Raw genomic sequence first — 113063 nt, 5'->3', positions numbered from 1 at the left:
GCCAAATACAAAACCACCCAATCCAAAACCGAGCAGCAATTATCCAAACGCATCCATAAACAACGTGCGCTCAAGAAGGATTTAAAATTAGATCACCTTCCCGAACCTCCACTGATGCCCTTCAGTGGCCGTCAGCAGGATTCCATTCACACAGCTCTTCCGTTTACCCGAGAAGATTATTTCGATTTGATCGATACCACCGGGCGATGTCTGCGACAGGACAAACGGGGTGTCATCAATCCTGACACTGAAAAACTGATCAGTCGGCTGGGTATCGATCCAAATCAATGGCTAAAACATGTTCAAAGTTATGGCCGGTCTTATGGGGATTGCGCCGGTTCACGGGTTTCATTGCTGCAGTATGCGGATCGATTTAAGCGGCGATGGAGTAAAGGACAAAAAATATCTTCAGAGCACTATCTTAAAGTTATTTAGAAAGCTAAAACTTAATGCCACGCGGTTTCAGATAATAAATGCAATTGGTAATAGAGAAGCCAGCTGATAGAGTCTGCGCTTCTCCCGACCAAGAGATAAAGCACCTTGAACTACCATCAGCTGACTGAAAACGAACGATACCAGATTTACTCTCTATTGAAAGAAGGTTTGAACCAAAAAGCAGATAGCCGAAAACGCTTTAGCGTAGTCCGTCAACGATATCCCGAGAGCTGAACCGTGACAATGGACTTCGTGGCTATAGACCTAAACAAGCTCAGGTGTTTTGTGAGTACAGGCGAATAAATGCTCATAATCGTATTAAGTTGACGGCAGAAGTAACCGGTTGGATTGCGACGCTGATCAGACAAGACCTCAGCCCGCAACAGGCTGTTGATTATTTGAAAAGGCATAAAGGGACCGACCTGCATCATGAGAGGGTGTATCAATTGATATACGCAGACAAGGATGAAGGTGACGTATTTGTGTGGCGTGGATGCCGAAATTGGTGATAGCTACGATCACCGCAAACAGTGACTGATATCGTGCCTTATATTTAAGTCATCGATGTCTGTGTGTATGCAATCATTATCATGTGGCGTTGCATGGCTCTCAGATTCGGTTGGATGATGAGGTATCTGGAGCGATGTTTACAACATGACAAGCGTGGTGTCATTAGAACGGATCTGGAGGCGTTGGTTAGTCCGATCCAAATCAATGGTTACAACGTAAGCGCCAATCCAACCGCCCACTACCCATGATCTGATTTCACGAATAACCTCTGAACTTTCACCGTTGGGAGGTCTTATGAATAAACGTCGCACCAAAACCCAGTGGCTGACAGTGATCCGGGAATTTGAAAACAACGGTCTAACCCAAGCGGAATTCTGTACTCATCGAGGCATCGATCTTAAATACTTCAGCCTGCGCCGCATAAGGCTCTAGGCCGAGTCCAAACCTATTGCCGTGCCCGACCTAAAGTTAGTAATTCAGGAGGTCAGATTTATTTGTTTTTCCAATCGGTACTGATTGGATTGGATACCGTATTTTTTTCCAACGTGTAAGTGCCATTTTGCTGTGCGATTGCTTCCCCGGTATCGACAATGGCATTCTGGATAAATATGCTTTTGGCATTATCGCCCCGAATGAAAGTCAACTGATGATATGCGGTTTTATTCCCCCAGTCTGGAGAGGGCAAAGATATAAATCTCACCGTATAGGTTTCATCGCTGAAATCCCCTTGCATGACATAAACACCGTAATGGTTTTCGCCTTGAGAAATGATCTTATACGTCCCGTTGTTATAGTAATAAATCTCTGCATCGGGAAACGGTTTTTCACTGTACATTTTCCGGTAGTGAAGCACTTGCTTATATGTTGGCTCACCAAAATTTACGGTTAACGTTTTTCCATCATTTGATGTGGTTAACCCTTCTGCATACGCCGTGCAACCTATCATTAGCAAACACCCCATTAAAAGTATTTTCATTTATGACTCCTTCAGTTGATTGAATCAGTTTCTGTTTTCAAATGTTTTTACAATTATAATTATTTAATTACACGATTATTTTGTGTCAAGTTAAACCGAATTTGCTTCAACCTCCTCCCATAAAAATTATCTTTATGTAACATTTTATTACAAGTAATAGATCGTGTTTTTTATTAAATCACATGATTTTTTACGTTAATTTGTTTTGAATTCCTATTGGTCTAGAAGAGGTAAGGGTTTAAAAATTTGAAGTAATTTGGCCATCACACAGATGTAACATTAAATGACCAACCAATCTGTTCCATGATGAAAAATAATGAACTGAATAAGGTAAAAAATTCCCTTATAGTTACCTGTGAACTCATTAGAATAATCAAACATTAATATATTCTTATATCGTCAACATACCCAAACGACTTGAAAAGATACCAATAATTGAAATATGAACTCTCCCCTAATCGCATCTGGACATGGTCTGACTAAACGAATAAACATTCAACTCCAATTTTATAACTAATACGGCTTTTATCCGTATTTTTGTGTATAACGTCACAATAATTGAGCGATATTAAATCAACCGTTGCAATAGACGATACAACTCGAAAGAAGCCAGACGGTGACCCGGATTTATAAAATTTGGTTTTTGCCGTCCAATAAATTATTAGGCGTCCAAAGAGGGATCATTTGAGAGCTTCATTTCAAGTAATATTTTTGCCTTATCGAATTTTTAGTAATTCGATTTGGTTTTTAGCTTGTAAGCGTTTCGATGGCCGTTATGAAAATGTGTTTCCAGTGGCAGGGAATTTGACAATATTGGTAATAGAGGATGGAGAGATTAAGTCATGCATCCTTGCATGACATGCTCTTAATTCCTTAATCTGTTTATTTAGAGTTTGGACAATAATTGTCTATGTCATCCATAGGATCCCAACCTGTTCCATTGTCATAAGCGGAAAATATCTGTTCTCTGGTGCTATAGCCATTTAGAACTTCTGCTTCATTCATTTCATAGGATAGGGTTTTGAGTCTTTCTGAAAGGTCTTGTTTCTGGCCGTTAAGGTCCATGGTGTTGTACTCCCTCCAACCTGCATTTGCATTGGCTGTTTCGGGTGTGGGCAATGGATCATTTAACCAACCGATCGGTTTGATATGGTTGTCCATGTATGTGTTGATGAACACGATATTGTCGTAACAGCCGCTGCAACCACCGCTCCTGGCCAGATAGGTGGTGTTGTCCAGGACCGGGTCGCCATTTGGACCGTCGCCGCGGGTTATTTTTGAATTGAGGAAGACGAAGCCTTTGTCTGTTTCGTTTTGTACCCGGGCCTGAAGGACGTATCCCCCACTGCCATTACCCCGTGAGTCTCCTAAAGTGCGTATCTCGCTGTTTTCGAACAGGGATACTTTGCTGTAGCCCCAGATGAAATCGACGTTTCCCGCAACCAGTGTGTTGTAGAACCAGGTCCAGCCTTTTAGGTTTAGAGTGTCCTGTTCGCTGATAAAGTCTGCGTTGGTGGCAATCAGCCGTCCATCCGGGCTGTTAAAGAAGAGTGTTTCAGCCTGATGCCCTTCTCCGATCAGTGTGGTGTTTTTCAGTGTCAGATTGTCCAGCCTGACCATATCTGCTTGTTCTATCAGGAATAATGGTCGACCTACTGTGCCGGAGTTCATGCTCTCATTGATGGTGTAACGAATGATGGTTTTATGCCGACTTTCGCCTTTCAGGGTAATGTTATTTTTACCGTAAAGGTACAGGGGTTCTTCATATATGCCACTTTTGATGTACACAGTAGCCGGCGTGTCTGTAGCCACGTTTTGCATAACAAAATTGAGTGCGCCTTGTATTGACCGGAAGTCGGCATGGTGACCATTGTCATCCACCACTAGAGTGGTTTTATTGATATCCGGTCCATTGATTCGGGTGGTAAAGGTCCAGCCACTGTTTTTTCCAATGCCCTCAAATGGCTGTCCAGCTAATGTTGCACCCGTGAATGCTTCTTTGGCTATGGCGATATAGTAGCTGACACCGCGTTCCAGAGTATTGGCATGTGGGGTGATACGGACAGTGTTACCATTGATTCTGATCGGATTGGTTCTAATGTTACGTACCGGGTTATAGCCAATGTTGTCTGATTCATTGATCAGGCTGATTTTGTCCACCATAACGTCATCGCTGGATCTGAAAATGCGAATGGATCCTTCTCCCAATGTTACGTCGGAGTCAAACCTGATTTTTAGTTGGCTATCTTCATAGGTATCGAATTCGCCTGATGCGGGTGTAAGCTCGTTGCAGAAATCATAAACCGCGGTCGGCATTTCAAATTGTGGTGCGATAGTGGCGTTGATTTTCCGGGCCAGATTTGAGCCGCTGATAAATGTGATGGTTGCGGTCCCCGACCCCACCGGTGTCAGAGTAACCTGGTTGCCAGAGGTGCTGACAGCAATCACATTTGAATCGCTAGAGGTAACGGTGAAGGTATCATTTTCTCCGGTTTCTGTGCGAGTTGTGACTTCAACAACTTTGGGACTATCTCCAACTTCTGCACTGTATTCCGTGTCTCCGGGAGACAACACGATAGATGCTGGAAGGTCGTCGGCATTACCGACTCGGACATCATCGATTTCGAATGATTTATTGGATGTCCACAGGCCGATGATGCCAGTATTTGTGAAACTAGCATCAGTAGTGGAGGCAATCTGATCGCCATCGAGATAAACCGTCAGCGTGTCGCCTTTCAGTACCAGACGCAGGTAGTACCATTGGCCGTCCAGGGCATCTTTTGTGCCCTGTTCAATGGGTGTTTTGACTTGCTGCATACGCGTCAGTTGGCCGTTGACCATTTTGGCAATTTCCACTTGGGTGCTGCCGACGGAATTTTGAATGTTCATTGCTCCGGCATACCAGTTGTTACCATCCTGATAGCGACCAAGCAGATACAGCTGTTTGTTGGCGGCTGTCGAGTTGTAACGTGGTCTGATTTTCGCTTCGACGTAATAGTCTGCCGTTGTCAACGCAGACAGGGTTGATGGTTTAACCAGGGCAATGACACCGCCGGATTTGTCGGCGGTATAACGCAGGACATTGTTGCCCGCATCATTGACGAGGTCAAAACTACCATCGGGTGTCATATTGTTTTCGGTTTTCGGCAGAAGGTCCCAGTTATTGGCATTGCCGGAGGCGAAATCGTCACAGAAGTATAAGCCGGAATCCGGGCATTGCCAGACACCGGCTGGGCTGTCGAAATTGGAGTGAGCCTGTTTTTCTGAGGTATCAGTCATGTCAGAAGCTGCATATGCGGTTGTTGCTGTCGTACCGTTTACAGCCAGCAAAAGTCCGGCTGTTAGAACGGCTTTTAGGGTTTTTGGATTCATGTTTCGATAATCCTGCTTGGAGTTGTTTTTGGAAACTGGATTACTGATCTCATCTTGAGATCATGCAGGTATATCTTAACTTTGAATGCTTTTTTAATGTTGCCTTTTTGCTGATACGAATCATTTTTGGCCGATATCAATTGCCAAAATGAAGTCCGGATCACAGTCTTTGCTTTACATACGTTCACACAGTGCAAATCGTGTATGGAATGATCCCGTATATAACGTTGTATTAACTGTCAGGTTCAGAGCTGTATGAATCGATTACTTTTTAACAGAAATTTCCTATCAGTGGTATTGGTGCAAGTCAGCTCTGCTTCAGGTGATTCCTTTTTAAGGTTGAGCTGTTAGTGATTCAGCTCAGTTGTCTGTGAAATCCCCCCTTGTGTTATACGGTTCATTTGTTTATAAATGATAATCATTATCATTTAAAGAATGAGACACGTTATGCGATTCATCTGTACTCGTCATCAACTACTGGTTGCACAGGATCCGCTTCAGGCCTACCAGCAGTTCGAACATTTGAAATTGGCCGGACTGATGGCCATGGAAGCACAAAGTTGGGAGCTGGCTTGTCGTAAACTGGGGGCTGCCTATGAAATTTCCGCACTGGCTCTTCAACATGAACATGAGGTGGTCGGATCTGCCGAAATGATCAATAACCTGTTGTACTCTTGTCATCATTTGGTGATCTGTCTGTCAGTACTGGGTCACTGGTCTTTGGTCAGCGAGTATCTGCGTTTATTGCTGCAGCACTGTGAGGTGTTGTTGGGATCGCAGCTAAAGGCTGATTCACAGACACTGGAGGAGGCCGTAAAGGTCTCCTTTCAGCGAATGAAACTATTATTGGTAAAGAACCGCGACCAACGAATTGCCGGGGTTCTGGAACAACTGGAAGAATTTATTGTGATGCCGGGGTGTCGAGTGTTATTGCACTAACAGCGGGTTTCCAAACAGCGTCTGGTAACAGATAAAAGCCGGGGTCGGCGTTGGCACCTTCTCCCATAATATGTGCCAGTCCGGATGCCATGATGGCCAGGGTAACGTCAAAGGCGTTCACACTGTCACCAAAACTGGCAGTCAGATTGAACATGGCACCGTTGGCCAACAGGAAGAAGTGCTTGTTTCCTTGTTGGTATTCATAAATATGTGGCAGAACTTCCTCGCCCTGTGTGAGATCCAGTTCGCTGGTATCAATTTCATCACTGACATGACCGACGTTCATCACAAAGGCACCACTTTTCAGCGCTCGCAAATGCCGGGCGGTGATGACATTACGGGCGCCGGTGGCAGTCACGACCACATCTGCCTGAGCAATGGCGTCATCCAGCTCACTCACATGCCAGCCATCATATTGGGCCATCAGGCGACGTGCCGGATCGCGCTCTGCTACTGTGACAGCGCCGCCATAGGCTCTGGCTGAGAAAGCCACACCCTGCCCCACCAGTCCATAGCCGATCACGACAACGTTTTTTTCATGTAGTGTCATGCGTGTGCGTTCAAAAAAAGCCTGCCAGGCTGTCAGGCCCACCATGTGACGATTGTGCAGACCCTCTTTGGCATCCAAGTCATCCCAATTAAACACAGGAAAGGTCATGTTGGCCTGCTTGAGTCTGGAAACCCCAGAACCGGTGCCTTCCAGTCCGGCCTTCATCGTCTGACCAGGCCGCTGTTGCAACCGAGACATGATTTCCGCACCAAACTCACATACGTAGTCCGGTTGCCAGTCCAAGGCCTGCTGCAATGATTGTTCCCAATCGGCCTGGCTCATGTTTAACCAGGCATGAGTTTTGGCACCAAGGCTGGACAAATATGAGACCACTTCGTCACGGACAGTTGTAGGGTTACAAGTCGTTACAAACAACTCACCTCCCTGTTTCAGAAAGCCTTCGTACAGAGGTACCATCTTGATATCCAGGTGTGTACAGATGGTCACCTTTTTGCCGCGGCAGTCTCCCAGTTGTGAAACCATGCGGGCGGTTCTGGGCATATGACGGCGGATCCAGTTAAGCTCTTGGGTAAAATTCATATTTGTTCCTTTCGGTAATGCATTGAAAGTCATCGCAGAAAACATGATCAGACAGCAGATCGATACAGCGTGTATTGATGATCATGAGGGGATGACAAGATTAACTCTGAACACTGACTGAGTGAATGCCTGGCAGAATAAATTCCTCTGTGATGAGTCGCACACGGTCAGGATAAAACCCTGTGCAAAGCAGGGTAGATGATAGAAGATGAAATCCTGCATGTTTTACAAGTTTTTACATGTCAGCAGCAAAAACTGCCTAAAGTTAAATAATACCAATGGATTTTCAGTCTTATTGTATGACCCCAATTGAAAACGATATCCCGGACCGGGAGCCGATCTGGCATGCCATGCAGTTGTTGTTCATGGACACTCACGAAGAAAAAGAGTTGGTGAAGATTGCTCGGGTTTGTGCGAATTCAAAATATTCGCTGAGCGAGTTGGAATCTATTTTATACGATGAAGTATTTCCCGCCTGTCGAATCAATCTGTTGACCCTGCCAACTCCAGCCTGGGCAGGTGTTCGCACCCAACTGCTGACCCGGAGGATTGTGCATAAACAGCGTCATGGGCGGCGTCGGTTATGGTTTTTACGACATCAGGTTGACCGCTGGTGGAAACAGTTGGCAACCGACATTATGGCTCTGCGGCATCAGCGCACATCAATTGGCTCCTGATATCCCGTAAAAGATATCAGCAGTACCCAATATCTTCTTTCCTGATCATTGTCTTCCATGTTTCGCTAATCCGGCATTCATCATATTACGCAACTTTGTCCAAGCATCATCCGCAAGATTGCGCTACTGTCTGGATATACACATTCTATTCGAATCAGAGGCATTCGGCAGGGGGGATCGTAGTGCAGGTGGATAACGTATTTCAGTTCAGTCAAAATCCGTTGCTGCCAGACGTCAGAGGACTGACGGCAGCGATGGCGGATTTTACTTATGAACGTCACAGTCATGAGGAATACTCGCTCGGGGTCACACTGGCGGGTCATCAGGATTTTTTTCATAACGGCGGTTACTATTCGAGCAAACCGGGAACGATCATTCTCTTCAATCCTGACGAAATTCATGACGGTCATTCCGGAACTGACGAGACCCTGCACTACCGCATGATATACCTGCATCCCAGGCAGCTGCAGCCATTACTGGACAGCATCACGGAACGACCCTTACCCCACTATCGCTTCGGCCAGACGCTGTTCCGGGATGAAGCCCTGCGTACAGCTATTCTTCAGCAGGTTATCAATATGGAGACCAGGGATGATTCCACTGTGGCGCCGTTAACTCTGGAAGCCGGGCTCTACCGCATTGTCGAACGCCTGTGTCAGCTTGGCGGTGATTATCAACCCTGTTCGACGGTGAGTCGCCCCGACAGATTGCTGGAAAGAGTAAAAGATTATATCGAAGCCCATTTGCACAGCCGTTTGACGCTGGCAGATATGAGTCAGGTGGCGAACATGTCCAAGTACCATTTTTTACGCCTGTTTCGTAGTCAGTGCGGAATTACGCCTTACCAATATGTGCTTAACCGCCGAATCAATGGTGCCCGCAAGGCCCTGGAACAAGGGAACTCCGTGGAAGATGTGGCCTATCAATATGGTTTTTCCGACCTGAGTCACTTCAATCGCCGCTTTAAACCGGTCTACGGCACCACCCCCAGACGATATCAACGCAATCTGCGCATTTGCTGATACCCGCCCTAATCCATTGACGTTTAAAGAGTTACAACATGTTGGAAATTTTCGCCTATGCGTTCAGCATCATGTATTCCCCTGGGCCGGTAAACCTGTTGGCTTTCAATGCCGGTCTTCAGGGACAGATCCGATCAATGATTGGTTTCTGCGCCGGTGTTTCGACAGCGTTGCTGATCATGTTTGTAATCTTTGGGTATGGTGGTGCTTGGCTGCTGGACCCAGTGGCACAGCGTTACCTGGCTTTACTGGGCGGTGCTTACATGATCTATCTGGCGGCGAAACTGCTGCGTGCCAATGTTAATCTCGCCAATCATCAGGATGTAGCCAAAAAACCACTGAGCTATATCGATGGTTTGTGGATGCAGCTGCTGAATCCAAAAGGGTTGATGGCAACACTGCCCATCGGTACGGTACAGTTTCCGGCAGAAGGTATTACCGGAATTCATATTATGATCTGGTCGGTTTTGCTGGCGCTATTCGCCCTGGGAGCACCGGGTGGATACAGCGTCCTGGGTGCGCAGGTGCACCGTTATATCCGACCGGTATTTTTCCGCTATCTCAATCTTCTTATGGCAGTTTTGCTGTGTTATGTGGCAGTGAAGATGATCTATCAGCAATGGTGGGGGTGACTATTGCCTGTGGAACGAATACCCTCCCCCGGTTTTCGAGTTTTACCAGAGCCCTTTGCCATGAATAGTACTGAGATCATTACCCTGCTTGATGCCTATCAGGCTGACAGCGACAAAGAGCAACAGGATCAAGCGTTTATCCGCGACTTTGTGCTGCGTCAGCCCCGGTTTCATCAACGAGATACCGCCGAAGGACATTTGACGGCCTCAGCCTGGATCAGCAATCGGGAACGCACCCGGGCTGTGCTGTTACATCACGGTAAATTGGACATCTGGGTACAGCCCGGTGGTCATATTGAAGACGACGCCAGCCTTCAGGCAGCCAGCCTCAGAGAAGCCCGCGAAGAAACCGGGATCAATGGACTGCAGTTGGTACAGCCTGGGATTTTTGACATCGATATTCACGAGATTCCAGCCCGTAAAACCGAACCGGCCCACCTGCATCTTGATATTCGTTTCTGGTTTGAAGCCGATCAGGAAGCCCTGGTATTGAGTGATGAATCCCACGATCTGCGATGGCTGACATGGCCAGAGATTCATCAGCTGACGGATGAAGAATCTGTTTTGCGCATGGTTCGCAAAAGTCTGCGTGAGAGTTGAGAGGCGATTCTGTTCAGTGGACTGAAAATCGTTTTTCAAACCACCTGTTTGGGATGCTTACAAATCAGCATCCACTCACGATCATCAGTTCCCACCATCGCTAACAATTACTGTATTTCGGTTGAGACCAGTGATGCAATCTGCCATCCGGATTTAATGTCGAATTCGGAATCGGCCGCCATGATTTTCAGTTTTTTATCCGGAGAAATGGCATACAACGGAATAAACCGGTCATTCCAATGCTCCCGGTAGCGAGCAAAGGTGAACTCCTCCGTGATCGTCGTGACACGGATTTCCGCTCCCTGACTGAACAAGCTCGATAATTTGCTCCAGGTACAGGTTTCAGCAAACAGTACGCGGCCACGCAAGTGTTTGCGGACCTGAGCTTTTTCGTTGTTGGAGGGAGCCGTAGTGTTGAGGGCATAGATGCCGTTTTCCGGAAAGTCATGTTTGTACTGGTTAAAGATCAGATGGTTGCCGTCTTCACGCCGACTCATCAGCAGCAGCTTTTTCATACCCATCAGATCCAGATGTATATCCGCGTGCTCACTCAGCACATTACCGAAATAAGTCCGCAGGCCCAGCATCCGTGCTTCATTGATATGACGGCGGTCGTGATCGGCCACAATCACATCAAAGCCCTGCTTTTGCAGGCTGGTTGCCAGTGCCAGAGAGATCTTGTTGGCGCCGTGAATCAGAACTCCCTGAGCATTGGCCAGCGAGACATCCAGTTTTTTCGCCAACCAGCCGGCGCTGAAACTCTGAATCAGTACCGTGCCAACGATCATGACAAATGTCAGTGGCAGCAGTGCCTCCGCGCCTTCAATACCTGCTTCGGCTAACTTCAGGGCAAACAATGAGGCAATGGCCGCCGCGACGATACCCCGTGGCGCAATCCAGGCCAGCATGGCGCGCTCTGTCCAGCGCAGATCACTGCCCAGGGTCGAAACCCACACTGCCAGCGGTCTGACCAGCAGCTGTGCGGCTAGCAGTACCAGTATGGAACTGAACCCCAGCCCGGCGATGGCCTGAAAGTCCATGCGGGCTGCCAGCAGAATGAACATCATGGAAATCAGTAACACGGAAAGGTGTTCCTTGAAATCCAGGATCGATTCCATGTCTACGCCCTTAAGATTGGCCAGCACGATGCCCATCAAGGTGACTGCCACCAGCCCGGCTTCATCCTCAAGATGATTGGCCAGGGTGAAGACGATCAATAGCACCGCCAGGCTGAAAAAATTCACCAGGTAGTTTGGTATCCATTGCTTCAGCAATGCCTGGTGCATAATCAACGCCCCGATCAGTCCGAGTACGATCCCGGCTCCCACGAGTCGGGCAAAGGCAATCAGGCTGTGGGCCTGATCACCGGTCACGATGGCTTCAAACACCAGCACAGCCAGTAGCGCGCCGATGGGGTCCACGATAATGCCCTCCCAGCGCAGAATATTGGCGATATTGGCTTTGGCGTTGATGCTGCGCAGCATCGGCACCACTACAGTTGGGCCGGTGACAGTCATCAGTGCGCCGAACAGAGCTGCCACTGCTAGAGGGATCTGTGCGAGCCAGCAGGTGACGGCGGTCATCAAGCCCCAGGTCAGCAATACACCGATGGTCGTCATATTACGGATGACGTTTTTCAGTCCCGAGATTTCATGAAATTTCAGGGTCAGACTACCTTCAAACAGGATCACCGCCACCCCGAGAGAGACAAATGGAAACAACAACTCTCCTAACAGCTCATCGGGATTCACCCAACCGGTCAATGGTCCCAGCACCATCCCGGTGAGTAGCAAAAACAAGATCGCCGGCAGCCCGGAGCGCCACCCCAGCCACTGACAGAAAAAACCTGCCAGCATCAGCAATGCGAGCAAAAATGAGGGGTTTAACGACTCAATCATGTCTGTTCCTTTCCATTGATCCGTATTGTGTGTATGACTGCCATGATCCTGACCTTATTGTTATATACAAGTTCATGGTGGTTCATATGGCAACGAATTACCTGGAAAGGACACGAAAATGTGACCCGGTGAGCGCTACCGCGTTAATCTACCGCCGATTGCAGTCTCTCTGGCTGTGGATGCCGACGACGCCAGCCACGCAGTTCACCTATCATCAGGCCGGTCAGAATCAGTGCTGCGGCAAACACTTGGGGCAATATCAGTTGCTCCTGGTAGAACAAATAACCGCCGAGCAGGCCAAATACGGGTACCAGCAGCGTCATCGGGGCCACGCTGGAAACACCGTATTTCACCACCATTTTGTTCCAGAACCAGTAACCCAGGAGGGTGGTTGGATAGGCCTGAAACAGTGCGGAAAAAAGCGCCGGGGCATCGATTTTTCCAGGAAGGTTCACTATCGCCTGGGGGCCGTGAACCCAGCTGGCGAGCAGGACCAGCGGTACCGGGGCAAATGCCATGGCCCAGATATTAAACGCGAAAACGGCCCGGGTGCCGGCACGCTTGACGATCAATCCGTTGACGCTCCAACAGACCGAAGCCAGCAATACCAGTATGAGTCCCTTGGTCGTGATTGCGCCGCCATTGAAGCGAATGATGATGGCCAGCCCTACAAGCGCAAATGCAGAGCCGATCAGTTTCATCTGCGTGATGCGTTCGTTGAGGCAGACATATCCCACCAGCAGGCTGCTGATGACACTCATATCCAGTAGTAGAGACGCCATACCTGCCGAGGTGCCGGCGTAGACTGCCAGCGTGGTCAATCCCCATACTCCAACTCCGAAAGACAAGCCGTATGCCATCAGATAGCGCCAGGGCACTGCAGGTCGTTTAATAAACAGAATCAAGGGAAAGCTGGCAAAGGCAAACCGCATGGCCGTCAGCAGCAGGGGCTCTACATGGTTGACGCCGAGTTTGATCACACTGAAATTCAGGCCCCACAGTGCCATCAGTGCGACCAGCAGGAAAACATCGAGTTTTTTCATGGTGTCCTCAGTATTCATGATCCGAAGCCACAGTATCTGCGATCCTGTATTTAGGGGGCAGATTCAATTTTTGTAAAAAATAAGAGTACAATTCTGCGCTCGCAACGGATCTGAACACCGGAAACAACCCATGACACTTTATGAAACACTGGCGCACCGGGTGATCGATGACATTCGGCAGCAACGCTTGCCGGCCGGTACACGATTACCGGCTCTGCGGGTGATGGCCAGGCAGAACAACGTGAGTATGACCACCGCGACCCGCACGTATGACTACCTGCAGCAAAGTGGCTGGATCTATGCTCTGCCGCAGTCCGGCTATTATGTTGCCAGTCAGGTGGGGAACGATCATTTTCCGGTGCCGGAGACCCTGCCGATGGAAAGCCGGGATCCGAAGCGGTTTGCACCCGGCAATGGTTACAATCCCCAAAGCGACCATTTCAACCCTCTGGGTACCTCCATGCTGGCACCGGAGTTACAACCCGGAGAGGCGTTGCAGCGAACCATCCGCAGGGTTGCCCGGCGTTCCCACCTGGGCCTGCTGCGTTATCCGGAACTGCAGGGAGAGTTGTCATTGCGCACGGCCCTGGCACGGCACTTTCGCGAAGACCATTTTGCCTTTGCGCCATCGGAGCTAGTGATCACCAATGGTTGTCTGGAAGCGGTCCGGCTGGCTATTGAGAGTGTGACCGACAAAGGCGATACCGTGGCCGTTTGCTCGCCCTGTTTCAGCGGCCTTCTGGATCTGCTGGCGACACTGTCCCGCAATATCATCGAAATTCCGGTGACCCTGGACGGTATTCATCTACCGATGCTGGAAGCCTGTATGGCCCGTGGGGAGATCACCGCCGCGCTGCTGAGTACCACCCATATCAATCCTCTCGGTACTACTTTGCCGGTGGCACAGAAGCAGGCATTGGCAGCGCTGGCGGCCAGCTATCAGATTCCAATCATCGAAGACGATGTTTATCTGGAATTAGGCCATCAGCAGCGCCATGCCTTACCCGCCAAATATTGGGATCGGCAGGGTTATATGCTCTGGTGCGGTTCCATGTCTAAGACACTGGCTCCAGGGCTGCGGCTGGGCTGGTGTCTGCCCGGGCGTTATCAACAGGTATACCTGGAGCGCCATGGCTTAACCAGTCTGGGGGTGAACGCTCTGACTCAGGCCTGTGTTGGAGAATTTATAGCGACGGGCGAATACCGCACCCATCTACATAAAATACGGCTGCGGCTGCAACAACAGATTCATCAGTATCGTCAGTTTCTTCGGCAGTTTTTACCGGCTCACGCTAATGTCAGTGCGCCGGAAGGCGGGCTGGTAGTGTGGATTCAGATTGCCGGCCTGGATGCAGTGGCGTTGGAACAGACTGCCCGACAACAGAATATCGATGTCCGCAGCGGCGCCTGTTTCAGTACTCATGCGGTGTATCACGATTGTTTGCGGATCAATTGTGGCTGGCCGCTTCAGGCTGACCAGGCATCCGGTAGTACCTACTGGCAGTTAGCTGAATTATGCCGGCTCATTTCACAACAGTTATCGGTCTCGATGCCGGAGAGCGTGGTCTGAAGTTTTTGGCAGACGAAAAAATGGGCGGTCAGGCCGCCCTTAAGGTGTTGATCAGCAATTGATCGAACGGTGCCAATGGCATCGGTGGTCTTTTCTCCGGACTGGCTGCATCCATGCGGGCAAACGCATCGGCGAGAAAGTCCTCCAGCACTGCTACCCGCGGGATTGAGCACTTTTCAGCCAGGCTGGCCTTGAGTGTCTGTAGCTCCCCGATGGTGGTCCGAACAGTCGCATCCATGTCTGCTTGTGCCAGTAACTCTGCGAAAGCCACCGGTGGCATCGCCGGTTTGTCAGGGTCCATCACCCAAAGCGCGCACAGTGCAGTGCGCAGCATATAAAAGTAGCGCTTCAGGGGCACTTCCCGGTCTGCTTTGAGCACCTTTCGCCAGTCATTGCCGGCCATTGAGCGATAGTGGTGAAACAGGGCCCGGCGGTCCAGGCTCTGCAACGCCAGTGCCCGCATCTCATATTCGAACCATTCATGACAGCGGTACACCACTGGTGAGTGCAGCCACTCCAGCAGACTGGGATTACTGCCGCGCATCAGCCCGAGGGCCTTGCGCAGATCCCAGCCATTGACATCAAGATCATCGATAATCGGTTCTTCGATCACATCCCGTTGCCTGCCCACCGAGAGATAGTGCTCCAGCGGATGGATATAAATAAACCGGACATCGTAGTCGCTGTTCGGTGAGACAAAGCCCCAGGCGCGACTACCGGATTCGCAGGCGTAGAGAATATCCACGCCGTACTCCCATTCGATCCGTTCCAAAGTTGCAAGGATTTTATCTTCCATTGCCTCTCTCCTGTTACGAGGTTGTTTGACCGTTGGAGGATTTCACCGCGCCGGTCAGTGATACCAGTCCATTCATGACTCCTTCGAGTCCACCGTATACGGTCAGGTGACCAATCCGGTCTGCTACTTTCTCCAGCGCCTCCAGTTCTTTCAGGCGTAATAACACTGGATTGCCTTCGATCATTTTGGCTGTGTTGTGCAGCGAACGGGTCGCGGCAGTCTCCTCGCGCCGGCGGATCAGGTTGGCTTCGGCGGTTTTCTGTGCCTGCACCACCTGATTCAGGATATCTTTCATATCGCCGGGCAGAATGATGTCTTTGACACCCACTTGCTCGAGCTCGAAGCCCATCTCAGACAAATGTTCGCCGACAGACTTGGTAATGGTTTTGGCGATGGCATTTTTATCTGCCAGCAGCTCATCCAGGGTGCGGGTGCCAACCGCCTCCCGCAGTGCCAGTTGTAGACGCCGATAGATATAGTCACCCGGGCTTTTCACCTGCGACAGTAACTTCACCACATCACTGAAGCGGTAGACCGCATTCAGATTCAAACGCAGGCTAACCCGGTCCCTGGTCAGAATTTCCTGACCGCTGATTTCCACCGACTGCCACTTCAGGTCGCTGACCTGAGTGTTGAGCTCACGGTTGTACAGCCAGAAACCATAGCGCCCGCTGGGCAGGGTTTCGGCCAGACGACCATCCACAAACAGTTGGCCCAGTGTCTGCTCCGGCACGGTCAACTGCATCCAGGCCTTACGGTTGCCGATGCCGTTCACGCCTGCGCGCTCCAGTTGTGCCAGCAAGGCTGGGGCAATACGGTAATGGCTGGAAATATCGATACATTCCAGCGTCAGGTTCTGATTGCTGTTCCAGCGTACAAACTGTGATCCCGGCTCCAGGATCGCTTTTATCTGTCCGTCCAAACGCACGATACCGACCTCTTCCTGGCCGATGGTTTCTACCTGTACTTCTGCGCGGAAGATATCCAGGGTCAGCAGTACCTCAAGGTTGCCATGCTTAACCCCGGCTTCGCGCAGCGACAGGGTTTCTGTGCTGTAGCGCTGGCCTGGGTCAAACAGCCGATAGCGCCCGCTGTGAAGTACCCGGACCAGCTGACGGTCCCGATACAGTAAAACTCTTTCGTCATCAGCCACGCTGATGGTGATCCAAAATTTCATAACGACTCCTTCTTTGATCAATATTGATCAGATGCCGGGAGGGAATGCCGGTTGACTGTCTGAGGCGGGTGGTGATTGCACCTGAATCTGCGACCATCCCTGGCCCCCACCGGCGTCAGCCAGCGCCCCTGACATTTCAGCTCCCGGGTCCGGGCATGCCCGGGTTTATCGACCATAGATCTGATAAACGCGGCACACCACTTTGGGCTTGCGCCCGGTTTATATTAGAGAGGGATTTGAACCCTAAGCCTGGAAGGGCTTTACCTTGGTGTTTGAACGGGATTCGAACCCGCTACCAATTGATTATGAGTCAACTGCTCTACCGTATGAGCTATCAAACGTATGAATGTATTGTCCGATCCTGTCGGTACATCCGCTCTCAGAGAGAGGAATGCCAGGCGGGTGTATTGAACCCGCGCCGCTGCCAGTGATCACATTCAATCGTGTTATTCCAAGCTCTGTGCCAGCTTTTTTTGATTTATCTAAAAAAATTATAAGTTATTGTTTTTAAACGATTTTTATGGGTTTTTGCATGAATATACAGCATTGACCCCGATCCAGTCTTTAGGAATACTGATCGAAATTCATCGTTATTTATCGAAATAGATCATATGAAAACAGTTGTGATTGGTTTGCTGGGTACGGTACTGGATGCCCGGGGTAAAGGTGTTAAGCGTTGGAATAAATGGCGACCGACCGTGGGCATCTTCATGCAAGAGGATCTGCTGGTTGATCGTCTGGAGCTGATTCACGATTCGCGTGACGTACGGCTGGCTAATAATGTCGGAGCGGATGTGGAGACTGTGTCGCCCAACACCGAAGTGCAGTTGCATCAGCTGCCGTTTGAGAATCCGTGGGATTTTGAGCAGGTCTATAGCACGTTGCTGGACTTCGTGGAGCATTATCCGTTCAAGCCGGATGAGGAACGCTATCTGCTGCACATCACCACTGGAACCCATGTGGCGCAGATCTGCTGGTTCTTGTTATGCGAGGCAAACTATGTACCGGCCGTATTACTGCAAACCTCGCCTGGGCGTGGCGATTACGGAGTGTCAGGTCAGTGCCACCTGATCGATCTGGATTTATCCAAATACGATGCCATCAGCTCCCGTTTCAAACGTCGTCAACTGGAAGGCACCGAGTTCCTGAAATCCGGCATTGCCACCCGCAATCGTCAGTTCAACGCCATGATTCAGCAAATCGAACAAGTGGCAATCCGCTCGGTTGCGCCGATTCTGATTACCGGGCCAACAGGGGCGGGTAAATCACAGCTGGCCGGCCGGATTTATGAGCTCAAGAAAATGCGCGGTTCCATTCAGGGGGAGCTGGTGGCGGTGAACTGTGCCACGTTGCGCGGTGACAGTGCCATGTCGGCGTTGTTTGGCCATAAGAAAGGGGCGTTTACCGGCGCTCAAAATGCCCGCAAAGGCTTATTGAATAAGGCCGATCAGGGATTGTTGTTTCTGGATGAAATTGGTGAGCTGGGGTTGGATGAACAGGCCATGCTACTGCACGCAATTGAAGAAAAGACTTTTTATCCGGTGGGCGCGGATAACCCTGTTTGCAGCGATTTTCAGTTGATTGCCGGAACCAACCGAGATCTTCAGCAGCAGGTGACGGAAGGCCGCTTTCGAGAGGACCTGCTGGCGCGAATCAATCTCTGGAGTTACGAGTTGCCCGGTCTGCGACACCGGCGTGAAGATATCGAGCCCAATCTGGATTACGAACTGCAACAGGCTGAGCGTCAATTGGGCTACAAGGTCAGCTTCAATAAGGCTGCGCGGCAACGCTTTCTCGAATTTGCCGACAGTCCAGAAGCCGTGTGGTCTGGCAACTTTCGTGATCTCAATGCCTGCATTCAGCGTATGAGTATCCTTTCAGATGGTGGGCGTATCAATGAGGTGTTGGTCCAGCAGGAGTGTGAGCGTTTACTGACTTGTTGGCGTCCGGCAAATCTGAATGACTCGTTACCGACCCTGGAAGAAATCCTGGAGCCGGAACAACTGGCTGATATGGATCTGTTCGACCAGCAGCAACTCCGTCATGTGGTGGCAGTGTGTCGAGACAGTCAGAATATTTCCCAGGCGGGTCGTAAACTGTTCAATCGTTCGCGATTAAAGAAAAGTTCGGCCAATGATTCGCACCGATTGCGACAGTATCTGGCCAAGTTTGATCTAAAGTTTGAACAGGTGCAGTGAAACCATTTCTGTGACGTGTAACATATTGCCCTACATACTGTTGTTCGTCCCATTGGTTTATTTCAGGTAACACCTTAACTATGCACTCTAATCCAAAAGTCCAGGCTCTGATCGAGCTGGGAGAAGCTCATATTTCAACTCCATGGCCCCAATACCCTGAGCAGTATGGGTTTGATGAGTCTGATATTACCGATCTGATCGCGGTCGTATGCGATGAACATTTTGACATTCTTGATCCCAAAGACCCTGCCACCTGGACGCCGGTGCATGCCTGGCGGACCCTGGGACAACTTCGGGCCGAAGCTGCGATCGATAGTCTGATCAACAGTTTTGACCGCTTCAGTGGTGATGATTTTGCCATCACCGAACTGGACAAGGTAATGGCATTGATCGGGCCGGCGGCCATCAGTCCTCTGTCTGAATATCTGCAACGGGAGGGCGAGGATCAGTTTGCCTATGCTATTTCGATGAACTCACTGGCGGAAATAGCCATGGCATTTCCCTCTCATAGAAGCGAAGTGCTGGAGATGTTTCGCCAGTACATGCGTAAACCGTATCCCCGCTACTATGAGCTCAATGGCATGGTGATGGGGCATTTGTTGGACCTGGATGCCCGAGAGTTGATCGAGGACGTGCGCCATATGTTCAGTTTGGAATGTGTGGACCTGTCCTATGTGGGCGATCTGGAGGATGTCGAAACCGAATGGGGGCTGCGCGACTGATCATCGTCGCGCTCCATGGCTGGTCGTCAGGACTGATTAAGGCGCAGATAGTGGCTGATCTGATCCAGTGTCTGCTGTTCGTGGCGATCAATTGTACCGCTGGTCAGGCCGCCTGAGCTGCGGGCAATTTCAGTGGCAAAGTCGAGCAGGTCCTGCTTGAAGAGCAGGGCTTCTTCGGGCTCAAGATGCTGCTCCACCAGATCGACGGTTTCCGTTATCACGTCAATCATATCCAATGTTTCGCTGGCCACGACCATCAATAAATCGGTCAGTTGCCGGGCCACGTCTTGAAGCAGTGTTTTCAACCTGTCTGAACGGCGCTTCTCTGTCTCTTTCAGTAATTCCACAAACTGCTGCTTTTCCCGGTTGTCGATATGTCCGTCGGCGGCGGCGACCAGTAAAAATATAATCACCGGGCTCAGGCTGAGAGTGCGCCACTGACTGTCTGAAAAGGGCTGAATATCTGTGCGGGTTTCATGCATTACGTTGTTTCCTTGGATAGAGGATGCGCCAGGGTCGTCCCTTAATGTGGGGGTGGTTGTGGCGAAACAAAGTCTTTGGGAGGTAATCGCGGCTTTGGGTATGACATCCGTGGGCTTAGCAATGCTCTAAAATGATCATAGTTGATCGATATCGATAAATTTAGACTGACAGTGATTGGACAAAAAATAAAAATTTCTTATTTATCAAATACTTATAATAATTTTGGTTGTTGGCATTGTTCTTGTTAATACCCTGTTACATTGTTGAATGTGTCGATTGAGAAAATCTGTCAGCCATATCGGAATGACAGTTTCAGGTTGAATAAAAGGAGTAAACCATGGCCATTGAAGTGATCAACGTGGAAAAAGGGGTTCCGGTGAAAAGCTGGACTGTCGGCGTACCGTTTGAGGACGGAGCCCGGCAACAATTGAAAAACCTGGCCTCGCTGCCATTCATCCACAAATGGGTAGCGGCAATGCCGGACGTGCATTTTGGTAAGGGAGCTACAATAGGCTCGGTGATTCCGACCACCGGTGCCATTATTCCAGCGGCGGTGGGCGTGGATATTGGCTGTGGCATGATGGCCGTCAAAACCGATGTCCGGGCCGATCAGTTGCCGGACTCATTGAAAGAGCTGCGTAGCAATCTGGAGCGTGCCATTCCCCATGGTGGAGGAAAGGCACGTAAACGTGATCCGGGTGCCTGGCATGATATTCCGGATGATGTCGGGCAGTTTTGGCAACAGCAGCTGGCAGATCGTTTTGCTGTGTTGTGTGATAAGCATCCAGTGTTAAAAAATACCAATAACGTCAAGCATCTGGGAACGCTGGGTACCGGTAATCACTTCATTGAGGTGTGTCTGGATGAACAGGATGATGTCTGGATCATGCTGCATTCCGGCTCCCGTGGTGTTGGTAATCGGATTGGTGAGCATTTTATCCGCCTGGCCAAACAGGAAATGGAACGTTTTTTTATTCAACTGCCTGACCGGGATTTGTCCTATCTGGTCGAAGGGACAGACTATTTCAACGACTATGTGGAAGCAGTCGACTGGGCCCAGGACTTTGCCCGTATTAATCGTCAGGTGATGATGCGGCGGGCCTTGAATGCATTGGCGGTTACCTTGAACAAACCGGTCATCGTCGAGCGCGAGGCAGTCAATTGTCATCACAACTATGTGCAGAAAGAGCACCACTACGACAAGAATGTCTGGCTAACCCGCAAAGGCGCCGTGAGCGCCCGTGAAGGTCAGTTGGGAATTATTCCCGGAAGCATGGGCGCACGATCATTCATCGTCCGGGGTAAGGGTAATGCGGAAAGCTTCTGCAGCTGCAGCCACGGTGCCGGACGTGTGATGTCGCGTACCCAGGCCAAAAAAGTGGTGAGCGTTGAAGAGCATGCGTTGGCGACGGCCCATGTGGAATGCCGAAAAGATGCATCGGTGGTTGATGAGACCCCCAGCGCTTATAAAAATATTGATGCGGTCATGGCGGCTCAGTCTGACCTGGTGGAAGTGGTTCATACCCTGAGACAGGTGGTATGTGTAAAAGGATAACCGTGTAATGGACATGATTGAATTGGATGGTCGCCAGGGTGAAGGCGGTGGCCAGATTTTGCGCTCGGCACTGACCCTGGCGATGCTGACCGGCAAAGGGATCGACATTCATCACATTCGTGGTGGCCGTCCCAAACCAGGATTGATGCGTCAGCACCTGACCTGCGTGCTGGCGGCCCAGAGTATTTGTGGTGCAAGGGTTGAGGGTGCAGAACTGGGATCGACGCAATTGCGGTTTGTGCCGGGTGCGGTGAAATCTGGCGATTATCATTTTGATGTCGGCAGTGCCGGCAGCACTACGTTGGTATTCCAAACCATCGCGCTGCCATTATTGCTGGCCGACGGCATATCAACAGTGCAGTTTCGCGGTGGTACTCATAACCCGATGGCACCACCCCTGACCTATCTTAAGCGTTCGTTTTTACCGTTGTTACGGGAGATGGGGGCACAAATTGAACTGGAGGTTCAACGCTGGGGATTTATGCCGGCTGGTGGAGGTTGCTGGCAGGCAACTATCAAGCCGTCTGTGCTCTCACCCATCAGCCGTTTGCAACGCGGTGAGTTGTTGAGTTGCCGTCTCAGTGCTTATGAAGTCGGCCTGCCCAATCGGGTGGCTGAACGTGAGCTTCAGGTATTTTGTCGCAGTGCTTCGATAGCGGTCACCGAAACCCGAGTCCGACAACCCAAAAGTGGTTCGCCAGGTAACCTGTTAGCCATCGACCTGTATTTTGAAAAGATGCGTATTTGCCTGACCGAACTAGGGCGACCGCGTCTGAGTGCCGAGAAAGTTGCCGGCAATCTGTTAACGCAGATGAACCGGTATCTGCAAAGCAATGCTGTGCTGGATGAGTATCTGGCAGATCAGATCATGTTGCCGATGCTGGTAGCCGGTGGCGGTGAGTTTCGTTGCGATGGATTATCGGATCATGGTGAGACCAACCGTCAGATTATTGCCCGTGTTACCGGCAGAGAAATCAGTATGGAAGGATATGTGCTGCATATGCCGAATGTTTTTTAGAAAGAATTGGAGTTGTTTTTGGCTGGGAATGCTTTTTCCATACTAAAGAACGATTCTGTTTTAGATCTTGTCTAAACTACGATTGATGGCAACAATATGCAGTATATATTTTTTCTATGTTGCAATTTCCATATTATAAATTTCTTATAATCTGAAGGATAATAAAGAATGACCAAAAAAGGATTTTATCAGTGTCATATTTGACTTTTCTGAAAAATAAAACTGTTCCATGCTGACAAATTTTCTTTGAGCTATCTAATTTTTATAGCTGATTTTCCTATGTAAGTTATTTTGATTTTTAAGAAATATCTATTGATGTTCCTTAGAAAAAACAAACAATGAAACAATTGGTTGTTTTCTAAAGTAATGACATGATGAAATTAATCTTAGGAAAATATTAAGAGTTCATTGTGATAGTGATAGTCAAACTTCGGTAGTCGAATCGACTATTGATTATATTGCCGAATTGTCTCCTTACATTCATTTTGGAACAACTTTGTATACCCCGGATCAAAAACCAAAATCAATTAATAAATCCTACCTCAGTTTTCTACAAAGGTCTGAAACAACATGAACAACTTAGGCAAACTTTTATGGAGTAAAAAACCGTATTTCGTTTTTAGTTTAGCCACACTTTTAAGTGGAATAGGTACTGCATTTTCCACAGTGGCAGTTTATGGTGAGTTTGCAATTCACAATGTTTCTCCTATTTTCTATTCTTTAGCTTTTTTACTATCTGTTGCTCCAGGACTAATAGCCAGTGTTTTTGCAGGTAAATATGCGAATAAGTTGAATATAGCTTTGGTGTTGGTATCTGCTGAAGTGGTTGGAGGGTTATCTCTGATTGTTCCAATAATCGGGCTGACATCAGAGAAAATTGTATTTCTACTATTTGCTGAATTTATCGGATCAGCTTTAACGGGATTTCTTATTCCTTTTCATAGGTCACTAATAAGAAGGACTTTTAGTGATGAAGAACTGGCATCAATAAGTGTATACGAAGTCTATATCTTCACTGCAACATTTCTGCTTGGGCAAGCTCTTGGTACTCTTATTTATTCCTTTGTAGGAGCACTGATATTTTTCCAAATAGATTTTCTTACTTATCTCTTTGCCTCAATATTAATTTTCTGGGCTAGCAGAATGTCACCAGACAATTTTCGGGCTCTAGAGGGAAATGACTCTGACATAAGAACATTCCGTTGGCGTGAACTTAATACCATTCAGAAACGAGTGTTTATGATCATGCCTTTACTGTCACTAGTATGTTCCCCATCAATGTCATTGCTACCAGCTAGGGGAGCCGAATTTGGAATTTCAATTAATTATGGTGCAATTGTTCTGGCACCAGCATTGTTTTTTTTACTGCTTAAAACCGTTGGACAGTTAATTGGTCCTCAAATTATTGAGGTAGTTGATATTGATAAGCTTGTTGATAGTAACTGGGTAACGATAACCTGTTTAGGAGGATTTTTAGTATTCTACTATATAGTTTTTACAACCGATATTTTTTGGCTGGCAGCGGTGTCTGTTGTTTTTGCTCATATACTTTCTAATATCGTATACATAATTGCATCATATGGACTATCTCGCCATTTCAGCGAAGTGGCAATTGCTTCAGCTTCTGCAAAAAGCTATCAGTTTACTGTGCTATCTATGACTATATCCGGGTTTTTGGCCGGCATTATTGCAGAGGTATCTTCTCTGCTTATAGTTGTTGGAGTGTCCTTGTTGCCGCTAATGCTAATAACAGTGCATTTATATAAACAGTCATATCAAAAAGTAGAAGGCATTGAAATTAATGAAATATGAAGTTCATTATCATGCCGATATGCTTTCAGATAAAGTTAGACTGGAGTCATTTAGAAAAGCTATCAATGAAGTGGTTGAAGAAAATGATATAGCAGTCGACATAGGTACTGGAATATTGGCTAGTTACGCTTGTAAAAGGACAAAACATAAAGGTTATGCACTTGAGTATTTTTCATCCACTGCCGAAATTGCAAAAACAATGTTTGAGAAAAATTCTGTTCCTAACGTAACCGCTCTTAACTGTAGTTCTTTTAGTAAACCTATTGATATTACTCCAGATGTTGTTATCTCTGAGACAATTGGCCGGCTTGGGCCTGAAGATCCTTCAGGGCTCAATAGATTCCGGTTGTTTCAATGAACTCAAATCAAACAAATCAAACCGGGTGGTTTGCTGAGTTTCTCTAGAGACGGATCTCACATTGGTTGTGGTGTTGAAGACGATTGAGGCAGCGTCTTTGGACATGCGGGCATCGATCAGCAGGTAGTTTTGATCGTACTCTCGGGAAATAGAACGTTTTGCAATGGCGGTCAGTGCTACGGTAGGTCCGGTGATCCGGTAAATATGGGCGCTGACGGTCATGGTGCTGTTCTGGCGGTTGTTTTGTCCTTTCAGGGTCAGACCTGACATCAATAGTTTACCATCACGGCTCAGTTGAAAATCACGATTGAAGGTGGCATCGGATTGAACTGTGCCCTGTGCTCCACCTAACCAGGACGCTTTGAAATAGTAGGCACTGATCGTTCGTGGAACGGTGATCAGCTCTCTGGGCGGTTTGTCGGTGTAAAACGCTTCCCCATTGATTGTGACGTTCGCGGATTTCAGTTCGTGGACGGTGGCGATCTGCTGCCAGCCTTCAGGGGTTTGTTGCCAGAGGCTGATTCTGGCAAAGCCTTCCAGAACATCCACAGGAGTTCCCAGAGAGGTATAGTCGGTGGTGTTCAGATACGAATCTGTGTATTCGCCAATGGCCATGATGGTGCCATCGGCATTGATGGCGACATCGATGCCTGACAGGGTGTCGGGGTCTGTCAGTGTCGAGAAGTCAGTGTTGATCTGGTACGCCTGCTTTGTTTTTTGCAGTTCCAGGACAGTACCGGAAAACGCTTCATTCGGTTTTGCAGGTGCTGCCAGGGCTAGATAGATGTGTTCGCCGCTGTCATCGATGATGATGCGGTTGATGGCTTGGTGCAGATGATTGCCAGGCAGCAATTGCTGAACCAGCGGCTGTTTAGGGTTGTTGGTTTTGTAGACGATCAGAGTTCGATTACTGGCCATGGCCAGGTAACGACCATTGTTGCTGAGGTCATAACGCCAGCCACCGGCCTGTGCCGCAGAGGAAGCTTCTGTGTCCGGCTGTTCTGTAAATTCAAATCGTGCTGATCCCTTGGCCTTGCTCTGCAGCACATGCTGGCATATCGGCAAGGCCCCTCCAATACCGCTGCCGTCGTTATGGCGGATACATAAATATGCGTAAGACGTTGCGGTGGCTTCGTCATATTGCCAGTCAGGTAGCATGAGAATGCTGTTTTTCGGGTTGTTCTGTTGCCCAAGCATCCGGTTTTGGTCGTTGAAGTCACGGATACCAATGTCATAAGCACCACTGATCATTGCAGTGGTGGTGCTCAGGCTGATTGCCTTGCGTTTGATGTAGGGTATGGCACTGGCGCTGGTGAATTCCGGCAATTGGTAAAATATTGAATCCGGTTGCTCGTCGTCATAGGTCATGCGCATTACATCGTTTGTAGAAGCAACTGTCTCGGTGGCTGTTTTAACGGAATCGAGGGTGAGAAAGTTAAACTCCGAAGCAGGAATCAGCGTTTCGGTAAGGGAGTCTGCAAATAGGTCCTCGACGTTATCATCCTGGCTCGAGTAACGGGAGTCATTAGAGCTATTGTTGTTAAAGAAAATAATACCGACCAGTATGACGGCGCCGACCATGAACCAGGCAAAACCGGTAGACATCGACGTGGTTGGCGCTGGTGGAGGTGTCGGTTGAGCGGTAGTGTGTCTGGTCGGCCGGGTTTTGATGGTTGGCTTTCGGGGTTTTCGTCGTGCTGCAGCTTTGGCAGTTGCTGCCAACTGTTGTGTTTGTCCTGCGTTTTGTTGGCAATGGGGGCATTCATTGCCCCAGTAGTAGTGATCCGCCGTTTTTTGACACTGACAAATGTGCTCGCGCAAAGCCTCCATCAGCTGCAGCCATTGCTGTGCCGAATGTCTTGTTTGGCTGACCAGGGATGATTCCAACGCTCGCCGCAGGTTGACCGGAAAGTGGCGATGGATGCTCCAGGGGGATGGATCTATCTGGGGGTGCGATTGTTCGCCATAGGGATATAGCGCCGCACTGATGCGGGCTTGATTATCCGTGGGTAGTTTACTGCCGGGCTTGGGAACCCCTTGAAATGGGTGAATGCCATTATTGAGCAGCTGGAAAACAATGACTGCCAGAGCAAACAAGTCCTGGGCCTGGTCCAGTTGATTGGGCGGCAGTTTGTGGTTATGTGCTTCCGGCGCAATATACCCTGCGGTGTATTGATGGCCGGGGAACTGATCATGTGAACCACGAATGAAAAAGCCATCGCAATCGACGATCGAAATGGCGGCAGTCCGACGGTTGACCATGACATTCACCGGTTTGAAATCGATGATGGCATGACCACTGCGATGCAATGCCTCGACACAGCGAACCAGCTCGATGGCGGCATTCAGTCGAAACAGGTAGCTTTCCGGTAGTCCGGACTGTTGACGAGCCCGGGCCGAAAGCAGTTGTTCCAGCTGAACCTCATGTTCGAAGTTCAGCAGCGGCATCAGATAGCCGACAAACTTACCCTTATGTGTTTTGAGTACGGCCAGCGGCCAGGCAAATGTAACGCCTTGCTGCGCCGGAGGCGTGTGTTCGATCATCTGCCATATTTTGTGCTCGCGGTTACGGTCTTTGTCCGGATGATGATAGACCTTGAGCGCGTAACGTCGGTCGGTACTGGCAAAAATAGCACCGTCAGCCCCCTGGTTAAGAGGCTTGGCTGGGTGGCGGATGGTTTCTTTCCGGCCATCGGGGTAGTGACAATAGAGAGTGTTGGACATACAGCCGCTGTACTGAAATACGCTGATTAATTCTGGTTCATATAGAGCCAGGCCAGTGTTTTGTCGTCATGACTGATGGCAGCAGCCCGTTTATCCTGTAGTGTTCCGCTTAGAGCCTGACTGCCCTGGTCGGCAGAAACGGTCGACAGGTACTGGTGTACCGGTTTGAGAAAGTTCTCTTGAGGTCCTGCCGTTTGACCACCGGTGACGGCAAAGCCGCTGACTCCGTCTGACATCAGGAACCATAGCGGATAGGGTTTGTGCGGACACCAGATTCGCAGGTGTTGTTGCCAGCCCGGCAGGGTGAAGAAATAGGTCATATCTGCGTATTCGCCATTTTCCGGCTCGCTGATGACATAGTCCTGCCAGTCGGCGGGATTGATACCCAGAATGACGCCATCGCCAATGTGAAACACCATCTGGCCTTGGGAGGTCGCAATCAGACCACATAAGGTGGCGTGGAATTCAGCGATTGGGCCCTGCTCTGAGAGTTCCTGGCGAACCTTATCAATGGCATCGACAAGTAACTGAGTACCATTGCTATGGGTGATTATCTCATTCAATTGTGGCGCCAGAGCCTGACACAGGTGATCCACTAAGGTTCTTGACCCGATATCTGAACGCTTAGCAGAACCGGCACCATCGGCGACACAGGCAATCATGCCACCGTTGGTCTGTTGAATCTGCCAGGCATCCTGGCAGGGAAGCTGCTGCTGTACATGGGAGGCCCCGGTGACAGAGGCAGCGGCATACCGCCATTCCATCCTTAAACCTCTATTTCAGACCAGCTGTTGGTATCCGGTAATGCCACTTTCTCCCCAGGTACACTGGCGGAAACGGTCGCCATACTACGGCTGAGCCAAATGAATAATTCGGTAAACTGCAGACCTTTGAGTTTTTTCGGGGTCTTATTGGAGAACTGACCCAATGCCTCAAAATCAGCGCCTTCAGTGCCAATTGGAAAGATAACGGTTTTTTTCTGATGTTCGGCATCGCGACACTGAGCGGCAATCTCTTCCCAACCATAGTCGTTCGGGCAACCATCAGAAATCATAATGATCCAGGGACGGGTACTGGAAATACCATTGCTGTCATACAGTGCCTTCTGGGCGTCGATTTCGTCCATGGCTTTGGCCATGCCTTTACCGAGTGGTGTCAGGCCATTGGCCTGGAGTGTTGGGGCTGAAAAATCCACTGCGTCAGTCCAGGGCTGCAGGATGGTGACGTCTTCATGGCCACCAACAGCGATCACCAGCACCTGTACCCGCAAAGCAGCAACCGGATCACTTTTCAGCTGTTCTTCAAAGACTTTAAGACCAGTATTCAATTGTTTGATAGGTTCCCCGCTCATCGAACTGGACGTATCCAGTACCAGTACACAAGGGGTTCGTTGATTGGCGTTATCGATGAATTCCACTCCGGGAATTGCGTTAGTCATACTCATACTTCTCCATTATGTGCGCTTAATTCCGATCATTGAGTATTCGGGATAAGGATCCAATTTCATTGGTCGCGAAGAAGTGTAGTACAGAATCTATTGGATAACGATAGCACCAGGCCGCAAAAACGGGCATATCACAGCCCGTATCAAGATCAGCAGGTTTTTCTGACCACTAGCTCGGTGCTGATCACATGACTCTTCATGGGTTTCAGGCCGAGAATCATTTCCGCAGCCAGTTTTCCTTTGGTTTTCTGAGGCTGGTGAATGGTTGTCAGACGATAGTTTGCTGCAGCTGGAATATCGTCAAATCCGGCGATTCGAATGTCTTTGGGGACTTCCAGATTCATCTGTTCGCAGGCTTGCAGTGCACAGATGGCGACGGTATCGCTCATACACAGCAGTACTTCCGGGCGTGGATAGCACATCAGGCATTCACGCACGGCCTGGTAGGCATATTCTTCGGAATTTTCCGGAATGGTCCAGATCCACTCGTCTCCCAGGCGGTGACCATTGATCTCGCGAATCGCTTTTTGATAACCCTCCAGCCGGCGTCTGGATATGGAGTTATGAGGATCAAACAGCGTTTGGTTGCTGATCCGGCAGACTGATTGGGTGGATGCCAGTTTCAGCCCCAGAATGGCAGCGGATTGTGGCTGCCCGGCAAATGCCTGAAAGGTTATCTGGTAGGCGGCAAGTTCGTTATTGATATGAATAAAAGGGGTGTCGGGCAGATCAAAGTCCACCGTCACAATCGGCTTTTTGTGTTGCAGCAATCGGTCAAGTACTTCCGGGTCACGGGGATTTCCATACAGCACAAAGCCGTCCGCAAATGAGTCGAACTGGCGGCTTTCGTAGAACTCCGCCCGGCTTGGCAGCAGCAGCAGGTTGATATTGGCATTATCGAACGTCTCGGCCAGACCAGACAAAAAGCGTGAAGCTATCGGATCGCTGAAGTTATATTGCAGCCGGTCCGACAGCGCCACACCAATGATGCCGCTGTTGCCCATTTTCAGACTTCGGGCCGCAGCATTCGGTCCGAAATATCCGAGCTTACGACATTGCTCAAGTATGTGAGAACGTAGTTTTGCCGATAATTGATCAGGCCGGTTAAAGGCATTCGACACCGTAGCAGTCGATACCTTTAGCTCTGCTGCGACATCTTTGAGTGTCAGTTTTTTCATTCGCCTAAGGTCAAATAGCAACCACCTAATGCAGGTAGTATTAATTCCCCTGTGGCTTTGTCGAATTGACTGTCGAGGCCGTGACCTGTGAGTTCATTTTTGACGGTCTGCTGCAGGGTCATTTGTTGTTGTTGTCCAGTCAGGTTAATAACCACCAGAATTTTTTCATCATCCAAAGAACGGATAAAAGTCAGTACTTCCGGGTTGATGGTTAACCAGTCAATGTCACCGGTTACCAGTGCCGGATATTGTTTCCGCCAGCGTAGAAAGTTTTGTACAAATCGCAGGCTTGATTGCGGCTGTTGCAATTGAGAGGCTGGATTCCGTGCCAGGTGTGGCTGGTAAATTGGCAGCCAGGGTTTGGGGTTGCTGGAAAATCCCCCGTTTTCATCCCAGATCATCGGTACCCGGCAGCCGTCCCTACCTTTAAATTTGGGCCAGAATTCGATGCCAAAGGGGTCCTGAAGATCTTCAAATGGGACATCCGCTTCTTCCAGCGCCAGTTCCTCGCCCTGGTATATGCAGGCGCTGCCACGCAGACTCAATAAAAAGCTCAGACTGGCCTTGGCAAATGCGTCCTGATCCAGTCCCTGTCCCCAACGGGTAGCGCTGCGCACCGTGTCGTGGTTACTGAGTGAAAAGCACGGCCAGCCGTCATCCAGGTGGTCTTTAATCGATTGCTGAACCGTACGGATATACTCGGCACTGTGCTCTTCGCGTAACAGCTCAAACGTATAGGCGGAGGTCAGTTTGTCACCACCGGAGGTATATTGCGCCATGACTTTCAGACCTTCGGGGGCTCCGATTTCACCCACAGTAAAGCGATCACCCTGATACTGATTCATCAGCGCGCGCAGCCGTTTCAGAAACTCCAGGTTTTCCGGCTGGGACACCTGCCGGGTGTGATATTGGCGGCTGAATGGTGTTAACGGGTCCGCACCGATGAACTGTTGCCAGGACTCGGTCTTCGGTGGGTTGTCACGTAATTGCGCGTCATGAACGTAAAAGTTCGATGTGTCCAGGCGGAAGCCATCGACACCTAAATCCAGCCAGAATCTGGCGATATCCAGAATGGCATCCTGCACCTCACGATTGTGAAAGTTGAGGTCTGGCTGGCTGGCCAGAAAATTGTGCTGGTAATACTGCTGACGGGTGGTATCCCATTGCCAGGCGGGTCCGCCAAACATGCTCAGCCAGTTATTCGGCGCAGTGCCGTCAGGCTTTGGATCTGCCCATACAAACCAGTCTGCCTTGGGATTATCAAGGCTTGAACGACTTTCTTTGAACCATACGTGTTGATCGGAACAATGGCTGTATACCTGATCAATAATGACTTTCAATCCGAGAGTATGAGCTTTGTCCATCATTGCCCGGAAATCAGCCAAGGTACCAAACATCGGATCAACATCGCAGTAGTCAGAAATGTCGTAACCGAAATCCTTCATGGGGGAAGTAAAAAACGGTGATAGCCAAATAGCATCGACACCGAGCTCGGCAATGTAGTCCAGATGTTTGATAATACCGGCAATATCACCAATACCATCGCCATTGGCATCGCAAAAGCTACGGGGATAGATTTGATAAATGACTGCACCGCGCCACCATTCAGATACATGACTCATAATCGGTTTACTTCCTGAATTCAAAATTAAAGTAACTTCCCTATTACAGCACAAGCATACGGTCCCTGAGAGTTATCGTGACAACAATGTTGTCAAATGTGACCCTGCACTGCCAGATGTACTCTTTGGCCTGCAGGGGCGGTTTCCGGTTCGATGGATATGGATCGTTCCGGAAACCGGGTACACGTGAGCATTAGCCGCCTTTGACTGAGCCGGCCAGCAATCCACGTACAAAGAAACGCTGTAAGGAAAAGAACACTATCAGTGGCACGATCATGGTAATAAAAGCACCACTGGTCAGCAGCTCCCAGTTATTGCCGCGTGATCCCAGCATTTCTTTCAATTGCGCGGTCATGACCGTTTTGTCGTCGGCGATACCCAGAAACACCAGTGAAACCAGCAGATCATTCCAGACCCACAGGAACTGGAAGATGGCAAAGGATGCCAGCGCTGGCACAGATAATGGCAGTACAATGGTGCGGAAAATCTGAAAGTGACTGGCACCGTCCATGCGGGCAGATTCCATGATTTCCTTCGGCAGTCCGGCCATGTAGTTGCGTAACAGATAAATGGCCAGTGGCAGACCAAACGCCGTATGCGCCAGCCAGATACCTGGATAGGATTTGGCGGGAAAGCCAAAATACCCCCCTACTTCGTTATACAGTCGTAATACTGGAATCAGTGACATTTGCAAAGGTACGACCAGCAGGCCAACCACCAGTGCCAACATCGTGGCGCGTCCCCTGAAATCGATCCAGGCCAATGCGTAAGCTGTGAATGCAGCTATCAGGATAGGAATAAACGTAGCCGGCAGGGTAACGGTTGCGGAGTTGACGAATGCCCGGCCGATACCTTCGGAAGTCAACACTTTATAGTAGTTTTCAAAAGTGAAGCGAGGGGAATGTTTGGCGACAAAGAACAGTCGTTTTCCCCGAGAGTTGGTAAATGCCTCGTTACTGCTCAGGGTATATTGTCCGGTAGTCGTGAGCGTTAGACTCTGCCCTTTGCCAATATCAGCCGTTTCCCCGGCTTGATAGGCTTCCAACTCATCAGACCTGAGTCCAAACGTCAGTACCGTGCCTTTATTGCTGCCTTCGAAAACAGAACCGGTGATGACGTAGCGACCATCTTGCTGTTGCTGGTCATCGGCATTCCCCATTCGCACCACGTCATTGGATATTTTGGAGCTCAGAGATGTCCACCAGCCGGAAATAGCCAGTTGGTCTTTGTCACGTACGGAGCTGATCAGCAAACCCAGAGTTGGAACCGACCAGATCAGCACAAAAAACAGCACGGTTGCATGCTTCAGCGCTTTTCCCGGTGTCATGCGGTGTAGACCGCCGCCCATAATGCTCATAACTCCTCCTTGCGGACGTTGCGAATGTTCCACCACATGATTGGCAGTACGGCCACCATGAGCACCACTGCAATAGCACTGCCTCGCCCGGCATCACCGGCACGGAACATGGTATCGAACATCATATTGGCAATGACCTCTGTGTCCCACTGACCGTTGGTCATGGCATACACAATATCGAATACTTTTAGAACGGTGATGGTGATGGTGGTCCAGACGACCAGAATGGTGCCGACCACCTGTGGAATAATGATTTTGAAAAAAATCTGCATTTCATTGGCACCTTCCATGTGAGCGGCTTCGAGGGTTTCTTCCGGTACCCCGCGCATGGCTGCACCCAGAATGACCATGGCAAACCCGGTCTGAATCCAGATCAGAATAATCATCAAAAATATATTGTTCCAGAATGGCAGCGTAATCCAGGCCTGAGGTTCACCTCCCAAGCCTACCCAGATGGCATTCAATAGGCCGATCTGTTCAGAATCCGGTCCGCGAAAATCGTAAACAAACTTCCAGATGACGCTGGCGGCCAGAAAGGAAATGGCCATCGGTAAAAATATCAGGGTTCTGGCAGCCTGACCCCACCAGATACGGTCAGTCAGATAAGCGATCAGCAGCCCCAGGAACGTACTCATGGATGGTACGATGATCAACCAGAGAATGTTGTTGCCGATGGACTGTAGAAACTCCTTGTCATGGAAAGCCCAGATGTAGTTGGCCAGTCCAACCCATTCGAAACTACCACGATCCATAAACGAATACTGGACAGTTTTGATCACCGGATAAATCAGAAAAATACTTAATAACAGTAGTGCTGGACCTACAAAAATGAGGGGTTGCACGATGCTGCGTACACGTTCCCGCCGGTCACGACTGCGATGGTCAAGACCCGACGCGGTCGCATAATAATCCAGCAACGCGTTAGCACCATAAAAGAATGCAATACACACCCCAACTGACAACACAATAGCGGTAGCAGCACCGAACAGTTGCTGTAACACAACCGGCCTCCTAACAAATATGAAATGAATTATGCGGGTTCCGATGACTCGGAACCCTGAAGACTGACGTCAGATCGTTATTTGATCTGATCCCAGCTTTTCTGAATCGCATCAGCGACAGATTTGGCTGAAGCACCACTGGTGTAGTCAACCATACCGGTCCAGAACGCACCGGCACCAATGGCACCAGGCATCAGGTCAGAGCCGTCAAAACGGAACGTTGTGGCATTCAGCAGAATGTCTCCCATCTTACGGGCTGTATCTGTTGCGTAGGCCTCCTTATTGACCGTTTTTAACGGAGTCAGGAAGCCGGACTGCGCCATCCAGATTTCGTTGGCCAGATTGGTCTTCAGGAAGTCCAGAAAGACACGGGTTTCTGGAGAATCCTTGGTGATGGCCCATAGGGTACCTGCGCCAAGTACTGGTTTACCCAGATCTTTGCGGGCATAAGCTGGGAAATAGAAGAAGTCGACATCTTCACCCACTTTTGTGCCTTCCGGGAAGAATGAAGGAATGAAGGAAGCCTGACGATGCATGTAGCATTTTGGTGGCACAGTAAACAGACCTCTCGGGCTGTCACGGAAATCAGTTGTTGCAACAGCAGCAGCCCCACCATCGACGTATTTGTCGTTTTTGGCAAATTCGCCGAACACTTCAATCGCTTTGATGACGCGAGGATCATTAAATGGAATGGCATTGGTAACCCACTGGTCATAGACGCTTGGTGGCTGGGTTCTGAGCATCAGATCTTCCACCCAGTCAGTTGCCGGCCAGCCAGTCGCGCCACCGGAACCCAGACCGATACACCATGGCGTACCTCCGTCAGCCACAATCTGATCGGACAGTGCCAGCAGCTCTTCCATACTTTGCGGAACTTCGTAACCTTGTTCATCAAAGTTATCCGGTGAATACCAGACCAAAGACTTCAGATCCACTTTGTAGAAGAAGCCGTACAGTTCTTTCTTGCCGCTTTTGTTTTTATAGGTGCCGAGGTCAACCCAGGACTGACCTGCTGCGTAATTGTTTGCAACCCATTTTTTGGTGTCGTCACTCAGCGGATACAAATAGCCTTTGGACGCCAGATCGGAAGCCAGACCTGGTTGTGGGAAAATGGCGATGTTAGGTGCACTGCCACCCTGCACGTCGATCACGATTTGCTGTTCGAAACTGTCTGAACCCGCATAATCGACTTTGGCACCAGTGGCATCTTCAAAATAAGCCATAACAGAGCTTACCAGGGCTTCATCCTGTGCCAGCCAGGGGCCAAACACGCTGATGGTTTTTCCGGACAGGTCTATATTTTCAAATTTTTTCAGATCTTCCCAGTGAAACGGGCCTTTGCCTTTTTCAAATTTCAGATCTGCGGCAACGGCACCAGTCGCCGTAGCAGCTGCCAGTGCCACTGCCGTGGCAAGAGTGATTTTTTTGAGCGACATTCGCAGTACTCCTGTTGTAGTTATTTTTTGGGTTCTTAAATCCTTCAGAGCCGGAACTCCGTTCAGATTTAGTTAGCCTAATGTCCATGACACTACGTGTCATTGCTTTAAGGCAATACACCTTAAACGTTTAAGGCGGTATTTCAATGAATCATTAAATTTTTGTTATTAAAAAATGTCTAAAACAAAACCATGATTCAAGCTGTTTCTAAAAACGCCCAAACCGTCTTAAATTTTCCAGATGTCGCGGCTTGGTTTGGCATTTTTTACAGTAAAAATGATTGCCTGATTCTGATTCAGATCCACTGCCAGTGAAATGGTTGAATCCTCTAATTGCCAGCTTAGAACAAATTCGTGATTAGCTGTACTTTCAAAACTGAAAACACCATTAAACTCGGGCGCTTCATTACGAATACGGATCAGTTCAAACAATTTCTGAACAACGGGTTGCTGTATGTGCGCTTCAATATCCTGTTCGGAAAAATAACGGCGATTGATATCCCTGCCGACTTTAGTCGTTGCCAGCAATTCCATATCGTTTTTGCCGGCCAGCAGTCCCTGGTAGTAAACCTGTGGGATACCTGGTGCAAAAAACTGGATTGCTCTGGCAATTAGGTATAACTGGTCATTTTTACCGAGGGCATCATAGAAGCTACAGTTAACTTGATAAAGATCCAGATTGGAGGCGGCAGCACCGGTCGCAAGACGACTCTCGCTATTGGAATGACGGTGAATTTGTTCGACCAGATCATCAATCTGTTGTGGTGCCAGTAATCCGGGGCGGCCATTATCGGCACCCACGTCGATTACACCGATACCATCGTGAGTATCGAGAACGGTAATACAGTTCCGAGGGGAAACGTTAAACCACTGCATTAACGGTGCAGCATCCTTATTAAAAAGCGTATGCAGTATCAATGGCGGCAGGGCAAAATCGTATACCCGATCAACCTTGGCGGCGATTTCAATCTGAGTCTGATAATAACTGTGTATTTCCACCAGAACTTCTATATTACGGGCTCTGGCCTGTTCGGTCAGCTGAGCAATGAAATCAAACGTTTCCGGTATCATGAAGCATGATGTATCCGGGCGTTTAATTGCATAACCTGCTGCATCCAGACGGATAGTGGATATGCCGGCTTGATGAAACTCATCCAGGATGTTTAACAGATATTGCTGGCCCTGCTCTGATTCAACATCAATATCAATCTGTTGTGCGGTGAAGGTAGTCCAGAACAACCGGGTACTGCCATCCGCCAATTTGATCATGCTCCAGGGCAGATTTGGCCGGGGGCGATAGATGCTGCAAATCTGTTGTTCTGTCACCCCATCGGGGAAGACAGAGTTCATGGTCAAAAACAGTTTATTGAACTTTGATTGTTCACCTTTGGCCAGGACGTCCTGGAACTGTGGTGACTCGCTGGAAACGTGGTTGACGATCAGGTCTGCCATCAAATCTGCCTGACCGGACAGGCGCTTGATATCCTGCCAGTCTCCGAGACGGGGATCGACCTGAGCATGATTGCTGGGGTCGAAACCGGCATCAGCACCATCAAAAGGCGTAAAAAACGGGAGCATGTGAATACCCCCAAATAAGCCCTTGAGAGGACCTGACAATATTCTCTCTAAAGTTCTGATATCACCTTTGCCCAAACGATCGATATAGGTAATAAGCTGAACCTGGTTTTTCATATTGGTTGTCCGTACCTGTCTAAGATGTCTATAGAAACTGTGTTTCGCTGACGGTGTTGTAATTATTGACCTGCAATTGGAACAACGCCAATACCAAGCCCGATCCTCTCAGCCGGTTGATTTTCTCTGCTTGAGCTGGATCTATCATCGGTGAGCCGGACAGTGGTGCGGCTCATAACTGTTTTTATGCTAAGAATATGGTGGCAATCTTAAACGTTTAAGTAAAAAAGCTTCAAGCAATTTTTGATGAGTCATGAAATTTTGTGTCAAAAGTTGATTCAGGTTAATTGCCACGCTGCTACTTGATGTGTTTTCGCCTGACCGCGAGTTGATGTGGGTAACGGAATATGTAAAGAAGGAAAGGCTATTAGCGGCGTTTCATGAAACCATGATAGAAAAGCGGCAGTTGAATCCGAACCGTTGCCCCATAGGTAAGATAAAGGTTCGACTCAAAACGATGTATTCAATGGAGACACATAATGACTGTTAAAGCAGCAGATATTACCGCACTGATCGGTGATACAGATTTGGTTCGTTTACAACGATTGCCTGAGGCCGGTAGTGCCGATGTTTATGTGAAACTGGAATCCAGAAATCCAGGCGGTTCGGTAAAAGACCGCATCGGGTTGGCAATGATTACCGCAGCGGAGGCTTCCGGACAACTTAAGCCTGGTGGCACAATTATTGAGCCAACATCCGGTAATACTGGGATTGCGCTGGCGCTGGTTGCGGCAGCCAGGGGATATAAATGTATTCTGACCATGCCGGACACCATGTCGGTGGAGCGCCGCCAGCTGCTCGCCAGCTATGGTGCTGAGATTGTTCTGACGCCGGGAAAAGAAGCCATGACGGGGGCGATTAACAAGGCTAAAGAATTATTGGAACAATATCCTGATGCTTTTATGCCACAGCAGTTTGAGAACCCCGCCAATCCGGAAGTTCACCGAAAAACCACAGCCGAAGAAATATGGAAAGCGACTGACGGTAACATTGATGCGTTTGTTGCTGGCGTGGGTACCGGAGGCACCATCAGTGGGGTGGCGTCAGTGATCAAGTCACGTAACAGTGCGTTTCAGGCCATCGCTGTTGAGCCGGAAGAATCACCGGTCATTTCAGGGGGCACCCACAGTCCTCATAAAATCCAGGGTATCGGTGCCGGTTTCATCCCTGCAAATCTCGCGGTTGAGCTGCTTGATGGTATCGAAAAGGTGAATACTGCGGATGCGTTCGCGATGCGTGAACGATTGATCAAGGAGGAAGGTATTTTCGGAGGTATTTCCGCCGGGGCAAATGTGGCAGCGGCGTTGCGGGTGGCCAAGAAACTGGGAGCGGGTAAAACCGTGGTGACGGTGATCTGCGATACAGGTGAACGCTATCTGAGCATGTCTGTATAACTCTGTTGATCTTCAATATCTGAACAGGCAGAGCAGACATACTGGTCTTCTCTGCCCCAAAAGTCTTTTCTCTTTATATCTTTAGTGCGTATTCTTTTTTAAGCCCTCGTTAACAACGGTTGTCTGGTGCATACCTTTGCCAGGGCAATCAAATGGATCATTTCAGAATATCGTCATCTTTGCCTGTTAACCTCCCTGGACTTTCCTTCTGACAGAGATGTATGGATATGCCTATTATTTCGCGACGTCGTTTTTTACAGCTCAGTGCTCACGCTGCTGGCAGTATTTATGTTACTTACGCATTTGTCGGCTGTGCGCCGGAGGATGATGACAATGATAAGGCTCCGGCAGCACCCGCTGAACCACTCGGACGCGGAACATTTGAACATGGGGTTGCTTCCGGGGACCCACTCAGTGACAGTGTGATTCTATGGACTCGCGTGACCCCAGAGAGTGCCAAAGCAACGGCAGTTGTTGTTGAATGGCAGATCTATGCAGAAGCCGATGCAACCCAGGTTGTTGCTCAGGGGCGCGGTGAAGCGAAGCTGGAGAACGATTTTACTGTCAAAGTGGATATCCGCGGACTGTCTGCTGATACCCATTATCGTTATCAGTTCCGTACTGCCAGTCATGAGTCTACACAGGGACACACCCGCACGCTGCCTTCGGGGTCTGCCAGTCAGTTGAGAATGGCGGTGTTGTCCTGTTCAAATTACCCGGCCGGTTATTTTCATGTCTATCAATCGGTGGCGAAGATCGAAGACCTGGATCTGGTGTTACACCTGGGAGACTATATTTACGAATATGGTGCCAATGGTTATGCCACTGATGACGCCAAAACGATGGGCCGCGTTCCACAGCCGGCTGGCGACTTGGTCAGTCTGGAGGATTATCGTACCCGTTATGCCCAGTATCGGACGGATGCGGATTTACAGCTGGCACACGCGAAAACGCCGTTTATCCTGGTCTGGGATGATCACGAAGTTGCCAATGATTCCTGGAAAGCCGGTGCCGAAAATCACCAAGCCGGACAAGGTGATTATATGGATCGCAGAGCCGCTGCTTTTCAAGCCTACTTTGAGTGGCTGCCGATCCGTCCGGTCAATGCTGGCAGTGATTCATTAATGGAGCCCACCAGCATTTATCGTCAGTTTGTCTGGGGCGATCTGGCCAACCTGTTGATGCTGGATACGCGTCATGAGGCCAGAGATCAGCAGCTGGATCTGGCCGGCTTTTACGATGCCGCCACCCAGGGCATCAATACCACTGCATTATCTGCTGCTATTAACAATGAAGAGCGGCAGTTGCTTGGCAGTACTCAGCTGGACTGGTTACAAAATGCGATGTCTGCGTCCAAATGTACCTGGCAGATTCTGGGTCAGCAGATTCTGATGGCACGCATGCATTTCCCTTATGCCATTGTGACACAGGCGATGTCGATATCTCAGTATGCGGAGCTGGCACAGTTGGCAGTTTTGGCCCAGCGGGCAGCGGCTTCAGATCCTTCCTTAACGGCTGAGCAAATGGCTTATGTGCAGGCGAATCAGTCACGCCTGACAGATCAGGTCATGGCTCTGCTACAAGCACCCAATCTCCCCTATAACCTCGATGCCTGGGATGGTTATGGTGCTGAGCGTGAGCGGTTACTGGCAATTGCCCAAACCCTGAATGTCAAACTCGTCAGTCTGGCTGGAGACACTCATAATGCCTGGGCCAGCCAGTTGACCAATGCCAATGGTGATGCGGTCGGTGTGGAACTGGCAACTGCATCAGTATCGTCACCCGGACTGGAAGTGTATTTGAATATTGATGCGAGCAATTATGCCGCCACTGAAGCGGGTATCGTTTCTTTGGTAAAAGATCTTCAATATATGAATACCGGTGATCGCGGTTGGCTGCTATTGGACATTAATCATGATGAGATTGTGGCCGACTGGCAGTTTGTTTCGTCTGTCAAAACCCGGGAATTTGAATTACAGACAGCGCGCCAGAAGCAGTTTAAGGTTACAGCGACACAACCGAATCAGCTTCAGGATGTTGTTCTCTGAGGACTCTAAATGAACCGCCGTGCTGGCGGTTCAGAACAACATAATGCTGCCTTTTACCAGGTAACTGATGCCAATGATTGCCAATACTGCTGACGTAATCGTACGAAACTGACCGTCATTCATGCGTGCCAGAATCTTTGCGCCATAGTGACTGCCGGCACTGGCCAGTATAATGATGACCGGTAATACCCACCAGGCAATGAAATCGGTCTGCAGGTGACCGATAGCGATGCCGGACCAGAAAACCAGCTTGGAAATATGGCCAACTGTCTGAGTGATCGCCTTTGTTGCCAACACCTGATAGCGGCTGAGCTTGGAACGGATAAAAAACAGATCCAGAATGGAGCCGGCGACCCCTACCAGTAGCTGACTGGCTGTCACTAAAATACCACACAGCAGTGCGTTGCGAGGTTTGCTGACTTCGATGCGGAGTTGCTTGGGGATTATCTGACTGATCAGTGCAACTGACCCCAGGGCAATAAAAAACCAGGGCTTGGATATCGTTAGTGCAAAGAAGAAAAAACTGATCAGCGTTATCTGACTCCCCATCAAATACCAGCGAAAGATAGACCAGTGTATTTCCCTTCTATGAATCCAAGCCCTGGATAAGTTCGCAACTGTCTGTGTCAGACCATGTACGATCATTGCCTGGGATAGCGGCATGATGATGGCCAATACGCCCATCAGTATCATACCGCCACCCATCCCGAGTACTCCTGACAATAAGCTCGTCAGGGCAATCGTTGAGAAGGCAATGAACCACATGGAATGACTCCGTAAGTGCGAGGAACGGGGGGTATTCTGCACCCTGGGAATAATCCACAATAGCGAATATTATTAAAGCGATATATTCCAAAGAGGAAAGTTTTGTGTTGGCCAATATTGAAGCACTGATTGCCCTGGACAAACATCAGACTATGAGTGCCGCGGCGCTGGCATTGCGGATCAGCCAGTCTGCTATCAGCAAGCGGATCGCGCTACTGGAACAGCAATTGGGCGTTCAGTTGATTACCAAGCAAGGACGAAAAGCAGTGTTTACCGAGCAGGGAACAGCCTTCATTAGTAAAGTCAGCCCTCTGGTGGCGGACTTGAATCTGATCATTCAGCAGCAAAGCCAGACCTCACAACAGCGTCTTAGCATCGGTGTTTCCGAGGCCATATTATCTTCCTGGGGTGGGAATCTGCTGAAAAATGTCAGTGAACAGATAGAAGGACTGATTTTTGATATTCACGCACACCGGACGCCGACAGTGATCGATAAGATTCAGTCCGGTCACTATCAGTTGGGTATTTGCGCTGGCAAACTGCCGCAAACACCGGGGCTGGTGGTGGAGCTGCTCAATATGGAGCCAATGGTCATCTTGGCCAAGAGTAAAGACCTTGCGCTTTTGAAGCAGGAAAGGGAGGCAGGTAAAACCATCGACATTATTGGCATTGAGCGCAAATCCAACACTTGGGAATGGTTAAAACCACTGTTGGCAGAATTTAACCTGCATCAGTCGATGCAGGTGGAGTCTTCTTTTGCAGCGGCACAGCTGGCGATATCCGGGTTTGGTCATGCGCTGGTCCCTTTGGGAGTGGCCAAAGCATTGAATGCCATGCCTTTTGCGCTGATGCCGGATCCCGAACATCTGTACCGGCCGAGTTTTCTGGTGTGTCGTAAATCGACATTCAATCAGCGTGAGGCTCGTAAAGTGGTCATGCAAATCCAATATTTTGCTGGCACACTTTAGAGCCTCTTTACAGGGCTATCGTATTACTGGCATTCGCTAGCCTTATTCTTGTTACAGAAACCGTTGCGAATATAACTGTTGATTGCCTCGGCACTTATGTTGGTGTCCCAATTACCTTTTTGTTGTGCCATTAACAACTTGATTAACGCTGCCATTTCTGTATCTGCATTCAATCCTGAAGCGTATCCAAGAGAGGATAAATAGCTGGAAATGGAGCGATTCGGGTCTTGATAATCAATAGACCGGGGCATAGACGTCTTGTCGCCTGAATAGCGGCGGTACTCATCCAGACTCAAGTAAGCAGAGCCCTGTCCTGAGAACCAGTTGGTCTGCTCTACTTCTGAGTAATAGTTGTTATTGGCCAGAGTACCAATGCCTTTATTAACAGAGTATTGCAACAGGCGGCCAGGTCGTTGAACCTTAGCATTCTTTCCCTGGATATCATTATTGTGAAAATCAAAGGATAGGATTTCGTCATATCCGGTGAAATTGACCAGAACCTGACTGCTGTAGATATCGTAGATGGTGTTATCTCTGATCTCTGTATTGGACATTTCTCCGGTCATATACAAGGCATAGTTATTGTTGTTTTGAGTATCGAATTGTCCCCAGTGCGCAAATATGTTGCCGCTGACCAGTCCACCTTTCCAGTCCGCCAGATCCATTCCCCAGCCAAGATCCCGCCTTGACGGTTGAGTTCGGCCTATATTCATCAGAACATTATTGGTTACGTAGATTTCCTGAAATCTTGGTCCGTTGTTCTGATCTTTATTACCGCTCAGACCAATACCAACTTCGCCTTCGAGATAGAGATTGTTATCCACCAGCAGGTTCCAGGCTTTGATCTGGTTAACTCCGGATGTTGTGTTGGAGGTAAACTTGGTACCGATACTGGATGAACGTAAAAATAAATTATTTCTGACAATAGTGTTCCTGGGTTCTACAAAATAAATGTTGTGGTTGTAGTAAGTTGCCTGACCTTCACTGTCATCACTCCCAGTTCCTCGTTTATACCAGCCGTTGTGGTCAAAAATGTTTTCTTCAATTAACGATGAAACATTATCGGAGTACATACCTTGCGGATGCTGCCCAGGTACCGCTGCATAATTGTTGGTTATCAGGTTTCGTCTGAAAATGATGTCTATAACCTCAGAATTATCATCGGTTGACTGGAAATAGTTGCTCGAAAACCAGTCGAACCAGCAGTCTTCAATCAGCACATGGCCGACGATATCCAAACCGCGAAAACCCAGTGCCTGACCCATAGAATGCCAGTCAAAGTTGCTGTCTTCCTTACCATCACCGTCCTGGTCCGGATTACGCCCACTGGCCACGACATATAATCCGACAGCAGCTGAATAGGGAGCATTATTGAAGTTTAGTCCCCAGCCTATACCGGTATCGATGACAGGCCTTTCTGTTGCCGGGCCATAACTGGTGAAAACCTGTCGTTCGGAGGCTGAGCGACCGGCTTTAAGGGCAAGATCGAAGCCCGGGGTTTTAGTAAAGGTGTCTCCGCGCTTAAATAGCAGGTAGTCTGGTTTCCCGGCTCTTAATTGTTTGAAAGCGGCTTCCATTGTCTTATACGCTAAAACCGTACCAGCAGGGTTGCGATAGTCACCACCGATTTCACTATCCTTGGGTGCGTAGGTCTTCGCAGTATTGTCGTCACCACTCGTGGTTGAAATATAGATCAGCCGTGAGTCGGACGAAGGCGTTAAGATTGACCAGCCATCCGCATCCTGTTTAGGGAGTTTAAAGTTGCTTTCCCAGCTGACACGATAATTATCGTCAAATTCAGCAGTTACGATAATGGTGCGTGTTATGGTTGCTTCGTGCCCATCAGAATCAACGACTGTATAGGTAATGGTGTATTTGCCAGCAGCAGAAATATTAAGATTCGAATCAACAGAAATACTGGACGTCAGATTACCATCCTGGGCATCCTGAGCTGTGGCTCCGGGGTCAACAAAGTCGCTACCCGCTAGCAGCTGCATATTTTTAATGCCGTTCAGTCGAATCTCTGGTCCTTGATCGCTTGGGGCAACAATAAAGGAACTGTTGGGGTTAGTGGAATCACCTTCGATGGTGCATGCGGCCAACAGAGTACAGCAAAACACTGTCAGGAAATATTTGGGTTTAATAAAGTTCATATTTCTTTCTCATAACGTCTGTTGTTTATGGTTCCATGAAATTGCACGTGGAGCGAGTCTTAATTGGAAAATCCTTCCCGGAAATAGTTATTGATCGCACCCGCCATTAACTCTTTGTGCCACTTTCCCCTTTTCTGTGTTCTCAGGAGATCGGCTAAAATGTTTATTTCGGTAGTGCTATCGGCAATAGCGTTAAAATTCTTATCTTTCAGGTAGTTGGCGATCGTCCGATTGGGAGCTCGATAGAAGTGCGGGCTCTGAACAGATGAGTTGTCCCCAGTAATACGTTGATAACCAGCGAAATCAACATCCCGGGTATTTTTCAGCTCTGGCCAGATGTACTTATCAGTCGCACGAAACCAATAAGCATTGTTGCTATCGAAATAAAAATCGTTATTCGCAAAGTTCTGTGCTTTTGGGTGTATATCGTAGGCCATAATATAACCACCGGAATCATGAAGCAAAGTGACTTCGTTATTGGTAAAGGTAATATAGTTGCTGGCCTGAGCGACAAACTCTCTTGAACCCTGATCAGAAACTCTAATGACGCCTGTACCGGTGACAAGCCCATAGGCAATATTGTGATCAATGATGGTATTGGTCACATGGCCTTTGCTGTCAATGGCATAGACGTTTTTATAGTCACCAGTTTTATTATCATCCTGACCCCAGTTAAACATGAGATTACCCTGTACCAGGCCATTCTTCCAATCACTGATGCCGATGCCCCAGCCCAAACTTCGTTGAGTTGGAAATGTCCGGCCAATCGCGGTAAGGACATTATTGACGATGAGTATATTTTCCCAGCGTGGTCCATCATCCTGATCTTTATTTCCTCCCAAGCTGATACCAATTTCTCCTTCCGCATAAAAATTATTATCAACCAGGATGTTGCTGGCTCTAATACTATTGCTGCCTTCTGAGTCTTCAGAATTGGAAGTGAACTTATTACCAATACTCGAAGCTCTTAAAAAAACATTGTTACGAAAGATAGTGCCGTGCGCCTCCGGGAAGTACGTGTTGTGATTGAACATCGTGGCTTTTCCCTCTTCTTTCTGCTTCTCTTTTGGAGCATCCTTTTCCGTCTGTTTATACCAGCCATTGTGGTCGAAGATGTTTTCTTCCAGCAACATGGAGGTATAGGCTGAATACAACCCTTGAGAATGGGCAACTGTAGAATAGTTATTATTAAAGATATTACGTCGCACAATAATATCTTTAATAGTCAAAAAATTATCATTCTTATCAAATGCAAACGATTGAATAACGTTATTATCGAACCACTCAAACCAGCAGTCTTCAATCAGAAAACCGCCATAATCATTATATAGGGTGGCATTAATACCTTTGGTGCCATCGACATTATTGAAGCCAGCAAAATCACTTGAACTGGGGTTACGCTTACTGGCCTGAAAATGAATTCCGAGAATAGCCAGATAACCACTTTTATTAAGTTTTACTCCAGAGTTTGTGATCAATGGGCGATTGTCAGTCAGGTTACCATACGCACCAAAAACGGCTTTTTCTTCCGCTGAGCGGCCATAAACGTCGATATTTATTTCTGGGTTGGACCAGGTATCTCCACGTTTAAGCAAAACGTAGTCAGGGTTACCGGGTCGCATTTGATCTAACGCTGCCTCGATGGTGGCATAGGGCTTAACTGCGCCAGTTGGATTGAACGCATTTTCGCCAATGGCGGAATCGTCTGAAGTATAAATTGTAGCTGTTCTGTCATCCCCATCGCTGCTGACATAAATGATACGTGAATCTTTGGAAGGGGACAGAATTGACCAGCCATCGCTGTCCTGAGTGGGCAGATTAAAATCTTTAATCCAGTCTACATAGTAGTTATCACCCTCTTCAGCTACGGTAATCGTGCGGGAAACAGACACGGTATTTTCACTGGAGTCGGTGACAGAATAGCGGATGTCGTAGTGTCCCGGAACAGTGTTGATCACCTCAGACCTGGTGTCTATAAAGCCTGTCAGGTCACCATCCTGGTTATCGTAAGCCGTCGCGCCAGGGTCTTCGAAGTCGTCTCCAACAGCTATTTGTAAGTTGCTGCTGCCATTCAGAGTGATACTTGGTGCTGAACTATTGTTGGGAGTCGGATGTCCAATATCTTGAACAGTATTGGTGCTTTCATCACTGATTGTACAGGCATTGAGAATCATCACAGCGGATAATATCCATACTGTTTTAACACTAAGACAAGCTATTTCCTGTGGCATGCAATTCTCCTGGCAGAACATGCTCTGAATGATACCGCCGTTATTCAGAGGTTCCTGAGGCTACGACTCCTGTCTGTAGATAGTATTAGAATACGTCATCGTATAATGTAAAAATTTATATACTGCATTCGGTATTAAGGAAATATGAACTTTTCCCAATATTTCTTTCAATTTATAAAATGAACCCTTAATAGACGGCTATCAATTTATTTTGTGATGCTAACCAGCGCAGGTGTTAACTGACAAAAATGTTAACTGGCGCACGTTTTTCTGCAAAGCTTTAGTTGACTGAAATAGAAGCAGGCAAAAATTCAGTGTGTGCATTCTAAGGTTATGCATATATGAATGAAACAGGAAATAAGAATGAAGTTGTCTTTAAATGTACGAAGAAGCCTTACCGTATTTTCTCACTACAAGCGCAGCCTGGCATACATGTTTTCATTGGTATTTCACCTTATTGCCCTGACGCTCATGGTGGTTTCCATTTACAATTTCGTCCATGGTTTACTGACAGACTTCGCAGATATTGTAACGCTGATTATCAGAACCATTAATACACTGGTTATTTCTCTGGCCATGTATGAATTGGGAGTGGGTGTTGGCAAAGAGTATTCAACGGTTAAAAAAGGGGAAACGATTTTCCAGAACACCCGCCGAACCATTACCCGGTTTGTAGGAACGGTTTGCATCGCGTTGGTATTGGAAGCGTTGATCATGATTATCAAATACAGCCAATTGGATCTGGCCGGTAATTTGTACTATCCCGTCGGCATAATCGTGGCTTGTTCATTTTTGCTGTTCGCATTGGGCGGCTTTTTGCAGCTTACCGCCCATGTGGAGTAAATAAACTTAACCAAATCGATAACTGGAGGCTACGGCCCCGCCCAAGGCATTTTGGTCAAAGTAGACTCGGGTGACTGCGTCCTGTTCTGCAGCACCGACAGCAACCATCAGTGGAACCAAGTGATCTTCGCGGGGGTGGCTGATGCGTGCCGAAGGTGCCTCTGACCAGTGCCGCAGACGATCAGACCTGGCCTCGCCGCTCAGCTCCAGTGTTTCCCGCAGCCAATCGTCGAACTGGCTTGAAGGACCGCGCGCTGCAGGCCCTCGCAGGCGAAGATTATGGTAGCTCAGGCCGCTGCCAATGATCAGCAACCCTTCATCGCGTAGCCCCTGTAATGCGCGGCCGACTGCCAGATGCTCTTCCACGTTGTAACCTGATTTCAGGGATAATTGAAATATGGGCATATCTGCTTTTGGGTACATGATGTACAAGGGGGCGAAGGTCCCATGATCAAAGCCCTGACTAGCATCCATAACCGCATTTATACCCGCATCTTTAAGCTGTTGATGAACCCGGTTAGCAAATGCTGGGGCTCCAGGTGCCTGATATTGGATCTGATAGGTGTAATCCGGAAACCCGTAGTAATCGTAAATCATTGGTGGCTGAGCATTGCTCATAACGCTGAATGCTGGGGCTTCCCAGTGACCCGAAATGACCAGAATCGCTTTGGGTTTTTCCGGTAACTGTTTTGGAATATCGACCAGTGATTGCTCCAGTAGGGGCATCGTCTGTCGCATTTCAGGAACCCAGGGCCAAGGTCCGCCGCCGTGGGAGATAAAGTAGGTAGGTAACCGTGACATGGCTGTTCTCCATTACTGCTGTAATTGCGAAGCAGTGTAATGCGATTCGGTCTGCACGGATATTCAGAGTATTACAACGTCTTATTCAAATCCGATAACGGCCAGTGTAGTGTCTTGAATAACACCTATATTAAGAAAGCACCTCGAGATGTTCACTGCGAGGCGCAGCTCGCAGGCAATGGTGGCGTAAATGAGGATGTGAGACGGGGCTGACAACGTCCTGCGCGAAAATAGGCCATTTTTCAGATGGTTCCCTAAAAATCACTATCCGTTCATCAGCCCGGATTTCAGTAACTGATAAGCTGCTCCGGCTTCCGGAAAATGTTCTGAAACCCAGCTTTCGTCGTAGTAGCTGTCAAGATACCGGTTACCATGATCGCAAATGATGCTGACGATTATACCGGATTGTCCTGCGTCCAACATTTCTCTGGCCAGTAATAGGCAGGCATAAAAATTGGTACCGGTGGAGGCACCGACTTTGAAGTCCAGCAGGTCTGACAAGGTGTTCATGGCACCGATAGAATTGACGTCCGCAACCTTGATCATGCGGTCAATGACAGCCGCAATAAAAGAAGGCTCTACCTTTGGCCGGCCAATGCCTTCTATTCGAGAGCTATACAGTGCCGTTAATGTACGATTTCCACTGACGTAACTGTCGTAAAAAACCGAGTTTTCCGGGTCAGCGACACACAGCTGCGTCGTCATGCCGTGATAACGTAAATGACGTCCCATTGTCGTCGCAGTTCCGCCGGTTCCGGCGCTCATGACCAGATAATCAGGATGTGCCTCACCAAGGTCATTCAGCTGCTGGAAAATCTCTTCAGGCAGGTTGTTAGCCCGCCAGTTGGTGGCTCGTTCTGCATTGGTGAATTGATCGAGATAATAACCGTTCTGCTGATCCGCTATTTGTTGTGCTACTTCGTACACTTGGTGGGCATGTTCCACCATATGACAATGACCGCCAAAATCCTGGATGGCCTGAATCTTGGCTGCCGAGGTCGAATGAGTTATGACCGCAGTGAACGGCAGTTGTAGCTGACGGGCAAAATAAGCGATGGAGACTGCTGTAGATCCGGATGAAGCTTCCACCAACGGCGTATCTGAATGAATATAACCATTGCACAGACCGTAAAGTAATAAAGAACGTGCCAGTCGGTGTTTGAGACTACCGCTGGGTAGGGTTGATTCATCTTTCAAATACAGGGTAATTCCGGGTAGGGATGGCAGAGATAGTTTCCGCAGCGGTGTCGCCGGTGTATTTTGCTCCTCCTGTTCCAGCATGGCGATGGCGTTGAGCACCCATTGGCGTTGCTGACGGGACTCCGTGGAAGGATGTATAAACGTCATGTTCTGGCACTACCTCATTTGCAAAAAAAGTTTATAGTTCGCTTTCATTTCAAAATATTTTTGCGAAATTATGGAAAAGCTCGATAAAACTGATTTAAGTATCCTGTCTGTATTGCAACAAAATGCGGCTCTGCCAGTCGCGGAAATTGCCCCCCAGGTTAATCTGTCCATCACTCCCTGCTGGCGCCGGATTCAGCGCCTGGAGCGGGAGGGATATATTCGCAACCGGGTAGCGCTATTGGATCACAACAAACTGAATGTTGGGGTTACTGTATTTGTTGCTATAAAGACCCACGATCATTCCATTGAATGGCTGGAAAAATTTCGCAATACCGTTCAGCAGATTCCAGAGATTCTCAGCATGTATCGTCTCAGTGGTAGTGTTGACTATCTGCTTCACCTGGTGCTGCCTGACATCGCCGCTTATGACAAGGTCTATAAGCAACTCATTGCTGAGGTCAGTTTTCAGGAGGTTTCTTCCATGTTTTCTATGGAGGAAATGAAAGCCACAACGACCATTCCACTGAATTACTATGGGCTATTATGAGGGTTTTTTCGGAGTATTAATTTGCTATTTTGATGCTTGTATTGGCGCTAAGTTAAAAAATAATTATCTTATTTTTATTAAAAATAGAAAATTATTTTTATATTTATGTGAAATGATGCAAAAGATTTAATTTCCTCTGATCGGTCTGATCATTATTTTTATCCGGGTAATATTGCTTAATATTTTTATCCGGGTAATAATCTCTGCACCTACAAATAAAGGTGACTGTCATGAAGACACATTACTCTGCTTTTTATCAAAATCGACTGATTGCCCAAGGTTCGTTAGAAACTGTCGTCGAAGCGGTCAAGCAACATAATCCGCTAATTGAGCCGTTATTGCTGGAGACTGAAAGTTGTCAGCGTAAAGAGCTTGACTGGAGAGGTGAGGCAATAGACGTTCTCAACAGGCTTAATCTGTCAAAGACCACGCAAAGAGGCAGGCCAAAACTAGGTGTTGAGCCCAAAGAAGTTACGCTGCTGCCAAGGCACTGGGAATGGTTGGCCCGACAGTCAGGGGGCGCATCTGTCACGCTGCGAAAACTGGTGGAAGCTGCTATCAAACAGGCCCCGCCGGAACAACAGATGAAAGAGCGTCAGGAGAGGCTATATCGTTTTCTGTCTCTGACGGCGGGTGACTTTCCCGCTTTTGAGGAAGTCATTCGAGCACTGTATCGAAATAATCGTCAGGAGTTTGAACAAAATATGTGCGATTGGCCTGAAGATATTCGCACATTCGCGTTGAATAAATTTGATGAACTCGGTGTATCGAACGACCACTGATTTCCATTTTGAGGAACTAGTATGTCTGCTCATTCTGCAAGACTGGGGACGGCTCCTATTGGCCGTTTGTTTGCGTCGCTTTCGATGCCTATCATTTTGGGCCTGCTGGTAGGCGGACTTTATAATGTGGTGGATGCATTGTTTATTGCACGCGGGGTTAATTCCCTGGCCATTGGTGGCGTATCGATCGTCTTTCCGATTCAGATGGCGATTTTTGCTGTTGCCGGATTGATCGGATCCGGCACTGCTTCAATTGTGACCCGCAGGCTCGGTGCCAAAGATGAAAAGGGTGCCCAGGAGGTAACTGGAAATGCGTTGTTTCTGGCTCTGGTTTGCGGGTTATTGCTGACATTGCTGATACAGGTATTCATGGCGCCATTGTTACATTTGCTCGGTGTGACCAGTCAGCTATGGGGGTACTCTGTTGCTTATCTGGTTCCCATCGTCTGGGGTACCACAATCGTCATGCTGTTGAGCTGCTTGAATGATCTTGCCCGGGCGGAAGGGAAAATGCACTATCTGATGTTTTCAATTTTGTTGTCATCTATTTTGAACATCATACTTGATCCTGTTGCCATTTATGTTTTGCACTGGGGTGTTGTGGGGGTTGCTTTGGCGACTGTTCTGTCTCAAGCCATTACCGTATTAATGATGTTGTGGTTGTTTTTATCCGGCCGGACTCACCTGAAGATTAAACTGACGACGTTTAAACTGGATCACTCAATCAGTAAGAATATTTTCCTGCTGGGTTTGCCAATCTTTTTTTCCAATGTCGGAGTATCGGTGGTGATTGGCATGGTGAACGCAACGTTGAGTCGTTCGGGACTGGCAGAGACAGATTACATCATTAGCGCCTATGGTATTGTTGCCCGCATATTCATGTTTTTGTTTTTCCCACTCGTAGGTATGGTGATCTCTTATCAGACGATCTGCAGTTATAACTACGGTGCCCGTCAATTTGACCGGGTAAGGGCAATCTCTTCCCTTGCGGTTATTGTGGTAACTTTATACACCACTCTTTGTACGCTGTTGATGGTGTTTTTGCCTGAACATATTCTCCATCTGTTTACCAGTGATCCGCAGTTGTTGAAACAAGGTGTCTTTATTGCCCGGTATGTATTCCTGGGCTTTTTTGTGATGGGGGCAGCCAGTATCTGGACGGCCTACTTTCAGGCAATTGGCAAGGCCAAGCCGGCATTGTTCCTGTCGAGTTTCAGAGTATATTTGTTACATCTGCCGCTGCTGCTGGTGACACCGGCACTGCTGGGGGTCAACGCGATATGGTTCACTTACCCCATTGCCAGTCTTGGAACATTTCTGGTGTCCTGGATGTTTATTCGTATTGGATACCGGGAGTTGAGAGAGCTGGAGTCTGAGGCGGTATGACTATTGATTGGGCGGTGATAGATACGACACCGCCCATGAATACCAAAAAAGAACTAGAGGACCTCGTTCGCAAAACTGCAGTTTATCTGCGTAAATGAGGACGAGAGAATGTGCCGCCTTCGGACGGCACTGACAACGTCCTGCGAACACAGGTTATTTTTCGGCAGTTCCTTCGACTTTGTCCAGCCGACACCTTTCTTGCGGATATTCAATTTCGACAGTGGAGTGATCTATGTGAAATTCAGCGAGCACATCTTTTAGCTCCTGCTTGAGTGCCTGATACTGAGTGGACGTGATTTCTTCATGCGTCACGACATGCAGGCTCAAGACATGGCTCTCTCCATCCTGAGTCCATAATCTCAGATGATGTGCCGAGTCCACGGCCTTAAGTGCCTCCACCCTGGCTTTGATCGTATGATATAGCTCGGGTTCAGGTGATTGCTGACTAATAATCGCATAGGCCTTTTGCAGTGATCGGAATGCAGCAGAACCCACGATGATGGCAACCAGGATGGCCAGTAATGGATCTATCCAGGTCCAGCCAGTCAGACGGATAATAATGGCTCCAATTAGAACTGCCAGCCATCCCAGTGCATCTTCCAGTAAATGCCAACGCATCACGTTTTGGTTCAGGTTGTTGGATTTCCGGATAATGCGGATGGCTGCAAAGCCGTTAACCGCCGTACCCAGTATCGCCAGGCCCAACATACCTTCTACATGTAATTCTGTTGGTTGCCAGAAACGACTGATACTGAGACCAATGACCCAGAGGCTACCGGCCACAAGTATTGTCGCGTTAAGTAAGGCACTCAGACTGCTTAATCGGCGATAACCAAAGGTATAACGGGAATCTGCCGGTTTCAGGGATTTTTTCTCCATTAACCAGGCAGACGCCAGAGCAATACTGTCACCAAGGTCGTGAATGGCATCGGATAGGATCGCCGTGGAACCAGTTAACAGCCCACCAATAAACTCAATGACCATAAATACCGTATTCAGCAGGAATGCCAATCCCATAGACTGACTGCTATCGTGATGATGATGATGGTCGTGATGACTATGGCTCATGCGAAATATCTCCAGGTCTGGTACAGTGGCTGTTATAAACTCTACAGTTAATGGAGAGTCAAGGTGCGTATTAGTCAGCTTCAAAAACAATTTGGCCTGTCGGCAAATACAATTCGTTATTACGAGAGTCAGAAGATGTTGTCACCAGTGCCCAGGAGTGAATCAGGTTACCGGGTCTATCAGCAGAAACATGTCGCGGAATTACAGTTTATTATTCGATGTAAGGAGTTGGGGATTCCACAATCGACAGTCAAACAAATGATTGACACCCTTCAGCGTCAGCAACCTCTATGTCAGGAAAAGCGAACACTATTTGAACAACAGGTGGCGAACATCGAAGATAAAATTGCAAACCTGGTTTTTATCCGCGATGAACTGCATGAGCTGTTGCAATTGTGCGATGGTCGACACGATGAGCATACCTGTTCTCTGACCAGTGCCTTGCTGGCAGGTCAATAAATAATCACGGTGAAATGGAAAACTGAATGAGTAAACGGTGTGTATTTTTTGCCCCTTCTGATGTTTGGGGCGGGATTGAGAAAAACGTTTTGCTACGGGCGCGGATGTTGAGTCAGAGAGGTTATCGGGTCACCGTCGTGCTGTTACAGGGAATGTTTGCAGAGCGATTCCAGCCTTATCCGGAAATAGAGGTTGTCAGTGTTCCTTTTCGAGGTGGAGACCTGAACCCTCTGGTGGTTTGGCATTATGTGCGGTTGCTGAGAAGAGTACGCCCCCATGCTGTGTTCGCTGCCTCCAAGAAAGACTGGTGGCTGGTATCTTTTTCGGCATGGCTGTGTTCTGTTCCCAACATCGTGTTGTATCTTGGGGTGTTGAGAAACGTTAAAAACAACATCAAGTATCGTTCAGTATTTCGGCGTTTTAGAGCTGAAGTACTGGTCAACAGCGGATCTTTAAAACAGGCGCTGATCTCAGACTCGCCATTGTTTTCTGAACGAAACGTCCATTTGATTTACAACGGCTTTGATTTGCCGGCCAAAACTGAGCCCGTGGTGGATTATCGAAAACAGTTTGGGCTGCCTGAAGAAACAGTATTGATTGGATGCGCGGGTCGCTTTTCAATGCAAAAAGGATTTCAGCTATTGCCGGACATTCTTGCGAGACTGCCGGAGCATGTTCATGTGGTTCATGCTGGAGGAGGTCAGTATGAGCAGAAAATTAAAGCAATCATTGCCGACTCCCCGATCGCGCATCGAGTGCACTACGTTGGGTATTTACAGGATACCCGCCCGTTTTACAGTGGTATTGATGTGTTTTTACTGTGCTCACGCTTTGAAGGGATGGCCAATGTTTTGAATGAAGCCATGAGCTTCGGAAAGCCGGTGGTATCGACCCGTGTCTCGGGCAGTGAGGAGTTATTGGCGAATGGTCGCTACGGGGTGTTGGTGGATATAGATGACACCGCGGCAATGGCTGACGCTGTACAAGCAATTATCAGTGGTCAGGTGCACTTTGATCCTGAACAGTTGCGTCAGTGGATAGCAGACAGTTTTTCGATTGAGCAGATGATCAGTAAAACCGAGCGCTTGATGTTTCAATCTGATCGTTGCAGTTCCAGCTGAATGATGCGGTTGAGCTCACCACTCAGTTTGATGTATTCAAAACCACGGTTGAGTGCGGCCACTACCGCAGGGTCTGAACCCAGGCTGATACCTATGTAACGTGAGGATTCAGTCAGTTCCTGATATTCGCTGAATGCGTTTTTATCAGATTGCAGGCGTTGTAAATACCATTGGCTGGTATCGCGTCCGTACACCCAGAAATTTATTCGTCCATTGACAAGCATCCGAGCACACGCTTCGGCTTTGGAAGTCAATTCAATTTGGTTTTTCAGATAACTATTGGCGAGTAGTTGTTGATGACCGACATCATCGCGAACAGCACAGATACGGCTACTGGAGTGTGGTTTGGGCGGGTCGAGATTAGGTTTCCCCAAAATGATAATATTGGATCGGTAAATTGGGCCAATCCAGTTAAACCGCTCGTCTCGCTCCGGTGTTTTGGTCATGGAAAATATAATTACATTCGGATGGTTCAATGCTTCCCTGTATGCACGAGACCAGGGCACGAAGGCAAACTGATCATCACTAACATCAGCGCCTATCTGATCCAGTATGGCTGTTAATACATGGGTAACCACTCCGCGTGGTCGACCACCATCGATGTAATTCATTGGCCCATTTTGTTCTGAATAGAATCTGAATTGAGCCAAAGAATTGATCACTGCCATATTTTCCACGATGTGTTGAAACTGGCCGGTTTGTCGCAAAATAGCTAATCCGCGATTGAAGGTTTCGATTAATTGCTTGGCCTTGGGTATGGACCTGGGGCTGATGAAATAAAGCGTTTCACTGGTCAGGCTTCTTTCGTCAAATGTAAGCTGCTGACGGTATTTGCTGAATTTCCTATCTAACAGGTACTCACCTACATTGAGATCTATAGGGACCAGATCAATATCGCCTTTGATCAGCTTTTCAATGTTATTCTCATTGGTATGCGTGCTAACCGTATTGAGGTGGAAGTCTTTCACCGCCTGATCAAATTTTTCCCCATAAGAGTATGAATCAATGGTGCCGATTTTCCAGGATTTAAGGTCTTCAAAGTTGTCCCAACTGAAGTTCACATCGGCTCTATGCAAAAAGACAATGGTTATCTGTACAACGGGATGACTGTAGTAATAGCGTTCATTTCGTTCCTGGGTTTTGACCCAGCCAATGGATCCTTGCAGTTGACCCTTGTTTAAAAGCTTCAGAATGTTATCCCAGTCCTCAAATTGGAACTCAACCGCCTGACCGGCTGCTTCCAAGGCTTCGCTGGCAATACGTGGCAGTAAGCCATGATATGGCAGGGTTGCATCGCTATAAGGTGGCCAGTACCCCGATCCCAGCGTTACTGTTGATTTTGGCCATGCTGATATTGGCAGCAACAAAAGTATTATGGTAAGCAAAACTATACTGGTTATTTTGCGCATAGAGCCTTTACTCCAGTTGCTATAAATTACCTTGTCCGGCATTGTATGATTGAGCTCATAAACAGCATAGAGCAAGTGGTTTGGGAAGCATGAACAAGAGTCGTTTTTTTCTGTTATGACAGAAGTTTTTTATGTCTTTGTGCATTGATTCTCTGTTTTCCGGCAGATAATTCATGCCGGATGCGTTTATTTTACTATTCTGTATGTCTCACATATCAACTATGAGAAGGTAAACAAGCAGTATGAAAAAAAGCAGTGTAGTTATAGGGGCAATGATTGCCTGTATGGGACTGACTTCGTGCGTCACTTATGATCCGATGACCGGAGAAAAAGAACTCAATAAAACCTCTCAGGGAGGTATTGCCGGTGCCGCGCTCGGTGGCATTCTCGGAGCTGCCATTTCCAAGGAAGATCGTATGAAAGGCGCGTTGATTGGTGCCGGAATTGGCGGATTGGCTGGTGGCAGTGTTGGCTATTATATGGACCGCCAGGAAAACAAACTTCGCCAGAAGATGGCGGGTACCGGTGTTACGGTTACGCGTGATGGCAATAATATTATTCTGAATATGCCTGGAAATATTACATTTCCAACAGGCCGGGCAGAGCTCAATCCTGATTTCACCCGCACTCTGGATGGTGTTGCGACTGTACTGGAAGAGTATGAAAGCACTTTGATTACCATCGATGGATATACCGACAGCGTGGGTTCTGAGTCTTACAATCAGACTTTGAGCGAAAAAAGAGCGATGAGTGTTGCACACTATCTGGCTGGAAAAGGCATTCAAACAGCGCGTCTGGCGGCTCGCGGCTTTGGTGAATCCAATCCTATTGCAACCAATGCAACTGCTGAAGGACGGGCGCAGAATCGTCGTGTTGAACTGACTCTGGAACCAATCACCAAATAGTCTTTATATAGAGTTCACCGGATAATAGCTGACTATTATCCGGTGAACATTGACTACTAGGATCAGATCAGGTGTAGCTATTGGCCGGATTGGTGTTTGTCTGGCATGATAGCCAGGCATTGTGCTTAACCACAATAATCACTGTTAACCGGGTAAGCACTGTTATCAAAACTCACCTATCCCGCCCAGTCTTGTTATATACAGGAGATGACCAGAATTATGCATCAGTATCTGGAAGACTTCTTAATTGCCAGTGATCAGCATGAAATCCCTTACCGGGCCTGGCTTGCCAGAGAGCCAGTAGCAAGCGTGTTGATAGCCCATGGCATATCCGAGCATGCCCAGCGATATGAAGAGTTCGCAGAGTATCTGACCGAACATGGCATTAATGTCTGGGCAGTTGAGCACCGGGGGCATGGTGAACACTGTGAGCCTGAGCATTTGGGGCATTATGCTGATCAGGATGGCTGGCACAAAGTTGTGTCAGATGTTAACCAGCTTAAATGCCATATCAAAAATACCTCCCGCGATATGCCATTGACGCTGTTGGGCCATAGTATGGGATCATACATTGCCATGGCCGCTGTGATGGCTGAAGGCGAAGGCTGCGATGGCCTGTTATTGACCGGGTCGGGTCTGAATTCCAGCCTATTGCTTCGTTTTGGAATTATGGTAGCGACGCTTGAAAAATTACGATTGGGCGCGCGTGGGATCAGTCATCTGGTCAATGTTCTGCCATTCAAGAACTTTAATCGCTACTTCAAACCCAATCGTTCTGAGTTTGACTGGTTGAGCCGGGATAATACCCAGGTGGATAAATATCTTGCTGATCCCCTGTGTGGTTTCCCTTGTAGCAATCAATTGTGGATAGATTTTCTGCGTGGACAGATTGGACTGTCCAGAATGAAAAACGTACAGCCGCTACCACCTGACTTGCCAGTTTATTTGGTAAGCGGCAAAAAGGATCCTGTCGGGTTTTTTGGGGCTGGGGTGCGTAAACTGGCTTCATTGATGACTGCCAGCGGAGTGCGTCAGGTAGAGGTGACACTGATCAATGATGCGCGCCATGAAGTGATCAATGAAACGAATGCCAATGAGGTTTGGGAGATGCTCCGGCAATGGATTCAGACCGTAAGTATTCGCAAATAACGGTTTTATTCCATCTATTGTGGCCAGAGCAGATCAGTAATGTTTCCATGTAATCGGTGTTAACATATTGATTTACATAAAAAAATTCATCATTGGCAGTAGATTCTCCAGGCTTAATGAATTAATACTGTAAAAGCTAGTTCTTGTGTCTGAGTAAACATATTCTTGACATGCTTCAGACAACAATAATTAATAATGGAAGGAGAATAATGTGAGTAAGTTCACTAAACGCTTGCCTTTAGCGGCTGCTATCTCAGCATTGGCAAGCACAACCATAGCGGGTGGTTTTGATAATTCCGGTCAACCCTTTGACATTATTTTGGGTACTGGCAATGAAATTACCATCATGACCTACTCCACGGCTGTCGAGTTAACAGGCAAGGCCAACAGTACCAGTAATGTAGGTGGCAATTTTAATTCAGCTGATGTCAAGCTTGATGATGTTGCGTTCGACTATATGAGTCTTCAGGTAGGTGCGAGACTGGCGATAACGGATTCCATCAGCTGTGCCTTTCAAACAGATGAACCTTATAAAACACATACAAAAATAGCGGATGAGTCATTGAGCTATTTTAACGGGACCAGTGGCCTCAACTCTAAAAAAGATGAAGAACATACCCCTATTGAAACAGAAGTGACCAGTAATGCCTGGACCGTTGCGTGCGGTTATGGGTTACAGATGGGTAAAAGCCGGCTGACGTTTTTTGCCGGGCCTAAATTTCAAAGCATCCACGCCATCTTTTCGTCCGATATGATGAATGGTGTGGCAGCGGCGACAGCCCCCGGCGGGTTAGGTACGGGCGAAAATGACAATATCAGCTACGACATGGGTACCAGCTATGAAGCAGGATACGTTGCTGGTGTTGGATATGAGATCAAAGATATTGCGTTGAAGATTGGCGTGTTCTACCACTCACCTATTGATTACACCATTAAGGGAACCGTCACTGGTGGAGCAGGCATTCAGGCGCTCCAAAACAGGGTTGCAACGGATACTGTCAAGGCAGATTTGACTACGCCGGCATCATGGAATTTAACTCTGCAGACTGGTATCTGGCCAAAATGGCTGGTGTTTGGTAATTTGCATTTGAGCAATTGGTCTGACCTTGGTTCCCTGAATGTAACCAGTAAGACAAACAGTTCTGGTACAGGTGACAATGATTACGACGTTGATCTGGGATTGTTCTCCAATGATACCCTGGACTACCGTTTCGGTGTTGGCCATCAGGTAACCGATAAACTGGTAATGGCGGCCAGTTATGCGAGTACGGTTAAACTGGGCGATGAGGATCTGCCTGACGGTGTTGACAGCGACTCCCTGCGTCAGCCTCGGGGTGATTCGTACACGTTAAGCCTGGGAGGTCGTTATTCACTTAGCGATAATTTCTCCCTCTCTGCTGGTCTGGGATATACCAATCTGGATAAAACGACGGTAGATAATGGTTCTTTTAGAGTTGTGTTCGATGAATCCGAAGCCTGGACCTATGCTTTGGGTCTGACTATGGCTTTTTAAGCCCTGAGCGGGTCATTAGCATGAATAAAGCCGGGCTTCCGGCTTTATTTTTCTGCAAAATTCTGTAATTTCTGTGAATTGCCTCTGTGTTTTGTCGCGAAACTCTATATAATCCGCGCCCCCCAATTTTTTATTCTGCAGGCTCTTTCATATGACCGATTCCGAACACACTACCTCTTTTGCCGATTTACAGCTTTCCGAGCCTGTGATGAAAGCGCTATCGGCGATCGGGTATGAAAGTCCGTCACCTATTCAGTCGCAAACCATACCCTCCTTGATGAGCGGCCGTGATCTACTGGGAATTGCCCAGACTGGTACCGGAAAAACCGCTGCTTTCGCCTTGCCTGTTTTACATAACCTGGATCTTCAACAAGTATCTCCGCAGGCTCTGGTGTTGGCACCTACCCGGGAACTGGCCATTCAGGTAGCCGAAGCATTTCAGTCCTATGCGCATTTTATCAAGGGTTTTCATGTATTACCGATTTACGGTGGACAGGACATGCGCGTGCAACTGCGGGCTTTGAAACGTCCGGTGCATGTGGTCGTGGGTACACCTGGAAGGGTAATGGATCACTTGCGCAAAGGCAGTCTGGATTTGTCGCAGCTTAAGACTGTGGTCCTGGACGAAGCCGATGAAATGTTGCGCATGGGTTTTATTGAGGATGTCGAATGGATTCTGGAGCATACTCCTAAGGAACGGCAAGTTGCCCTGTTTTCGGCCACCATGCCGGAACCTATTCGTAAAGTTACTGCTAACTATCTGCGGGATCCGGTCGAAGTGCGGGTGGCAAGAGAGTCCACTACTGTTGAACGGATTGAACAGTGTCACTTGATGGTTCAGCCAAATCGTAAGCTTGATGCCTTGACCAGGGTGATGGAAGTTGAGGACTTTGATGCTGCGATTGTGTTTGTACGGACCAAAACAGCGACGACAGAACTGGCGGAAAAACTGGAAGCTCGTGGTTTTTCCAGTTCTGCGTTGAATGGCGACATGAACCAGGCACAGCGTGAGAAAACCATTGAGCGACTCAAAAAAGGCAAGCTGGATGTCGTTATTGCCACCGATGTCGCTGCTCGTGGCCTTGACGTAGAACGCATCAGTCACGTAATCAATTATGATATCCCCTATGACTCCGAAGCTTATGTCCATCGTATCGGCCGTACAGGGCGTGCTGGCCGCAGTGGTAAAGCGATTCTGTTGATTACTCCTCGTGAACAGCGTCTGCTCAGAACCATCGAGCAGCATACTCAGGCTCCGATTCCGGTTATGAAGTTGCCAACCGCTGAACAACTGAGTGAGCAGCGGATCAAAGAGTTTAAAGATACCGTTCTGTCAGTGGTTCAGGATATCGATGGAACGCCTGACAAGGATATTCTGGTGGATTTGATTATGGGGTTGCACCAGGAGCATGAGATAGAACCAATCAATATTGCTGCAGCGTTAGGGTATATTGCCCAACAGGGAACACCATTGCTGGTGGGCGAACTTAGTAATGATTTTATCGTTCAGCCCCGAGGCCGGCGAGATGAGCGTCGCGATGACCGCCGTGAAAGAAGTGGTGGTAAGTCTGGGGAACGCAAATCGCGTAGTTTGCCGGATGGTATAAAAGTGCAGAAATATCGTCTCGATGTTGGTCGTCGCGATGGTATCAGACCTGGTGACATTGTGGGCGCTATTGCCAATGAAGCCGGTATTGAAAGTCAGTTTATCGGTAATATTCGTCTCAGCGAAAACTTCTCCATTGTTGAGCTGCCAGACGAAATGCCAAAGGAAGTATTTAAACAGTTGAAAAACGTTAAAGTGCGTAGCCGACCGTTAAATATTCGCCTATGGGAAGATGAAAAGCCGTCCAAGTCTCGTCATCGTGCTAAAAAAGGCTGATTACCGGCACAAATAACGGAATCAGTATCGCTGTTACTACGCCGGTCAGGCTCATCGCCAGGCCGGCAAATGCACCACAGGTGACCGATTTTTCAAATGCCTGGGCTGTTCCAAATCCGTGGGCGGTCATGCCCATAATAAAGCCTTCCGCCGGTTCTGACTGAAGCTTCAACAGACGCAGATATCCTGGTAATACCAAACAACCAATCGCCCCTGTCAGCAGTACCAGTCCCGCAGCTAGCGAGCCACTACCTCCGACCTTTTCCGCAACGCCAATGGCGATGGGGGTGGTAATAGACTTCACCAGCATGGATCGACTCAGAACATCTGTGTTGATAAGCCACTCTGACAACAGAAAAGCACTGGATGAGGCGATAAAAGCACCAACCAATGTGGCGACCATAAGTGGTATCAGCATTTTTCGGATCAGAGAGATGTTTTCATACAGCGGTATTGCCAGGGCTACGGTTGCCGGGCCCAGCATGAAGTGAATCATGGTTGTGTCCTGACGATACTGCGGATATTCCCAACCGAGTAGTTTCAATAACCCCATAATTGTAAAAATAGTCACGATCACAGGATGGACCAATGCCGAGCGATGGAATTTGCGATAGATCTGTTCGGCCAGAAGGTAAGTACCAATGGTGATACACAACGCCAGTAGCATTTGAATAGAACTTGTCATTATTTGGTCCCAAATGCTTTAAAAATAATGATCATGGCCGTTGCTGTGAACAGTGTGCTGGCTGTAATGATCAGTAAAATCCAGATCCCGCTGCGCATCAATAGTGGCCAGTGTTCGATGAGACCGACGCCGGCTGGTACAAACAGTAACGTCAGATAACGCAGCAATGTCGAAGATGTGTTTTTTAAAGAATCGGGTACACGTTGCAGCGCCACCAGTGTCAGCCAAAGGGCCAGCAGACCGACAACACTGCCTGGGATGGGCCAGGCAAACAGGTAAACCAGATATTCTCCGGCCAGCCAGTAGGCGAGGAGAATAAAAAAGCCAAACATACTGAGAATGATCCAAATATTTACAGTGAAGATGATGCTCGATGTTTGATCATATGATCAAGTTCATCAATGAGCAGGTTTAATTCTGCCAGCAGTTCCTGCCTGGCGCCGCCCGCCAGCTCAAAACAGCGATTAAGACGCGATTCAAAGTTTTTCGGAATATGGCTGCATCGGCGTAAAACATGAGAAACCAGTTTTTTGTCACCCGGATGCAGCTTTTCGTTAACCGCAAATACGATATCGAAGTAGCTGGCCATGAACCTGGATAACAGATTATTTAATGAAACCCGGTCCTGGCGCACTAATGCCTTCTCTATCTTAAACAGATAAGCAGGCATTTGGCGTCTCAACAGTGCATGGTTTTTTTGCAGAATATTGCTTTGCAGCTGAAACGGATAGGCGATGGTGTATTTCTGCTGCAGTTCTGCCAGCCTGCCATGACGGTCAAAGAGAATTTCTGCATGCAGAAAGTTGTACCAGTGTGCAGTTGTAGCACCCAGTTGTGCCTGATGTCGAAAGGCAACCTCATGGAGCTGACGATCAAACTGAATCAGATTGCGGTACACAATCACAATTTCTGAGCCATCATTTAACTGACCATCATCCTGTACTTCCCAGAACTGATTGTTCAGTTCCATATAACGACAGAACTTGTTTGTAATTTGTTGGCGCTCAGAAACAGAGATATCTTCATGGTGGTATACGTAAAGATTGTAGTCAGACAACTGATCTTCTGACTCCGTTGATCGGGAACCACCCAACATTATGCCTTCAACACAGGTATTGTGCTGATACTCACCTATAATTTCTTTTAACAGGAGTTTCATATCAGATTCCTTTTACGCCACCAGCACCGTCATTGTTAAGGAAATTTGCCATTGTGGCTATTATCGATCAGTCTGATTTTGACATATTGATTTAACTTAAACACAGATGCTTTAAAAGCACTCTAACGCTGTTAGACTGCATGAAGGCTGAAATTTTCAGTTTTTAAGAAAGAAAACAAATGCGGTGACTGAAAGGCAGAATCATGTTTGACACATCTTTGGATGACGAAACTTTTTTTAAGGACTATCAATCAACGCTGTGGTACCAGCGCATGGTGGATGCCCAGCAGTTGTTAAAAAGTAGAATCCTGTTGATTGTCAGTGGTTTTTTCACTTTTACCCCCTTATTTCTGCTCTCTCTACGGACATATTTTGAAGCCGAGCTACCCGCCTGGGTCTATTTGGGAGCCTGCGCCATTATAGGTGTGGGAGCCTTGTTATTATGGAGTTCCGGACGGTTCGATGTGCTGGCAAGGTTTCTGACATTGCTGTTTTTTCTGGTTATCCCGATGTCGTATTACCTACCGGGTGCCTATCAGGTCCAGTTCATGTTTATTTTGTGTTTTCCGTTTCTCGCAGCCGGTCTGTACAACAGTTTTTCGGCGGCAATACAGACACAATTATTTTTCATCTGGATATGTATCTGCTGGTTACCCCATGTTAGTGGAGTGATGGAGACTGCCTATTACTCCACGTCTATCACCTTATGGATGATGATTCTGGGTACCTACGTATTGCTGAGTCTGGTGGGTATTCTGTCCAAGCGTTACAACGAGGAGTTTTTTCGTTCGGTGATTGAGTTGGTCCATTACGATCAATATTCCGGACTGATAAAAGCCAATGATCTGGCCAATGTCCAGGAATGGCATCAGGCCCGGTGGTTGGTATTGGTCGAGGTGGATCATTTGAGCCAGATTCTGGCGATCGGTGATGCGGCAACTCGAATGAGAATCATGCAATTGCTGGGTGAGCGCCTGAATAAAAAAGTACCCACTTTTCCATTTTCGGCCTATCAGTGGTCTGATAACCAAGTGGTATTGTTGTTGTCAGAGACGGCATCGCAGACGGAAAGACATCTGGAGGTCAGCCTTTACAGATATATTGAACAGCTGAACCGATATCTGAATGAGGCGAAATCAGCAGGGAAATATCTGCTCAGTGTCACGGCTGCGTGTGTGGCCATCAGGGGGCGCTCACCAAATCAGGTGGTTGCTGATTGTCAATTGGCTGTGCGGCAGGCTCAGGAAAAACAATTGCTTTGCGTAGTATTGGACGAAACGCTTAAGGAAGAATCCTTTGATCTCAACTACCGCAAAAAGTACCGCGTATTGCGGGCTAATCTTGAGGAGCGAAAAACCATTATCTCAACCCGGACTGTGTTTTCTGCACGCACAGGCAAAGTAGCCTGGCAGGAATGTGTTCTGAAAATTGATAATCTGGAGGATGGTTTTGCCGCGCTGGATGAATACCTTGGTATGGCCCAGAAATTTGGGTTATATGAACAGGTGAGTGATCATTTGTTACAGCATGTGGAGCACTATCTTAGTGAGCATAAGACCAACCTGTCTGTAAATCTGTTGCTGGCAGACTTGTTTAATGCCCGTATCTATAAAATTCTGTTTGATCTCTGCCAGCAGGCCGGTGCCCACGACCTCACACTAATTCTTAATGTAACGCTACCGGCAGATCCGTTTGATGTGGATCGCTGTCAGGAAATCATGCGAGTGCTTCGGCAGCAGGGGGCCAAAATCGCCCTGTCCGGAATCAGCGACATGGACATTCGTATGGGGATGCTGGTGACCTTGCCGATTGACATTGTTACGCTTGCCCATCATCTGATCAAAACCATGACGACCGACATACGCAAGGAGCGTCTGGTAAAAGCAGTAGTGTCATTTTGTCATGCTAACCAGCAGACAGTGGTTGCGGATGGTATCGATACCGGCACTCTCAAACGGGCCGCCGAAGCGCTGGGATTTAATTATCTTAAAGGTAATCTTCTGGCGACTGAAACACTTCATGAAAATCCGCGTTTTATTGCGACACATGTCAGACGCCAGCAGTGAGGCGATCGTGGTCAACTGCCATAATAAGCAAAATATTCAGGTAGAAAACTGGCTTCCAGTTCCTTGTGCAGCCACTCCGCAAATATTCTGACCTTGGTTTTCTGGAAATGATGTTCCGGGGCAACCAGATAATAGGAATAAGTCAGATTGATTTCGTAGTCATTTACTTTCAGTAATTTGCCTGAGGAGATCAGGTCTTGGGCCAGTGATTTGCGAACCAGACCAATTCCCTGACCATCAAGGGTGGCATCAATGGCCATACCTGAATCATTGACGGTCAGGGAAATACGAAAATCATCAGGGTCCAATTCCTGTTCCGTCAACCAGTTCAACCAGCCAGAACCATCGGGACCAGCGTCTTCCAGCAACGGCAGTGTTTTGAGGCGTTCGATAGACAGAGATCCTTGCTCGGTCAGATCCGGATGGGCAACCACAATTTTGGCATCCCGCATTAAGAACTCAGAGCGCAAATTGGGATACTTGCCATCTCCGAGGCGAATGGCCAGGTCACAATCACTTTCTTCAAAGGTTTCAAGCTCATTATCAGAACGCAGTACTAGATGTATGTCCGGATAACTGGCCTGAAACCCTTTTAAATGCCCAAGTAGCCATCGTGATGCAAATGACGGCAGCACCGAAATAACCAGACGATCCGGAGACGGATCTGCCCGCAACTGATCGACGCCGGATTTCAGCGAGCGAAATGCAGAACGGACATAGGGCAACAAGCGGGCACCTTCATCTGTGAGTTTGACTTCACGGTTTAAGCGCAGAAACAGTTGAGTTTCCAGAGAATCTTCCAGCAAACGAATTTGATGACTGACTGCCGCTTGTGTGACAAACAATCGCTCCGCAGCTTTTTTGAAACTTTGGGTTTCGGCTGCGTATAAAAAAGCCCGAAGGGCATTGAGTGGTGGCAGTTCAGCCATAACAATTCCAACAACATTGATGTAAGTCCGGTTTGTCTCTGAAACGCACACAGTTCGCCTGAAAGAAAATAATCCGGGACTAAAAAATACTCGTTTGTCGACCTGTCGAAAGAAGCGCACAGTCGCGCATGCAAGACAGACGGATAGCACAACACAAATTATAAACAATTGATATGAGGTAACCAGAATGTCCACTCTGAAAATTTTGGTTCCTGCTCTACATGTCCACGCAGGGGAATGGCATTTCTCCCTACAAACATTAAAGCTGTGGAACCTTCGCTACAAAACCCGCCAGCAACTGAAAGATCTCAGCCCTCACCTGTTGAGGGATATCGGTTTGACTGCCTATGAGGCCAATGCGGAGGTACATAAACCTTTCTGGAAAGGCTAAAGCATGTTAGAAGAGTCTCTTACGTTCCTACAATGAGGCTCTTCTATGGCTATCCTGTGTTACAAATCCCATACCCCCAAAATTGCAGATTCCACTTATGTCTCTGACCAAGCCTGTATCATTGGCGATGTCAGCATTGGCGAAGACTCTTCTGTCTGGCCAATGGCGGTTATTCGTGGAGATATGCACAGAATTACTATTGGTGCCCGGACTTCTGTTCAGGATGGTGCGGTGTTGCACATTACCCATGCCAGCCACTACAACCCGGATGGTTATCCATTAACCATTGGCGACGATGTCACGATTGGTCATAACGCTTGTCTGCATGGTTGTACTATTCATAATGAAGTGTTGATTGGTATTGGCTCTACAATTCTGGATGGTGCAATCATTCCCGAGCGGGTTGTGATCGGCGCTGGTTCGTTGGTTGCACCTGGTAAGCAGTTGGACAGTGGTTACCTGTACATGGGGGCGCCGGCGCAGAAAAAGCGTCCATTGACGGATCAGGAACTGAACTTTTTTAAATACTCCTCCCAAAACTACGTGGACCTAAAAAACGAATACCTGTCAGACGCTGAATAACATCGTGCTGCTGACAATGCTTTATATCTTATGAGGTGATGGAATGGTCATTTTAGTCATTGGCATTGTCGTTTTTTTTGGAATACATCTACTGCCTGGCTTTGTAAGCACCCGCCAGGCACTGATAGAACGGTTTGGAGATCGCACCTATCGGGGAGCGTTTGCGTTACTCTCTTTCGTCGGGCTGGCACTGATAATCTGGGGTAAGGCCGTTTCAGATGCGGTTTTTATGTATGTCAGTCCCTTTTGGACATACAAAATCATGCCGTTGTTGATGGTACCAGCCTTTATCCTGATGGCCGCGGCAGGAATGAAAAGCAATATAAAGCGTTTTACCCGTCACCCCCAGCTATGGGGTGTAACACTGTGGTCAGGTGGACACTTGCTGGTCAATGGTGATTTATCCTCGCTGTTGCTGTTTGGTTCCTTTTTGTTGTTTTCGTTGTATGACATGTGGTCCGCCAATCGTCGTGGTGCTCTGCAGCAAACAGAGAAACTGCCATTGATCAAGGATATCCAGGTGTTGGTCGCCGGTACTGTTGTTGCGGTCATCGTTGCGTTTGTTCATCCATGGTTATTTGGTGTCCGGGCGATCGTTTAGGAGTTGCTGGCGTTCAGGTTGTCAGAATCCGTTGGGCAGAGACAGGAATGTTCCTGCCTGATGTGAACGTTGAAGCACTCGTATGAGCACAGACGTTTAAGCAGTGATAATTACGTCGGTGATATTGAATCGGGATAATGTGATCCCCATTTGCTATGCTCAACCGGAGATGTTTCGTTAGGGAACCTCTGAATAATTGTCTGCGTTGTCAGTGCGGCTTGAAAGATCTACGCAAATTGGCCAATTATGGTGGCTTTTTGCAGACTTTTGCCCTGTTCTGGCTGCCTCGTCGGCGTTATTCAGAGGTTCCTTAGAAGCAGTGTCCGTTACTTTCCATCAGTCAGGGATAAGCGATCAATGACCAAAGAAACCGAAAATAACAGCTCGCCAGAGATGATTTCCGACAAATTGTTTAAAAGCAGAACTTTAATGATCTGCGAGGAAATCAATCAAAAAATGGCGCGCCGAGTCTGTTTGGAATTATTAGCGCTGGCCGCGGATTCCGATGATGATATCACCCTGTTTATAAACTCTCAGGGGGGGCATGTTGAGGCCGGTGACAGTATTCACGATATGATCTGCTTTATTAAGCCACGGGTTAAAGTCGTTGGTACCGGTTGGGTTGCCAGTGCCGGTACGCATATTTTTCTCGCTGCCAATAAAGAAGACCGTTATTGCCTGCCAAATACCCGCTTCCTGATTCACCAGCCATCTGGTGGCGTTGGTGGTCAGGCCAGTGATGTGGCCATTCAGGCAGAACAGATTATCAAAATGCGCGAGCGTTTAGCACAGATTATCGCAGCCCAGACCGGTCAGCCGATTGATCGTGTACGTAAAGATATCGAACGCGATAACTGGATGAGTGCCGAAGAAGCCATTGATTATGGAATCTGTGGCCAGAAAGTTACCCACGTCAGCGAGATGCAGTGAGAAGCGCACGTTTCCATACAGGATAATCCGCTCATGAGTGAGACGATATTCAGTAAAATTGTGGCCGGTGAATTACCGGCCGACAGTGTATATGAAGATGATTTATGCATTGTCATTCGGGATAAATTCCCAACAGCGCCACATCATTATCTGGTCATTCCCAAACAACCAATTCCCAGACTCTGCGACGCTGGCCCGGAAGATCAGGCACTGTTAGGACATTTAATGCTGGTTGCCAATCAGGTTGCTGCGCAACAAGGCATAGGCGAAGCTTTCCGGCTGGTCGTGAACAATGGTGCCGACGCCGGTCAAAGCGTATTCCACCTGCATGTCCATGTGATTGGTGGCCGAAGTCTGAGTTGGCCTCCAGGTTAGCGTCTGGCTAGGCTACCGTTTGCCTGGTATCTGGTGCCACAGTTCTGAGGCTGTAGTGGGTAAGATGTCAGGAATGATCGGGTTATTCAGTTCAATGATCCGCCGTTGTTCAAGCTGCAACGGCGCAACCTTCTCGCGCAGATAGCGATTAAACGTTTCATCGAAACTACCGTCTGCGATGGCTTTCCGTAAGCCTTTCTCAATCAGTTGCTGCAATTCAGGGTTGTTCTTTGAGACAAAAAAGTATTGTGGCATGGTGTAATGCAGCATCAGTGTTGCTTCAATCTCAATCCCCTGATGCCGGTGCATTTGCCATTCGTTCCAGACCTCTGTGACGCTGCGAGGATACAACCTTTCTGGTTGCTGGTTCAGCATGCGAAAGGTCGCATCATAATTTGCGGTGGACACAGTGGTAAAACCGTTGGCTTGAAGTATTTCGGTATCTGGCCAATCGTGTCCTTGAATCATGGGAATCTGCTTGAGCTGTTCCACTGACAGCTCTGATGGTGTTTGTGTCAGAGTATCCGGTTTGTACAGAAAAACCCGATAACCCAATAGCCCCTTGTAAATCGGAATGCGCACCGGCAGCCAGATATGCTCTCTGGTCTGGCTTGTGGCTGACCACACAACATCAATGACATTGTCATCTATTAACTCAGTCAGCGCCCGGCTTTGAGTCATTTGAAACGGAGATGCCTTGAGCTGTATTTGTGGGTCGACTTTATTCAGAGCCAGTCGTAATAGTTGCAGTGGGTAAACTTGACGAGGGTCGCTGTCCGTTTCCGGCGCAAGATAATGGACGACATCAGACTGTGCCAGAGCCAGACTCTGGAGTATCAACAGCAGCCACAGTGCCACAACGTATCGCATATCTTCTCTCCTACTGGCAGGCTCTGAAATCAGCAAACCGTATGAGTTGAGATCGATTGGTTAGGCGGCTTTTATTTTCAAGTCAGTCAATCGTGCATCGGCTGGAGAACGACAGGGCGGGGCATGTGTTTTTGTTGTATATCCGCACAACTGAAAGTATTCACCCCTGTCATTCAAGCACCTGTTTTAAGTAGGCCATGAAACCAATATTTTTTCAGTATGGTCAAGCAGATCGATTTTTTCTAATATTCCAATGAAATTACTGCAAACGGATGTGTTATGACTCACTTTTGTAGTCGTTTTTATCCAGTCCGTATTTTTTCATTTTTTCGTACAAGGTCTTGCGGGCCAGTCCAAGAGCGACCATTGTGTCTTTGATTGATCCCTGATGGTCGCGTAGTGCAGCTGTAATTAAGTGGGCTTCGTACTGATCCATCGTCTCTGCCAGTGTGTTGCGACTTTGTAACTCCTGTTCGAAAGGGTCCGCCAGTTGATCGAAGGCACTTTCACCCATAAGCACATAACGTTCAGCCAGGTTACGAAGTTCTCTGACATTACCGGGCCAGTCGTGCTTTAACAGTGCGCTGATTCTGGCTTCAGGGGGGTGAATGATTTCGCGGTCGTAGCGGGCAGCAGCAATCAGGACAAAGTGTTGGAACAACAAAGGAACATCATGAATGCGATCTTTAAGCGGAGGGATATCCACTTTAACTATATTCAGGCGATAGTACAGATCTGCCCGGAAATTTCCTTGGTCACTGAGTTCTTTCAGATTGGTTTTGGTCGCGGTGATGATACGGATATCCAGGTTGATGGGTTTGTTACTACCCAATCGTTCCACCTTGCGCTCCTCCAAAACTCGTAACAGTTTGACTTGAAGGTTCAGAGGCATGCTCTCAATTTCATCGAGAAAAACCGTACCGCCATCGGCATGTTCAAACTTGCCGATACGTTTTTTATCTGCACCGGTAAAGGCCCCGGCTTCATGCCCAAACAGCTCACTTTCAATGAGATTTTCAGGCACCGCACCACAGTTGATGGCAACATAGTTGTGACCTTTGCGGCTACTGGCCTCATGCAGCCAGCGGGCAATCAGATCTTTCCCGCAGCCAGTCTCACCATGGAGCAGAACATCGGCAGACGTATCCACAATTGCATCCAGTACCGAGAAGACCTGCTTCATGGCCTTGCTGTGTCCTAATACCCGGGGACCTGGACGGGAGTTGAATTTAAGCTGACTTTTGAGATCACGGTTTTCCAACGTCAACAGACGCTTTTCAGCGGCCCGATAAATGACCTCCAGTAAGGGCTCTGTCTCATATGGTTTCTCAATGAAATCATAAGCACCATTACGCATGGCCTCGACAGCCATGGAGATGTCACCGTGACCGGTGATCAACACGACAGGAATGTTGACATCGATCTGCTGTATTCGTTCCAAAATTTCCAGGCCGTTCGGTGAAGGCATGTTGAAATCGGTAATGACCATGCCGTTGAAACTGGCATCCATATGATCGAACAATACCTCACCCGCAGCGAAGCACTGAACATCTATGTCCTCCAGTTCAAGCATTTGCTGCATGGAGAGACGAATAGCAGGGTCATCATCAACAAAAAATACTTTGAATGCATTCATACAGTGTTTTCATGGTCCGCTAACTGATACACCGGCAAGTAGATACGAAATAGTGCGCCCGGAAACTCGGGATCATTATTGTATTCCGCCTGAAGCCGGCCGTTCATGGTGGTAATGATCTGGCGGGAGATGCTCAACCCCAGTCCCAGTCCTTCAGTTACTGATTTGGTCGTATAAAAGGGCTCGAAGACCTGTTCCGGTTCCTGATCCAACCCTGGGCCGTTGTCAATGACCGACACGCAGTATTCGTTCTTCAGTTGTTGCAGCACAATTTTTATTTTGATGTGACTGTTATGTTTACAGGCCTGAACGGCATTGGACAGCAGGTTGACCACCACCTGCTCCAGCCGGATCATATCTCCAAGTATAAAAGCGTGGTTTTCCGGCAGAGAGAAATAAAACTGGATATTGCTGTTTTCCAACCCTGACTGTACCAGATGGACCGCATTATGGATGACATTCTGCAACTCCACCATCACCAGTTTATGGGGAGATTTGCGGGCAAAAATCTTAAACTGAGAAATCAGTGTATGCATGCGCTGGCATAAGGCCAGTATTTCTTTCAGATTGTTTTCGACTGCTTCGGTTTTACCACGTTGCAGAAATTTCTGTGAGTTCTGGGTAAAGGCGGTGATGGCGGTAAGCGGCTGGTTCAGCTCATGGTTGATACTGGCCGACATTTGCCCAAGGGTCGCCAGCTTGGCTGCCTGGATCAGCTCTTCCTGCATGGTTTTGAGTTCTTGTTCGGCCCGGTGGCGTTCGTCAATTTCACGCATTAACTGCAAGTTGCTTTGTTCCAGATCTTCAGTTCGGTTTAGTACCCGCTGTTCCAGTTCCCGCTGATGCATGACCAGGTTTTGCAAACGATGGCTGCGTTCCTGTTGAAATAACCAGAGTACGACTATGGCGATGTAAGCCGACATCAGGGTTGCCAGAGTTCTCAACTGTTGCAGCCAGATTCGGTTGGATGGTACCAGCACAGTCATTTCCCAGTTGACCATGGGTGCCATGCCGGAAATGGCCAGATACCGGTTGACGGAATCACCACTGTGCCAGCTAACCCGCCTGGAATCAGAGCTCATGCCAAATCTGCCAGGCAGCAGACTAAATTGCAGCGGTTCGAAACTATAATCACCGTAGCGCTGCTCCTGTTGCAGCTGTTGTATGGTCGGATGATTGAGTGGTTCGGTACTGCGATAACGCCAGTCTTCACGGGTGGAAAGAAAAACGATACCGTGTTCGTCTGTGACCATCAGCTCGGCCACGTCTTCGCTGTAAGGGCTTTGCCAGGCTGTTTCCAGGTCTGGAATATTCAGTTTTAATGCCAGCACTCCGATGACGGAGTCCTGATAAATAATCGGATAGGAAAAATACAGACCCCGAACTCCAGAAGTGGTTCCGAGGGCTGAATATATGGCGGCTCTTCCCTTCATGGCTTGTTGGAAGTAGGGCCTGAAGTTGAAATCCCGGTATAAGAAGCTGTTTTCCAGGTTCCAGTTGCTGGTCATGCGCGTGATGCCGAGAGTGTCCATAATGTAGATGTCGGATGCGTGCATACGATCAGCAAAACCCTGCAGCAGTGTATTGGCACGATATACCTGATCTTCTGCACCATAGTTCAGGGCATCCACGAATAACTGATTGGCGGCAAGTACCGGAGGAATAAGGCTGAAGCGATCGAGTAGCTCCTCCAGTGATGCCTGATAGCGAAACAATTCATTATGGGCATTTTGTTCCAGCCGTTGATACCCGAGCCAGGAACCGACTTGAATACTGGCTAACAGAACCAGGATAAGACCAATGATGATGATTACGGGCTGCTTTTTCATTATTCTTGTGAATCGTTACTCTGTCGCGGGTCCATGGGTTAGCTCAAAGGGCCTGGGTTAAACGTTTGAATGATAGTGAGACTTTATGCTCATCCTGCCAATGGAACGAACCTTTGACATTACCCGACCACCATTGGTGACCTGGTTGTTAATTTTGTTCAACTGCGTGATTTTTATTTGGACTTCCATTGGTGACAGTCGTCGGCTCGATCAGATTGCAGAAGCCTACAGCCGGTTGGACATTTTGCCTCAGGAGTTGCCGGTATATCAAAGTTATCTGCAGCAAAGTGGCCGCTTTAATTCTCCTCTGCTGACAATCGAGCACCCGGAGCAGTTATCTATAGCGGATCAGCATCAGATTGCAGTGGCTATGTTGGTAGATGCTGATTATCAGCCATATGCCAGCCAACATCTGCCTGAATTTGTTGATTACGATAAACCCATACTCGCATCACGGGGCCGGATCCTCTCTGGCCAGGTCAGCGAGCTGAGTTGGAATCGTTATGGTTTTATCCCGGCGCAAATATCTGTGTTGACTGTGTTTTCCCATCAGTTTCTGCATGGTGGCCTGGAGCATTTATTGGGCAACATGATTATTCTGTTGCTGGTGGGAATGACGGTTGAGCAACTTCTGGGCAGTATGAATTATTTAATTTTCTACCTGTTCAGCGGAGCGGTTGGAGCATTGTTTTTTGGTTTGCTGAACTGGGGTTCACCGTCTGCGCTGGTGGGGGCGTCCGGTGCCATCTCGGGCGTGATGGGGATGTATGTTGCAGCATACGGGCATCGGAAAATCCGGTTTTTCTATTTTATCGGCGTGGCATTCAATTATTTCCGTGCCACTGCATTGTTAATTCTGCCGGTATGGATTGCCAAAGAGTTGTTTGACCTGGTTTTCAGTGATGCCCCGGTTGCCTATGCGGCTCATGCCGGAGGTATGGCCTGCGGCGCCTTGCTGGTATGGAGTGGTCGGAACAGCTGGGCCAGGGTGAATCAGGAAATCATTGAAAATCGTGATGACGATGCTGATTACCGGGAGCAGTTGCAACAGGCGCTGCAGGCGGTGAATCAGGCAGACTTTGTCCGTGCAAAAAAAATACTCTGGCGATTGGCCAAGCAGCATCCTCTCAGTCATCGGGTATTTTTCCAGTTGTATCACTTGGAAAAAGTCCATCCGGATAACAAAACATTCCATCTTGCGGCCTCTGGGCTGTTGCGGGCCAGTCTTGCTGACGGTCAGTTTGAGGTATCGGAACAGGCAATGTTGAAAGAGTACTGGTCCCTGGCACAACCCCATCCTCAAATACCGGCAATGTTGCTGTCCAAAATTCTGGTAAAACTGTTAACCTCCGGACAACCTGCTCTGGCGGAAAAAATGTTTGCCGAGGCAGTTAGTATGAAAGTGCTATCTGACGTGGAAAGTAACGAATTGAGACGGGACTTTGCCCGTTTTTTTGCCCATAACAACCCTGAAACAGCGAAGAAGTATTCCAATTCATGAATCTGATGAGTATCCAATACCAGGATCAGAACATTGATCTGATGATCGACCCGGAACAACAGCAGCAAAAATTGTTGATTAATGGCGAAGTCATTTTACAGCAACCGCACCACTATTGGTCCGGCTCGGTGGAACTGAATGATGATGAGCCCCGCCCTTTTGATCAGATCGACTATCTGATCAATCCTGAAACCATGAAGGTGAGTCTGCAGTTGTCGAATGAAGGTTCCGTGGTTGATGAGCATCATGTCGCCATTGAGGCGGTTGCCTTGCCACAGTCCAAGGGTGCCAACACCGGCTCAGTGGTTGCCTGGGGTGGTCTGGTGTTCAAGTTGTTCAAGAGTGTCAAGGTGATCCAGGTGGTCATGCTCGGCTTATCTGCGGCGGCATGGAGTGTATTGCTGTCGTGGCAGTTCGCCATTGCGCTGATTGGCATAATGGTTTTTCATGAATATGGTCACCTGTGGGCCATGAAACGTTCGGGTTTGAAGACCAAAGGTATGTATCTGATTCCATTCGTCGGCGGTATTGCGCTTGGTGAGCGGGCAAAAACCCATTGGCAGGATGTGTTCATTGCCCTGATGGGACCAAGTTTCGGCCTGCTCATGACCGTGGTGTTTTATGTGCTGTATTTGTTCACAGGTAATCACTTCGCCGGCTTGGTGGCGTCTATAGGGGCATTGGTTAATCTGTTCAACCTGTTGCCGATCCTCCCTCTCGACGGAGGGCATGCCTTTCAGTCGCTGGCCCAATCTGGTAACCGCAAGCTGGGCTTTTATCTGGTGCTGGCCTTGTCGATCAGCGGTTTAGGACTGGCATTACTGTTGAAGCTCGGATTGCTGGCCTTTTTTATTATATTGGGATTTCTCGACCTGATGGCCGCACGTTCACAGTCACGACTGGATCCAAGGCCAACCCTTGACCGTTATGGGATTCTGTTTTCACTGACTTGGTATGTATTGGTGTTTGTGGCGTTGGTGGCCATTATTCTGGCTCTTGCTGGCACCGGCCTGCCAGGCACTGAGCTGGCCGATGCGGTATTGAGAAGCTGATGAACCGGAGTTAAGAATCCATGTGGCTTTGCAGGTAGTTTTCGATACCTACTTTATTGATCAGATCCAGTTGTGTTTCCAGCCAGTCGATATGCTCCTCTTCGGATTCGAGTATATCTTCCAGCAGATCTCTGGAAACATAATCCTGGACTGACTCACAATAGGCGATGGCCTCGCGCAGGGCTGGAACGGCCATATTTTCCAGTTTCAAATCGCATTCAAGCATTTCTTTGGTGTCTTCGCCGATCAGCAACTTGCCCAGCTTCTGCACATTGGGAACCCCTTCCAGGAACAAAATACGCTCAACCAGTTTGTCAGCGTGTTTCATTTCGTCGATGGATTCGTGATATTCCTTCCCACCGAGTTTATCCAGGCCCCAGTTTTTATACATTTTGGCATGCAGGAAATACTGATTGATGGCGACCAGTTCGTTGACCAGTACATCATTCAGATATTGTATGACTTTTGCGTCACCTTTCATGAACAGACTCCTCAATCACGTTTTATAAAAGGGCAATATAGCCAAGCAGACATAGTGCAGCAAATGAAAAAGGTGTTAGATGGACGAGTTGGAAATAAGAAAAAGCAGAATACTGAAGCTGTAGACAGCCTCAGCAGGCAGTGGTCTTTAGCTGACATCAACCGAACAGATGATGTCAGGCTGAAATTTTGACGGTTGAAATCACCTCTTTGACCAGAGACTTGGCAACCTGAGTGCATTTTCCGCATTCAGTACCAACCCCAGTCTGTTTACGGATTTGCGTATAATCGCAGCCATTTTGGGCTGACTGAACGATGGTTTTATCGCTGATGGCTTTACAAAGACAAATATACATATCAGTTACATAGATAAGAAGATCGTTAATTAAAAATAATAATGCAAATGATATATATTCTCAATTATATTTGTTGTTTTTTTGATCCTGGTTATGTTTTAGACAGGACTTGCAAATGGTCAAATGCATCAGTGATCTTCTTCGTTATTACGCCCGCCAGAAACGGACGCTAAATAACAATAAGACGGTAAAATATTCCAGACGACCCATGACCATTGCCAGACTCATCAGCCAGGTGGAAAAATCATTGAGCGGTTGAAAGTTGGAACCGAGCTCACCAAATGCCGGACCCAGCACATTGACGCAGGCGGCCACGGCGGTAATGGAAGTCCACAGGTCCAGGCCATTGGCCATGAGCAGCAGTATAAATATCAGAGACACCAGAAACGCAAAAAACATGAACGCACGGACAGAATCCAGAACGTCTTCACCAATGACCCGGCCATTACTTTTGATGGTAAACAAGGCCTTCGGATGGATCAGCTGTTTGATATTCCGATAGTTGGTCTTCAATACCAGCAGGGTCCGGATGACTTTGTTGCCACCGGCGGTGGAGCCTGCACAGCCTCCCACATAACCCACGATCACCAGAACAATGGCGCAGAATATCGGCCAGTCGGTGAAGCTGTCAGATGCAAACCCGGTGCTGGTAATAAACGAAATTACCTGAAATAAGCTTGATCGCAGTGCCATCCAGAACGTGTATTGGCTTTGATTGAGAGCCAGATATATGGCAACCACCAAGGTTGCCAGTGCGATGATACCCAGAAATAAAACAGTTTCCTCATCACGCCAATAGGCTTTGATATCGCGACTCTTATAAGCCACGAAGTGAACACCAAAATTGAGTGCCCCGGCAATCATAAAGACATTCGATACCATTTCGATGGCTACGCTGTCGAAATATTTCATACTGGCATCGTGTGGTGAAAACCCTCCGGTGGAAACGGTTGAAAAGGCGTGGGAAACCGCATCAAACCAATCCATCCCGGCCAGATAATAGGACACGGTACACAGCACGGTGATCGTCAGATAGACCCCCCAGAGATAGCGGCTGGATTTGGATACCCTGGGAACCAGTTTGTCGTCTTTCATTGGTCCGGGTGTTTCAGCCTTATACATTTTCATCCCGCCGATGTTCAGCATGGGCATGATGGCCACCATGAGAATGATAATCCCGAGTCCACCGAACCACTGCAGGGTCTGACGATAAAGCAACAATGTTTTTGGCATGGCATCGAGTCCGGACATGACTGTTGCGCCGGTAGTCGTTAATGCAGATAGGGATTCGAATACCGCATCCGTTAGCGTAAGGCCAGAAATCAGAATAAAGGGGACGCTGGCCAGAAAGCCTGCGGAGATCCAGGCCAGGGTTACAAACAGAATGGCTTCCTGTAACCGGATGCGAGTGATTTCGAATTTCAGCAGAATGGCCAGGAACACAGAAATGGAAAAAAATGCCACGCCGGTTTCATAAAAATAACGATAGACATCATCCCGGAACACCAGCATGGATAAAAATGAAAAAACCAGATCCACCAGACCGAAAGCCATGACGGGAAACAGGCTTAATTTAAATAACGCCGGTAGATTCATGCGTGAACCCTGTGATTACAACTTGGTTAATTAACAGACTTTAGAACAACTTCTGCGTGGCGTTGCGAGCAAATCATCGAAGCCTGTTAAGGAGGAACTGTATTTATCGGATGATATTAGGATTCCAGCGCTGACAGTTTGGCGTACTGTAGCATGAGTTCTTTGGTTCCTTCGCTTTCGAACTCCACCGTTACAGATGCATTGGCGCCATTACCGGAAGCGGCCATGACAACACCTTCGCCAAAGAAAGGGTGCATGACCCGTTGCCCAAGTTGAATACCGTAACCCGAGGCTACCTCTTCTTTGAAGCCTGAACCCGCAGCGCTGAATCCGGACCCTAGAGTCGATTTAAGGCGGATTTCATTCAGTAATTGAGCCGGGATTTCACTGATGAAGCGGGAGGGGCGGTTAAATGTTTCATTACCAAACATTCGACGTGATTCGGCATAACAGACGGTCAGTTTGCGCATGGCACGAGTGATACCGACATAACAGAGCCGCCGCTCCTCTTCCAGTCCGGTCAACTCGTCCATGCTCATTTTATGTGGAAACAGGCTTTCTTCCATACCAACGATGAAGACATAGGGAAATTCCAGGCCTTTGGCCGAGTGCAAGGTCATCAGACTGACACTGTCCTTGCTGTCGTCGGCCTGGCGCTCACCGGCATCGAGTGATACTTCAGACAGAAACGCATCCAGCGGACTGATCACATCTTCCTGCTCGACATTGAAATTCCGGGTTGCAGAGACCAGCTCTTGCATGTTTTCAAGACGGGCGCGGGCTTTCTCGCCTTTTTCTTTCTGGTGATGCTCTTTAAGCCCACTGGCGTCGATGACATATTGAGTCAACTCGTGCAGTTCCATCTCAGCTGTTCCCTGTTCGAGCTCGTCAATCAGTTCAATGAACGTGTGAACGGCATTACTGGCGCGGGAGGGTAACAGTTTGTTGTGAACGGCCAGACTGGCAGCCTGCCACAAAGCACAGCCCTGTTCCCGGGCTATAGCCCGCAGGGTTTCGACGGTTTTACCACCAATGGCCCGAGTAGGCACGTTGATAATCCGCTCCATGGCTGCATCGTCGAAACGATTGGCAATCAGGCGCATGTAGGCAAGAACATTTTTGACTTCCTGGCGCTCGTAAAACCGTAACCCGCCGTAGATACGGTATGGAATGCGAGCCTGAATCAAGGCTTCTTCCAGCACTCGTGACTGGGCATTCGAGCGATACAGAATGGCCACATCCAGAGCGTTTTCCCCTTGTTCCAGCAGTTGTTCAATCTGCTCTGCCAGATAGCGGGCTTCATCGATTTCATTAAATGCCGCATAAACATCAATGGGATCGCCTTCTTCGCCGGTGGTCCAGAGTTCTTTACCGAGGCGTCCGCTGTTATTGTCGATGACCGCGTTGGCAGCTTTGAGAATAGTGGCGGTTGAGCGGTAGTTCTGTTCAAGTCGGATAATTTCGGTGTCTGGATAATCCTTGCTGAACTGCTGAATATTTTCGACTTTGGCCCCTCGCCAGCCATAAATGGACTGGTCGTCATCTCCAACCACCGTGAGATGGCTCTGTTGGCCGCACAATACCCGCAGCCAGGCATACTGGATGGTGTTGATGTCCTGAAACTCATCCACCAGGACGTAGCGAAAACGCTGCTGGTAGTGCTCCAGGATCGGAGGGTGATTGAGCCAGAGCTCATGAGCCCGCAACAGAAGTTCGCCAAAGTCCACTACTCCGCTACGTTCACAAGCCTGTTCATAAGCCAGGTAGATTTTTCGTAAGGTTGTGTCAAACGGGTCGTTGGACTCCATAACGTGAGCTGCACGGCGACCTTCGTCCTTTTGTTCGTTGATGTACCATTGAGCAGTTTTCGGCTGTAAGGTCTCGTCATTGATGCCGATGTCAGCCATGACGCGCTTGACCAGACGCAGCTGGTCATCAGAATCCAGCACCTGAAAACTTTCGGGTAACTTGAGTGCTTTCCAGTGGGCCTTGAGCAATCGATGGGCCAGACCGTGAAATGTGCCGATCCACATGCCTCTCGGATTAAAAGGAAGTAGCTCCTCAACCCGCTGGCGCATTTCCCGGGCAGCCTTGTTGGTAAACGTTACCGCCAGTATGCCATTGGGAGAAGCGAGCCCGGTCTCTACCAGCCAGGCGATCCTGTGGGTCAGTACTCTGGTTTTACCACTGCCGGCTCCTGCCAGTACCAGTAAATGCTGGCGATCTGACTTGACCGCCTGCTGCTGGGGTGAGTTTAGCTGTACGAGCTGCTCAAGAATTTGCATAAAGTTGGCTTAGGTTCCTTGCTGGATTTCAGAATTGGTTTAATCTGCTAATAGTACCAGACATCTTTTATCAGGTTGCACCTGCTAACCGAATTCGTGAATTATGATCAGCATCAGAATATGACAGCGACCAGCTCTTCCAAGGCGTTTACAGAGTTTTATCGGATGATTTTCAAGGAATTACCCCGGCACGCAGGTGGCATGTTATTCGTGGGACTGTGTGCGGGTTATGTTTATTTGCCCGAGTTGAGCCTGGTGTGGCTGTCTGTCTGGTGGTCAACGATTGCGGGGTTAAGTGCTTATCTGGTGTTTGCTGGCCGGCAATGGATTAAAAAACTTCCTTCCGAAATCAGCTATCAATATATTGAACGACAGTTGGCGCTGGTATTTTTTCTGCAGGGCATCGTTTTTTCATTACCGCCTCTGTGGGTAGGCAATCCAGAATTGGTTACCCTCCTGATGATCAATGTTCTGGTGATGCTTTCCGGTGTCATGCTGTTTGTCCGTTTTCGTTTGTTCATTGCGTTTGTAATCCCCTTTGTCAGTATATATATCCGTGCCGCAACGGGTACCGCAGATTCACTGATTGTCGCGGTACTGGTGATTGTTTATCTGATAACGATCATCGCAGTTTATCGTGCCAGCCAGCTGTCATCCCGTCTGATTATGGATCGTGAGCTAGTGCATTATCTGAATCACAAACTGGAAGAACGCGATGTACTCAAAACCCGGGATCTTGAAAGCAGTCAGTTACGACTGCAAATGGCCATTACCGCCAGTGATATGGGGATCTGGGACTGGAATGTGCAAAACCGCGAAACATACCTGACCGAGGGAAGCAGGCTGGTACCGCCGAGAGATGAAACCGGGGATTATGATTATGTGGATTGGATACACCCTGAAGATTATCTGAAGGCCAAAGCAGAGTTATTCCGGCACCTGAAAGGAAAAACAGCTAGTTATCGGGTGCGTTATCGGGTCAAGAACAATTCTGGACAGGGGTGGCTCTGGGTTGAGGATACGGGGCGGGCGATCGAGCGTGACCAGCATGGCCGAGTGACCCGCATGATTGGCACCCGCCGTGAAGTGACCAGCGAGGTGAATCACGAACAGGATCTGAGTTTGGCGGCGAGTTTGTTTAATCACTCCGATGATGCCATTTTCGTTATGAGCTATGACTTTATCGTCCAGTCAGTCAATCCTGCTTATTGTCGGATCATGCATGCCAATCGTACAGAGCTGATCAATAAACCCTTTGCCAATATCAGTGCCTCGCCACAGGCTTACCTGGTGATGTCGAGCTTGAATCATAAGGGGTATTGGCAGGGTGAGATTTTGGAAAAACGCTATAACGGAGAGTCATTTCCATTCAAATGTCGCATTGATGGAATCTTCGACAGCAATGGTCAGCTCAGTCACTATATTGCCATTGGTAGTGATATGACAGAGGTGCGTCGCTCGCAGGTGGAGATTGATTATCTGTCCAATTATGACAAGTTAACCGGGCTGGCTAATCGGAGTCATTTTCACCAGGTACTGAATCGTCATCTGAAGAATCCGCAAGCGGCATCCGATTCTCTCGCGATTGTAGTGGTCAATCTGGACCGCTTTCAGGCGATCAATGACAGCCTTGGTTATGAAACCGGTGATCTGTTGTTGAAGGACATTGCCTCCCGTATTACCAATATGCCCAGTCCGGCAGCGTTTTGCGCCAGGGTGGGGGGTGATGAATTTGTGGTCATTGCTGAGTTTTTTGGATCCCGCGATAAGTTAAATCGTTTGCTGGACAACATTCTGATGGAAATCAGTCGCCCGGTGTTGGCGGATGAACATGAACTGATTGTAACCGCGAGTATCGGCGTTTCGATTCTGGACGGACAAAACCGACATCAGTTATTAAATCAGGCCAGCATTGCCTTGAACCGTGCACGCCAGAAGGGTGGCAATACCTACGAGTACTATCAAAAAACCTTTAAGCAGGCATCTGTTGACCGGTTGCAGCTGGAAAAATCCCTACGCCGGGCCATTGCTGAAAATGAATTGTCGGTTAATTATCAGCCCAAACTGAACTTGATGACTGGGCGTATTGATTCGGTGGAGGCACTGGTCCGCTGGCATCATAAGTCCTTGGGGTTGATTGAGCCGGAGCATTTTATTCCTATTGCTGAAGAAATCGGTCTGATCAATGCCATGGGTGAACAAGTATTATATAAGGCCTGCGATGAAGCCAGTATCTGGCAGCAACGGGGTTTTGGTAACATCCGGGTCTCGGTTAACCTCTCCAGTCATCAGCTGCGACAGGAGGGTTTATACGACTCGATTTACAATATATTACAGACTTCTGAACTGCCGGCGGAATATCTTGAGCTGGAGCTGACAGAGAGTGTGCTGATTGAAAACATGGATCACAGTGTTAACACCTTGAACCGTCTGCATGCACTTGGCACCAAAATAGCTCTCGATGATTTTGGAACTGGCTACTCATCTTTTAGTTATCTGCAGAAGTTGCCAATTGATGTCCTTAAAATTGATAAGTCTTTTTTGCATAGTCAGGCATCAGGTGCTGGTGACACGGCTATCATCAAAGCGATTATTGCCATGGCAAACAGTATGTCGATGGAGGTTGTGGCAGAGGGCGTTGAGAATAATGAACAGCTACAGTTCCTTAAAGATCAGGGATGTCATTATGCACAGGGATATTTGGTCAGCCAGCCTCTACCGGCGTCAGAGATTCTGAATCTGCTCCGGCACTATAATTATCAACCAACCTCCTCTATCGAACGGGTTCACTGACGGCACATAGTTGTCACAGAAATTGCATAGACCTTGTTTACCATTTGAGTCGTCGCGTCATGTGCATTAACATATAGCGGTCTCGTTGGACCATGACACGACAACAAAAATAAAAATGGTGCAAAGTCCTTTCAGATAACCGGTGATGTTCATTGTCATGAACATTCATTGACGGTTGTAGTAATGAATTCTGACTGGTTCCTGCACTTGGGCAAGCAAGGAGTTAAGAGAATGTCAGTTAATCTTTTCGAATTTGAATTAGCCAATTTAGAAGATGATGCTTTACACCGACCAACGGAGTCATCTTCAACCAAGCGAGTTAATAATCAACGAAAACTAGCTGCCAGGAGAGCAATAGAAGACCATCTTGAACAACGAAGGCTTAGATCAGAGACCGGCGAGATTGATCTGGATTTATATTAATTGTATCCAGATCAGACAAAAGCGGGCAGCGCGCCCGCTTTTGTCTGGCTATTGGAAACTATGCTAAATAACCTTTTGGGTTTTGGCTTTGCCATTTCCAGGAATCAGCCATCATATCATCAAGATCGTGTTCGGCTTTCCAGCCAAGCTCCTGCTCTGCAAATGCTGGATCGGCGTAACAGCAGGCGATATCACCAGGGCGACGTTCCACTATTTCATAGGCAATTTCCTTACCGCAGGTTTTTTCTAACGCCTTGATCATTTCCAGCACAGAATAACCTCTGCCGGTACCCAGGTTATAGGCTACACAACCAGGCTTTGAAGACAGCTTCTCAATGGCGCGCAGGTGTCCTTTGGCCAGATCGACCACATGGATATAGTCGCGTACTCCAGTGCCGTCCGGAGTGTCATAATCGTTACCGAATACGCTCAGTTTTTCTCTGCGCCCTACAGCCACTTGCAGCAGAAATGGCATAAGATTGTTGGGAATACCGCTCGGATCCTCGCCGATGCGGCCACTTTCGTGGGCACCTACTGGATTAAAATAACGCAGTATGGCGATATTCCACTCTTTGTCTGACTGATACAAATCGCGAAGAATCTCTTCAATAATCAGTTTGGAACGGCCATAAGGGTTAGTGGCACTCAATGGAAATTCTTCAGTAATCGGAACTGTATGAGGATCGCCATAAACGGTTGCAGACGAACTGAACACCAGGTTTTTACAATTTGCCGCAGCCATTGCTTCGCACAGGGTGATCGTGCCACCAACATTATTATCATAATAAGACAATGGAATCTGCGTGCTCTCGCCAACCGCTTTCAGGCCGGCAAAGTGTATGACAGAGGAAATATCAAACTCCTGGAAGATGCGGTCCAGCAGTACTCTGTCACGTATATCACCGCTGACAAAGTTGATAGTTTTACCCGTGATTGATTGTGCGCGCTTAAGTGCTTCTTCGCTGGAGTTGCAAAAATTATCCAGCACAATGACGTCGTGTCCGGCCTGAACCAGTTCTATGCTGGTATGGCTACCAATGTATCCAGCACCGCCGGTGACAAGTATGGTCATAAAAACTCTCCTGAACTGAATGAACGCAACTTTTTGCAAGCGGCGCCCTGACTCTGTGAATACAGGTAATGATATATCGTTTCTAGGGAACCTCTGGGAAATGGCCTATTTTCACGCAGGACGTTGTCAGCCCCAGTCTCACATCCTCATTTACGCCAGTAAATTGCGGTGTTGCGAGTGGGTGCTTCCTCGCCTGTATCAACACTATTCCTATTTTTCAGAGGCCCCCTAGAGTATTCGGATGTGGTTCTGAAATATATGCCTGCTGTATCAGTTTCCAATGTATACGTTTTGGAAATGTACTGGCGTTATTCAATAAACTACAAGGTCAAATACGATACTTAGATGAAAAAATCAGTAGTGGCGCTCTTTGGCCAATACATCTATTTTGTTTTCTATGCCTTCAAGCGCCTTGGCAATTCGTTCAAGATAACCGTTTATCTGTTCCATATCGATTGTGGCCGGCATAGCCGCTATTGGCTGCGTGACTGCATTGTTGGTTTCTTCAACAGGGGCTGTCTCTTCCGGTTCCGGGTCGCTGGCGGGTTCATCCAGCATCAGTTCGTCCAGAACGTCATCCAGGTCACTGATCATAGGCTTTTTTCGTTCATCGGCAAAAGCGCACATCAATAAAGCATCACATATTTTATTGATCAGCCTTGGAATGCCTCTGGAATATTGAAAAATCACCTTGATCATCGCTTCATCAAATAACAGATTTCGTGTCAGGCCGGCAATTTTGAGTCGGTATTCGATATACCCTTTGGTTTCTTCTTCACCGAGTCCGTTAAGATGATAGTGCAGTTTTACCCGCTGTCGTAATTGGGGTACCCGGTTAACGTTAAGTTGTAATTCCGGCTGACCCAGTAAAACGACTTTCAACATTGGCCCGTTTAAGCCTTCCAGTCCGGCCAGTAAACGAATGTCTTCGAGGTTGGCCTGGGTCAGGTTCTGGGCCTCATCAATAACCAGGACAAACGGTGTACCGTTTTTGGTTTTTTCTTTCAGAAAGTCATTTAGTGCGTACAGCATGGTGACTTTGTTTTGGTCTGTAATCTGTATGCCGGCCTGTTTGGTCATGTAATAGAACAGTTCTGCACTTTCCAGGTTGGTATAGGCGATGTGAAAATTATTCACCTTGCCCTGGTAATTTCGTAACAGGCGTTTAACTAGCGTGGTTTTTCCGGACCCGATTTCTCCGCTGATAATGACAAAACCTTCCGGATTCCAGGCGGCATAATCCATGAAAACGAGGGCGCGTGAGTGCTGGCTGCTCATGTATAAAAAGTCATCATCCGGTTTCATTTGGAAGGGATGACGTTTCAGTTTGAAATGTTTTAAATACATATGCTTCGCCTGGTTGTGTTAGGAGGCCGGAAATTCATTAAAGAATACGCCTGCTAGCTGGTCCGGTGGAATCATAGCTGTGGCGTTGGCGAGTTGATCGCCGGTGAATTTCCCTTTGGGGACCACGATGATGATTTTATCACAGAGCTCCAAGAGTATTTTGGTTCCGGCATCTTCTGTAATCGGTGGAGCATCTATGACAATATCACGGTTCCGATAGCGCCCGCGGATATGGTTCAATAAAACATGAATTCGCGGATGTTGGAAGTGGGCAGTATCAACTGCCCTTGAATTTCCGGCAGTAATGCACCTGAGGCGTTTGATGCCTACTGGAAAAATAAGATCGCTGGCAATGATGCTTTCATCAGCCAGAAATTCTGCCAGTCCTAACTTTCCTTCCAGTCCAAAGAACGGTTGTAATGAGGGTCTGTCCATATTCATATCAACCAGCAATGAGGAGTGTGCTTTGTCCATTCGTAATGCAATGGCAAGATTTCTGGCAACATGTGAGGTGCCTGCCCGACCACCTAACGAAGTCACCAATACAGACTGAGAAAAACGGGCTTTGGCCTGTTGTCTGATCTGGTAGGCTGCATCCACATAAGGTTTCAGCTGTGACTGGTCATACATATCGCCATAAATTAATTTCATCCTGTCGAGTTGACGCTCAGACAATAAAAACGGCTCGAACATCTCCTGCAATTCAGTTTCGTTAGCCAGGTATATCTGTTCGGCCTCGGTCACAATCTGATTGTGCTCATCCTGAACTTTCAATATGGCTTTTTCGAGTTTGCTGACCATTGCTCCATACTCTCTTGTTATCTGCTCAGATGCAGATATTGGAACCAGTATCCATAGCTTATTCCGGCCAATGCAATTGCCAGGAATACTAAAAACATAACATTTTTTAACCTTAATGCCGATGTTTTATACACCGGAGCGGACGCCAACACTCGAAAACCCAATTGCCATACCTGATCAATTGTTCTAAGGCGTGCATCAAACAAAACTTTAATGATTAGTATGCATACAGGAAGAAGCAGCGTAACGAATGCGCCGGTCAATAGGATCAGTATACTATTCACACCTACCGTGCGGTTCAGTGATGGATCCGGAGGTAACACCGTAGCTGCACCAATAATCTGTAATGCTCCATAAGTAATTCGGATATTTTCGCGTTGAGCTAAAAATTTTTCATAAAGTTGTCTGTTAACATCATAACCTCTCTGCAGCTCCTGCAGTTTCAGCCCGGCTTCAGACAGTGTTGCCACGCGTTTGGTTTCTTCATTTAACTGACGACGCATTTGCGCAATGCGGTTTTTCAGACTCTCAATTTCTGCAGCATGACTGGCCCGTTCCCGGCGCAAGTTAATAACATATGGGTTGGCGTTAAAACTGTTACCGGTTTTCAGTTCAGTTGCCAGTGATTGCCGTGCCAGAGAGAGTTCTTCTCTGGCTTTTATCAGCTCAGGGTAGGTTTCTTTATAGACGCTGGCCAACGACTGTATGCGTCGATTCAGGTTGGTAATCTGCTGTTCTAGTTGTTGGGCTTTGGGGGTTTTGTATTCTTCCGAGCCAATCAGGTTTTGATAAGCCACGCTGCCTTCTGTTAACTGTTCGTCCAGCAGACGCATCCGTACCGATTGATCAGACAGATCGCTGAGGGCCTTCTCGATATTCTGCTGCAGCTGCAGAATATGTTGATTCGTAAGCGTATTGCTTTGATCAGAATAACCGGTATTGCTGACCTTGAAGTCTTTCATTTCGTTCTCGGCAGTGGAGAGCTTGGCTTCATAAGCTTTGACCTGAGAATCAATGTAATTGATATGGCTGGCAACTCTTTGGTTGATTTCGGCATTGAAGCGGTGAGACAGCAATTGCACCAAAATACGGGAAGTATTTCTGGCTTCGCTTCTGGTGTTGGTTCTGACCAGTAGTTGCAGAGTATTTTCGTCCAGTTGGTCGATACTGGTCAGGTCCAGAATATGGTCCCACTGTTCAGGAGTGATATTGGCGAGCCATTGACGGTCTTCTTCTCTGTCCATCAGTTGTGTGTCAACATCACCAGGAGGTGCCGATAAGTCTTTACGGGCATCGAGGGTGAAATCCCATGGCTCGCTACTGCCATTCTCTGCATTAAAGTCACCAAAGAGAATATCCAGGTTACGCTGCTCAAGACGTAATCCCGAAGACGCCTGAAACTGATAGGGCCAGAACTGAGAAGCCACCAATGTGGTTAAGGATGCCAGCAGAATCCACAGGAAAATCAACCATCGCAGGCGCACACTTTCCTGCCATAAGAACCTGGGGAGTAAGAGGAGAGTTGAAGTCATAACGTCATTTCCAGAAATTCCTTTTGTTTATACAACACGACTTGCAGAAGCTGGCTGCAGTCATTTGGAAACCTCTGAAAATGACCGGGTGACTTGCCTGAACAGTAACCCCTGGCGGAAGACGCTGTCGGCAAGCTATGCATCAAGGGGCAACGATTTTGGGGTCATTTTCAGAATTCCCCTATCATTCCCCTTTGATACTATTCCACAGTGACCGATTTGGCCAGATTACGAGGCTGATCCACATCTGTACCTTTAATAACCGCCACAAAGTAACTCAGTAATTGCAGTGGTACAACATACAGAATGGGTGATAGTAATTCATTAATATCACCGATGGGAATCATTGTAATGCCGTCGACATTGGAAATCTCTGCACCATGATCAGCAAAGACATAGAGTTTGCCGCCGCGGGCACGCACTTCTTCCATATTGGACTTCAGTTTCTCCAACAACTGGTTGTTTGGAGCGACAACAATGACAGGCATTTCGCTATCAATCAGTGCCAGCGGACCATGTTTCAGTTCTCCGGCAGCATAAGCCTCTGCGTGAATATAGGAGATTTCCTTGAGTTTCAGTGCTCCTTCCAGCGCGATGGGATAGTGGCTGCCTCGTCCCAAAAATAATGAGTGTTGTTTTTCGGCAAAATCTTCTGCCAGTGTTTCAATTTGCTGGGCCAACTTCAGAGAGATCTGTATTTTTTCAGGAATTCTGCGCAGTTCCCGAATTAATTCTTTAAGCCCGGCCTTATCTGCACCTCTGAATTCTGCAACTACGCAAACCAGTAACATGAGTGCCACGAGTTGTACGGTAAATGCTTTGGTCGAAGCAACGCCAATCTCCGGGCCAGCATTCATCATGTATACCAGATCACTTTCTCTGACCAGCGAAGAGCCCGGAACATTACAGACAGACAGCGTGCTACGGAATCCGAGTTGCTTGGCCAGTCTCAGGGCCGCCAGTGTATCCGCTGTTTCCCCTGACTGGGACAGCGTTACCAGCAGCGAGTTTGGCAGAATAGCGGCTTTGCGGTAACGAAACTCCGATGCCACCTCAACCTGACAGGGAATGCCGGCAATTTCTTCAAACCAGTAACGGGCTACCATGCCGGCGTTGTAAGAGGTTCCACAGGCAATGATTTGCACCGCTTCGATTTCTGACAGAATATTTCCAGCCTTAGGGCCGAATATTTCTGCTGCAGGCAACTCTCCGCTTAAACGATCAGCCAGTGTTGCCTGAATGGCTGCTGGTTGTTCATAAATTTCCTTGAGCATGAAATGGCGGTATTCCCCTTTTTCGGCAATATCCTGGCTGATGTCGGAGTCTTTGCATTCCCGTTCAACCTGCTCGCCATCGGCATTATAGATAGTTATGGTGCTACGGGTTATTTCCGCGACATCACCTTCTTCGAGAAACGTGAAGCGATGTGTCACCGGCAATAAAGCCATCTGGTCGGAGGCAACAAAGTTTTCTCCAATTCCGGAACCGATGATCAGAGGTGAGCCGGATCGGGCAGCGATCATGCGTTGGTTGTCCCTGCGGTCCAGAATGATGGCACCATATGCGCCAGTCAGTTTTTTACATACCGCCTGTACCGCGGCCAACAGACTGGATGTCGTTTTCAGCTCATCCTCGACCAGATGGGCAATGACCTCTGAATCCGTATCTGAAGAAAAATGATATCCTTTCTCCTGCAGCTGCTGTTTCAGCTCCTGATGATTTTCAATAATGCCATTATGGACAACGGCAATATGATCTTCGGAAAGATGAGGGTGAGCATTGGCTTCGTTCGGCTCCCCGTGCGTAGCCCAGCGGGTATGCGCTATTCCCGTTGAGCCGGACAACGGATGTTCTGCCAGGCTATTGCTGAGCTGTTGAACCTTGCCTACCCGTCTGATGCGTTTAAACGCGTTATTTTGAATAACGGCAATACCTGCCGAATCATATCCTCGATATTCCAGTTTTTTTAAGCCTTCCACCAAGATATCAGCGACATCTCGCTGGGCTACGGCTGCAACAATTCCACACACAGTGATCTCCTGAAATTATAAATATTGATAAAGTTGGGTGCTGAGAGTGGGTATATCGCTGAAACAGTGATGAGCACCCGCATTGAATAAAGGTTCGAATTCCTGCTCGTAACTGAAGCCCAAAACGGTCATCCCTGCTGCCACGCCGGCTGTCACGCCAGGTGGGCTGTCTTCGATGACAATACAATGCTCGGGCTTGATGGCCAGGGCATTGGCTGCCGCAAGATAGGCTCCTGGGTTTGGTTTGGGCATGTTTAGATCAACCCCACTGAAGCATCTGTGCGCGGGAAAGTATCGATTCAAGCCAGTCTGTTCGAGTTTATAGGTCAGTTCCGGCAGGGAGGAATTGGTTACCACAGCAATATCAACTTTCAAATTGCCAAGCAGCTCTTCGATACCGGCAATGATCAAGTCTTCTTCATGCAGCTTTTGATAAAAGCGCTTACGCCATTCACCGTTACTTTCCAGTAGATTATCAGGCAGATAACCATACGTTTGAGTTACCCACTCTCTAATCTGGTCGCCGGTCTTGCCCAGAAAATGAGTCCTGCACTCCTGGTGAGTGATACTGATTCCGGCTTCCTGTAGCAGGTCGACATTAATGTCGTTAGCTAGGCGCTCGGTATCGACGAGTACCCCATCACAGTCAAACAGTACGGCTTTGTTCATTTGTCCTCACCTCTGTTTTTTGTCGGTCTTTTCCAGTTGTCGATGGTTTGTTGACGACTACGGGCAATGGTTAATTTCCCTGCTTCTGTAGCTTGCGTAATGACTGAGCCGGCAGCGATAAACGATTCGTTATTGAGTTGAACCGGTGCCACCAGCGTTGAATTAGATCCGACAAAAACTCCGTCAGCGATTGTCGTCCGGAATTTATTCACGCCGTCGTAATTGCAGGTAATCGTGCCGGCACCGATATTCACACCACTGCCTATATCGGCATCACCGATATAGGTCAGGTGATTGATTTTGCTACCACTACTGACGTTGGATTTTTTGATTTCAACGAAATTTCCGATATGTACACCGGGGGCCAGCCTGGTGTCTGGCCGTATACGTGCAAACGGGCCGATCATAGAGTCAGCGCCGATTTCTGCATCTTCTATGACACTGTTGGCCCGGATATCAACGTTGTCTCCAATAATGGCATTGCGGATATAGCAGTTGGGACCAATACGGACTCCATCGCCCATACTAACGTTACCTTCAAAGACATTGTTTACGTCGATGAATACGTCCTGTCCGGCAATAACCTGACCGCGGATATCTACTCTGTCGGGGTCAGCGCAGCTCACACCGGCACTCATCAATTGTTTTGTCTGTTGCTTTTGATACCAACGTTCCAGGGTTGCCTGCTGCAAGCGGTCATTAATTCCCAGTGTCTCTTCGAGATACTGAGGATGGACTGTGGCAATTTCCAGATTGGCAGCGACGGCCATGGCAACAATATCTGTCAGGTAATATTCCTGTTGACTGTTCTGGTTGCTGAGAGCTGGCAACCACGTTTTAAGATGTTTGACAGGAACCGCAAGAATACCAGAGTTAACTTCGCGAATCTGGAGCTGGTCAGTGGTTGCGTCTTTATGCTCCACAATCGCAATAACCTGTTGCTGGTCGTTACGAATAATTCTGCCGTAACCGGTGGGATCGTCAGGATAGGTTGTTAACAGGCACAGTGTATCCTTTTGTGTTGCCAGAGTGGTTAATTGTTGGACCGTTTCAGGTTGAACGAATGGCACGTCACCGTACAAAACAAGTGCCACGGATTCCTCTTTCAGTTCTGGCAACGCCTGGGCTAAAGCATGACCGGTTCCCAGTTGCTGCTCTTGAAGCACGAAGCTGACGGAGCGATGGTTCAAGTGTAATTTGACCGCTTCAGCCTGATGGCCCACCACCAAGTAGACACAATGGCTGATGGTATTGGCTGTGTCGATGACATATTCCACCATCGCTTTACCCGCAATCGGCTGCAGCACTTTGGGCAGCTTGGAGCGCATTCTGGTGCCCTGGCCGGCTGCGAGGATAACAGTTTCAATTGTCATGAATTCTTGTCCTGGTAAGTATTGGTAACATTCTATATAAAAAGGAAAATTCTGGTATCAAGTTATTTGTCAATTTAAAAATGACAAATAAAGAAACATGACTAATTTAGGCGACATTAATAATGGAGCTGGCCATTGGCTGCTGGATGTTGGTTTGTGCGATAGTGCTGAGATTCGGAGGAGTCGGTATAAAACAGGTGCTATCGAGAGTGGTCAAATATATCGACAGTAGAGAATGGTATTGAACTGCCATGAATATGGCGGTGTTAGGGGCGGGACATAGCAAAGCGCCCGGCAGGATAACCTTGCCGGGCGCTTTTAAAATCACGATCTACGTTTATTATTAAAAGAATATATCAGTCAAAATCAGCCGTTAACTACGACGGCGACTGATTGCAACAAAACCTATTAGACCTAACCCCAACAGGCTTAGTGCCGTAGAAGCTGAAACAGGCGTATTCGCCAATGCTCCGGAATTATTGTTGGTCTTAGCAAAAGAATCTGCGTCGATAATGTCATTGTTTAAGCTGGTACTGGCCAGCATCACAGGGGCATTATTCTTAGTAGTCTGCTCAGACAGCGGCAGTTCTTTACTAAACATCTTCCCTGAGACTGATGCTTGTGACGTACCTGCGATCATGATGCCGTAAAAAATTGCAATTACGATAAACGCTGGTATGAGTTTCATTTCGTAACACCTTTCCCTTGTTCTGAATAAATGTAGCGTTCAAAAAGCGAGGCTTCTCTGATTCCTCATTGGTCACGCACGGTTTTTATAAGCAATTTTATGGCCATAAAAATAAAACTCAATAATATCAATGGTTTACGTAATTTTGAGAAAACTTGGAAGCTCAAAGTGTCAAAACTTTCGACACTCGCAAATTGTGAGAAAAATCACATTTATCTTGTGTGCAAAAAAGTAACACTCTACCCAGGCTGTTTGGCCACATTTTCTTATTCTTATTTCTGACCGGAAGGCTTTGACCTGTGCATGTCAGTATCATTTAATAGGTATAAACATGATTGAAGGATGCTGAAAATGAAGTTTATCGTAACGGGTGGTGCCGGGTTTATTGGATCTGCGCTGGTTCGGTACCTGCTTAAAGAGACAGAACATGAAGTGCTGTGTCTGGATGCTCTCACTTATGCTGGTAATCTTGCTAACCTTACAGAGGTCGCAGATAACGGCCGATATCAGTTTGTTCAGGCTGATATCAAAGATGAAGCCGGTATTAAAGCAATCGTGACTGATTTTGAGCCTGACTACATCATGAATCTGGCCGCGGAATCACACGTGGATCGCTCTATTCTCGGACCGCTTGAATTTATTCAGACCAATATCATTGGCACCTATGTCATGTTGCAGGTTGCGCTTGAGTACTGGCGTTCTCTGCCGGACGAAAAAGCAGCAACATTTCGTTACCATCAGATTTCCACTGATGAAGTATTTGGCTCGCTGGGAGCAGAAGGACTATTTACCGAAACGACCCGTTACAAGCCAAACTCCCCCTATTCTGCTAGCAAAGCATCTGCCGATCACTTGGTCAGAGCTTGGCACAAAACCTATCAGCTTCCGACGATTCTTACCAATTGCTCTAATAATTATGGTCCTTATCACTTTCCTGAAAAATTGATCCCACTGGTTATTCTGAATGCATTGAATGGTAAATCATTGCCGATATATGGCAATGGTTCTCAAGTACGGGACTGGCTGTATGTGGATGATCATGCCCGAGCCCTCTATCTGGCGGTTACCAAGGGAACTGTCGGTGAGTCTTACAATATTGGTGGTAACGCTGAGCAGCGTAATATTGATTTGGTTAGGCAGATTTGCGCGACCTTGGACGAACTGGTTCCAAAAACGCAGTCATACTCAGAACTGATCACGTTTGTGAAAGACCGTCCCGGACATGACCAGCGCTATGCTATCGATGCCAGTAAAATTAAGCGCGAACTCGATTGGGAGCCGTCTGAGACCATTGCGACGGGGTTGCGCAAAACTGTCCAGTGGTACCTTGCAAACCAGGACTGGGTTACGCAGGTAACCAGTGGTGAGTATCGCAACTGGGTGGACAAACAGTACTCATGAAAATCATATTGTTGGGAAAAGACGGCCAGGTTGGATGGGAGTTGCAACGCTCACTTGCCCCGCTGGGTGAGTTGATTGTCTGGGGGCGCCAGGAGATTGATTTGATTGACTGTGATGCCTTGGCTGCGATGCTTTATCGTGAGAAGCCGGACATTCTGGTCAATGCAGCAGCTTATACGGCAGTGGACAAAGCCGAAACTGAAGTGGCGTTGGCGCAAAAAATTAATGCCGACGCGGTAGCTGTCATGGCCAGAGTGATGGCGGAACTGAAAGGATGGTTTGTCCATTACTCTACAGACTATGTATTTGACGGCACGAAACCGGGCCCTTATGACGAAGGGGATGATACCGGGCCGTTAAACGTATATGGTCAATCGAAATTGTCTGGCGAACAGGCTGTTGCAGAGTCTGGATGCCATCATTTGTTATTTCGCGTCAGTTGGGTCTATGCCAGTCGCGGAGCGAATTTTATACGGACAATGTTGCGTCTTGGTCAGCAGCGGGATCAACTTTCGATTATTCATGATCAGGTTGGTGTCCCGACCAGTGCAGAGTTCATTGCTCAGGTAACCGCATTGACCCTGTATCATATCAGACAAACAGACCGTGCCCGTTGGGCTGAGTTGAGCGGTATCTATCACCTGGTGCCTGATGGGGAAATATCCTGGCTGGACTTTGCCCGGTATATTTTTTCCCGGGCCAGAGATATGGGGATGATGTTAACGATCAATGATAGTGCTCTAACGGCTATCAGTACGGCCGAATACGACAGTGCTGCTCAAAGGCCACTAAATTCACGATTAGACACCTCCAGGATTTGTCAGAATTTTAATCTGGTTATGCCTGACTGGAAGGTGCATGCAGATAAGGCCATACATGAAATCTGTCTTCAGGGAGGTAAATGAAAAATGAGAAAAGGTATTATTCTGGCTGGTGGAGCAGGTACGCGACTGCATCCGGCAACGCTGGCGGTATCGAAGCAGTTGTTACCCGTCTATGACAAACCCATGATTTATTATCCTCTGACGACGCTTATGTTAAGTGGTATCAGAGAGATTCTGATTATTTCGACACCGATGGATACACCCAGGTTCAAGCAGTTACTGGGGGATGGCAGTCAATGGGGTATTGAAATTCACTATGAAGTACAGCCATCTCCAGATGGTCTGGCGCAGGCTTTTCTGATTGGTGAGACATTTCTGAAGGGGCACAGCTCTGCGTTGGTGTTGGGAGACAATATATTTTATGGTCATGATTTCTATAAACTGTTGAAAAGCGCTGATGCGGTGGAAGAAGGTGCATCAGTATTTGCTTATCATGTTCATGATCCTGAGAGATATGGTGTTGCAGAGTTCGATAAGCAGGGGCAGGTGTTATCCATTGAAGAGAAACCTGCCAAACCCAAATCCAGCTATGCCGTAACCGGACTCTATTTTTATGATGAACAGGTTGTTGAGTTGGCAAAGTCACTGAAACCATCTCCGCGTGGTGAATTGGAAATTACAGATCTCAACTTGCTGTATTTGAAGCAGCAACAACTGCGAGTAGAAATTATGGGGCGCGGATATGCCTGGCTCGATACCGGTACGCATGATTCTTTGCTGGAGGCGGGCCAATATATTGCCACGTTGGAAAAACGCCAGGGACTTAAAATTGCGTGTCCTGAAGAAGTGGCCTATCGGAGTCAGTGGATTTCTGCCAATGCTCTGGAAAGCCAGGCGTTGACAATGAAAAAAAATGGATACGGCCAGTATTTGTTGAAAGTTCTTGAAGAAGAGGCATTTTAAATGCAAATCACCCCACTAGATATTAACGATGTCAAACTGTTTGAGCCCAGAGTGTTTGGCGACAGTCGCGGTTACTTTTATGAGAGCTTTAATCAGCGGGTGTTTGAGCAGGCGATTGGCCGAAGTGTGACCTTCAGGCAGGATAATCAATCCTGCTCTTCAAAGGGGGTGTTGCGAGGGCTTCACTATCAATTGCCGGATAAAGCTCAAGGTAAGCTTGTGCGCGCGGTGTCTGGCAGTATTTTTGATGTTGCCATCGATATTCGCAAAAGCTCGCCAACTTATGGGCAATGGGTGGGTGAAGTCTTGTCTGAAGAAAACAAAAAGCAGTTGTGGATTCCAGAAGGTTTTGCTCATGGCTTCTTAACGTTGTCTGAGACAGCCGTTGTTCTTTATAAAGCAACAGAGTTTTATGCGCCTGAGCTGGAAAGAAGCATTGTCTGGAATGATGCGAAACTTAATATTCAGTGGCCTTCAGATGGTTTGAATATTCAGGTTTCTGACAAAGATGCCTTGGGGCTCAGTTTTGCCAGTGCAGAAGTATTTGCCTGAAGTAAAAATTAAATAATCTCCATGTTGGTGGTGAGTAATCCCAATATGGAGATATTTCGTCTGTTAATAAAACAAATAGGCCAGACTCAAAGTTGCGATCAGCTGAGAATCTTCATCCTCTATTGCATAGTCGGTACTCAGATTAGCTGACAGTTTACGGGTAAATACATAATGTAAGCCTGCGCCAAATGTATTTCGTGTTGATATGTGGTCGTAGAACCAGCTACCCGCATAATCCAATGTATTTTGATATCTCAATTGAATGGAGGTATCAGATTGAATTCGTTGTTCCAGTCCCAGATTAAACAACAGATTGGAATCTTTATCGTTGGCATCGTAGTCATTGCTGCGAATGGCAATAACGCTACTACTGAGCTGACATGAGCGACATAACATGGTTGAGATGAACTCTACAGTCAGCCGATCCTCCACAACTGTATTACGGTAGTTCTCGGTGTCGGTATCAGCCGTATTGGTATCGGTGGTTTCCAGAAGTTCGGTCGTTACGCCGCGGCGAAATCCCAGTGACCAGGAATAGTCCGTATCCTGATAGCGTTCACGCAATCCAAATGTGACAACTTTAGTATCATCGCTGTTATCAGAGTCAGTAAAGTCAAAACCAATATATGCAGAGGTCTCCAACTTTCTGGATTGGCGTTTCCAACCAGCCTGAACAGAATGAATCAGGGTGTTGTCTGGATTATCGCCTAAGCTTTCATTGTAGTTGAGCTGGTATAACAGATTAGCACTTTGTGTGTCGGAAATATTATGTACCAGGTTAGTACCCAGGCGGTTGTCACGGGCGCTCAGTTTTTCATTTGTATTCCACAAAAAGCTATGACGGGAGTACACATTCAGGTTGGTCTTTCGGCCAACATTAAAACCCGCAAATGGTGAGACACTTATGGTGTTGTTAAAGTCGAGTTCCAGTGGGTCCAGAGTGTCATTTTGATTTACCGGTCTGGCAGAATGCAGCAATTGCAGACCGTAGTTACGAGCTGGGTTGCCCAAGGTCAGGCTGGTTGAGCCAATGGCTAAAAAATTGGACTGGTCAGCTTCGTAGTCAACGATATAATTGCCACTGTATTGCGAGTTAAGTTGATAACTATTGCCTTCGGAATTAATGCCGATCAACAGTTCCGCAGTATTGCCTGAGCTGCTTTCTTCATGGCTGTCTTGATCGGTTTGAATATAGTACCCCCCAATACTCATTGAGCTACTGACACTGGTTCTGGCTTGCAGATTTGGCGTAGCCAGAATCAATATTAGTGGGGACAACAAAGTGATTTTTTTAATTATGTGCTGCATTGTTGTACGGCTCTGTCACGGCATATTTGTTTTTATCCTGCCTGAAGATGGTGATACAGGCAAAGAAAATCACCATTGATGCTCTGATTCAATGCCTCCCTATGGTGTTATCCTTCAGGGTAGATTATTGGGAGCCGCTGAAAAATGACTTCTCTGGCACTGTAACAATATCTGATGGGATCAGCGCATAATTCGTTTTCAGGTCACCCTTGGTCAGAATATCTTCCAGGCGTATTGGGTATACCGACAGAACGCCGTCAATTGTTCTGTGCAGTTTTGCGGCATTACCATTGGCATATTCTGTTGTACCACCAGCAAGTAGTACCAGGTCAAGAACCGTAATGCCATTTCGGAATGGGATGGAAAGTGGCGTTCCGACTGCTCCACTGATACGCACTCTTCTTTGATATTCTGCGCTAAATGGATTGGTGACAATAATCGAAACCTGTGGTTGTTTAAGATAGGTTTTTAATGAGTCGGTAATGGATGTGGTCAGTTCTTCCGTCGTGAGTCCGGCTGCCAGGATATCGCCGATCAGCGGCATTGAGATTTTTCCATCCGGCCTGACAGGTACTGACAACGACAGTTCAGGATTCTTCCATACGTCAATTTGTAATGTGTCGCCAACCCCAATGGTGTAGGTTTCGGAGATTGTGCTGGCAACCTGGGGGCCGGAGAGCAGAGGCTGTGAGCCAGCCGCAGTGTTGACGACGGGCTCGTTCGATACGCAGGCACTGAGTAAAATCACAGACAATAATGCAATGTACAGCATAGAAACAAAGCGACAGCCTGAACGTATACCTTGCAAAAACACAGAAATGATCATCTTGATTCCTAATTCGGTTTACTGCTGTGCAGAATAAACTGCATGTCCAATATTACACTTATTCAATGGTAGCACTAATCGGTCAACGGATTTGCCGGCTAATAAAAATAGATTTTCTGGGATATCGCTTCCTTATTTAAAACCGTACCCAATAAGGGTTTGGACTTCAGCAACTCGACTGATTTCTGTACTTCGTCTTTATTGTTTTTGCCGCTTTCAACAACCAACAGAGAGCAGTCAACATTCGGTAGAAATACCATGACATCGTCTGAAACAAACAAAGGTGGCAGGTCAAAAATGACCAGTCGTTGATCATATTTTTCTTTCAGTTCTTTGATCAGATGTGTAGATTCCGGCGATGATATTAATTCAGACGCGCTCATAATCCCCTGTCTGCCAGGTAATACCACTAGACGATTAAAGCCCGGATTAAATAACACATTCTCGATGGGAATGCCGCTTTGCAGGCAATCCTGTAAACCATACTTGGGTTTGACCGAGAAGTATTTGTGGATAGAGGGTTTACGAAAATCCATGTCGACCAGAAGCACCGTTTGATTGACTTCCATAGCGATACTGATGGCCAGGTTTACTGAAATCATGGATTTTCCGGCGCCAGGTGTTGGGGCCGTAATTGCCAGGGTGTTCCAGTTGTTTAAGCGCATTTCCTGAAGCACTTTGGTTCTCAGGACCTGAAATAAGCTGGCGTTGGGATCCGTTGGATCATGTGCAATGATTCTGTTGGCTTTCAGCTTATCGGCTGAAACAGGCAAAATCTTGGTCTGCGTGTACTCAATATTCTTTATTGATGAGGCTGTCTTATCTGAATGTGCCACGACAATCAATGCTCCACTAAAAACGTTGTACTACTTTAGTCAGTAATAAATCCAATGGCATATAAGTGAGGTGTATCGTCATTGCCGCGAGTGCGGCGATCACTACCAAGCCTCCTATCATGAATAGGTTGTGCCGTTTGGTTCGCTGTCGTTCTGCGTCGGTATGTATATATGGGATGGCAATGAGTGGTGGAAATCCAAGAGTTGCTTCCAAAGTCTCGGTGCCACGGATGCTTTTATCCAAAAATCCAATCAACAGAATAATGCCCAGAGGTACTCCGAAAGACCCTACCAGACCCATTGCGAGGACTTTTTTGCGATTTGGTGCAAATGCTTCTGTTGGTATGCTCGGTGCATCAATCAGGGTAAACCTTTCTGCTTTTGAGCCCTGTTCCAGGCTCTCTGCCATTTGCGCCTGCATCGTGTCTGACACCAGTTTGGAGTACTGGGAGTTAATAGTGTCATAATCGCGATTCAGAGATATCAACTCCCGTTCCACCTGAGGAATTTTGATGATCTTGGCTTCCAGGCTGGAAATTCTGATATTGGTCGTTCTCAACTGTTCCTGAACCAGTTTGAGCTCTTCATTTTTAGCGTTGATTTTCTCCTGGAGTGCTTTCTGAGATGACTGCTCAAACGAAGTCGACCCTGAATCTGACAGCGTTCCCCCATGTTCAAGATAATCAATTTCGTCTTTGATCGCGATCAGGTCCGGGTGGGCTGGCTGATAAATTATACTCAGACGTTTATATTGATCCTTTAGTTCTGCCAACCGTATCTGCTCGGGGCTATTCTGGCCACTGTCACTCTGCTGTAAGTTCAGAAATTCAATTTCACCTTTGATACTTTCAATCTGGCGTTTCAGGTCGAGAGCGGTTGATTCTTCGCGGGCCAGAGAAGAGCTGTACAATTGCAAATGTTCTGGCAGTGCATCCTGGTTGGCTTGTTTGAATTTGGCGATAGACTGCTCAGTTGTATCGAGGCGTTTTTTTAGCTTTGAGGCTTCCTGTTCAAGAAATGCAGTCGTCTGAGAGGCTCGTTCGGTGCGGGCTTTGACGTTTTCCTTGAGAAACAGATTAATCAGGTTTTCAGCAACCTTTTGAGCCAATGCAGGATTCTCGGAAATAAATCCAAGTTTGAACGCAATGGTTACGGTAGCGCGACCAGAACGCTCACGGATAGGCTTAACATAGAGGTTATCGCGGATCTGTTTTAACAGCGTACTGCTACCATACCGATCTTCAATGGCTTTCAGCGTTGGCATGTGCCGGCCGACTTCCAGCAGCTGATCTCTGGTCATGACGCGCTGACGAATGATTTCTATCTGTTCAGCCGCACTGACCTCAATGGTCGATTGAATTAACTTATCCGGTATCTGTTGAGTTTCAACCAGCACCAGACCCTCAGATTTATAAATAGGGGGAATGATGAGTGCAACGGCGACGGAAATGGTGGTAAAAATGATAATAGCAATGGCCACATACCATTTATAACGCCGTAGTGCGGCTATGTAGTTTTGAATATTTAAAGGTTGTTGAGCCAGCTCTTCCATACAGTCAAATCTATCTAAGGTGGAATCAAATTTAATTAAAACAGGTGATTTCAAGCAGATTTATTGAAACTTGCTATCTCAATCGCAAATTTTAATACACAAAAATCTTTGATTAACAGGACAATCTGAATATCAATTAACACTAATACTGTTTCATGACAAATGCTCAGCCACAGGTGCTTACCTTCCTGTTGAACCATCTACTGATCTGATTGTCGGTATCAAATACCAATGTTGTCTCCCTGGCAGCTCAGCGGTGAAAACCGTTATGCGCTTTCGACACAATTTCTGCCTTTTTCCTTGCCTTTATACAGAGCGATATCCGCTCGCTTCAGTGTAGCATCAATTTCCTGGGTCGCATCGAACTCAGCAACGCCGAAACTGGCGGTCACCTGAAGTGCAAATTGTCGAGCCTGAAAAGTTGATAATTCAAGATGAACACGAATACGCTCAGCTTGTTGCATTGCCTCTTCGCGTTTGAAATCTGGCATAAGTATCAACAGTTCTTCGCCTCCCCAGCGAGCAATTGTGTCCTGGGTGCGTAACAGGCTTTGCATTTTTTCCGCAATGGCCTTGAGCACTTCATCACCGACATCATGACCAAAGCTGTCATTGATGTTCTTGAAATTGTCCATATCAACCAGCACAACTGAAAAATGCCGTTGAAAACGTGAATAATCATCAACAGCCCGGTGCAACATTTCGACCATTTCCCGACGATTGATCAAACCGGTCAGATAATCGGTACGGGCTGCAATCTTAAGAGCCGCTTCGGCTTTTTTTCGCTCGGCAATTTCGAGCTCCAGTTCCTGATTGGCGTTCTGCAGGGCCCAGGTGCGTGACTCGACCAGAGTTTCGAGATCATTCTGAGTGTGTTGCATGTGTTCGATCATGTACTCGAAGGTGTTTGAGAGTTGATCAAGTTCGTCCCCCTTTTCCATTTTGATGTTCTCTTTTAGTGCGCCTTCCTTAATGCAGCGCTGATAAAGGACATCCATACGTTTGACCAGATTTTTGGACAAAAACATGCTGAACGCGTAGGCAAAAATAAAAGAAACAATCAATGACAGCACTGCTTTCTGCTTCAAGTCTGCCAGTTTGACCTGGACCTCATCGGCACGCATGTCAATTCCAATAAGATATGGATGTGTTCGACTTCTGATGGGAGCATAACCGGACAGAAAGCTTCCCCATTTGTCCACGGTAATTTGTTTATCGACGCTGACATTTTGAAAGCCTTCCATCAATTCGGGAATCGTCTGGTTATAGATTTCACCCGGAGCGGCGGGCTTTTCCGGGTCCGAATCGATGACAAACTTAGGTACCCCATCATCGAGGCGCATGACATATATAAATGCGATATCAGGATTTGAAGCCGTCAGCTGTCTTAAATACTGAATATTTTTTTGATACTCAGGGCGTTCAGTGTCAGAGGCTGCCTGTAACAGTTCCAGTTCTTCAGAATTGAAGTTATTACTTAATAGTGCGGCGCTGTACATCAGCCGGGAGCGCAGGCTTTCTTTGAGGTTATCGATTGCGCTTTGATAAAAGTAACTGCCGATGCTTCCGGAAACGAAAATAATCGCTAGAAAATGACTGATGAATAGCTTTGTTTTTATCCTGATTGTCATACAAGTAACTTAGGAGAGATGGTAATAGTCCTTTATGGTTCTGACGTGAAAAACAACATCAGATATTACTACGATAACTCTATCTAAACAGAATTTCTTTTAAGTAGTTTAAAAAAGCCTCAAATAACGGAGTTTTTAAGTACAACGGTGTGACCCAGTACCCGATAAGCAGTCATTGTAAAGCCGAGTAAGGCTACATCAGAGAACCATAAATTGGTACTGTTGGTGGTATTTATTGTTTGTACCGCCCGGTTTCAATGGCGGGTACTTGGACAGGTGGGAGATTGATTACAGCAGGGCTGATAATTGCCCTGCTATCTTTCTGCTGAGGTCAGATCCCCGTAGACCTAGTCTGATGCTCGACTGTTCCGGATCTGTTTACCCAGATCATTCCGCAGGAAATCACTACCAATGTTCCCAGATAGAAGGACAGTTGCAGGGCAGTAGGCCGCGACTCGTAGCCGATGAGTATATGCAACAGTTCTCCGAGGATGGATTTTTCAGATAACAGACCATCAGAACTCCACAGTGGAATCTGGCTTGGCAGGACCCCGGCCTGACTAAGATATCCCGCTGCCGAAGATGCGAGGCCGCAAGCCATTAGCAGGATTAGCCAACTGGTCGTTTTGAATAGCCATTGGGGTGGAATGCGAAGCATTCCGAAGTACAGCAACACGCCGGTTGTTGCGCCAATGAACAAGCCGGCTATACCACCTGAAAACATCTCCAGATTGGAGCTGCCACCAGCGGCAATACCATAGAGAAACAGTACTACCTCAGAGCCCTCTCGCAGTACTGCCAGGCCGGAAGCAATGGCGAGAGAATACAGTGGCAGTGTACCCTCATTAATCTTGTGACTGACTTGTTTAAGATTTGTGGTCAGCTCTTTGGCATGGCTGGCCATCCAGATGTTATGCCAGGCAAGCATGCACACCGCCGTTAACAGGATGGTCGCATTAAAAATTTCCTGACCCACGCCTTCAAATGAATTTGCGATCGCGCCCATGAACAAGGCAACCACAATTGCACCGATAACCCCACCGGCAACCCCACCGCTTATCCAGCGCCCTCGATTTAGAATCCCGCGGGTAGCAGCCATCAATATGGTTATGATGAGTGCCGCTTCAAGTACCTCGCGAAAAACGATGATTGCCATGCTTATCATTTGTTACTCCACAATGATCTGGCCTTTCGCCGTATCGGCGTTGAACTCACCCATAAAGTTATAGGTACCGGCTGCGAATGGTCCAACAAAGACCGTTGACTTGGTCTTTCCAGGGATGATCTTCTCGACATCGAAGTTCAGTCCCTCAAACTCTTCGGGTGTGACATCCTGATTTTCAATGATGAACTTGACCCGTTGATTGGCTGGGATGGTAATTTCAGAAGGTGAAAAAACATGGTCTTTAATCGTAATGTTATAGACCAGTGTGTCTGCCATTGCTGTGGTGCTGAGAGCAAATAAGGCAGCTGTCAAAAATACTCGCATGGAGGGCCCCGAGTTGTTTATCAATAATGATTATCATAATCGTGTTGGCAGGCTGCGGCAAATTTTTACACGGATTTTTAACGACCTGGCTGGGCATGATGTAGTAAACCGGGCAGAGTGGCGGACACCTAAACGAGTCTGTCGGGTATAGCAGGTCGATTGATAATTGTTTTCAGGGTAACAAATCCCGCTGGTCCGCAGATGATCTGATTTTTGAAAGTATGGCCCACTGTGGAGGTAACTGATGAGTGTAATCAATCCAACCGATGTTTCTATCCATGAATTATTAACCCGGCGCAAAAGCCCTTATGCATTTGATCCCAACAAAACCGTCAGTCAAGACGACCTGACGGCACTGTTTGAAGCAGCCCGTTGGACGATGTCGTCCTACAATGCCCAACCCTGGCGTTATATCGTGGGAGTCAAAGAGCGCAGCCCGGAAGTCTGGCAGCAGATTTACAGCGTGTTGCTGGAAGGAAATCAGCCCTGGGCAGGTAATGCGCCTGTGCTGATATTGGGCCTGACTGAACATACCTTTGAACACAATGGTCAGAATAATAAAGCTGCCCAGCATGACCTCGGTGCCGCGTCGGCTTATCTGACCCTGGAGGCGACCGCACGGGGGCTGTATGTGCATCAGATGATTGGCATTGATCCTGATAAAGCCAGACAGGTATTTGGTATCTCTGGAACTCTGGAGCCGTTGACTGGGATGGCTGTCGGCTATCTTGGTGCACCGACAGATGTGGCAGAAACCTTTGCTCAGCGTGATCAGCGGGAACGTCAGCGAAAAACCTTAAGTGAGCTCGTGTTGAAAGGTGGTTTTTAACGTATTCGGAGTATGGAAGTCAGTCAGTGCCATTTCCTGGCACTGACCGTGCTGAACATTATCAGAGGGTAATCAGCTGTTCAGGCGGGCGGCAATCTCTGTGACCCGGGCACCATAAAGACGTGCGGTTTCCAGGTCGCCGGCCGCTGTATCTTCTGCTCCACGGTCAGACGGAGACTGTACCAGAGCTCCCAAAGAACCACCCAGGTTATTCACATCATTGCGAGTGGCTTCAAAGGTATTGGCCGGGGCCAGGCCCAGACTGACCCAGATACCGCCATGCTGGGAAGCCAGGGTTTGCATGAAAATCAGGGTGACCTGTTTGTCGCCATTGAGGCTGGCACTGTTGGTAAAGCCACCAAACACTTTGTCCTGCCAGCCACGGGTAAACCAGACTTTGGAAGTGGCATCGGCGAATTTCTTGAATTGCCATGCAACGGAACCCATGTACGTGGGTGAGCCGAAGATGATTGCGTCGGCAGCGTCCAGTTTTTCCCAGGCTGCGTCAGTGATATCTCCGTTCGCGTCTATCTCGATTAATTCCGCCTTGGCGCCTTCGGCAACGTATTCTGCCGCACGACGGGTGTGCCCATAACCTGAATAATAAATTACAACAGTATTCGACATGTTCGAACTCCAGTTTTATGACCCTGTTTTATACAGAATCGGGTGAGGGGTTGTTCCAAAACAATGCCATAGTAATGATTGTATAGTAAGGCGACAAGCAGATAATGTGGAGGCCAAAACAACAGCCTTTTGGGAATTAATTGTCTTCTGATCTGTTGGGTGCGTAAGGGAACCTCTGAAAAATGGCCTATTTTTCAGAGGTTCCCTCAGGTTTATGAGAGCGGCGCACCCGATCTAACGGGGGCGGAACAATACCGGATCATTCGTCCAGGAAGGTCCAGCTGTCAGCGCCATCAAAATGCCGGATGTGGATGTTCTGCTGCTCGGGCAAAGATAGCATCCGGGCGTTGATGGCGACTTGAGTGCTGGGATAATCGCTGGTACCAGTATAGTGCGTTACACTGGCGCAGATGGGACAGTGTTGAAACTCAATGCAGCGATCTCCCCAGATATAACCGACACTGGGTTGTTTGTTGAAAACAATGCTGACGTCTGCCTTTTCATACTTGGTCCACCAGGTGCCCAGTCGCCGGCATATTGAACAGTTACAGCTGACTGCGGTTTCTGGAAGTTGGGGAAGGGTGATTTCCACATTGCCGCAGTGGCAGGTACAGGTCAGAGTCATTGCTTCTATTTCCTCAGTTTGCTGCTGGCCGATGTGCGATTACCTGGATAACCGCTGCTTTTCCAGTATGCAGTGTTCCTTCGAGCACTTCCCGTTCCAGTTCTTCCAGGTGGGAGAAATGTAATCCGTGCAGTTCCTGCTGCAATGCCGTGATGGACAACAGCATATCTTCATCCTTTGGACCTCCGGTCTGATTATTCAGCTGTGCTACTGCATACCCTTCAAGCAGTAAAACACCTTTAGGTTTCAAAGCGTTGACAGCCTGTTGATAAACCTTACCCCGCAGTTGTGATGGCAGATGACCGAAGATCGACACAATGCCGTCCCAGCGGGCGGTGCCGAGATCAAAATCGGCCAGATCTGCATGGATGGTGGTAATACTGACATTGCGCTCGGCGGCCAGGTTTCGGGCTTTTTCCAGGCCGACATCCGAACTGTCTACCGCCGTAACCTGATAACCCTGCTGGGCCAGAAAAACCGCATTGCGGCCCTCGCCTTCCGCCAGGCACAAAACGTGACCCTTCGGTATGGCTTGAAAATGATGGCGCAGAAAATCGTTGGGTTCCGTGCCGTAAATATAATGATCAGCGGCAAAACGTTGATTCCACATAAATGTACTCCGAGTGTGAGACGATGTTCATAAGGATGATCGGGTTCGGGCCACTATGACCCGCCAGGTTGTCATGATCTGTGCAAATTTACCGCTACGCCAATCGCCAGGACAGTCGACGATGGAATCATTGTGTTGTTCCAGTAATGCGGCTTATTGCGGGTATGGAGTGAATCTGGGGTCGACGACATCCAGGCCCTCCGGACAGCATCACAGCTTATCACAGTGCAGAAGGCCTGACTGACGCTGACAGGCCTTTTCTTTGACCAGATATTGTAGCCAACGAGCAGATATCTCCTGACCGTCGGAGATCCGAAGATAGCCCGTGTCGACCGATCATGCCCATACCCCGACGTCTATTTAAAAAGATGCCGCTGCCCGGGCGGACTGATCATACACCCCTGACATGGTGCGTAGCAGTTTGGCCATGTTGCCAAGCTCATCCTCACTGATCCCCAGTGTTGTGAGCGAATCCACCAGACAATCCTTGCGTACATCCCGGTATTTCAGGCACACATCAGCACCGCTTTCACTGGTGTTGTAGAACGTTTCCTTACCGACTTTCTGGCTTTCAACCAGACCGAATTTAGCCAGTTTACGTAGGGAATAAGACACGGTATGGGTGTCGTCAATGTTCAACACAAAACAGATATCGGCAATACGTTTTGGTCGTTGCCGATGGTGCACATTATGCAAAATCAGAATATCGATGGGACTGAGTTCCTTGTTCCCGGCAGCGGCCATGCAGTGTATCAACCAACGCGAAAAGGCATTGTTGACCATGATGAGCGCGTACTCGAATTCGCTGAGTTCGGTTGCGCTTTGGCTCAGATGGCTGGAGGAAACAATTGAAGTTTTTGGCATATATCCGCTCTCTTTATGATTGACCAAAACCGCCACCCCCGGGAGTGGCTATGACGAGCAGGTCGCCCGCCTGCAGCTGGACACTGGCTTTCGCGCTGAGTACTTCCTGGCGGCCATCGGTTCTGATAATACCATTTTGACCCACCTGGCCAGATTCACCGCCGGCGAGTCCATAAGGGGGGATTTTACGTCGATTGGATAGAATACTCACATCCATGGTTTCGAGGAAACGAGTCTTACGGATCACCCCGTCACCGCCGAAATGCTGGCCCCGCCCCCCGGAATGGTGGCGGATGGAGAACTCCTCAAGCCGGACAGGGAAGCGCCACTCCAGCACCTCCGGATCCGTCAGCCGGGAATTGGTCATATGCGTGTGTACGGCGCTGACACCATGATTGCTGCGGGTTGCACCACTGCCACCGCACAAGGTTTCATAGTATTGATACTGGCTGTTGCCCCAGGTGACATTGTTCATGGTGCCTTGAGATGCCGCGGCAATCCGCAGAGCACCAAACAAGGTGTCCACGACGACCTGTGACACCTCAACGTTACCGGCCACGACTGCGGCAGGGTACTGAGGGTTGAGCAGACAGGCTTCAGGTACGGTAATGTTCAGTGGCCGCAGGCAGCCGCCATTCAGAGGAATCTGATCGTTCACCAAACAGCGGAACACATATAAGACCGCCGCATGTGTCACTGCCAGTGGAGCGTTGTAATTCTGTTCATGCTGGGCACTGGTCCCGGTGAAGTCGACATGGGCGGTGCGGTTTTCTCTGTCGACCTGTATGCGCACCTGTACCCGGCTGCCATCATCCATTTCATAACTGAACTCACCATCGGACAATACTTCAATTACCTGCCGAACACATTCCTCAGCGTTTTCCTGTACGTGTTTCATATAGGCCTGAACCACATTGAGGCCATATTGTTTGACGATACCGTGCAGCGCATGGGTACCGGCTTCACAGGCAGCCACCTGGGCTCTAAGGTCGGCAATATTGTAGTCCACATTACGCACCGGATAGGGACCGCTCAGCAGCAATGTTCTGATGGTTTGTTCGCAGAACCGGCCCTGATCGACGATTTTGATGTTGTCCAGCAGCACACCTTCCTGATCGATGTGACTGGAATCTGATGGCATGGAACCGGGCGTAATACCGCCGACATCGGCGTGGTGACCACGTGAGGCAACATAGAAACAGATCTCAGTTTGAGCGTCATTGAAGACCGGTTTGATCACCGTGATATCCGGCAAATGAGTGCCACCATGGTAGGGGTCGTTGAGCATATAGACATCGCCCGGACGTATCTGCCCCTGGTTCCGGGTGATAATTGTTTTGATGCTATGGCTCATGGAGCCCAGGTGTACGGGCATATGGGGGGCATTGGCCACCAGTTCACCATCCTGATCGAAAATCGCGCAGGAGAAATCCAGCCGTTCCTTGATGTTGACCGAGACCGCAGTATTCTGCAGTACCAGACCCATCTGTTCGGCTATGTGCATGTACAGATTATTGAAAATCTCCAGCATGATCGGATCTGCTTCAGTGCCGATAGACGCCTGGGTTTGTAAGGCTTCGACCCGTTCCAGAATGATATCGTTATGAGCACTGATATAACCCTGCCAGCCGGGCTCAATGACAACCGTACTATTGGCTTCAATAATGACCGCTGGGCCTTTGATTGCCACACCGGCCGGGATTTCTTCGCGCCGATAAAACGGTGCCTGATGACTCTGACCGGCAGTGGTCAGGGAATGATGGTCGGTTTCAGGTAAGGTATCACCCGCCAGAGGTACGCTGGCTCTGAGTTCTGAACTGCCGCCGCCAACGGTTTCCACCTGTATTGCTTCGATAATCAGGGTCTTGTCAGTGGCGATAAAGCCAAAGCGTTGCTGGTGCTGTTGTTCGAATGCGGCACGGATTTCATCAAGACTACCGTAGGGAACCAACAAGCTGGTATCTGAACCGGCATACTTCAAATGCACCCGTATGATAGTGTTGATTTTGTCATTACTGATGCGTTGAAGATTCAGTGTTTTCTGTCCCAGGTCCCTCAGTTTGCCAATGATTGCCTGCAATTGCTGCAGGGTATCCGATGTCAGCGCCTGTTCGACGGCCTGCTCGTTAACCTCACGGACATCTGCGAGTCCCATACCAAATGCAGACAACACGCCTGAATATGGATGCAGGAATACCCGTTTCATCCCGAGCGCGTCGGCCACCAGACAGGCGTGCTGGCCGCCGGCACCACCGAAGCAGCACAAAGTATAGTTCTGGACGTCGTAACCACGCTGGGTGGAAATGTGCTTAATGGCATTGGCCATGTTTTCCACCGCGATGGTCAGGAAGCCTTCAGCCACCTGTAACGGGGTTAGCTGACTGTGACTCCGGGCATTGATTTCATCACTCAGCTGCTGGAACTTCTCCACTACCACGGCGACATCGATTGGCTCATTGCCTTTGGGTCCAAACACGCTGGGGAAATAGGATGGTTGCAGTTTCCCGAGCATGACATTGCAGTCGGTCACGGTTAACGGTCCGCCATTGCGATAGCAGGCCGGGCCAGGGAATGCACCGGCCGAATCCGGCCCCACGCGCAAGCGACTGCCGTCAAAGCTCAGCACTGAGCCGCCCCCGGCGGCGACGGTATGGATGGACATCATCGGTGTTTGCAGACGGAAACCAGCCACTTCGGTTTCAAAACTGCGCTCATATTCACCTTGATAGTGGCACACATCGGTCGAGGTACCGCCCATATCAAAACCGATCAGACGGTCGAAGCCGGCGGACGCTGCCGTTTGGACCATTCCCACCACCCCTCCGGCAGGACCGGACAAAATGGCATCTTTGCCATTGAATATCCGGGCGTCGGTCAACCCGCCGTTGGATTGCATGAACATCAGCCTACCCGGCTCATCCGCAAAACTGCCAAGCTGACTGGCGACCTGATGCACATAGCGACGCAGGATGGGCGACAGGTAGGCGTCCACCACAGCGGTATCACCTCGGCTGACTATCTTCATGAGCGGACTCAGCTCCGAACTGACAGACACCTGGGTGAAGCCAATCACACGGGCCAGGTCTGCTACTTTGCGTTCATGGTCGGGGTATTGATAACTGTGCATAAAGGCAATGGCACAGGAACGAAATCCCTGATCGAAGGCTTGTTGCAGACCAGTACGAACCACATCAAGATGTGGGGCAACCAACACCTCCCCGGCTGCACTGATGCGTTCATCCACCTCCAGCACTTGGCGATAAATCATTTGTGGTAGCTTGATATCAATCGCAAACAGATCCGGACGCGACTGGTAACCGATACGCAGCACATCGGCAAACCCCTTGGTGGTGATCAACAGGGTGTCCTCGCCTTTGTGTTCCAGCAGCGCATTGGTGGCCACGGTCGTGCCCATTTTAATTTCCTCGATCAGATGGGTCGGCACAGGCTGATCTTTTTCGAGTTTCATTAATGTCCTCATGCCGTAGACCACCGCGTCATCGTACTGGCTGGGATTCTCAGACAGCAGTTTATGGGTCAGCAGTTCACCATCGGGCCGGCGCGCGACGATGTCAGTAAACGTGCCGCCGCGATCTACCCAGAAGGACCAAAGAGAGCCAGTGTTAGGTGAAGAAGTCATAATTAATTCAAGTCCATATTAATGAGCGTGTTGAGTCAGAAGGCCAGGCAGCCACAACACAATGTCAGGAAAGCAGGTCAGTAACAGAATGGCCAGCACCAGGATGGAGAAAAACGGCAGCGCATAACCGGCAATTTTGAAAATATCGCGCCCACTCAGTGATTGAATGACAAACAGGTTGAAACCTACCGGGGGGGTGATCTGTGACATTTCCACCACCAGCACCAGGTAAATGCCAAACCACAGCAGGTTGATACCGGATGCTTCCACTAATGGCAGAATGACAGATGTGGTCAGTACCACCACGGAAATGCCATCCAGAAAACA

98 protein-coding genes and 1 tRNA gene (1 of these 99 cut by a window edge) are annotated in these 113063 nt (G+C 48.1%); 42 read left to right on the top strand and 57 right to left on the bottom strand.

Annotated elements, in window-relative coordinates; all coding sequences use genetic code 11:
* Nucleotides 1-435: hypothetical protein (locus tag ACQY6I_RS24235; RefSeq protein ID WP_428244237.1), on the top strand; the 435-nt coding region annotated here is incomplete at its 5' end.
* Nucleotides 436-1239: 804 nt separating this feature from the next.
* The gene (locus ACQY6I_RS24230) at nucleotides 1240-1377 is read left to right on the top strand and encodes a hypothetical protein (RefSeq protein WP_428244236.1); all 138 of its coding nucleotides are present in this window, start codon (nucleotides 1240-1242) and stop codon (nucleotides 1375-1377) included.
* 58 nt (nucleotides 1378-1435) lie between these two features.
* Here ACQY6I_RS24230 and ACQY6I_RS24225 read toward each other — a convergent pair whose 3' ends face one another.
* Entirely contained in the window at nucleotides 1436-1921 is a 486-nt protein-coding gene (locus tag ACQY6I_RS24225) for a hypothetical protein (protein WP_428244234.1), read from the bottom strand.
* An 882-nt stretch (nucleotides 1922-2803) separates the two neighbouring features.
* Nucleotides 2804-5293, bottom strand: coding sequence for a pectinesterase family protein (locus ACQY6I_RS24220; protein WP_428244233.1), 2490 nt, complete (start codon nucleotides 5291-5293; stop codon nucleotides 2804-2806).
* Between the two features lie 447 nt (nucleotides 5294-5740).
* On the opposite strand from ACQY6I_RS24220, the gene ACQY6I_RS24215 reads away from it, so the two are divergent.
* A complete protein-coding gene (locus ACQY6I_RS24215; protein WP_428244232.1) occupies nucleotides 5741-6232 on the top strand; it encodes a hypothetical protein in 492 nt (163 codons plus the stop codon).
* Here ACQY6I_RS24215 and ACQY6I_RS24210 read toward each other — a convergent pair.
* Nucleotides 6195-7322 carry an NAD(P)-dependent oxidoreductase gene (locus ACQY6I_RS24210; protein WP_428244231.1) on the bottom strand — a complete coding sequence of 376 codons (1128 nt, stop codon included), beginning with the start codon at nucleotides 7320-7322 and terminating at the stop codon, nucleotides 6195-6197. The two genes, ACQY6I_RS24215 and ACQY6I_RS24210, sit on opposite strands and share 38 nt — an antisense overlap.
* Before the next feature lie 299 nt (nucleotides 7323-7621).
* Here ACQY6I_RS24210 and ACQY6I_RS24205 point away from each other — a divergent pair, with 299 nt between their 5' ends.
* From ACQY6I_RS24205 to ACQY6I_RS24190, 4 genes are all read left to right on the top strand, one after another.
* Nucleotides 7622-7999 (top strand): DUF7079 family protein, encoded by a 378-nt coding sequence (locus ACQY6I_RS24205; protein WP_428244230.1) that lies wholly within the window; start codon nucleotides 7622-7624, stop codon nucleotides 7997-7999.
* Between the two features lie 188 nt (nucleotides 8000-8187).
* Nucleotides 8188-9021, top strand: coding sequence for an AraC family ligand binding domain-containing protein (locus tag ACQY6I_RS24200; RefSeq protein ID WP_428244229.1), 834 nt, complete (start codon nucleotides 8188-8190; stop codon nucleotides 9019-9021).
* A gap of 38 nt (nucleotides 9022-9059) precedes the next feature.
* The gene (locus tag ACQY6I_RS24195) at nucleotides 9060-9653 is read left to right on the top strand and encodes a LysE family translocator (RefSeq protein WP_428244228.1); all 594 of its coding nucleotides are present in this window, start codon (nucleotides 9060-9062) and stop codon (nucleotides 9651-9653) included.
* Between the two features lie 60 nt (nucleotides 9654-9713).
* Nucleotides 9714-10253 carry an NUDIX hydrolase gene (locus ACQY6I_RS24190; RefSeq protein ID WP_428244226.1) on the top strand — a complete coding sequence of 180 codons (540 nt, stop codon included), beginning with the start codon at nucleotides 9714-9716 and terminating at the stop codon, nucleotides 10251-10253.
* Between the two features lie 107 nt (nucleotides 10254-10360).
* On the opposite strand, the gene ACQY6I_RS24185 is transcribed toward ACQY6I_RS24190, so the two are convergent.
* Together ACQY6I_RS24185 and ACQY6I_RS24180 are read right to left on the bottom strand one after the other, a co-directional pair.
* Nucleotides 10361-12151: a cation:proton antiporter gene (locus ACQY6I_RS24185; RefSeq protein WP_428244225.1), complete on the bottom strand. Its 1791-nt coding sequence runs from the start codon at nucleotides 12149-12151 to the stop codon at nucleotides 10361-10363.
* A 143-nt stretch (nucleotides 12152-12294) separates the two neighbouring features.
* Nucleotides 12295-13194 carry an EamA family transporter gene (locus ACQY6I_RS24180; RefSeq protein WP_428244224.1) on the bottom strand — a complete coding sequence of 300 codons (900 nt, stop codon included), beginning with the start codon at nucleotides 13192-13194 and terminating at the stop codon, nucleotides 12295-12297.
* A gap of 130 nt (nucleotides 13195-13324) precedes the next feature.
* On the opposite strand from ACQY6I_RS24180, the gene ACQY6I_RS24175 reads away from it, so the two are divergent.
* Entirely contained in the window at nucleotides 13325-14764 is a 1440-nt protein-coding gene (locus ACQY6I_RS24175; protein WP_428244223.1) for a PLP-dependent aminotransferase family protein, read from the top strand.
* 28 nt (nucleotides 14765-14792) lie between these two features.
* On the opposite strand, the gene ACQY6I_RS24170 is transcribed toward ACQY6I_RS24175, so the two are convergent.
* The 3 genes from ACQY6I_RS24170 to ACQY6I_RS24160 form a co-directional block, all read right to left on the bottom strand.
* Complete coding sequence (locus ACQY6I_RS24170) at nucleotides 14793-15560, bottom strand: nucleotidyltransferase domain-containing protein (RefSeq protein WP_428244222.1); 768 nt, start codon at nucleotides 15558-15560, stop codon at nucleotides 14793-14795.
* Nucleotides 15561-15573: 13 nt separating this feature from the next.
* The gene (locus tag ACQY6I_RS24165; protein WP_428244220.1) at nucleotides 15574-16737 is read right to left on the bottom strand and encodes a slipin family protein; all 1164 of its coding nucleotides are present in this window, start codon (nucleotides 16735-16737) and stop codon (nucleotides 15574-15576) included.
* 268 nt (nucleotides 16738-17005) lie between these two features.
* Nucleotides 17006-17078 (bottom strand) — tRNA-Met (locus ACQY6I_RS24160).
* Between the two features lie 270 nt (nucleotides 17079-17348).
* On the opposite strand from ACQY6I_RS24160, the gene rtcR reads away from it, so the two are divergent.
* Both rtcR and ACQY6I_RS24150 read left to right on the top strand, forming a co-directional pair.
* Nucleotides 17349-18935: an RNA repair transcriptional activator RtcR gene (gene rtcR / locus ACQY6I_RS24155; RefSeq protein ID WP_428244219.1), complete on the top strand. Its 1587-nt coding sequence runs from the start codon at nucleotides 17349-17351 to the stop codon at nucleotides 18933-18935.
* A gap of 80 nt (nucleotides 18936-19015) precedes the next feature.
* Nucleotides 19016-19657, top strand: coding sequence for a DUF1186 domain-containing protein (locus ACQY6I_RS24150; protein ID WP_428244218.1), 642 nt, complete (start codon nucleotides 19016-19018; stop codon nucleotides 19655-19657).
* 26 nt (nucleotides 19658-19683) lie between these two features.
* On the opposite strand, the gene ACQY6I_RS24145 is transcribed toward ACQY6I_RS24150, so the two are convergent.
* Nucleotides 19684-20139 (bottom strand): TerB family tellurite resistance protein, encoded by a 456-nt coding sequence (locus tag ACQY6I_RS24145; protein ID WP_428244217.1) that lies wholly within the window; start codon nucleotides 20137-20139, stop codon nucleotides 19684-19686.
* A 338-nt stretch (nucleotides 20140-20477) separates the two neighbouring features.
* Here ACQY6I_RS24145 and ACQY6I_RS24140 point away from each other — a divergent pair, with 338 nt between their 5' ends.
* The 4 genes from ACQY6I_RS24140 (at nucleotide 20478) to ACQY6I_RS24125 (ending at nucleotide 24883) form a co-directional block, all read left to right on the top strand.
* A complete protein-coding gene (locus ACQY6I_RS24140) occupies nucleotides 20478-21695 on the top strand; it encodes an RtcB family protein (protein WP_428244216.1) in 1218 nt (405 codons plus the stop codon).
* A gap of 7 nt (nucleotides 21696-21702) precedes the next feature.
* Nucleotides 21703-22713, top strand: coding sequence for an RNA 3'-terminal phosphate cyclase (gene rtcA / locus ACQY6I_RS24135; RefSeq protein WP_428244215.1), 1011 nt, complete (start codon nucleotides 21703-21705; stop codon nucleotides 22711-22713).
* 570 nt (nucleotides 22714-23283) lie between these two features.
* Nucleotides 23284-24525 (top strand): hypothetical protein, encoded by a 1242-nt coding sequence (locus ACQY6I_RS24130; RefSeq protein ID WP_428244214.1) that lies wholly within the window; start codon nucleotides 23284-23286, stop codon nucleotides 24523-24525.
* A complete protein-coding gene (locus ACQY6I_RS24125) occupies nucleotides 24515-24883 on the top strand; it encodes a hypothetical protein (RefSeq protein ID WP_428244213.1) in 369 nt (122 codons plus the stop codon). Before ACQY6I_RS24130 ends, ACQY6I_RS24125 begins: the two co-directional genes overlap by 11 nt.
* On the opposite strand, the gene ACQY6I_RS24120 is transcribed toward ACQY6I_RS24125, so the two are convergent.
* The 9 genes from ACQY6I_RS24120 to gtfA form a co-directional block, all read right to left on the bottom strand.
* Entirely contained in the window at nucleotides 24851-27607 is a 2757-nt protein-coding gene (locus ACQY6I_RS24120) for a protein kinase domain-containing protein (protein ID WP_428244212.1), read from the bottom strand. The genes ACQY6I_RS24125 and ACQY6I_RS24120 overlap by 33 nt on opposite strands.
* 26 nt (nucleotides 27608-27633) lie before the next feature.
* Nucleotides 27634-28371, bottom strand: coding sequence for a PP2C family serine/threonine-protein phosphatase (locus tag ACQY6I_RS24115; RefSeq protein ID WP_428244211.1), 738 nt, complete (start codon nucleotides 28369-28371; stop codon nucleotides 27634-27636).
* Between the two features lie 2 nt (nucleotides 28372-28373).
* Nucleotides 28374-29045, bottom strand: coding sequence for a vWA domain-containing protein (locus ACQY6I_RS24110; protein ID WP_428244209.1), 672 nt, complete (start codon nucleotides 29043-29045; stop codon nucleotides 28374-28376).
* Nucleotides 29046-29200: 155 nt separating this feature from the next.
* Nucleotides 29201-30229, bottom strand: coding sequence for a LacI family DNA-binding transcriptional regulator (locus tag ACQY6I_RS24105; RefSeq protein ID WP_428244208.1), 1029 nt, complete (start codon nucleotides 30227-30229; stop codon nucleotides 29201-29203).
* A complete protein-coding gene (locus ACQY6I_RS24100; protein WP_428244207.1) occupies nucleotides 30226-31851 on the bottom strand; it encodes an alpha-glucosidase in 1626 nt (541 codons plus the stop codon). Before ACQY6I_RS24100 ends, ACQY6I_RS24105 begins: the two co-directional genes overlap by 4 nt.
* Nucleotides 31852-32044: 193 nt before the next feature.
* Nucleotides 32045-33208 (bottom strand): carbohydrate ABC transporter permease, encoded by a 1164-nt coding sequence (locus tag ACQY6I_RS24095; RefSeq protein WP_428244205.1) that lies wholly within the window; start codon nucleotides 33206-33208, stop codon nucleotides 32045-32047.
* Nucleotides 33205-34209: a carbohydrate ABC transporter permease gene (locus ACQY6I_RS24090; RefSeq protein ID WP_428244204.1), complete on the bottom strand. Its 1005-nt coding sequence runs from the start codon at nucleotides 34207-34209 to the stop codon at nucleotides 33205-33207. Before ACQY6I_RS24090 ends, ACQY6I_RS24095 begins: the two co-directional genes overlap by 4 nt.
* Nucleotides 34210-34286: 77 nt before the next feature.
* The gene (locus ACQY6I_RS24085) at nucleotides 34287-35645 is read right to left on the bottom strand and encodes an ABC transporter substrate-binding protein (protein ID WP_428244203.1); all 1359 of its coding nucleotides are present in this window, start codon (nucleotides 35643-35645) and stop codon (nucleotides 34287-34289) included.
* Nucleotides 35646-35873: 228 nt separating this feature from the next.
* Nucleotides 35874-37337: a sucrose phosphorylase gene (gene gtfA / locus ACQY6I_RS24080; protein ID WP_428244202.1), complete on the bottom strand. Its 1464-nt coding sequence runs from the start codon at nucleotides 37335-37337 to the stop codon at nucleotides 35874-35876.
* A gap of 479 nt (nucleotides 37338-37816) precedes the next feature.
* Between gtfA and cysK the strand changes: the two genes are divergently transcribed.
* The gene (gene cysK, locus ACQY6I_RS24075; protein ID WP_428244201.1) at nucleotides 37817-38731 is read left to right on the top strand and encodes a cysteine synthase A; all 915 of its coding nucleotides are present in this window, start codon (nucleotides 37817-37819) and stop codon (nucleotides 38729-38731) included.
* Nucleotides 38732-38958: 227 nt separating this feature from the next.
* The gene (locus tag ACQY6I_RS24070; protein ID WP_428244200.1) at nucleotides 38959-40779 is read left to right on the top strand and encodes an alkaline phosphatase D family protein; all 1821 of its coding nucleotides are present in this window, start codon (nucleotides 38959-38961) and stop codon (nucleotides 40777-40779) included.
* A 30-nt stretch (nucleotides 40780-40809) separates the two neighbouring features.
* On the opposite strand, the gene ACQY6I_RS24065 is transcribed toward ACQY6I_RS24070, so the two are convergent.
* Complete coding sequence (locus ACQY6I_RS24065) at nucleotides 40810-41544, bottom strand: TSUP family transporter (protein ID WP_428244198.1); 735 nt, start codon at nucleotides 41542-41544, stop codon at nucleotides 40810-40812.
* Nucleotides 41545-41648: 104 nt separating this feature from the next.
* Here ACQY6I_RS24065 and ACQY6I_RS24060 point away from each other — a divergent pair, with 104 nt between their 5' ends.
* Nucleotides 41649-42512 (top strand): LysR family transcriptional regulator, encoded by an 864-nt coding sequence (locus ACQY6I_RS24060; RefSeq protein WP_428244197.1) that lies wholly within the window; start codon nucleotides 41649-41651, stop codon nucleotides 42510-42512.
* A gap of 23 nt (nucleotides 42513-42535) precedes the next feature.
* Here the strand turns inward: ACQY6I_RS24060 and ACQY6I_RS24055 are convergent, their stop codons facing one another.
* Entirely contained in the window at nucleotides 42536-44665 is a 2130-nt protein-coding gene (locus ACQY6I_RS24055; RefSeq protein WP_428244196.1) for a DUF5011 domain-containing protein, read from the bottom strand.
* Nucleotides 44666-44724: 59 nt separating this feature from the next.
* Entirely contained in the window at nucleotides 44725-46896 is a 2172-nt protein-coding gene (locus ACQY6I_RS24050; RefSeq protein ID WP_428244195.1) for a DUF5011 domain-containing protein, read from the bottom strand.
* A 363-nt stretch (nucleotides 46897-47259) separates the two neighbouring features.
* On the opposite strand from ACQY6I_RS24050, the gene ACQY6I_RS24045 reads away from it, so the two are divergent.
* The gene (locus tag ACQY6I_RS24045) at nucleotides 47260-47739 is read left to right on the top strand and encodes a hypothetical protein (RefSeq protein ID WP_428244194.1); all 480 of its coding nucleotides are present in this window, start codon (nucleotides 47260-47262) and stop codon (nucleotides 47737-47739) included.
* A 6-nt stretch (nucleotides 47740-47745) separates the two neighbouring features.
* Here the strand turns inward: ACQY6I_RS24045 and ACQY6I_RS24040 are convergent, their stop codons facing one another.
* Nucleotides 47746-48540 carry a DODA-type extradiol aromatic ring-opening family dioxygenase gene (locus tag ACQY6I_RS24040; protein WP_428244193.1) on the bottom strand — a complete coding sequence of 265 codons (795 nt, stop codon included), beginning with the start codon at nucleotides 48538-48540 and terminating at the stop codon, nucleotides 47746-47748.
* Nucleotides 48541-48804: 264 nt separating this feature from the next.
* The gene (locus ACQY6I_RS24035; protein ID WP_428244192.1) at nucleotides 48805-49887 is read right to left on the bottom strand and encodes a PLP-dependent cysteine synthase family protein; all 1083 of its coding nucleotides are present in this window, start codon (nucleotides 49885-49887) and stop codon (nucleotides 48805-48807) included.
* A 70-nt stretch (nucleotides 49888-49957) separates the two neighbouring features.
* Here ACQY6I_RS24035 and ACQY6I_RS24030 point away from each other — a divergent pair, with 70 nt between their 5' ends.
* From ACQY6I_RS24030 to ACQY6I_RS24020, 3 genes are all read left to right on the top strand, one after another.
* A complete protein-coding gene (locus tag ACQY6I_RS24030) occupies nucleotides 49958-50434 on the top strand; it encodes an Lrp/AsnC family transcriptional regulator (RefSeq protein WP_428244191.1) in 477 nt (158 codons plus the stop codon).
* Between the two features lie 230 nt (nucleotides 50435-50664).
* Nucleotides 50665-51216, top strand: coding sequence for a DUF2239 family protein (locus tag ACQY6I_RS24025; RefSeq protein WP_428244190.1), 552 nt, complete (start codon nucleotides 50665-50667; stop codon nucleotides 51214-51216).
* A 21-nt stretch (nucleotides 51217-51237) separates the two neighbouring features.
* A complete protein-coding gene (locus ACQY6I_RS24020) occupies nucleotides 51238-52602 on the top strand; it encodes an MATE family efflux transporter (protein ID WP_428244189.1) in 1365 nt (454 codons plus the stop codon).
* 153 nt (nucleotides 52603-52755) lie between these two features.
* On the opposite strand, the gene ACQY6I_RS24015 is transcribed toward ACQY6I_RS24020, so the two are convergent.
* Nucleotides 52756-53670 (bottom strand): cation diffusion facilitator family transporter, encoded by a 915-nt coding sequence (locus ACQY6I_RS24015; RefSeq protein ID WP_428244188.1) that lies wholly within the window; start codon nucleotides 53668-53670, stop codon nucleotides 52756-52758.
* A gap of 63 nt (nucleotides 53671-53733) precedes the next feature.
* On the opposite strand from ACQY6I_RS24015, the gene ACQY6I_RS24010 reads away from it, so the two are divergent.
* Nucleotides 53734-54129 carry a MerR family transcriptional regulator gene (locus ACQY6I_RS24010; protein ID WP_428244187.1) on the top strand — a complete coding sequence of 132 codons (396 nt, stop codon included), beginning with the start codon at nucleotides 53734-53736 and terminating at the stop codon, nucleotides 54127-54129.
* Nucleotides 54130-54155: 26 nt separating this feature from the next.
* Entirely contained in the window at nucleotides 54156-55250 is a 1095-nt protein-coding gene (locus tag ACQY6I_RS24005) for a glycosyltransferase (RefSeq protein WP_428244186.1), read from the top strand.
* On the opposite strand, the gene ACQY6I_RS24000 is transcribed toward ACQY6I_RS24005, so the two are convergent.
* Nucleotides 55223-56659 carry a substrate-binding periplasmic protein gene (locus ACQY6I_RS24000; protein ID WP_428244185.1) on the bottom strand — a complete coding sequence of 479 codons (1437 nt, stop codon included), beginning with the start codon at nucleotides 56657-56659 and terminating at the stop codon, nucleotides 55223-55225. The two genes, ACQY6I_RS24005 and ACQY6I_RS24000, sit on opposite strands and share 28 nt — an antisense overlap.
* Nucleotides 56660-56901: 242 nt before the next feature.
* On the opposite strand from ACQY6I_RS24000, the gene ACQY6I_RS23995 reads away from it, so the two are divergent.
* The 4 genes from ACQY6I_RS23995 (at nucleotide 56902) to ACQY6I_RS23980 (ending at nucleotide 62108) form a co-directional block, all read left to right on the top strand.
* The gene (locus ACQY6I_RS23995) at nucleotides 56902-57564 is read left to right on the top strand and encodes an OmpA family protein (protein ID WP_428244184.1); all 663 of its coding nucleotides are present in this window, start codon (nucleotides 56902-56904) and stop codon (nucleotides 57562-57564) included.
* A 219-nt stretch (nucleotides 57565-57783) separates the two neighbouring features.
* Nucleotides 57784-58713 carry an alpha/beta fold hydrolase gene (locus ACQY6I_RS23990; protein ID WP_428244183.1) on the top strand — a complete coding sequence of 310 codons (930 nt, stop codon included), beginning with the start codon at nucleotides 57784-57786 and terminating at the stop codon, nucleotides 58711-58713.
* Between the two features lie 211 nt (nucleotides 58714-58924).
* A complete protein-coding gene (locus tag ACQY6I_RS23985) occupies nucleotides 58925-60226 on the top strand; it encodes an outer membrane protein transport protein (RefSeq protein ID WP_428244182.1) in 1302 nt (433 codons plus the stop codon).
* A gap of 151 nt (nucleotides 60227-60377) precedes the next feature.
* Nucleotides 60378-62108: a DEAD/DEAH box helicase gene (locus ACQY6I_RS23980; RefSeq protein WP_428244181.1), complete on the top strand. Its 1731-nt coding sequence runs from the start codon at nucleotides 60378-60380 to the stop codon at nucleotides 62106-62108.
* Here the strand turns inward: ACQY6I_RS23980 and ACQY6I_RS23975 are convergent.
* The 3 genes from ACQY6I_RS23975 to ACQY6I_RS23965 are packed head-to-tail and all read right to left on the bottom strand — an operon-like array spanning nucleotide 62095 to nucleotide 63952.
* A complete protein-coding gene (locus ACQY6I_RS23975; RefSeq protein WP_428244179.1) occupies nucleotides 62095-62793 on the bottom strand; it encodes an LrgB family protein in 699 nt (232 codons plus the stop codon). The two genes, ACQY6I_RS23980 and ACQY6I_RS23975, sit on opposite strands and share 14 nt — an antisense overlap.
* Nucleotides 62793-63125, bottom strand: a complete 333-nt coding sequence (locus tag ACQY6I_RS23970; protein WP_428244177.1) for a CidA/LrgA family protein — start codon at nucleotides 63123-63125, stop codon at nucleotides 62793-62795. Before ACQY6I_RS23970 ends, ACQY6I_RS23975 begins: the two co-directional genes overlap by 1 nt.
* 20 nt (nucleotides 63126-63145) lie before the next feature.
* The gene (locus ACQY6I_RS23965) at nucleotides 63146-63952 is read right to left on the bottom strand and encodes a DUF4037 domain-containing protein (RefSeq protein ID WP_428244175.1); all 807 of its coding nucleotides are present in this window, start codon (nucleotides 63950-63952) and stop codon (nucleotides 63146-63148) included.
* A 203-nt stretch (nucleotides 63953-64155) separates the two neighbouring features.
* Here ACQY6I_RS23965 and ACQY6I_RS23960 point away from each other — a divergent pair, with 203 nt between their 5' ends.
* On the top strand, nucleotides 64156-66018 hold the full coding sequence (locus tag ACQY6I_RS23960; protein ID WP_428244173.1) for an EAL domain-containing protein: 1863 nt from the start codon (nucleotides 64156-64158) through the stop codon (nucleotides 66016-66018).
* An 11-nt stretch (nucleotides 66019-66029) separates the two neighbouring features.
* Here the strand turns inward: ACQY6I_RS23960 and ACQY6I_RS23955 are convergent, their stop codons facing one another.
* Complete coding sequence (locus tag ACQY6I_RS23955; protein ID WP_428244171.1) at nucleotides 66030-66947, bottom strand: LysR substrate-binding domain-containing protein; 918 nt, start codon at nucleotides 66945-66947, stop codon at nucleotides 66030-66032.
* 187 nt (nucleotides 66948-67134) lie between these two features.
* Here ACQY6I_RS23955 and ACQY6I_RS23950 point away from each other — a divergent pair, with 187 nt between their 5' ends.
* The 5 genes from ACQY6I_RS23950 (at nucleotide 67135) to ACQY6I_RS23930 (ending at nucleotide 69826) form a co-directional block, all read left to right on the top strand.
* A complete protein-coding gene (locus ACQY6I_RS23950; RefSeq protein ID WP_428244169.1) occupies nucleotides 67135-67338 on the top strand; it encodes a DUF1127 domain-containing protein in 204 nt (67 codons plus the stop codon).
* Nucleotides 67339-67383: 45 nt separating this feature from the next.
* Complete coding sequence (locus ACQY6I_RS23945) at nucleotides 67384-67920, top strand: gamma carbonic anhydrase family protein (protein ID WP_428244167.1); 537 nt, start codon at nucleotides 67384-67386, stop codon at nucleotides 67918-67920.
* Nucleotides 67921-67963: 43 nt separating this feature from the next.
* A complete protein-coding gene (locus ACQY6I_RS23940; protein ID WP_428244165.1) occupies nucleotides 67964-68521 on the top strand; it encodes an NnrU family protein in 558 nt (185 codons plus the stop codon).
* Nucleotides 68522-68878: 357 nt separating this feature from the next.
* Nucleotides 68879-69451: an ATP-dependent Clp protease proteolytic subunit gene (locus ACQY6I_RS23935; protein WP_428244163.1), complete on the top strand. Its 573-nt coding sequence runs from the start codon at nucleotides 68879-68881 to the stop codon at nucleotides 69449-69451.
* 33 nt (nucleotides 69452-69484) lie between these two features.
* Nucleotides 69485-69826 (top strand): histidine triad nucleotide-binding protein, encoded by a 342-nt coding sequence (locus ACQY6I_RS23930; RefSeq protein ID WP_428244161.1) that lies wholly within the window; start codon nucleotides 69485-69487, stop codon nucleotides 69824-69826.
* A gap of 12 nt (nucleotides 69827-69838) precedes the next feature.
* Here ACQY6I_RS23930 and ACQY6I_RS23925 read toward each other — a convergent pair whose 3' ends face one another.
* From ACQY6I_RS23925 to ACQY6I_RS23915, 3 genes are all read right to left on the bottom strand, one after another.
* Nucleotides 69839-70696 carry a substrate-binding periplasmic protein gene (locus ACQY6I_RS23925; RefSeq protein ID WP_428244159.1) on the bottom strand — a complete coding sequence of 286 codons (858 nt, stop codon included), beginning with the start codon at nucleotides 70694-70696 and terminating at the stop codon, nucleotides 69839-69841.
* 277 nt (nucleotides 70697-70973) lie between these two features.
* A complete protein-coding gene (locus tag ACQY6I_RS23920; protein WP_428244157.1) occupies nucleotides 70974-72332 on the bottom strand; it encodes a sigma-54-dependent transcriptional regulator in 1359 nt (452 codons plus the stop codon).
* Nucleotides 72329-74161: a sensor histidine kinase gene (locus tag ACQY6I_RS23915; RefSeq protein WP_428244155.1), complete on the bottom strand. Its 1833-nt coding sequence runs from the start codon at nucleotides 74159-74161 to the stop codon at nucleotides 72329-72331. The genes ACQY6I_RS23920 and ACQY6I_RS23915 overlap by 4 nt, the downstream gene beginning before the upstream one ends.
* A gap of 85 nt (nucleotides 74162-74246) precedes the next feature.
* On the opposite strand from ACQY6I_RS23915, the gene ACQY6I_RS23910 reads away from it, so the two are divergent.
* Nucleotides 74247-75662, top strand: coding sequence for a rhomboid family intramembrane serine protease (locus tag ACQY6I_RS23910; RefSeq protein ID WP_428244153.1), 1416 nt, complete (start codon nucleotides 74247-74249; stop codon nucleotides 75660-75662).
* Nucleotides 75663-75667: 5 nt separating this feature from the next.
* The gene (locus ACQY6I_RS23905; protein ID WP_428244152.1) at nucleotides 75668-76714 is read left to right on the top strand and encodes a site-2 protease family protein; all 1047 of its coding nucleotides are present in this window, start codon (nucleotides 75668-75670) and stop codon (nucleotides 76712-76714) included.
* 10 nt (nucleotides 76715-76724) lie between these two features.
* Here ACQY6I_RS23905 and bfr read toward each other — a convergent pair whose 3' ends face one another.
* The 4 genes from bfr to uvrD form a co-directional block, all read right to left on the bottom strand.
* Complete coding sequence (gene bfr, locus ACQY6I_RS23900) at nucleotides 76725-77195, bottom strand: bacterioferritin (protein WP_428244150.1); 471 nt, start codon at nucleotides 77193-77195, stop codon at nucleotides 76725-76727.
* 175 nt (nucleotides 77196-77370) lie between these two features.
* Complete coding sequence (locus tag ACQY6I_RS23895) at nucleotides 77371-77550, bottom strand: (2Fe-2S)-binding protein (protein ID WP_428244148.1); 180 nt, start codon at nucleotides 77548-77550, stop codon at nucleotides 77371-77373.
* A gap of 147 nt (nucleotides 77551-77697) precedes the next feature.
* Nucleotides 77698-79146: a TrkH family potassium uptake protein gene (locus ACQY6I_RS23890; RefSeq protein ID WP_428244146.1), complete on the bottom strand. Its 1449-nt coding sequence runs from the start codon at nucleotides 79144-79146 to the stop codon at nucleotides 77698-77700.
* A 116-nt stretch (nucleotides 79147-79262) separates the two neighbouring features.
* Nucleotides 79263-81431 carry a DNA helicase II gene (uvrD, locus tag ACQY6I_RS23885; protein WP_428244144.1) on the bottom strand — a complete coding sequence of 723 codons (2169 nt, stop codon included), beginning with the start codon at nucleotides 81429-81431 and terminating at the stop codon, nucleotides 79263-79265.
* Between the two features lie 120 nt (nucleotides 81432-81551).
* Here uvrD and ACQY6I_RS23880 point away from each other — a divergent pair, with 120 nt between their 5' ends.
* A complete protein-coding gene (locus tag ACQY6I_RS23880; RefSeq protein ID WP_428244142.1) occupies nucleotides 81552-84224 on the top strand; it encodes a bifunctional diguanylate cyclase/phosphodiesterase in 2673 nt (890 codons plus the stop codon).
* Between the two features lie 183 nt (nucleotides 84225-84407).
* Nucleotides 84408-84647: a PA3496 family putative envelope integrity protein gene (locus tag ACQY6I_RS23875; RefSeq protein WP_428244140.1), complete on the top strand. Its 240-nt coding sequence runs from the start codon at nucleotides 84408-84410 to the stop codon at nucleotides 84645-84647.
* Between the two features lie 58 nt (nucleotides 84648-84705).
* On the opposite strand, the gene galE is transcribed toward ACQY6I_RS23875, so the two are convergent.
* The 8 genes from galE to ACQY6I_RS23835 all read right to left on the bottom strand — a co-directional run bounded on the left by galE (nucleotide 84706) and on the right by ACQY6I_RS23835 (nucleotide 94159).
* Nucleotides 84706-85719 carry a UDP-glucose 4-epimerase GalE gene (gene galE / locus ACQY6I_RS23870; RefSeq protein WP_428244138.1) on the bottom strand — a complete coding sequence of 338 codons (1014 nt, stop codon included), beginning with the start codon at nucleotides 85717-85719 and terminating at the stop codon, nucleotides 84706-84708.
* Nucleotides 85720-86073: 354 nt separating this feature from the next.
* Nucleotides 86074-87066 carry an ExeA family protein gene (locus ACQY6I_RS23865; protein ID WP_428244136.1) on the bottom strand — a complete coding sequence of 331 codons (993 nt, stop codon included), beginning with the start codon at nucleotides 87064-87066 and terminating at the stop codon, nucleotides 86074-86076.
* 18 nt (nucleotides 87067-87084) lie between these two features.
* Entirely contained in the window at nucleotides 87085-87867 is a 783-nt protein-coding gene (locus ACQY6I_RS23860; RefSeq protein WP_428244134.1) for a tyrosine-protein kinase family protein, read from the bottom strand.
* 17 nt (nucleotides 87868-87884) lie between these two features.
* On the bottom strand, nucleotides 87885-89399 hold the full coding sequence (locus ACQY6I_RS23855) for a GumC family protein (RefSeq protein ID WP_428244132.1): 1515 nt from the start codon (nucleotides 89397-89399) through the stop codon (nucleotides 87885-87887).
* A 200-nt stretch (nucleotides 89400-89599) separates the two neighbouring features.
* A complete protein-coding gene (gene glmS / locus ACQY6I_RS23850) occupies nucleotides 89600-91429 on the bottom strand; it encodes a glutamine--fructose-6-phosphate transaminase (isomerizing) (protein WP_428244130.1) in 1830 nt (609 codons plus the stop codon).
* 15 nt (nucleotides 91430-91444) lie between these two features.
* Nucleotides 91445-92098 (bottom strand): HAD family hydrolase, encoded by a 654-nt coding sequence (locus tag ACQY6I_RS23845; RefSeq protein WP_428244128.1) that lies wholly within the window; start codon nucleotides 92096-92098, stop codon nucleotides 91445-91447.
* On the bottom strand, nucleotides 92095-93471 hold the full coding sequence (glmU, locus tag ACQY6I_RS23840; protein WP_428244126.1) for a bifunctional UDP-N-acetylglucosamine diphosphorylase/glucosamine-1-phosphate N-acetyltransferase GlmU: 1377 nt from the start codon (nucleotides 93469-93471) through the stop codon (nucleotides 92095-92097). Before glmU ends, ACQY6I_RS23845 begins: the two co-directional genes overlap by 4 nt.
* 373 nt (nucleotides 93472-93844) lie before the next feature.
* Nucleotides 93845-94159: a hypothetical protein gene (locus ACQY6I_RS23835; RefSeq protein WP_428244124.1), complete on the bottom strand. Its 315-nt coding sequence runs from the start codon at nucleotides 94157-94159 to the stop codon at nucleotides 93845-93847.
* Between the two features lie 351 nt (nucleotides 94160-94510).
* Here ACQY6I_RS23835 and rfbB point away from each other — a divergent pair, with 351 nt between their 5' ends.
* From rfbB to rfbC, 4 genes are read left to right on the top strand one after another with little or no spacing between them, the layout of a single operon-like run.
* Nucleotides 94511-95560, top strand: coding sequence for a dTDP-glucose 4,6-dehydratase (rfbB, locus tag ACQY6I_RS23830; protein ID WP_428244122.1), 1050 nt, complete (start codon nucleotides 94511-94513; stop codon nucleotides 95558-95560).
* Entirely contained in the window at nucleotides 95557-96465 is a 909-nt protein-coding gene (gene rfbD, locus ACQY6I_RS23825) for a dTDP-4-dehydrorhamnose reductase (RefSeq protein ID WP_428244120.1), read from the top strand. The genes rfbB and rfbD overlap by 4 nt, the downstream gene beginning before the upstream one ends.
* 3 nt (nucleotides 96466-96468) lie before the next feature.
* Nucleotides 96469-97347: a glucose-1-phosphate thymidylyltransferase RfbA gene (rfbA, locus tag ACQY6I_RS23820; protein ID WP_428244118.1), complete on the top strand. Its 879-nt coding sequence runs from the start codon at nucleotides 96469-96471 to the stop codon at nucleotides 97345-97347.
* Nucleotides 97348-97899, top strand: a complete 552-nt coding sequence (gene rfbC / locus ACQY6I_RS23815) for a dTDP-4-dehydrorhamnose 3,5-epimerase (protein WP_428244116.1) — start codon at nucleotides 97348-97350, stop codon at nucleotides 97897-97899.
* 63 nt (nucleotides 97900-97962) lie between these two features.
* Here the strand turns inward: rfbC and ACQY6I_RS23810 are convergent, their stop codons facing one another.
* The 7 genes from ACQY6I_RS23810 to ACQY6I_RS23780 form a co-directional block, all read right to left on the bottom strand.
* Nucleotides 97963-99207: a hypothetical protein gene (locus tag ACQY6I_RS23810; RefSeq protein ID WP_428244114.1), complete on the bottom strand. Its 1245-nt coding sequence runs from the start codon at nucleotides 99205-99207 to the stop codon at nucleotides 97963-97965.
* Nucleotides 99208-99331: 124 nt separating this feature from the next.
* A complete protein-coding gene (locus ACQY6I_RS23805) occupies nucleotides 99332-100033 on the bottom strand; it encodes an XrtA/PEP-CTERM system exopolysaccharide export protein (RefSeq protein ID WP_428244112.1) in 702 nt (233 codons plus the stop codon).
* A 98-nt stretch (nucleotides 100034-100131) separates the two neighbouring features.
* A complete protein-coding gene (locus ACQY6I_RS23800) occupies nucleotides 100132-100869 on the bottom strand; it encodes a CpsD/CapB family tyrosine-protein kinase (RefSeq protein WP_428244111.1) in 738 nt (245 codons plus the stop codon).
* A 16-nt stretch (nucleotides 100870-100885) separates the two neighbouring features.
* On the bottom strand, nucleotides 100886-102421 hold the full coding sequence (locus ACQY6I_RS23795) for a GumC family protein (protein WP_428244110.1): 1536 nt from the start codon (nucleotides 102419-102421) through the stop codon (nucleotides 100886-100888).
* A gap of 266 nt (nucleotides 102422-102687) precedes the next feature.
* The gene (locus ACQY6I_RS23790) at nucleotides 102688-104052 is read right to left on the bottom strand and encodes a diguanylate cyclase (protein ID WP_428244109.1); all 1365 of its coding nucleotides are present in this window, start codon (nucleotides 104050-104052) and stop codon (nucleotides 102688-102690) included.
* A 331-nt stretch (nucleotides 104053-104383) separates the two neighbouring features.
* Nucleotides 104384-105208, bottom strand: a complete 825-nt coding sequence (locus ACQY6I_RS23785) for an FTR1 family iron permease (protein WP_428244107.1) — start codon at nucleotides 105206-105208, stop codon at nucleotides 104384-104386.
* Between the two features lie 12 nt (nucleotides 105209-105220).
* On the bottom strand, nucleotides 105221-105541 hold the full coding sequence (locus tag ACQY6I_RS23780) for a cupredoxin domain-containing protein (RefSeq protein WP_428244106.1): 321 nt from the start codon (nucleotides 105539-105541) through the stop codon (nucleotides 105221-105223).
* A gap of 244 nt (nucleotides 105542-105785) precedes the next feature.
* Here ACQY6I_RS23780 and ACQY6I_RS23775 point away from each other — a divergent pair, with 244 nt between their 5' ends.
* A complete protein-coding gene (locus ACQY6I_RS23775) occupies nucleotides 105786-106370 on the top strand; it encodes a nitroreductase family protein (RefSeq protein WP_428244105.1) in 585 nt (194 codons plus the stop codon).
* A gap of 72 nt (nucleotides 106371-106442) precedes the next feature.
* On the opposite strand, the gene ACQY6I_RS23770 is transcribed toward ACQY6I_RS23775, so the two are convergent.
* From ACQY6I_RS23770 to ACQY6I_RS23745, 6 genes are all read right to left on the bottom strand, one after another.
* On the bottom strand, nucleotides 106443-106997 hold the full coding sequence (locus ACQY6I_RS23770; RefSeq protein WP_428244104.1) for a flavodoxin family protein: 555 nt from the start codon (nucleotides 106995-106997) through the stop codon (nucleotides 106443-106445).
* A gap of 259 nt (nucleotides 106998-107256) precedes the next feature.
* Complete coding sequence (locus ACQY6I_RS23765) at nucleotides 107257-107622, bottom strand: GFA family protein (protein ID WP_428244103.1); 366 nt, start codon at nucleotides 107620-107622, stop codon at nucleotides 107257-107259.
* Between the two features lie 13 nt (nucleotides 107623-107635).
* Complete coding sequence (locus ACQY6I_RS23760) at nucleotides 107636-108232, bottom strand: class I SAM-dependent methyltransferase (protein ID WP_428244102.1); 597 nt, start codon at nucleotides 108230-108232, stop codon at nucleotides 107636-107638.
* A 360-nt stretch (nucleotides 108233-108592) separates the two neighbouring features.
* Entirely contained in the window at nucleotides 108593-109096 is a 504-nt protein-coding gene (locus ACQY6I_RS23755; protein ID WP_428244101.1) for a winged helix DNA-binding protein, read from the bottom strand.
* 13 nt (nucleotides 109097-109109) lie between these two features.
* Entirely contained in the window at nucleotides 109110-112736 is a 3627-nt protein-coding gene (locus ACQY6I_RS23750; protein WP_428244100.1) for a hydantoinase B/oxoprolinase family protein, read from the bottom strand.
* 18 nt (nucleotides 112737-112754) lie between these two features.
* On the bottom strand, nucleotides 112755-113063 hold the end of the coding sequence (locus ACQY6I_RS23745) for a TRAP transporter large permease (RefSeq protein WP_428244099.1). The gene runs 1002 nt beyond the window's last position; only the last 309 of its 1311 coding nucleotides appear in the window; its start codon lies beyond the right edge, outside the window — the gene reads right to left on this strand; it ends in the stop codon at nucleotides 112755-112757.

Origin of the sequence: Gynuella sp., assembly GCF_050297175.1 — a bacterium.
Classification (GTDB): domain Bacteria; phylum Pseudomonadota; class Gammaproteobacteria; order Pseudomonadales; family Natronospirillaceae; genus Gynuella.
This window is presented reverse-complemented; position numbering and strand designations above follow the sequence as displayed.

Bases quoted from the DNA above. Each gene is read 5' to 3' on its own strand.
- ACQY6I_RS24225 (WP_428244234.1), bottom strand. From the start codon at position 1,921: ATGAAAATACTTTTAATGGGGTGTTTGCTAATGATAGGTTGCACGGCG.
- ACQY6I_RS24055 (WP_428244196.1), bottom strand. From the start codon at position 44,665: ATGAACTTTATTAAACCCAAATATTTCCTGACAGTGTTTTGCTGTACT.
- rfbD (WP_428244120.1), top strand. From the start codon at position 95,557: ATGAAAATCATATTGTTGGGAAAAGACGGCCAGGTTGGATGGGAGTTG.
- galE (WP_428244138.1), bottom strand. From the start codon at position 85,719: ATGACCATACTTGTCACCGGCGGTGCTGGATACATTGGTAGCCATACC.
- bfr (WP_428244150.1), bottom strand. From the start codon at position 77,195: ATGAAAGGTGACGCAAAAGTCATACAATATCTGAATGATGTACTGGTC.
- ACQY6I_RS24030 (WP_428244191.1), top strand. From the start codon at position 49,958: ATGGAAAAGCTCGATAAAACTGATTTAAGTATCCTGTCTGTATTGCAA.
- ACQY6I_RS24110 (WP_428244209.1), bottom strand. From the start codon at position 29,045: ATGACTAACGCAATTCCCGGAGTGGAATTCATCGATAACGCCAATCAA.
- ACQY6I_RS23775 (WP_428244105.1), top strand. From the start codon at position 105,786: ATGAGTGTAATCAATCCAACCGATGTTTCTATCCATGAATTATTAACC.
- ACQY6I_RS23790 (WP_428244109.1), bottom strand. From the start codon at position 104,052: ATGACAATCAGGATAAAAACAAAGCTATTCATCAGTCATTTTCTAGCG.
- ACQY6I_RS23890 (WP_428244146.1), bottom strand. From the start codon at position 79,146: ATGAATCTACCGGCGTTATTTAAATTAAGCCTGTTTCCCGTCATGGCT.
- ACQY6I_RS24115 (WP_428244211.1), bottom strand. From the start codon at position 28,371: ATGGAATGGCGGTATGCCGCTGCCTCTGTCACCGGGGCCTCCCATGTA.
- ACQY6I_RS23770 (WP_428244104.1), bottom strand. From the start codon at position 106,997: ATGTCGAATACTGTTGTAATTTATTATTCAGGTTATGGGCACACCCGT.
- ACQY6I_RS24220 (WP_428244233.1), bottom strand. From the start codon at position 5,293: ATGAATCCAAAAACCCTAAAAGCCGTTCTAACAGCCGGACTTTTGCTG.
- ACQY6I_RS24215 (WP_428244232.1), top strand. From the start codon at position 5,741: ATGCGATTCATCTGTACTCGTCATCAACTACTGGTTGCACAGGATCCG.
- ACQY6I_RS23965 (WP_428244175.1), bottom strand. From the start codon at position 63,952: ATGAAACTCCTGTTAAAAGAAATTATAGGTGAGTATCAGCACAATACC.
- ACQY6I_RS23950 (WP_428244169.1), top strand. From the start codon at position 67,135: ATGTCCACTCTGAAAATTTTGGTTCCTGCTCTACATGTCCACGCAGGG.
- rfbB (WP_428244122.1), top strand. From the start codon at position 94,511: ATGAAGTTTATCGTAACGGGTGGTGCCGGGTTTATTGGATCTGCGCTG.
- ACQY6I_RS23945 (WP_428244167.1), top strand. From the start codon at position 67,384: ATGGCTATCCTGTGTTACAAATCCCATACCCCCAAAATTGCAGATTCC.
- ACQY6I_RS24065 (WP_428244198.1), bottom strand. From the start codon at position 41,544: ATGTGGTTCATTGCCTTCTCAACGATTGCCCTGACGAGCTTATTGTCA.
- ACQY6I_RS23975 (WP_428244179.1), bottom strand. From the start codon at position 62,793: ATGACAAGTTCTATTCAAATGCTACTGGCGTTGTGTATCACCATTGGT.
- rfbA (WP_428244118.1), top strand. From the start codon at position 96,469: ATGAGAAAAGGTATTATTCTGGCTGGTGGAGCAGGTACGCGACTGCAT.
- ACQY6I_RS23860 (WP_428244134.1), bottom strand. From the start codon at position 87,867: ATGGTCAGCAAACTCGAAAAAGCCATATTGAAAGTTCAGGATGAGCAC.
- ACQY6I_RS24105 (WP_428244208.1), bottom strand. From the start codon at position 30,229: ATGAAAAAACTGACACTCAAAGATGTCGCAGCAGAGCTAAAGGTATCG.
- ACQY6I_RS23760 (WP_428244102.1), bottom strand. From the start codon at position 108,232: ATGTGGAATCAACGTTTTGCCGCTGATCATTATATTTACGGCACGGAA.
- ACQY6I_RS23925 (WP_428244159.1), bottom strand. From the start codon at position 70,696: ATGCGATACGTTGTGGCACTGTGGCTGCTGTTGATACTCCAGAGTCTG.
- ACQY6I_RS24070 (WP_428244200.1), top strand. From the start codon at position 38,959: ATGCCTATTATTTCGCGACGTCGTTTTTTACAGCTCAGTGCTCACGCT.
- ACQY6I_RS24210 (WP_428244231.1), bottom strand. From the start codon at position 7,322: ATGAATTTTACCCAAGAGCTTAACTGGATCCGCCGTCATATGCCCAGA.
- ACQY6I_RS23845 (WP_428244128.1), bottom strand. From the start codon at position 92,098: ATGAACAAAGCCGTACTGTTTGACTGTGATGGGGTACTCGTCGATACC.
- gtfA (WP_428244202.1), bottom strand. From the start codon at position 37,337: ATGAAAAACCAGGTTCAGCTTATTACCTATATCGATCGTTTGGGCAAA.
- ACQY6I_RS24050 (WP_428244195.1), bottom strand. From the start codon at position 46,896: ATGCCACAGGAAATAGCTTGTCTTAGTGTTAAAACAGTATGGATATTA.
- ACQY6I_RS24190 (WP_428244226.1), top strand. From the start codon at position 9,714: ATGAATAGTACTGAGATCATTACCCTGCTTGATGCCTATCAGGCTGAC.
- ACQY6I_RS23920 (WP_428244157.1), bottom strand. From the start codon at position 72,332: ATGAATGCATTCAAAGTATTTTTTGTTGATGATGACCCTGCTATTCGT.
- ACQY6I_RS23915 (WP_428244155.1), bottom strand. From the start codon at position 74,161: ATGAAAAAGCAGCCCGTAATCATCATCATTGGTCTTATCCTGGTTCTG.
- ACQY6I_RS23805 (WP_428244112.1), bottom strand. From the start codon at position 100,033: ATGATCATTTCTGTGTTTTTGCAAGGTATACGTTCAGGCTGTCGCTTT.
- ACQY6I_RS24085 (WP_428244203.1), bottom strand. From the start codon at position 35,645: ATGTCGCTCAAAAAAATCACTCTTGCCACGGCAGTGGCACTGGCAGCT.
- rtcA (WP_428244215.1), top strand. From the start codon at position 21,703: ATGGACATGATTGAATTGGATGGTCGCCAGGGTGAAGGCGGTGGCCAG.
- ACQY6I_RS23935 (WP_428244163.1), top strand. From the start codon at position 68,879: ATGACCAAAGAAACCGAAAATAACAGCTCGCCAGAGATGATTTCCGAC.
- glmU (WP_428244126.1), bottom strand. From the start codon at position 93,471: ATGACAATTGAAACTGTTATCCTCGCAGCCGGCCAGGGCACCAGAATG.
- ACQY6I_RS23875 (WP_428244140.1), top strand. From the start codon at position 84,408: ATGAATTCTGACTGGTTCCTGCACTTGGGCAAGCAAGGAGTTAAGAGA.
- ACQY6I_RS23940 (WP_428244165.1), top strand. From the start codon at position 67,964: ATGGTCATTTTAGTCATTGGCATTGTCGTTTTTTTTGGAATACATCTA.
- ACQY6I_RS24120 (WP_428244212.1), bottom strand. From the start codon at position 27,607: ATGTCCAACACTCTCTATTGTCACTACCCCGATGGCCGGAAAGAAACC.
- uvrD (WP_428244144.1), bottom strand. From the start codon at position 81,431: ATGCAAATTCTTGAGCAGCTCGTACAGCTAAACTCACCCCAGCAGCAG.
- ACQY6I_RS23785 (WP_428244107.1), bottom strand. From the start codon at position 105,208: ATGGCAATCATCGTTTTTCGCGAGGTACTTGAAGCGGCACTCATCATA.
- ACQY6I_RS23765 (WP_428244103.1), bottom strand. From the start codon at position 107,622: ATGACTCTGACCTGTACCTGCCACTGCGGCAATGTGGAAATCACCCTT.
- ACQY6I_RS23750 (WP_428244100.1), bottom strand. From the start codon at position 112,736: ATGACTTCTTCACCTAACACTGGCTCTCTTTGGTCCTTCTGGGTAGAT.
- ACQY6I_RS23895 (WP_428244148.1), bottom strand. From the start codon at position 77,550: ATGTATATTTGTCTTTGTAAAGCCATCAGCGATAAAACCATCGTTCAG.
- ACQY6I_RS24045 (WP_428244194.1), top strand. From the start codon at position 47,260: ATGAAGTTGTCTTTAAATGTACGAAGAAGCCTTACCGTATTTTCTCAC.
- ACQY6I_RS23990 (WP_428244183.1), top strand. From the start codon at position 57,784: ATGCATCAGTATCTGGAAGACTTCTTAATTGCCAGTGATCAGCATGAA.
- ACQY6I_RS24185 (WP_428244225.1), bottom strand. From the start codon at position 12,151: ATGATTGAGTCGTTAAACCCCTCATTTTTGCTCGCATTGCTGATGCTG.
- ACQY6I_RS24020 (WP_428244189.1), top strand. From the start codon at position 51,238: ATGTCTGCTCATTCTGCAAGACTGGGGACGGCTCCTATTGGCCGTTTG.
- ACQY6I_RS23905 (WP_428244152.1), top strand. From the start codon at position 75,668: ATGAGTATCCAATACCAGGATCAGAACATTGATCTGATGATCGACCCG.
- ACQY6I_RS24005 (WP_428244186.1), top strand. From the start codon at position 54,156: ATGAGTAAACGGTGTGTATTTTTTGCCCCTTCTGATGTTTGGGGCGGG.
- ACQY6I_RS23795 (WP_428244110.1), bottom strand. From the start codon at position 102,421: ATGGAAGAGCTGGCTCAACAACCTTTAAATATTCAAAACTACATAGCC.
- ACQY6I_RS23960 (WP_428244173.1), top strand. From the start codon at position 64,156: ATGTTTGACACATCTTTGGATGACGAAACTTTTTTTAAGGACTATCAA.
- ACQY6I_RS24230 (WP_428244236.1), top strand. From the start codon at position 1,240: ATGAATAAACGTCGCACCAAAACCCAGTGGCTGACAGTGATCCGGGAA.
- ACQY6I_RS24100 (WP_428244207.1), bottom strand. From the start codon at position 31,851: ATGAGTCATGTATCTGAATGGTGGCGCGGTGCAGTCATTTATCAAATC.
- ACQY6I_RS24035 (WP_428244192.1), bottom strand. From the start codon at position 49,887: ATGACGTTTATACATCCTTCCACGGAGTCCCGTCAGCAACGCCAATGG.
- rfbC (WP_428244116.1), top strand. From the start codon at position 97,348: ATGCAAATCACCCCACTAGATATTAACGATGTCAAACTGTTTGAGCCC.
- ACQY6I_RS24140 (WP_428244216.1), top strand. From the start codon at position 20,478: ATGGCCATTGAAGTGATCAACGTGGAAAAAGGGGTTCCGGTGAAAAGC.
- ACQY6I_RS24125 (WP_428244213.1), top strand. From the start codon at position 24,515: ATGAAATATGAAGTTCATTATCATGCCGATATGCTTTCAGATAAAGTT.
- ACQY6I_RS23980 (WP_428244181.1), top strand. From the start codon at position 60,378: ATGACCGATTCCGAACACACTACCTCTTTTGCCGATTTACAGCTTTCC.
- ACQY6I_RS24170 (WP_428244222.1), bottom strand. From the start codon at position 15,560: ATGGAAGATAAAATCCTTGCAACTTTGGAACGGATCGAATGGGAGTAC.
- ACQY6I_RS23930 (WP_428244161.1), top strand. From the start codon at position 69,485: ATGAGTGAGACGATATTCAGTAAAATTGTGGCCGGTGAATTACCGGCC.
- ACQY6I_RS23995 (WP_428244184.1), top strand. From the start codon at position 56,902: ATGAAAAAAAGCAGTGTAGTTATAGGGGCAATGATTGCCTGTATGGGA.
- ACQY6I_RS24025 (WP_428244190.1), top strand. From the start codon at position 50,665: ATGAAGACACATTACTCTGCTTTTTATCAAAATCGACTGATTGCCCAA.
- ACQY6I_RS24000 (WP_428244185.1), bottom strand. From the start codon at position 56,659: ATGCGCAAAATAACCAGTATAGTTTTGCTTACCATAATACTTTTGTTG.
- ACQY6I_RS24145 (WP_428244217.1), bottom strand. From the start codon at position 20,139: ATGCATGAAACCCGCACAGATATTCAGCCCTTTTCAGACAGTCAGTGG.
- ACQY6I_RS23880 (WP_428244142.1), top strand. From the start codon at position 81,552: ATGACAGCGACCAGCTCTTCCAAGGCGTTTACAGAGTTTTATCGGATG.
- ACQY6I_RS24205 (WP_428244230.1), top strand. From the start codon at position 7,622: ATGACCCCAATTGAAAACGATATCCCGGACCGGGAGCCGATCTGGCAT.
- ACQY6I_RS23970 (WP_428244177.1), bottom strand. From the start codon at position 63,125: ATGTTTGGCTTTTTTATTCTCCTCGCCTACTGGCTGGCCGGAGAATAT.
- ACQY6I_RS24175 (WP_428244223.1), top strand. From the start codon at position 13,325: ATGACACTTTATGAAACACTGGCGCACCGGGTGATCGATGACATTCGG.
- ACQY6I_RS23780 (WP_428244106.1), bottom strand. From the start codon at position 105,541: ATGCGAGTATTTTTGACAGCTGCCTTATTTGCTCTCAGCACCACAGCA.
- rtcR (WP_428244219.1), top strand. From the start codon at position 17,349: ATGAAAACAGTTGTGATTGGTTTGCTGGGTACGGTACTGGATGCCCGG.
- ACQY6I_RS24150 (WP_428244218.1), top strand. From the start codon at position 19,016: ATGCACTCTAATCCAAAAGTCCAGGCTCTGATCGAGCTGGGAGAAGCT.
- ACQY6I_RS23855 (WP_428244132.1), bottom strand. From the start codon at position 89,399: ATGACTTCAACTCTCCTCTTACTCCCCAGGTTCTTATGGCAGGAAAGT.
- ACQY6I_RS24095 (WP_428244205.1), bottom strand. From the start codon at position 33,208: ATGAGCATTATGGGCGGCGGTCTACACCGCATGACACCGGGAAAAGCG.
- ACQY6I_RS24165 (WP_428244220.1), bottom strand. From the start codon at position 16,737: ATGAAATTTTGGATCACCATCAGCGTGGCTGATGACGAAAGAGTTTTA.
- ACQY6I_RS23910 (WP_428244153.1), top strand. From the start codon at position 74,247: ATGCTCATCCTGCCAATGGAACGAACCTTTGACATTACCCGACCACCA.
- ACQY6I_RS24040 (WP_428244193.1), bottom strand. From the start codon at position 48,540: ATGTCACGGTTACCTACCTACTTTATCTCCCACGGCGGCGGACCTTGG.
- ACQY6I_RS23955 (WP_428244171.1), bottom strand. From the start codon at position 66,947: ATGGCTGAACTGCCACCACTCAATGCCCTTCGGGCTTTTTTATACGCA.
- ACQY6I_RS23810 (WP_428244114.1), bottom strand. From the start codon at position 99,207: ATGCAGCACATAATTAAAAAAATCACTTTGTTGTCCCCACTAATATTG.
- ACQY6I_RS24180 (WP_428244224.1), bottom strand. From the start codon at position 13,194: ATGAAAAAACTCGATGTTTTCCTGCTGGTCGCACTGATGGCACTGTGG.
- ACQY6I_RS23755 (WP_428244101.1), bottom strand. From the start codon at position 109,096: ATGCCAAAAACTTCAATTGTTTCCTCCAGCCATCTGAGCCAAAGCGCA.
- ACQY6I_RS23835 (WP_428244124.1), bottom strand. From the start codon at position 94,159: ATGAAACTCATACCAGCGTTTATCGTAATTGCAATTTTTTACGGCATC.
- cysK (WP_428244201.1), top strand. From the start codon at position 37,817: ATGACTGTTAAAGCAGCAGATATTACCGCACTGATCGGTGATACAGAT.
- ACQY6I_RS24195 (WP_428244228.1), top strand. From the start codon at position 9,060: ATGTTGGAAATTTTCGCCTATGCGTTCAGCATCATGTATTCCCCTGGG.
- ACQY6I_RS24130 (WP_428244214.1), top strand. From the start codon at position 23,284: ATGAACAACTTAGGCAAACTTTTATGGAGTAAAAAACCGTATTTCGTT.
- ACQY6I_RS23865 (WP_428244136.1), bottom strand. From the start codon at position 87,066: ATGTATTTAAAACATTTCAAACTGAAACGTCATCCCTTCCAAATGAAA.
- ACQY6I_RS24015 (WP_428244188.1), bottom strand. From the start codon at position 53,670: ATGAGCCATAGTCATCACGACCATCATCATCATCACGATAGCAGTCAG.